At 44.3% G+C, this 115,343-nt stretch carries 96 protein-coding genes (1 of these 96 only partly in view); 52 read left to right on the forward strand and 44 right to left on the reverse strand.

All coding sequences use genetic code 11. The annotated features are described in order from the left end of the window. Positions 1–183: the 3' portion of a formate-dependent phosphoribosylglycinamide formyltransferase gene (gene purT, locus R7P69_RS08565; RefSeq protein ID WP_017633939.1), read on the forward strand. The gene continues 993 nt to the left of window position 1, outside the view; the window shows 183 of its 1,176 coding nt (coding positions 994–1,176); its start codon lies off the left edge, out of view; its stop codon occupies positions 181–183. Between the two features lie 72 nt (positions 184–255). Here the strand turns inward: purT and R7P69_RS08570 are convergent, their stop codons facing one another. After that, positions 256–906, reverse strand: coding sequence for a thiopurine S-methyltransferase (locus tag R7P69_RS08570; protein WP_021707633.1), 651 nt, complete (start codon positions 904–906; stop codon positions 256–258). 315 nt (positions 907–1,221) lie between these two features. Here R7P69_RS08570 and R7P69_RS08575 point away from each other — a divergent pair, with 315 nt between their 5' ends. Continuing rightward, positions 1,222–2,001, forward strand: coding sequence for a phosphoribosylglycinamide formyltransferase (locus R7P69_RS08575; RefSeq protein WP_025766820.1), 780 nt, complete (start codon positions 1,222–1,224; stop codon positions 1,999–2,001). 121 nt (positions 2,002–2,122) lie between these two features. On the opposite strand, the gene ihfA is transcribed toward R7P69_RS08575, so the two are convergent. Then, positions 2,123–2,419 carry an integration host factor subunit alpha gene (gene ihfA, locus R7P69_RS08580; RefSeq protein ID WP_005377899.1) on the reverse strand — a complete coding sequence of 99 codons (297 nt, stop codon included), beginning with the start codon at positions 2,417–2,419 and terminating at the stop codon, positions 2,123–2,125. A 534-nt stretch (positions 2,420–2,953) separates the two neighbouring features. On the opposite strand from ihfA, the gene R7P69_RS08585 reads away from it, so the two are divergent. Beyond that, complete coding sequence (locus tag R7P69_RS08585; protein ID WP_005377901.1) at positions 2,954–3,835, forward strand: AEC family transporter; 882 nt, start codon at positions 2,954–2,956, stop codon at positions 3,833–3,835. 214 nt (positions 3,836–4,049) lie between these two features. On the opposite strand, the gene pheT is transcribed toward R7P69_RS08585, so the two are convergent. The 6 genes from pheT to R7P69_RS08615 all read right to left on the reverse strand — a co-directional run bounded on the left by pheT (position 4,050) and on the right by R7P69_RS08615 (position 13,061). Then, positions 4,050–6,455 carry a phenylalanine--tRNA ligase subunit beta gene (gene pheT, locus R7P69_RS08590; protein ID WP_053303165.1) on the reverse strand — a complete coding sequence of 802 codons (2,406 nt, stop codon included), beginning with the start codon at positions 6,453–6,455 and terminating at the stop codon, positions 4,050–4,052. 18 nt (positions 6,456–6,473) lie between these two features. Beyond that, on the reverse strand, positions 6,474–7,457 hold the full coding sequence (gene pheS / locus R7P69_RS08595) for a phenylalanine--tRNA ligase subunit alpha (protein ID WP_005385470.1): 984 nt from the start codon (positions 7,455–7,457) through the stop codon (positions 6,474–6,476). A gap of 191 nt (positions 7,458–7,648) precedes the next feature. After that, positions 7,649–8,824 (reverse strand): hypothetical protein, encoded by a 1,176-nt coding sequence (locus R7P69_RS08600; RefSeq protein WP_064353839.1) that lies wholly within the window; start codon positions 8,822–8,824, stop codon positions 7,649–7,651. 10 nt (positions 8,825–8,834) lie between these two features. Then, a complete protein-coding gene (locus R7P69_RS08605; RefSeq protein WP_064353838.1) occupies positions 8,835–9,626 on the reverse strand; it encodes an outer membrane lipoprotein-sorting protein in 792 nt (263 codons plus the stop codon). Positions 9,627–9,644: 18 nt separating this feature from the next. Then, a complete protein-coding gene (locus R7P69_RS08610; RefSeq protein ID WP_318121562.1) occupies positions 9,645–12,023 on the reverse strand; it encodes an efflux RND transporter permease subunit in 2,379 nt (792 codons plus the stop codon). 249 nt (positions 12,024–12,272) lie between these two features. Continuing rightward, positions 12,273–13,061: a TetR/AcrR family transcriptional regulator gene (locus R7P69_RS08615; protein WP_005377913.1), complete on the reverse strand. Its 789-nt coding sequence runs from the start codon at positions 13,059–13,061 to the stop codon at positions 12,273–12,275. A gap of 270 nt (positions 13,062–13,331) precedes the next feature. Between R7P69_RS08615 and R7P69_RS08620 the strand changes: the two genes are divergently transcribed. Then, on the forward strand, positions 13,332–13,517 hold the full coding sequence (locus tag R7P69_RS08620) for a hypothetical protein (protein ID WP_031780965.1): 186 nt from the start codon (positions 13,332–13,334) through the stop codon (positions 13,515–13,517). On the opposite strand, the gene R7P69_RS08625 is transcribed toward R7P69_RS08620, so the two are convergent. The 6 genes from R7P69_RS08625 to thrS all read right to left on the reverse strand — a co-directional run bounded on the left by R7P69_RS08625 (position 13,510) and on the right by thrS (position 18,385). Beyond that, positions 13,510–14,319: a helix-turn-helix domain-containing protein gene (locus R7P69_RS08625; RefSeq protein WP_005385480.1), complete on the reverse strand. Its 810-nt coding sequence runs from the start codon at positions 14,317–14,319 to the stop codon at positions 13,510–13,512. The two genes, R7P69_RS08620 and R7P69_RS08625, sit on opposite strands and share 8 nt — an antisense overlap. A 366-nt stretch (positions 14,320–14,685) precedes the next feature. Next, positions 14,686–15,003 carry a heavy metal-binding domain-containing protein gene (locus tag R7P69_RS08630; RefSeq protein WP_005377919.1) on the reverse strand — a complete coding sequence of 106 codons (318 nt, stop codon included), beginning with the start codon at positions 15,001–15,003 and terminating at the stop codon, positions 14,686–14,688. Positions 15,004–15,192: 189 nt separating this feature from the next. Further along, complete coding sequence (rplT, locus tag R7P69_RS08635; RefSeq protein ID WP_004727974.1) at positions 15,193–15,546, reverse strand: 50S ribosomal protein L20; 354 nt, start codon at positions 15,544–15,546, stop codon at positions 15,193–15,195. Positions 15,547–15,586: 40 nt separating this feature from the next. Next, positions 15,587–15,781, reverse strand: coding sequence for a 50S ribosomal protein L35 (rpmI, locus tag R7P69_RS08640; RefSeq protein ID WP_005377932.1), 195 nt, complete (start codon positions 15,779–15,781; stop codon positions 15,587–15,589). A 120-nt stretch (positions 15,782–15,901) separates the two neighbouring features. After that, positions 15,902–16,453, reverse strand: coding sequence for a translation initiation factor IF-3 (infC, locus tag R7P69_RS08645; protein ID WP_080276913.1), 552 nt, complete (start codon positions 16,451–16,453; stop codon positions 15,902–15,904). 3 nt (positions 16,454–16,456) lie between these two features. After that, on the reverse strand, positions 16,457–18,385 hold the full coding sequence (gene thrS / locus R7P69_RS08650) for a threonine--tRNA ligase (protein WP_005395892.1): 1,929 nt from the start codon (positions 18,383–18,385) through the stop codon (positions 16,457–16,459). Positions 18,386–18,788: 403 nt separating this feature from the next. Here thrS and R7P69_RS08655 point away from each other — a divergent pair, with 403 nt between their 5' ends. Then, positions 18,789–19,766 carry a DUF3187 family protein gene (locus tag R7P69_RS08655; protein ID WP_064353836.1) on the forward strand — a complete coding sequence of 326 codons (978 nt, stop codon included), beginning with the start codon at positions 18,789–18,791 and terminating at the stop codon, positions 19,764–19,766. 6 nt (positions 19,767–19,772) lie between these two features. On the opposite strand, the gene R7P69_RS08660 is transcribed toward R7P69_RS08655, so the two are convergent. After that, positions 19,773–20,516 (reverse strand): sporulation protein, encoded by a 744-nt coding sequence (locus tag R7P69_RS08660; RefSeq protein ID WP_064353835.1) that lies wholly within the window; start codon positions 20,514–20,516, stop codon positions 19,773–19,775. A 248-nt stretch (positions 20,517–20,764) separates the two neighbouring features. On the opposite strand from R7P69_RS08660, the gene hutC reads away from it, so the two are divergent. The 6 genes from hutC (at position 20,765) to R7P69_RS08690 (ending at position 28,243) form a co-directional block, all read left to right on the forward strand. After that, positions 20,765–21,472, forward strand: coding sequence for a histidine utilization repressor (hutC, locus tag R7P69_RS08665; RefSeq protein ID WP_005377944.1), 708 nt, complete (start codon positions 20,765–20,767; stop codon positions 21,470–21,472). Between the two features lie 129 nt (positions 21,473–21,601). Beyond that, positions 21,602–22,852 carry an imidazolonepropionase gene (gene hutI, locus R7P69_RS08670; protein WP_064353834.1) on the forward strand — a complete coding sequence of 417 codons (1,251 nt, stop codon included), beginning with the start codon at positions 21,602–21,604 and terminating at the stop codon, positions 22,850–22,852. Between the two features lies 1 nt (position 22,853). Further along, a complete protein-coding gene (gene hutG, locus R7P69_RS08675) occupies positions 22,854–23,864 on the forward strand; it encodes a formimidoylglutamase (protein ID WP_285384563.1) in 1,011 nt (336 codons plus the stop codon). 73 nt (positions 23,865–23,937) lie between these two features. After that, positions 23,938–25,635, forward strand: a complete 1,698-nt coding sequence (hutU, locus tag R7P69_RS08680; protein ID WP_025766830.1) for a urocanate hydratase — start codon at positions 23,938–23,940, stop codon at positions 25,633–25,635. An 11-nt stretch (positions 25,636–25,646) separates the two neighbouring features. After that, entirely contained in the window at positions 25,647–27,182 is a 1,536-nt protein-coding gene (gene hutH / locus R7P69_RS08685; protein ID WP_017821814.1) for a histidine ammonia-lyase, read from the forward strand. A gap of 335 nt (positions 27,183–27,517) precedes the next feature. Further along, complete coding sequence (locus R7P69_RS08690; RefSeq protein WP_238952280.1) at positions 27,518–28,243, forward strand: DUF3581 domain-containing protein; 726 nt, start codon at positions 27,518–27,520, stop codon at positions 28,241–28,243. Positions 28,244–28,353: 110 nt separating this feature from the next. Here R7P69_RS08690 and R7P69_RS08695 read toward each other — a convergent pair whose 3' ends face one another. Next, positions 28,354–28,815, reverse strand: coding sequence for a methyltransferase family protein (locus tag R7P69_RS08695; protein WP_005377951.1), 462 nt, complete (start codon positions 28,813–28,815; stop codon positions 28,354–28,356). Positions 28,816–28,888: 73 nt separating this feature from the next. Continuing rightward, the gene (locus R7P69_RS08700) at positions 28,889–31,924 is read right to left on the reverse strand and encodes an FAD-binding and (Fe-S)-binding domain-containing protein (protein WP_238952279.1); all 3,036 of its coding nucleotides are present in this window, start codon (positions 31,922–31,924) and stop codon (positions 28,889–28,891) included. Positions 31,925–32,187: 263 nt separating this feature from the next. Between R7P69_RS08700 and R7P69_RS08705 the strand changes: the two genes are divergently transcribed. The 7 genes from R7P69_RS08705 (at position 32,188) to R7P69_RS08735 (ending at position 38,170) form a co-directional block, all read left to right on the forward strand. Then, positions 32,188–32,868 (forward strand): DUF3334 family protein, encoded by a 681-nt coding sequence (locus R7P69_RS08705; RefSeq protein WP_005388843.1) that lies wholly within the window; start codon positions 32,188–32,190, stop codon positions 32,866–32,868. A gap of 208 nt (positions 32,869–33,076) precedes the next feature. Further along, complete coding sequence (locus R7P69_RS08710; protein ID WP_005377954.1) at positions 33,077–33,772, forward strand: DUF2786 domain-containing protein; 696 nt, start codon at positions 33,077–33,079, stop codon at positions 33,770–33,772. 217 nt (positions 33,773–33,989) lie between these two features. Further along, a complete protein-coding gene (locus tag R7P69_RS08715; protein WP_005377956.1) occupies positions 33,990–34,649 on the forward strand; it encodes an OmpA family protein in 660 nt (219 codons plus the stop codon). A 76-nt stretch (positions 34,650–34,725) separates the two neighbouring features. Beyond that, on the forward strand, positions 34,726–35,700 hold the full coding sequence (locus R7P69_RS08720; RefSeq protein ID WP_238952278.1) for a J domain-containing protein: 975 nt from the start codon (positions 34,726–34,728) through the stop codon (positions 35,698–35,700). 177 nt (positions 35,701–35,877) lie between these two features. Continuing rightward, the gene (locus tag R7P69_RS08725; RefSeq protein WP_005377960.1) at positions 35,878–36,060 is read left to right on the forward strand and encodes a hypothetical protein; all 183 of its coding nucleotides are present in this window, start codon (positions 35,878–35,880) and stop codon (positions 36,058–36,060) included. 410 nt (positions 36,061–36,470) lie between these two features. After that, the gene (locus tag R7P69_RS08730; protein WP_005377962.1) at positions 36,471–36,863 is read left to right on the forward strand and encodes a SulA-like leucine-rich domain-containing protein; all 393 of its coding nucleotides are present in this window, start codon (positions 36,471–36,473) and stop codon (positions 36,861–36,863) included. A gap of 203 nt (positions 36,864–37,066) precedes the next feature. Then, positions 37,067–38,170: a phosphoribosylaminoimidazolesuccinocarboxamide synthase gene (locus tag R7P69_RS08735; protein WP_238952277.1), complete on the forward strand. Its 1,104-nt coding sequence runs from the start codon at positions 37,067–37,069 to the stop codon at positions 38,168–38,170. 78 nt (positions 38,171–38,248) lie between these two features. Here R7P69_RS08735 and R7P69_RS08740 read toward each other — a convergent pair whose 3' ends face one another. From R7P69_RS08740 to R7P69_RS08750, 3 genes are all read right to left on the reverse strand, one after another. Further along, on the reverse strand, positions 38,249–39,922 hold the full coding sequence (locus tag R7P69_RS08740; RefSeq protein ID WP_238952276.1) for an alkaline phosphatase D family protein: 1,674 nt from the start codon (positions 39,920–39,922) through the stop codon (positions 38,249–38,251). A gap of 330 nt (positions 39,923–40,252) precedes the next feature. Next, entirely contained in the window at positions 40,253–40,630 is a 378-nt protein-coding gene (locus R7P69_RS08745; RefSeq protein ID WP_005377965.1) for a hypothetical protein, read from the reverse strand. A 288-nt stretch (positions 40,631–40,918) separates the two neighbouring features. Beyond that, positions 40,919–43,273 carry a helicase-related protein gene (locus tag R7P69_RS08750; RefSeq protein ID WP_238952346.1) on the reverse strand — a complete coding sequence of 785 codons (2,355 nt, stop codon included), beginning with the start codon at positions 43,271–43,273 and terminating at the stop codon, positions 40,919–40,921. Positions 43,274–43,486: 213 nt separating this feature from the next. Here R7P69_RS08750 and R7P69_RS08755 point away from each other — a divergent pair, with 213 nt between their 5' ends. From R7P69_RS08755 to R7P69_RS08765, 3 genes are all read left to right on the forward strand, one after another. Continuing rightward, entirely contained in the window at positions 43,487–45,175 is a 1,689-nt protein-coding gene (locus R7P69_RS08755) for an NAD-dependent malic enzyme (protein WP_005377977.1), read from the forward strand. A 154-nt stretch (positions 45,176–45,329) separates the two neighbouring features. Further along, positions 45,330–46,064 carry a vancomycin high temperature exclusion protein gene (locus R7P69_RS08760; RefSeq protein WP_064376420.1) on the forward strand — a complete coding sequence of 245 codons (735 nt, stop codon included), beginning with the start codon at positions 45,330–45,332 and terminating at the stop codon, positions 46,062–46,064. Positions 46,065–46,282: 218 nt separating this feature from the next. Beyond that, positions 46,283–47,653 (forward strand): SLC13 family permease, encoded by a 1,371-nt coding sequence (locus R7P69_RS08765; RefSeq protein WP_017634863.1) that lies wholly within the window; start codon positions 46,283–46,285, stop codon positions 47,651–47,653. Between the two features lie 142 nt (positions 47,654–47,795). Here the strand turns inward: R7P69_RS08765 and R7P69_RS08770 are convergent, their stop codons facing one another. Continuing rightward, on the reverse strand, positions 47,796–49,133 hold the full coding sequence (locus R7P69_RS08770; RefSeq protein WP_064376421.1) for a GGDEF domain-containing protein: 1,338 nt from the start codon (positions 49,131–49,133) through the stop codon (positions 47,796–47,798). A gap of 336 nt (positions 49,134–49,469) precedes the next feature. Between R7P69_RS08770 and R7P69_RS08775 the strand changes: the two genes are divergently transcribed. Continuing rightward, positions 49,470–50,294, forward strand: a complete 825-nt coding sequence (locus R7P69_RS08775; RefSeq protein WP_238952275.1) for a DUF2797 domain-containing protein — start codon at positions 49,470–49,472, stop codon at positions 50,292–50,294. 89 nt (positions 50,295–50,383) lie between these two features. Here the strand turns inward: R7P69_RS08775 and R7P69_RS08780 are convergent, their stop codons facing one another. Together R7P69_RS08780 and R7P69_RS08785 are read right to left on the reverse strand one after the other, a co-directional pair. Then, a complete protein-coding gene (locus tag R7P69_RS08780; RefSeq protein ID WP_064376422.1) occupies positions 50,384–51,619 on the reverse strand; it encodes a cysteine desulfurase-like protein in 1,236 nt (411 codons plus the stop codon). Next, entirely contained in the window at positions 51,603–52,259 is a 657-nt protein-coding gene (locus R7P69_RS08785; protein WP_005377989.1) for a 2OG-Fe dioxygenase family protein, read from the reverse strand. Before R7P69_RS08785 ends, R7P69_RS08780 begins: the two co-directional genes overlap by 17 nt. A 359-nt stretch (positions 52,260–52,618) precedes the next feature. Between R7P69_RS08785 and trxB the strand changes: the two genes are divergently transcribed. The 3 genes from trxB to cydC all read left to right on the forward strand — a co-directional run bounded on the left by trxB (position 52,619) and on the right by cydC (position 57,183). Then, a complete protein-coding gene (trxB, locus tag R7P69_RS08790; RefSeq protein WP_005377991.1) occupies positions 52,619–53,578 on the forward strand; it encodes a thioredoxin-disulfide reductase in 960 nt (319 codons plus the stop codon). A 103-nt stretch (positions 53,579–53,681) separates the two neighbouring features. After that, complete coding sequence (cydD, locus tag R7P69_RS08795) at positions 53,682–55,469, forward strand: heme ABC transporter permease/ATP-binding protein CydD (RefSeq protein ID WP_158156197.1); 1,788 nt, start codon at positions 53,682–53,684, stop codon at positions 55,467–55,469. Next, a complete protein-coding gene (cydC, locus tag R7P69_RS08800) occupies positions 55,462–57,183 on the forward strand; it encodes a heme ABC transporter ATP-binding protein/permease CydC (RefSeq protein ID WP_053303181.1) in 1,722 nt (573 codons plus the stop codon). The genes cydD and cydC overlap by 8 nt, the downstream gene beginning before the upstream one ends. Before the next feature lie 97 nt (positions 57,184–57,280). On the opposite strand, the gene R7P69_RS08805 is transcribed toward cydC, so the two are convergent. The 3 genes from R7P69_RS08805 to R7P69_RS08815 form a co-directional block, all read right to left on the reverse strand. Continuing rightward, positions 57,281–58,612 (reverse strand): D-serine ammonia-lyase, encoded by a 1,332-nt coding sequence (locus R7P69_RS08805; protein ID WP_053349523.1) that lies wholly within the window; start codon positions 58,610–58,612, stop codon positions 57,281–57,283. Positions 58,613–58,695: 83 nt separating this feature from the next. Continuing rightward, entirely contained in the window at positions 58,696–59,790 is a 1,095-nt protein-coding gene (gene serC, locus R7P69_RS08810; RefSeq protein WP_005378000.1) for a 3-phosphoserine/phosphohydroxythreonine transaminase, read from the reverse strand. 137 nt (positions 59,791–59,927) lie between these two features. Then, complete coding sequence (locus R7P69_RS08815; protein ID WP_193837439.1) at positions 59,928–61,196, reverse strand: DUF945 family protein; 1,269 nt, start codon at positions 61,194–61,196, stop codon at positions 59,928–59,930. A gap of 186 nt (positions 61,197–61,382) precedes the next feature. Here R7P69_RS08815 and R7P69_RS08820 point away from each other — a divergent pair, with 186 nt between their 5' ends. The 3 genes from R7P69_RS08820 to R7P69_RS08830 all read left to right on the forward strand — a co-directional run bounded on the left by R7P69_RS08820 (position 61,383) and on the right by R7P69_RS08830 (position 64,657). Continuing rightward, a complete protein-coding gene (locus R7P69_RS08820; protein WP_205460909.1) occupies positions 61,383–63,323 on the forward strand; it encodes an ATP-binding protein in 1,941 nt (646 codons plus the stop codon). Next, positions 63,320–63,817: a response regulator gene (locus R7P69_RS08825; RefSeq protein WP_017820839.1), complete on the forward strand. Its 498-nt coding sequence runs from the start codon at positions 63,320–63,322 to the stop codon at positions 63,815–63,817. Before R7P69_RS08820 ends, R7P69_RS08825 begins: the two co-directional genes overlap by 4 nt. 291 nt (positions 63,818–64,108) lie before the next feature. Continuing rightward, the gene (locus R7P69_RS08830; protein WP_005378006.1) at positions 64,109–64,657 is read left to right on the forward strand and encodes a hypothetical protein; all 549 of its coding nucleotides are present in this window, start codon (positions 64,109–64,111) and stop codon (positions 64,655–64,657) included. 193 nt (positions 64,658–64,850) lie between these two features. Here the strand turns inward: R7P69_RS08830 and R7P69_RS08835 are convergent, their stop codons facing one another. After that, positions 64,851–65,438 carry a TfoX/Sxy family DNA transformation protein gene (locus R7P69_RS08835; protein ID WP_053303184.1) on the reverse strand — a complete coding sequence of 196 codons (588 nt, stop codon included), beginning with the start codon at positions 65,436–65,438 and terminating at the stop codon, positions 64,851–64,853. 369 nt (positions 65,439–65,807) lie between these two features. On the opposite strand from R7P69_RS08835, the gene R7P69_RS08840 reads away from it, so the two are divergent. The 5 genes from R7P69_RS08840 to R7P69_RS08860 all read left to right on the forward strand — a co-directional run bounded on the left by R7P69_RS08840 (position 65,808) and on the right by R7P69_RS08860 (position 71,525). After that, positions 65,808–66,728: an HDOD domain-containing protein gene (locus tag R7P69_RS08840; protein WP_005378009.1), complete on the forward strand. Its 921-nt coding sequence runs from the start codon at positions 65,808–65,810 to the stop codon at positions 66,726–66,728. Between the two features lie 146 nt (positions 66,729–66,874). Continuing rightward, the gene (locus R7P69_RS08845; RefSeq protein ID WP_053303185.1) at positions 66,875–67,780 is read left to right on the forward strand and encodes a lysine exporter LysO family protein; all 906 of its coding nucleotides are present in this window, start codon (positions 66,875–66,877) and stop codon (positions 67,778–67,780) included. Positions 67,781–67,988: 208 nt separating this feature from the next. Then, positions 67,989–68,501: a hypothetical protein gene (locus tag R7P69_RS08850; protein WP_017634875.1), complete on the forward strand. Its 513-nt coding sequence runs from the start codon at positions 67,989–67,991 to the stop codon at positions 68,499–68,501. A gap of 211 nt (positions 68,502–68,712) precedes the next feature. After that, positions 68,713–70,359: a pyridoxal-dependent aspartate 1-decarboxylase PanP gene (panP, locus tag R7P69_RS08855; protein ID WP_005378019.1), complete on the forward strand. Its 1,647-nt coding sequence runs from the start codon at positions 68,713–68,715 to the stop codon at positions 70,357–70,359. A 311-nt stretch (positions 70,360–70,670) separates the two neighbouring features. Continuing rightward, the gene (locus tag R7P69_RS08860; protein ID WP_005378021.1) at positions 70,671–71,525 is read left to right on the forward strand and encodes a MurR/RpiR family transcriptional regulator; all 855 of its coding nucleotides are present in this window, start codon (positions 70,671–70,673) and stop codon (positions 71,523–71,525) included. Positions 71,526–71,601: 76 nt separating this feature from the next. On the opposite strand, the gene R7P69_RS08865 is transcribed toward R7P69_RS08860, so the two are convergent. After that, positions 71,602–72,846 carry an iron-containing alcohol dehydrogenase gene (locus tag R7P69_RS08865; protein WP_054576427.1) on the reverse strand — a complete coding sequence of 415 codons (1,245 nt, stop codon included), beginning with the start codon at positions 72,844–72,846 and terminating at the stop codon, positions 71,602–71,604. Positions 72,847–73,223: 377 nt separating this feature from the next. Between R7P69_RS08865 and R7P69_RS08870 the strand changes: the two genes are divergently transcribed. Both R7P69_RS08870 and R7P69_RS08875 read left to right on the forward strand, forming a co-directional pair. Then, positions 73,224–73,490, forward strand: coding sequence for a GrxA family glutaredoxin (locus R7P69_RS08870; RefSeq protein ID WP_005378026.1), 267 nt, complete (start codon positions 73,224–73,226; stop codon positions 73,488–73,490). 175 nt (positions 73,491–73,665) lie between these two features. Then, positions 73,666–75,348, forward strand: a complete 1,683-nt coding sequence (locus tag R7P69_RS08875) for an aspartate:alanine antiporter (RefSeq protein WP_104975244.1) — start codon at positions 73,666–73,668, stop codon at positions 75,346–75,348. A gap of 78 nt (positions 75,349–75,426) precedes the next feature. Here the strand turns inward: R7P69_RS08875 and fabV are convergent, their stop codons facing one another. The 8 genes from fabV to R7P69_RS08915 form a co-directional block, all read right to left on the reverse strand. Beyond that, positions 75,427–76,629 carry an enoyl-ACP reductase FabV gene (gene fabV / locus R7P69_RS08880; RefSeq protein ID WP_005388648.1) on the reverse strand — a complete coding sequence of 401 codons (1,203 nt, stop codon included), beginning with the start codon at positions 76,627–76,629 and terminating at the stop codon, positions 75,427–75,429. A 174-nt stretch (positions 76,630–76,803) separates the two neighbouring features. Beyond that, complete coding sequence (locus R7P69_RS08885) at positions 76,804–79,086, reverse strand: acyl-CoA dehydrogenase (RefSeq protein ID WP_017634878.1); 2,283 nt, start codon at positions 79,084–79,086, stop codon at positions 76,804–76,806. A gap of 71 nt (positions 79,087–79,157) precedes the next feature. Beyond that, positions 79,158–79,793 (reverse strand): TetR/AcrR family transcriptional regulator, encoded by a 636-nt coding sequence (locus R7P69_RS08890; protein ID WP_005378033.1) that lies wholly within the window; start codon positions 79,791–79,793, stop codon positions 79,158–79,160. Positions 79,794–80,510: 717 nt separating this feature from the next. Continuing rightward, positions 80,511–81,662 (reverse strand): Na+/H+ antiporter NhaA, encoded by a 1,152-nt coding sequence (nhaA, locus tag R7P69_RS08895; protein ID WP_005378034.1) that lies wholly within the window; start codon positions 81,660–81,662, stop codon positions 80,511–80,513. Between the two features lie 330 nt (positions 81,663–81,992). Next, positions 81,993–83,117 carry a lipocalin-like domain-containing protein gene (locus R7P69_RS08900; protein ID WP_042521997.1) on the reverse strand — a complete coding sequence of 375 codons (1,125 nt, stop codon included), beginning with the start codon at positions 83,115–83,117 and terminating at the stop codon, positions 81,993–81,995. Then, on the reverse strand, positions 83,117–85,570 hold the full coding sequence (locus tag R7P69_RS08905; protein ID WP_005378038.1) for an ABC transporter permease: 2,454 nt from the start codon (positions 85,568–85,570) through the stop codon (positions 83,117–83,119). Before R7P69_RS08905 ends, R7P69_RS08900 begins: the two co-directional genes overlap by 1 nt. Continuing rightward, complete coding sequence (locus R7P69_RS08910; protein ID WP_005378040.1) at positions 85,551–86,222, reverse strand: ABC transporter ATP-binding protein; 672 nt, start codon at positions 86,220–86,222, stop codon at positions 85,551–85,553. Before R7P69_RS08910 ends, R7P69_RS08905 begins: the two co-directional genes overlap by 20 nt. Before the next feature lie 187 nt (positions 86,223–86,409). Beyond that, positions 86,410–87,786, reverse strand: coding sequence for an MATE family efflux transporter (locus tag R7P69_RS08915; RefSeq protein ID WP_017820846.1), 1,377 nt, complete (start codon positions 87,784–87,786; stop codon positions 86,410–86,412). A 94-nt stretch (positions 87,787–87,880) separates the two neighbouring features. Between R7P69_RS08915 and R7P69_RS08920 the strand changes: the two genes are divergently transcribed. Next, positions 87,881–89,332 (forward strand): DUF2867 domain-containing protein, encoded by a 1,452-nt coding sequence (locus R7P69_RS08920; protein ID WP_213967377.1) that lies wholly within the window; start codon positions 87,881–87,883, stop codon positions 89,330–89,332. Positions 89,333–89,362: 30 nt separating this feature from the next. Here the strand turns inward: R7P69_RS08920 and R7P69_RS08925 are convergent, their stop codons facing one another. The 3 genes from R7P69_RS08925 to rsuA form a co-directional block, all read right to left on the reverse strand. Then, positions 89,363–90,025, reverse strand: coding sequence for a DUF2913 family protein (locus R7P69_RS08925; protein ID WP_318121567.1), 663 nt, complete (start codon positions 90,023–90,025; stop codon positions 89,363–89,365). Then, positions 90,025–91,227 carry a Bcr/CflA family multidrug efflux MFS transporter gene (locus tag R7P69_RS08930; RefSeq protein WP_017820848.1) on the reverse strand — a complete coding sequence of 401 codons (1,203 nt, stop codon included), beginning with the start codon at positions 91,225–91,227 and terminating at the stop codon, positions 90,025–90,027. The genes R7P69_RS08925 and R7P69_RS08930 overlap by 1 nt, the downstream gene beginning before the upstream one ends. Before the next feature lie 436 nt (positions 91,228–91,663). Then, positions 91,664–92,365, reverse strand: a complete 702-nt coding sequence (gene rsuA, locus R7P69_RS08935; protein ID WP_053303189.1) for a 16S rRNA pseudouridine(516) synthase RsuA — start codon at positions 92,363–92,365, stop codon at positions 91,664–91,666. 121 nt (positions 92,366–92,486) lie between these two features. Between rsuA and R7P69_RS08940 the strand changes: the two genes are divergently transcribed. From R7P69_RS08940 to rplY, 5 genes are all read left to right on the forward strand, one after another. Continuing rightward, on the forward strand, positions 92,487–94,238 hold the full coding sequence (locus tag R7P69_RS08940) for a DEAD/DEAH box helicase (protein WP_054729964.1): 1,752 nt from the start codon (positions 92,487–92,489) through the stop codon (positions 94,236–94,238). Positions 94,239–94,393: 155 nt separating this feature from the next. Further along, positions 94,394–94,759: a PepSY domain-containing protein gene (locus R7P69_RS08945; protein ID WP_372008595.1), complete on the forward strand. Its 366-nt coding sequence runs from the start codon at positions 94,394–94,396 to the stop codon at positions 94,757–94,759. 76 nt (positions 94,760–94,835) lie between these two features. Continuing rightward, positions 94,836–95,495, forward strand: coding sequence for a response regulator transcription factor (locus R7P69_RS08950; RefSeq protein ID WP_238952273.1), 660 nt, complete (start codon positions 94,836–94,838; stop codon positions 95,493–95,495). Then, positions 95,485–96,834 carry an ATP-binding protein gene (locus R7P69_RS08955; protein ID WP_005378071.1) on the forward strand — a complete coding sequence of 450 codons (1,350 nt, stop codon included), beginning with the start codon at positions 95,485–95,487 and terminating at the stop codon, positions 96,832–96,834. Before R7P69_RS08950 ends, R7P69_RS08955 begins: the two co-directional genes overlap by 11 nt. A gap of 284 nt (positions 96,835–97,118) precedes the next feature. Then, positions 97,119–97,397: a 50S ribosomal protein L25 gene (gene rplY, locus R7P69_RS08960; RefSeq protein WP_005378066.1), complete on the forward strand. Its 279-nt coding sequence runs from the start codon at positions 97,119–97,121 to the stop codon at positions 97,395–97,397. Positions 97,398–97,543: 146 nt separating this feature from the next. On the opposite strand, the gene R7P69_RS08965 is transcribed toward rplY, so the two are convergent. After that, positions 97,544–98,059 carry a GNAT family N-acetyltransferase gene (locus tag R7P69_RS08965; RefSeq protein ID WP_158173802.1) on the reverse strand — a complete coding sequence of 172 codons (516 nt, stop codon included), beginning with the start codon at positions 98,057–98,059 and terminating at the stop codon, positions 97,544–97,546. Positions 98,060–98,811: 752 nt separating this feature from the next. Between R7P69_RS08965 and ushA the strand changes: the two genes are divergently transcribed. Then, on the forward strand, positions 98,812–100,500 hold the full coding sequence (gene ushA / locus R7P69_RS08970; protein ID WP_238952272.1) for a bifunctional UDP-sugar hydrolase/5'-nucleotidase UshA: 1,689 nt from the start codon (positions 98,812–98,814) through the stop codon (positions 100,498–100,500). A gap of 415 nt (positions 100,501–100,915) precedes the next feature. Then, positions 100,916–101,137, forward strand: coding sequence for a hypothetical protein (locus R7P69_RS08975; RefSeq protein ID WP_005386686.1), 222 nt, complete (start codon positions 100,916–100,918; stop codon positions 101,135–101,137). Positions 101,138–101,272: 135 nt separating this feature from the next. Here R7P69_RS08975 and R7P69_RS08980 read toward each other — a convergent pair whose 3' ends face one another. Next, positions 101,273–101,521: a DUF1289 domain-containing protein gene (locus R7P69_RS08980; protein ID WP_005378062.1), complete on the reverse strand. Its 249-nt coding sequence runs from the start codon at positions 101,519–101,521 to the stop codon at positions 101,273–101,275. A 184-nt stretch (positions 101,522–101,705) separates the two neighbouring features. Between R7P69_RS08980 and R7P69_RS08985 the strand changes: the two genes are divergently transcribed. The 9 genes from R7P69_RS08985 (at position 101,706) to R7P69_RS09025 (ending at position 111,992) form a co-directional block, all read left to right on the forward strand. Next, on the forward strand, positions 101,706–102,152 hold the full coding sequence (locus tag R7P69_RS08985; protein WP_005378077.1) for an META domain-containing protein: 447 nt from the start codon (positions 101,706–101,708) through the stop codon (positions 102,150–102,152). Between the two features lie 435 nt (positions 102,153–102,587). Beyond that, complete coding sequence (locus tag R7P69_RS08990; protein WP_158173801.1) at positions 102,588–103,748, forward strand: ABC transporter substrate-binding protein; 1,161 nt, start codon at positions 102,588–102,590, stop codon at positions 103,746–103,748. 9 nt (positions 103,749–103,757) lie between these two features. After that, positions 103,758–105,467, forward strand: coding sequence for an ABC transporter permease (locus R7P69_RS08995; RefSeq protein ID WP_238952271.1), 1,710 nt, complete (start codon positions 103,758–103,760; stop codon positions 105,465–105,467). After that, positions 105,433–106,080: an ATP-binding cassette domain-containing protein gene (locus R7P69_RS09000; RefSeq protein WP_065274385.1), complete on the forward strand. Its 648-nt coding sequence runs from the start codon at positions 105,433–105,435 to the stop codon at positions 106,078–106,080. The genes R7P69_RS08995 and R7P69_RS09000 overlap by 35 nt, the downstream gene beginning before the upstream one ends. Continuing rightward, positions 106,073–106,684 (forward strand): CDP-alcohol phosphatidyltransferase family protein, encoded by a 612-nt coding sequence (locus R7P69_RS09005; RefSeq protein WP_054577935.1) that lies wholly within the window; start codon positions 106,073–106,075, stop codon positions 106,682–106,684. Before R7P69_RS09000 ends, R7P69_RS09005 begins: the two co-directional genes overlap by 8 nt. Before the next feature lie 123 nt (positions 106,685–106,807). Then, positions 106,808–107,287 carry a glycine zipper 2TM domain-containing protein gene (locus R7P69_RS09010; RefSeq protein ID WP_005386695.1) on the forward strand — a complete coding sequence of 160 codons (480 nt, stop codon included), beginning with the start codon at positions 106,808–106,810 and terminating at the stop codon, positions 107,285–107,287. Positions 107,288–107,489: 202 nt separating this feature from the next. After that, the gene (norR, locus tag R7P69_RS09015) at positions 107,490–109,019 is read left to right on the forward strand and encodes a nitric oxide reductase transcriptional regulator NorR (RefSeq protein WP_213870488.1); all 1,530 of its coding nucleotides are present in this window, start codon (positions 107,490–107,492) and stop codon (positions 109,017–109,019) included. A 174-nt stretch (positions 109,020–109,193) separates the two neighbouring features. Further along, on the forward strand, positions 109,194–110,855 hold the full coding sequence (gene hcp / locus R7P69_RS09020) for a hydroxylamine reductase (RefSeq protein ID WP_182016155.1): 1,662 nt from the start codon (positions 109,194–109,196) through the stop codon (positions 110,853–110,855). An 81-nt stretch (positions 110,856–110,936) separates the two neighbouring features. Then, entirely contained in the window at positions 110,937–111,992 is a 1,056-nt protein-coding gene (locus R7P69_RS09025) for a hybrid-cluster NAD(P)-dependent oxidoreductase (RefSeq protein ID WP_213986662.1), read from the forward strand. 213 nt (positions 111,993–112,205) lie between these two features. Here R7P69_RS09025 and R7P69_RS09030 read toward each other — a convergent pair whose 3' ends face one another. The 3 genes from R7P69_RS09030 to R7P69_RS09040 form a co-directional block, all read right to left on the reverse strand. After that, entirely contained in the window at positions 112,206–113,147 is a 942-nt protein-coding gene (locus tag R7P69_RS09030; RefSeq protein ID WP_064368054.1) for a class I SAM-dependent methyltransferase, read from the reverse strand. A 31-nt stretch (positions 113,148–113,178) separates the two neighbouring features. Then, positions 113,179–113,871 carry a TIGR01621 family pseudouridine synthase gene (locus R7P69_RS09035; protein ID WP_025766861.1) on the reverse strand — a complete coding sequence of 231 codons (693 nt, stop codon included), beginning with the start codon at positions 113,869–113,871 and terminating at the stop codon, positions 113,179–113,181. Positions 113,872–113,953: 82 nt separating this feature from the next. Beyond that, positions 113,954–115,324 carry a sodium-dependent transporter gene (locus R7P69_RS09040; RefSeq protein WP_042522154.1) on the reverse strand — a complete coding sequence of 457 codons (1,371 nt, stop codon included), beginning with the start codon at positions 115,322–115,324 and terminating at the stop codon, positions 113,954–113,956. Between the last annotated feature and the right edge of the window lie 19 nt (positions 115,325–115,343).

The following is a 115,343-nucleotide window of genomic DNA, read 5'->3' on the forward strand; positions in this document are numbered from 1 at the left end:
AACATTCGCTTTGAAAACCTAAGCAAAGCTTTAGCTCAACCTCAAACACAAGTTCGTCTATTCGGTAAGCCAGAAATCGATGGTCGCCGCCGTTTAGGTGTTGTCCTTACGCGACGAAAAACCACCGAAGAAGCCGTTCAAGATGCTGTTGAAAGTGCTTCAAAAGTGAATATCATTTATTAAATACGAACCACTCATACAAAAATAGCGCAGCTCAAATTGCTGCGCTATTTCGTGTTCCAAACCGAAGAGAGCCTATTCACTCTCGATTAAGTACACTTCTTCAGAGAAGCGACTTAAGCCTTTTTTCGCAATTTTAGGATGATTCTCGTCAGCTTCATCTACGTTCAAACAAGTAACTTTGTAACCTGAAAATAACTGCTCAATCTCTTCGACCGGCACGCTAAATGGAGGCCCCGCCATCTCTTCTTGAGGATAGTTGAGTGTAACAAGCAAAATACGACCGCCTGGGTTCAAAAGTTGCTTGAGACGCTCTACATACTCCTCTCGCATATCTTGCGGTAAAGCAACCAACGCGGCGCGATCATAAATGATATCGGCTTGAGATACTGGTGCAGTGAAAAAGTCCCCAGTATAAATAGAGAGCTCATCAAATTGATAAAGCTCGTGCATGCCATTAAGAGGCGTTACCGTTGGCGTGTAAAAATGTTCAGCAAAAAAGGCACGCACAGCAATATGGCTTAGCTCAACACCTTCAACCGAATCATGCTTCATCGCTAGCCAAATCAAGTCTTCTGACTTTCCACATAAAGGAACTAACACTTTATCTTCACGCTTTGGATTAGTGTGTTTCCAATATACTGGTAATAGCGGGTTTACATCTTCCAAGTGAAATCCGATCTGATTGCTGGCCCATTTGTTATGCCAAAATTCTTGGTCTCTCATTTTACTTTCTACTTGTCGGCTGTTTTCATTTTGAGAGGTAAGACTAACGTTTTTTTTCAATTTGTCTATGCCGTTCATCTTTGGTTAATACTGCGGTGATAGGATGTAATCGGTCTCATAGGAGACGCGCCTTTATCTGATAATCAGAATAAAGAAAAGAGAAATGGTGATCTAACGCACGATTCTACTTCAAGATAAAACTGAAACCTTGGAATCTTTCGTAATGGCCCCATTTATAAGTTAGTACCTGATTTGCCGAACTTAGCGACCTTTATGTTCCCTATTTTCTAAGTACAAGCAAGTTAAGGAGAGTGAATGAGCTTATTTCTTCGTACTACAGCATTGATGCTTTTGGTACTTAGCCGTGCACCGGCATTTGCCGCACTTCCAATTACCCCTGCGCCTAGTGGCGAACAAAATCGTTCAACCAGCCAAAACGAAGTTTGTTCGAAACTTTTTAAACACAGCCTTAGCGGTTTATATGGCATTCAGTCAATCGACACCACACCAACTCAGCCATATTCTGACTTTGACATCCTTTACAGCAAAGCTCACCAAGCACAATTTGAACTTGAAACTATCTGTAAGAGTACCGCACTTCTTAATGACGCTCAGCCATACTTCGCAGGCGTGAAATCCAAACAACGAGCAGAAGAAAAGATAGCTTTAGAGTTAGATGGGAAAGTTGAACGTATTACTGACCTAGCACGTGCAACGATTGTAGCTGAAGACGTCGCGAGCTTAGTCTCCATTTATGAAACGTTAGAGCGTGAAACAACTATTGTGAAAGTAAAAAATCGATTCAAAAAACCTGGCCCTTCAGGATATAGAGACTTGAACTTGCTCGTTCGTTTACCAAAAACAAACCTAGTAGCCGAAGTTCAACTGCACTTGAAAGCAATCGCAGATGTAAAAAGCGGTCCCGAACACGACCTATACGAAAAAATCCAGAAACTAGAACGTCAAGCGATGTTGGAAAAACGTGAGCTAAGCGAAATAGAGCTTGCCTCTATTCGCAACATGCGTACACAGTCTAAGAACTTGTACCAACAAGCATGGCAACCATACTTAACAACGCATCTAGAAGCGGCGTAACCGATATCATTAAGCGTCTCTCATAAACAGAAAAACCACCGCATTGCGGTGGTTTTCATTTGTATGCACACGAATTTTACGCAAAAAAAGACCACGCCTTAGCGTGATCCATTTATTCGGCTTACTGTACTTTCTTCAGGTTTTCTACACGAGCTTTTAACTTCTGACCCGGGCGAAAAGTCACTACACGTCGAGCAGTAATTGGAATATCTTCACCAGTTTTCGGGTTACGACCAGGTCGTTCATTCTTGTCACGAAGATCAAAGTTACCAAAACCTGACAGTTTTACCTGTTCGCCACTTTCCAGTGCCTTACGAATCTCTTCAAAGAACACTTCCACCGTTTCCTTGGCGTCCCGCTTACTAAATCCTAATTTATCAAACAGGTTTTCTGCCAGTTCGGCTTTTGTGAGCGCCATAAAACTTTCCTCAAAGCTATGTTAAACAATGCTACGTTAGTGTAGCGCCAGAGCAGTTTTACCCTACCAATTCAACAACATATCGGGGTTACATCAGGAAGTGTATGACAAGCTTATGATTTTCGCCAACTTTTTTCTTGGCGAACAAAAGGAATAGCACTACGTAAATTATTGTTAAACGCCAGAAATTTGATATTTTTGTTTTTGTTTCATCTTTATCAGGAAAAACATCCAGATTATAAAACTAAAAGTAGTTTAAATATCAACATTAAACACTATTTAATAAAAATATCAGATATTGGTTATTTAACAGACACTTGACATAGAACTTGTCGTAAATTCAGTGATTTGTATGTAACTCGATACGTAACAATTAGATTAAAAGGTATGACCACCTGTACTTTGCAACTGTGCTTTGAAAGCTTGATTAAACCCACGCTTCTCGCTGTTTAACGATGACGCCATATATAAAGATTGATAATGTGGAAGTTCGTGTATTTCCTCATTAGCTTCTTACACTGCTTCTAGGCGACCATGATTAATCAAATCATAAATATTCTTTTCCCTGTTTTTGCTCTTGTCGGAGTTGGCTATTTGGTCGGTCGTTACATCAAGCCTGACTTTCGCCCAATAAACCGCATTAATATTGAGGTTTTTACGCCAGCACTGGTATTTTCGTCACTCGTTAGCATGCCGCTCGATTCAAATCAGGGGCCGCTTCTTTTGGCGGCAATTGTTGCGGTTTTAATTCCCGCACTACTCATGATCCCGGTATGTCGATGGACGTCACTCTCGTTTAAAACCTGGGCGCCACCACATATGTTTCGGAATAGCGGAAATCTAGCTATTCCTTTGTTTACCTATACGTTTGGAGAAATTGCGCTGTCGTCAGCAGTGCTTTTATTTGTCGTGTCAGCATGCTTGCATATCAGCTTAGGCGTAATGCTGCTTAGTCATGGCAACCCTTTTAAGCAAATAGTCAAGATGCCAATCTTTTTAGCAGCGTCGTTGGCTCTGTTTCTCAACGTGTCAAATGTGGGTGCATGGGCGCCTTTATACGAAGCCACTGCTCTACTTGGGCAAGCGGCCGTACCCGTGATGCTTTTATCTCTGGGGGCACAAATGTGTCATTTACGGTTGGACGGTTTAAAGATTGGTGTGTTGTGTACCGTGCAGTCACTGGCAACTGGTGCTGTCGCTTTTGCACTTATTTATTGGTTAATTCCCCTTCCAACGATGCAATTGCAAATGATGGTGCTCTTCACAATGCTGCCGCCAGCCGTCATGAATTACCTATTTGCGGAAAGACTGAATATAGAACCCATGAAGGTGGCGTCAATGGTACTATTTGGCAACTTTTTCAGCATTCTTACGCTGCCTCTTCTGCTTAGCTATACCCTCTCACTCGCTGCCTAACCGCCAATAAGCTATCGTTAGCGTGTATTAGCTGAAAAACAATACGTTCCTAATCTCGGGTAAGGGCCATCCCTAGTTTGGTCTAGTATTTTAAAATAATGAGGGGTGGTGCGAGCAGTAAGGAACTTGAACAACGATAAGGTAATCCTAAAAATAAAAAAACCCTGCCAAACTGGCAGGGTTTTCATTTCTTAAGAAGATACGTTACGCGAGATTAGTCACGTAGAGACGCACCAAACTTCTCAGAAACGTGAGCAACGATAGCGTCAACCGCACCAGCGATATCTGCATCTTCAAGCGTACGCTCAAGTGACTGTAGAGTCAGAGCGATTGCTAGGCTCTTCTTACCTTCTTCAACGCCTTTACCTACGTAAACGTCGAACAGTTTTGCATCTTTAAGGAACTCGCCACCTTGCTCTAGACAAGCGTTAACAATGTCACCAGATGCAACAGCTTCATCCACTACTACCGCGATATCACGACGGTTTGAAGGGAATTTAGAAAGTGCTACCGCTTCTGGGATCACTTTGCTGTTAATTGCAGACCATTCGATTTCGAATACGATAGTACGACCATTTAGACCGAACTTACGCTCAAGCTCAGGGTGAACGGTACCGATCACGCCCACTTCTTTGCCATCTACGATGATTGCCGCAGATTGACCTGGGTGAAGTGCTGGGTTAGCTTTTTTGCTTTCAGGTGACAGTGCAGCGAAAGAGTACGCTTTTTCGTTCGCAGATAGCTCTAGAATCGCTTCTAGATCGCCTTTAAGGTCGAAGAAATCAACCGTGTTAGTTTCGATATCCCAATGTTCTTCACCGCGAGTACCAGCGATAACACCCGCTAGCATAGGCTCTTGGCGCATGCCGTTTTCTGCAGATTCACATGGGATGAAACGTAGGCCGTATTCGAATAGACGAACGCGTGGCTGTTGACGCTTCTGGTTGTGAACAACCGTGTTCAGCAGACCTTGGATAAGACCAAGACGCATTGCTGACATGTCTGCAGAAATTGGGTTTGGAAGTACTAGAGGCTCAACACCAGGTACAACTAGCTTTTGCTGCTCAGGCTCAACGAAGCTGTATGTGATTGCTTCGTGGTAACCACGGTCAACAAGAAGATCACGAACGCGTTTCAGTGGAAGATCCGCTTCAACGTGGTTGTGCATCTTAAGTGCTGCTGCTGGGTTTTGGTTAGGAATGTTGTCGTAACCGTAGATACGGCCAACTTCTTCAATCAGATCTTGCTCGATAGCGATATCGAAACGCCATGTTGGCGCTACTGCCACCCAACCTTCTTCTGAAGCTTCAACAGTCAAACCTAGGCGCTCTAGGATTTCTACTACATCAGCATCAGCGATGTGGTGACCTAGTAGGTTGTCTAGTTTCGTGCGACGTAGTGCAACTTTGTTTGGCTTAGGTAGGTCTGCTTCAGATTCTACAGCTACAACAGGTGCTACTTCACCACCACAAATTTCAACAAGAAGCTGTGTTGCACGCTCCATTGCGCTCACTTGTAGTGCGTAATCCACACCACGCTCGAAACGCATTGAAGAATCAGTGTGAAGACCGTAGCTACGTGCGCGGCCACGGATGTGGTCAGGTGCAAAGAATGCACACTCTAGTAGAACGTCTTTAGTCTCAGTTGTTACACCAGACTCTTCACCACCAAAGATACCTGCGATTGCAAGTGCTTTGTTGTGGTCAGCAACTACTAGTGTATCTGCGTTTAGTTCTGCTTCGTTGCCGTCAAGAAGCGTTAGCTTCTCACCTTGCTCAGCCATACGAACTACGATGCCACCTTCGATCTTCGCTAGATCGAATGCGTGCATTGGTTGGCCTTGCTCTAGAAGAACGTAGTTAGTGATGTCTACTACAGGGTCGATAGAGCGAATACCACAACGACGCAGTTTCTCTTGCATCCATAGTGGTGTTTCAGCTTGAACGTTTACGTTCTTAATAACACGACCTAGGTAACGAGGACACGCAGCAGGAGCTTTCACTTCGATAGACACTTTATCGTCGATTGAAGGGGCAACTGCTTCTACTAATGGCTCTGTCACGTCAGCACGGTTTAGTACGCCAACTTCACGAGCTAGACCACGAATGCTGAAACAGTCAGCGCGGTTTGCCGTTAGGTCTACGTCTACTGTTACGTCGTCTAGACCTAGGAATTCACGGAAATCGGTACCGACTACTGCGTCTTCTGCTAGTTCCATGATACCGTCTGACTCAACGTCGATACCTAGTTCAGTGAATGAACAAAGCATGCCGTGAGATGGCTGGCCACGTAGTTTCGCTTTTTTGATTTTGAAATCACCTGGAAGAACAGCACCAACTGTTGCTACTGCTACTTTCAGACCTTGGCGACAGTTAGGTGCGCCACAAACAATGTCTAGAAGCTCTTCTTCACCCACGTCAACTTTAGTTACGCGCAGTTTGTCTGCATCTGGGTGTTGACCACATTCAACAACGTGACCGACTTTAACGCCAGTAAAAGAACCTGCAACAGGAAGAACGTCGTCTACCTCTAGACCGGCCATTGTAATTTGGTGAGTTAGCTCGTCAGTAGTAACCGCAGGGTTTACCCACTCACGAAGCCATGATTCGCTGAATTTCATGTTGATGAACCCTCTGGATTACTTGAACTGTTTTAGGAAACGAAGATCGTTCTCGAAGAACGCACGTAGGTCGTTCACGCCGTAACGAAGCATTGTTAGACGCTCAACACCCATACCGAATGCGAAACCAGAGTATTTTTCAGGATCGATACCTACGCTACGTAGCACGTTCGGGTGAACCATACCGCAGCCTAGTACTTCTAACCATTTACCGTTCTTGCCTTTCACGTCTACTTCAGCTGAAGGCTCAGTGAATGGGAAGTAAGATGGACGGAAACGTACTTCTACTTCTTCTTCGAAGAAGTTACATAGGAAATCGTGCAGGATGCCTTTCAGCTGAGCAAAGTTTACGTTCTCATCAACCAGCATGCCTTCCACTTGGTGGAACATTGGCGTGTGCGTTTGGTCGTAGTCGTTACGGTATACACGGCCTGGTGCGATGAAACGGAATGGTGGTTTACCATTTTCCATCGTACGGATCTGTACGCCTGACGTATGAGTACGAAGCATCAAGTCTGGGTTGAAGAAGAAAGTATCGTGGTCAGTACGCGCTGGGTGATCAGCTGCGATGTTTAGCGCATCGAAGTTGTGGAATGCATCTTCGATCTCTGGGCCTGCCTCGGTGTTAAAACCGAGTTCGCCAAAGAACTTCTCAATACGCTCTACAGTACGAGTTACTGGGTGTAAACCACCGTTTTCAATACGACGACCTGGTAGTGTTACGTCGATTGTTTCTGCTGCTAGTTTCGCTTCAAGCTCAGCACGTTGTAGTGCATCTTTACGAGCTGCGATAGCTTGCTGAACTACGCCTTTCGCTTTGTTGATCTCTTGACCAGCTTCACGGCGTTCTTCTGGTGGTAGTTTGCCTAGGCTTTGAAGTTGAGCAGTTAGCTCACCTTTTTTACCCAGATACTGAACACGCACTTCATCAAGTGCGACTAGCGATTCGGCAGCTTCAATTGCAGTGCTCGCGCTAGCAATGATCTCTTCTAGATGTTGCATCGTTTCCTCATCTACCTGTAGGTAGTGTCCATAAGGGAGTGATTGGTTTTTTGATAGCTGTACATAGTAGCCAAACCGGGCACCAATGCCAAATTGAATTACGAAAAGAAGAGGTTATTGAATAAAAAGAGCACAAAAACGTCAAAAATGTCATCTTTAGTTAATCTGCCGTTTAGTTGTGCCCTTTTGTTTTAGAAATAGTATTGAATAGATAGCTCGATAAAATCGTCATCTCTAGCAAAGTAGAGCAAATCATTTGGTGTTTCATTTTTAAACAACCAAGCATCAATTTGCCACTTAACGTGATTCGATATTCGGCTCGACGCCTCTAACTTAGCATTGTAAACATCAGCGTTATCTAAATCCTTCGTGATTCCCGTCAATACTTCCGTTCCGTCCTCATCATTGAGCGCCCAACGAATACCTGCAAACACATCATTTTGACCGATAGTTTGTGCGTTGTTCCCTCGACTGTCATAGAGGTACTCACCAATAACTCCCACATCCCAAACCGTGTCAAATGCACCGACGAAGGTATACTCAAAACCCGTCACAAGACCGACATGATTATCAGCGCTATCTCGATAAACACTTTCTAGTTTCCATAACCAATCGCCAACAATTCCTTGCACATCGAGACCGACATGACTCATCAGAGCGTAGTAAGGCTTTAATTCTCCGTACTCAAAACGAAAGTAGGGATCCCGGTTTGTTCCATATAAATAGCTTAGGCCTACGTCCCAATCGCCAAGCATTTTCGAATATCGAAAAGCCACATCTACGTGCTTCTCTTCTCTGCTTGATTCATAGATAGCATCATCAGAGACAACGGGTTCGGTTCGCAAGCGGCCATCTGTACCCGCAAACGTTCGTTCCCTAAAGTAAGGTAACAACATTGCGTGGACGGTACCCCAGTCTTTGAAAGAGGTAAAATGTAACATCGGCTGACCGAGCTTATCTTCACCATCAACGGCTTCAATAGAGTCTGTTTGGTTTACTACATCAACTAAATGGGCTGATTCAGTCACTCCCCAAAAGACCTTACTAATCCCAACTCGAAGCTCATAATCATCCCAATAAGTCAGATAAAGTGCCTCTCGTATGTCACCATGACTTCGCTCATCGTCTAGACCATCCAGACGATAGAAAGGTGTGAAAGTAAAGTTTGCATCACCATTTTGCATCTCCCAGTAAAATTCTGGCTGCAAAACCAATGACGTTTGCGCTTTGCTCTGACCCTGAGAGCCCGTTTTAAAAAACTGACGATGCTCAATATTGACTTGTCCTGCGAGCTCGACGGCAGTCAGAGGCATCGAGTAAAAAAAGGCTGCTGCACTAAGCAACAACCCAACATTTAATCGCTTCATTTTTCCTCCACTACCTCACTCGCTTCAACACATTCTTATGAAAGTCATTGTCTTGTAATCCAGTGTTAAAACGCATTTCGCTAGTCGTTAGCTCAGTACTTTTTCCTGTTTGATGGTTTGTCATCGCCATAGTGTGCGCTCGCCAATATTGGTTGAGATATTGCTTGTAATCGGAAAAAGAAAGCGTTTTTAACAAAGAGCCTTTGCGGTCGTAAAACTCAACTTTAAGTGGACGATAATGCGCTTTATCTAACCACACCGTTTGCTTGGTATAACCTGAGTTCTTATCGGTCGGAATTTGCTCTACGACGAAAACATCTTGCCCGTTTATGCTGTCATCTTTTAGGTAGTTGAAACGGTATTTTTCAATCTCAAAGGAACTGAGATCCTCATACGCGAATTCACTGCCCATAAAAGGACCTGATTTGTTACGCGAGGAAATACGTTTCACACGTTTCAGTGCAGGAAGGTAAAGCCATTGGTCATCGGCACCCACCGTATGAGAATGGTTGAGAAACGCCGTGCCTTTTACATCTCTCGGTTCATCAAATATCGTGAGCCCTTTGTCACCATCGCCATCAACTTCAAGTGATTGTAAGCGCATTAAACGTGTGCTGCTTTCTCCTTGCGCGTTTCGCAGAATCATTTGCATCGTAGCAACAGAATCCCCCCACCCTCCATCACGGGCTTTGCGCTCTTGGGCAATTTCTAGTCCTTTGGCTTCATCCGCCAACACCGCATGACTCATAATAAGCGAGACAGAAAGTACTGATACTTTTAAGGCATTTTTTACTAAATTCATGTTCAATCCTTTAATTCGTTATGACTGAGTAACAGTCTTGGTTTGAGAGTCAGTTGATTTAAGCTTATTTCGGCGCTCTACCTCGTCGTAAACGCCTTTGTCAAACAACATCAGTAGAGTCGGTAGAAAGATGAAATCCACAACAAGAGCAATGAAGATAACAATGGCACTCAACTGTCCCATATCGGCATTTAAGCGGAAGCTCGACATCGCCAGAACAGAGAAACCAGCAACAAGCACGACCGTCGTAATCCAAAGCGCGCGCCCCACGGTGCGAAAGGCGTAGCGAACCGCTTGCTCCGCACTGTGGCCATCTTTACGAGCGTGTTGATATTTAGAAAGAAAGTGAACGGCGTCATCGACAACAACACCAAGCGTTAATGTCACAACGACAGACAATCCCAAGTTAATCTCGCCAGAAACCAGCGCCCAAATACCAAAACCAATAAGCGCAGGAGCAATATTCGGGACAAGACTAATTAAGCCAAGCTTGAACGAACGCAAGGCAAAGATCAGTAATGCAGAGATTAAGACAAGAGTAATGGGCAAGGTTGACAGCATGCTGGCCATATTCGTTTCACCAATATGCGCAAACATCAATGAAGGACTAGACGCAACAACATCATATTGAGGCGCGTTTTCGTTAAACCATTGGTAAATGCGATTTTCCAAATCAACAAGCTCGACGCTGCCCAAGTTCTCCACGGTGAGAACCATCTTGATCGACGACTTATCTACATTGATTTGGTTGTTCAAATCTAAACCATACGGTAGTGACATTTCATAAAGCAGCAGATATTGAGCCGCTAATTCTCTGTCTTGAGGGAGCGAGTAATAAGCCTGATCTTCTCCATGCATGTTCTTGTTTAGGCGCTTATAAACATCGCTCAAGGTCGCAACATGGTCCGTTTCTGGCTGCAACCTTAGCCAGTCAGTAAATTTACCCACGGAATTGAGAAAATTAGGATCGGCAATGCCCTGCGATTCGTTAGTTTTTATCGCGATACTGATGTTCGCCATGCCACTGATTCGCTCTTCCATAAAATCAGCCGCTCGGCGAAATTCATTGCTATGGCCAAAGTACTCGACGGATTCATCATTGACTTTGTTCAGCGGAATCAAGCTCGCACTCGCGACAATAACAAGCACCGACAACGGCAATAACGCATGTCGCTTTGACACCACGAAATCTCCTAAATGATCCATAAAGTGCTTTCTTTCATCAGAAGTATCCGACTTCACCGTAACCGGAAGGATATTAAGCAAGGCGGGAAGTAACGTGATGGAAAGGAAACAAGCAACCATGACGCCAAGGGCTGATAGGTTGCCGAAATCTCTCAGGATTGGAGAATCCGACATATTCATCATTAAAAAGCCGATCGCGGTGGTAATGGAGGTAATCAAGATAGGCATGAAATTGAGCGCAATACTTCGCTCAATAGAGTGGGCTTTACTAAAGCCGTTTTGCATAGACTGACGCATTGTCGCGATGATGTGTACACAGTCTGCGACGGCAAGCGTCATCACCAAGGTAGGCACATTAACGGTCGCCGTGCTTAAGAACATACCAGCCCATCCTGACAAGCCCATTGTCACCATAACCGAGCCGATAATAACGATGAGCGTCGCGATGACGCTAAGCAATGAGCGCAACATGATGGTCAGAAACACCAATATCACTAGTAACATAGTAGGCACTAATGTTGCGCTATCATCTTGGGCTGCGGTCATAAATGCGTAGTTCATTGCAATAATACCAGCCTTGTGGAATTCCGTGTCTGGGTACACTTGCTGATAACGTTCAATCATTCCGTTTATGTAAGCAACCACCTCTTGTACTTCAGCAGTTTTATCTATTTCAGGGAGTTGGACCGTAATGTTTACGACCGTGACATCTCCTTTTTCAGAAATCAGTGAACTTTTCAAAACCGGCTCACTCAACGCAATACTTTTGACTTTCTCTATTCGTTGAGGTGTCAATTCATATTCGCTATACAGTAAGTCTTCGACAAGAAGATCATCTTCAAACGCTTCGGTATGCTGGTAGTTGGCGAGGGAATCAACGCGGGTGGAGTATGGAACTTGCCACGCCTCGTCAGTGATCTGCTGAATAAGAGATAATGTACTAGGAGTAAAAACAGTGCCGCTCTTTGGCGCTATAACCAAAGCAAGACTGTCAGATTTTGCAAAGGTGGTTTGAATTTCATCAAACGCAAGTAACTGCTCATTTGTTCCATCAAAGAAGATGTCGTAATCTCCTCTAAAGTAAAGATTTTTTCCTCCAATAGTTGCTATGACAATCAATAAAACGGTAGCAAGCATCACCAATACACTGTAATTCGTTGGTAGCTTACCCCACCCTGAACGGGCGTATTGTTGAACGTTGTGATGTGGCATCACACTCTCCTTTTGTGACGTTTCGTCAAATTTAAAAACTAAAAAAACAGCAAATGCTGTAAATAACCAGACAAACTCGACATGCAAACTTTAGATCGAATGAATTTGGCTACATAAGTCAGTTTTTAGTAACTTCCTATGCTTCTCGTGATCATTGGCTGAACGCCAACCCTCGAGATTTAATGACGATTCGTCACAATAGTGCGATAAAAAAGCCAACCATAACGTCAGATTGGCCTTTCCAGTTTATTAGCGATTCACTGACTCTAAATAAGCAAGCTCTTCACTAAATAACTCCTGCTCCACTCGACGCCAGGTTTTACGGTAGTCCCATTCTGTAGATAAAGGCGACCAACCTAAACCATCAAGTAACATATTCGCGTTGTGCAGTACTGAGAATGGGTCTTGAATTCGCTGAATACATCGACTGTTCGATGCATTTTGCGCCAAAGCGTTTGAACCGAATGCAATAGACCAGTTGGCGAATACAATAGCATCAGAACCAATTGCGGGAGAAAACTTAAGATCACCACATTCTACCGCATTGTTCACCAGCGCATCAGCACCATCTATTACTTGTTCTTCCAAGTTATTCAGTTCATTCACACGTTTAGGCGAAGCCTTCTCTAGAACCCAAGGCGTCTTTGCAACAATCGCACAAGTTGATAGTACTGGCTCCATACGAGCGTAAATACGATAACCTACATGCATCGCAATGATTTTTTCTCTGGTATTGCCATTAAATTTGGCGGTACGTTCGAAAAATATTGCTTCGCTTTTCAGCGAATGAATACAAAGCGCAAGAATCACATCTTCTTTGCTGCAAAAATGATTGTAGATCGTCCCTTTAGAATAAGGGCTTGACGCTGTAAGCTTGTCCATCGTTAAGTTGGCAAAGCCTTGCTCTTGAACTAAAGACTTAGCCAATTGAATAAGCTCTATCTCACGATCAGCAATCGCCTGTTGCTTTTTTGTTAGCCCTGAAGACACACGACATCCGTCTTGCTTGCTATATTTTTTACAGCGAAAGTTAAACATAATCCTTTGATCCGTAAACCAACACACTCCCAATAATTGTAACACGATTCTTTAATACGGGAACGCAACTAAAGTTGACGAACCGTCACAAATGACACTTCGTCATAATAGATCAAAAAACAAACATTTCAAGTATGAATTTATAATTAGAAGATAAATAGCTACCAATTATGCATACCCAAGTAGCTACAGGATGCTTGGTTCAACGAGAATGGTTTCTTTGTAGAGGAAGCGAGATAGGCTTTGGGAGGAACAACGAAGGAAATCAGCATGTTAAAAATAACGAAAGTAGATGCTGAACAGGTATTATTCGAAATAAGCCCAACACACTTTAAGTCTGAATTAAGAGCAAACACCGCTGAATGCCCTACTTACAAAGTATTTGCTGTCTTAGGCTTTTTCTTTTGCAACGCCCTTTCAGAAACTCTCTTCAAAAAAGGCTCAAAATCTATATAGATAGGCTTGGCTTATCACCTGCAGCTGCGATGGCATAACGAATATCATCAATAAATCGCCCCTCTGTCTCAATAATGCCGTCAGAGAATGTGACTGGCTGATGTGGCCCAGCAAGTAGAACAATATTAGTAAAATCAGAGACATTAAAGTTCTCTGCTACAACATTTTTGGAATGAAAATCAATGACGGTCTTTGCAACTTGATCTTCCAGTAACAAAAGCTGTTCTTCAGTAATTTTCATACGCGCCAAAGCAACGCGAACACACTTATCGTGGGTAGTCGTCTGCTCTTTTATGATTTCGGTATATTTGTCGTTGAGCTTGGAGTTCTCTGCATAGCTATAATATAAAGGCCCGTGCAGCGTTATATTTTTATCTTCATCAACGTAAACGAGATCCAACAACTCTAATGCTTTTAAGTAATCAGACATGCTCTGCTCAGACAAGTCATACTTTTTCTTTAAAATAGAATAACCGTCTTTACCTCGAAGCATTCTCAATTCACGATAAAAGTCGTAAAGGTGAGGGAATTGAAAGAATACTTCATCCTGTGTGCGACTAAAGTAATCCTCGTCTTCACCTTGCAATTGATTTGCGAGCTTTTGTAGTTCATCTAACGTGCAATCAACCGCTCTACAATATTCCAGCAACTTATCTAAAGCGAGATTCGTGCTTGTAAGATGTCTCTTAAAGGTAGATAGTGGCATACCCATTTTCTCAGATAGCTCTCGATATGTTAGCCCTTTTGTTTTAATCGCTTGGCGTAATGCGGCTAGCAAGTATTCGGGAGTCAGATCTCTCATCTACAATTCCTTTTGGCAATGTTACAGCTGTATAGTATTTGTAACAATTTAGAACCGCTTGGCAAGGTATAAGTTCATATTTTTATAAGAAAAACATGAATTAATATACCGAAAAGAGAATTCACACAACAAATGAAAAATTCAATATGAGTTCAATTTCATTATAGATATAAAATAATATGCAAAATAAAAGTAAAGCAATTACTCTAAATCATCGTGATTAATTTTAATAGTAACGTAAAGTTGAGAATATAAACCTATTCTCTCTACAAAAATCTAGAATAATTAACCTAAAAGGAACAGAACGGTAAATGCATAATAATTCACCGCTCTCTATTAGCATTTTTGCAATGCTATTCAAGTAGACTAGTCCGCTAGTTTCACTGCAGTACCAAATGCCAAAATTTCCGAAGAACCATCTACGATTGAGCTTGTGGTAAATCGAATCCCTACTATTGCATCGGCACCTTTAGATTCAGCGTCCGCCACCATGCGCTGTATAGCAATATCACGCGCGTCGGTCATCATTTCCGTGTAACCACGAATTTCGCCGCCAACAATGCTCTTGATACCCGCCATGAGGTCACGGCCAATATGCTTTGATTGAACAACATTACCAGTTACAACCCCTCTGATTTCAGAGATCTGCTTGCCAGGAATGCTTTCGGTCGTTGTGTAGATCATTTTTAATCCCTTATAAACGTAAAAATTTATACCCAAGCTACCTTATAACTAACATAAGATGCTAACCAATAAATTGAGAACACTGATAAACAATACTCTAAATAGCCAAGCTAAAAGTCATTTGGGTATAAATTTTAGCAATAAAAAAGGAGAGCTAATGCTCTCCTTATCTTAATCCTAAACTGCTAATTAAAGAGCAGCTTTCGCTTTTTCAACTAGAACTGCAAATGCAGCTTTGTCGAATACAGCGATGTCCGCAAGGATCTTACGGTCGATCTCGATAGATGCTTTCTTCAGACCGTTGATGAAACGGCTGTAAGATAGACCATTTTGACGAGATGCCGCATTGATACGTGCAATCCATAGTTGACGGAATTGACGTTTCTTAGCGCGACGGTCACGGTAAGCGTATTGACCAGCTTTAGTAACTGCTTGGAAAGCTACGCGGTAAACACGTGAACGCGCACCGTAGTAACCTTTAGCTTGTTTTAGAACTTTCTTATGACGTGCACGAGCTTGTACACCACGTTTTACGCGAGGCATTATGCTTCTCCTAAACTAAACGATTGATAACTAAAAAGAATTAAGCGTATGGCAACATACGGATTACTGCAGCCACTTCACATTTTGGAAGGATTGCATTCGGACGTAGTTGACGCTTGTTCTTAGTAGTACGCTTAGTCAGGATGTGACGTTTTGTAGCGTGCTTGTACTTAATACCACCAGCAGTTTTCTTAAAACGCTTAGCAGCACCTTTGTTGGTTTTCATCTTAGGCATGATGAATAACTCCGCATTGAGTAGGTTTAATAAACAACGTAATTAGGGCGAACAAAACCCAGCCATATGCCTTTATATAAAGGAAAGCGGCTAGGTTTTAATTACTTGATGAGCCGTTAATTACTTCTTTTTAGGGGCTAGCACCATGATCATCTGGCGACCTTCAATCTTCTTAGGGAAAGATTCAACTACAGCAATTTCTGCAGTATCTTCCTTAAGACGATTTAGAACGTCAACACCGATGTCTTGGTGTGCCATCTCTCGGCCACGGAAGCGAATTGTTACTTTCACTTTGTTGCCTTCTTCAAGGAAACGCGTCAGGTTGCGTAGTTTTACCTGATAGTCTCCAATATCAGTTCCAGGACGGAATTTTACTTCCTTGATCTGGACCTGCTTTTGCTTCTTCTTCTGCTCTTTAGCAGTTTTGCTCTTCTCGAAGAGGAACTTACCATAGTCCATCACACGACAAACAGGTGGCTCGGCGTTAGGACTGATCTCAACGAGATCCATACCAGCTTCTTCAGCAGCTGCAATGGCTTCTTGAATCGATACAACACCAACTGATTCACCGTCAGCGCCTGTTAGTCGAACTTCACGAATACCACGAATTTCACCGTTGATACGGTGCGGGTTTTGTTTTACCGGCTGTTGGCCACGTCTTCCGCCTTTAATAGCTTATTCCTCCAGATTGAGCTTACGGCTAGAGATCTCGTCTTGGATGTATGCAATAAAATCATCCACTTTAAATTTACCAAGATCTTTACCTTTACGAGTACGCACTGCTATTTCGCCAGCTTCCATTTCTTGGTCACCAACAACAAGCATATACGGTACACGCTTCAAAGTATGTTCGCGGATTTTAAAGCCAATCTTCTCATTTCTCAAGTCCGCTTTAGCTCTAATTCCACTTTTTTGTAGTTTTTGTACTATTTCTTGAACATAACCTGACTGTTTATCAGTAATGTTCATAAGAACTGCTTGTTCTGGCGCCAACCAAGTTGGGAAGAAACCAGCATATTCTTCGATAAGGATACCGATGAAGCGCTCTAGTGAACCTAGAATCGCACGGTGAATCATTACCGGTACAAGACGTTCATTGTTTTCACCTACATAAGTTGCACCTAAGCGACCTGGTAGGTTGAAGTCTAGCTGGACAGTACCACACTGCCACGCACGGTCTAGACAATCGTATAGTGTGAATTCAATCTTAGGGCCGTAGAACGCACCCTCGCCTTCTTGAATTTCGTATGGGATATCCATCGATTCAAGAGACTGCTTCAATGCTTCTTCAGATTGATCCCAGATTTCATCTGAACCTACACGTTTCTCTGGACGAGTAGACAGTTTCACTACGATGTTGTCGAAACCAAATGTTTGGTACGTATCGTACACCATCTTGATACAGTTTGTTACTTCTTCTTGAATTTGGCTCTCAGTACAGAAAATGTGAGCGTCATCCTGAGTAAAGCCACGTACACGCATAATACCGTGTAGTGCACCAGATGGTTCGTTACGGTGACATGAGCCAAACTCAGCCATACGTAGCGGTAGGTCGCGGTACGATTTTAGACCTTGGTTGAAGATCTGTACGTGACCTGGACAGTTCATTGGCTTAATCGCGTATTCACGGTTCTCAGAAGAAGTTGTGAACATTGCATCAGCGTATTTGTCCCAGTGCCCAGAGCGTTCCCAAAGAACACGGTCCATCATAAGTGGACCTTTCACTTCTTGGTAACCGTACTCATCTAGCTTAGCGCGGATGAATACTTCTAGATCACGGAAGATAGACCAACCATTGTGATGCCAGAACACCATACCCGGTGCTTCTTGCTGCATGTGGAATAGGTCTAGTTGCTTACCAATCTTACGGTGATCACGCTTCGCCGCTTCTTCTAGGCGAGTTAGGTGCGCTTTCAGTGCTTTCTTGTCGTGGAAAGCCGTACCGTAGATACGTTGAAGCATTTTGTTGTCGCTGTTACCACGCCAGTAAGCACCTGCAACATTCAGCAAAGTGAAGTGTTGACAGAAGCTCATGTTAGGAACGTGAGGACCACGACACATGTCGATGTATTCTTCATGGTGGTAAAGGCCTGGACGATCATCACGAGATACGTTTTCGTCAAGGATTTCCACTTTGTATGGTTCGCCACGTGATTCAAACGTATCACGCGCTTCCTGCCAGCTTACTTTTTTCTTAACCACTTCGTACTTGGTTTTCGCTAGCTCTTTCATACGCTTTTCAATCTTTTCAAGATCTTCTTGCGTTAGAGATTCGTCTAGGTCGATATCGTAGTAGAAGCCATTGTCGATGGTTGGACCGATCGCCATTTTAGCTTGAGGGTAAAGCTGCTTAAGAGCGTGACCAAGAAGGTGAGCACAAGAGTGACGAACGATTTCTAGACCGTCTACTTCATCTTTAACTGTGATGATTTCAAGGCTTGCGTCTTCTTCAATTAGATCACACGCATCAACGCGGTTACCGTTTACACGACCAGCGATAGTTGCTTTGGCAAGACCAGGACCGATCGATTGCGCAACTTCCATAGTAGAAACTGGGTTGTCAAATTGACGCTGACTGCCGTCAGGAAGAGTAATAATAGGCATGCTATGTCCTTTACAGTGGTGTTGCACACCAAGCAACACATGTTATTCAAATTAGAAGCTATTTGTTGAAAATAGTTGAGAGTCAATAAAGGCCTCTCGGTAACACGAATACCGGACCGTTATCGAGAATGGGATTGTACCTAGCTCACATTTAGAATGCAAAGCGCGATTTTGTTTTGTCATAAGAACTTAACCGCAGACCCGTCACGACAATCTGATCATGCTTTTTTAAGAGACAGCATAACTTGTAAACGGAATTGCCCCTCAATGAACTTACACAACAAATTACAATATCGCCTATTACGTGTGAACCGATACAAAACCTAACACGCTGGGCGAGAGCTCAACGTGCGATTTAGGTATATAGTTGTTTTATAGAGTAGTTTGTATGTAGGTATTCATCATGGTCTATTTCAAATCGCGCTTTATGGTGCTTCTAAGCACCTCGATATGTTCTTTGCAAGCCTTCGCATCAAATGACTTATATGGCCCGCTGCGTTCTTACGCACAATCCCCAATGCAAGTGGTTAGTCACACCAACGTACTGCGTTCAGGACATAGTCTACCCTATGGTTTTGTCGAAGCTTATGGTTCGGGAACCGTGGCAAGTGTTTGGGCTCATACTGATGAATACGCACTGGATTATTACCACAATCAAATCGAATTAGGCAGCAAATGGCAAGTCAGCAACCGTTGGCAGTGGGAGCTCAACTATCGATGGGTCTTTGCCGCTGACAACCATTTAGATGGACTGACGAAAAGCTTCCATAAACTTTTCGGTATCGGACAAAATGGGCGGGATAAAGTAGACAGAGATCGTTTTTACATTTCAATGCCGCAATATGATGTGCTTGAAGATGATTTCGAAGGACAAACACTGGCCAATAACCTATCTACTTACTTGCAGTATCAAGTGTTCCAAAATGAACATCACGGCCTATCGATTGGCGGCAGTTTGTATTTTAACGATGTGGCTCACAGCACTTTTCAAGGTAGCAGTTTCGAGCAAGGCTTCCAATTAAACTACAGCTACTTAAGTGATGCTCATGCATTTTATTCGATGATTGGCATGACTTTTCGCTCGGATGACCGTGCCTTGCTCGATCTGCCCTATCGACATAATACGATTGCCATTGCGGGTGGGTACCGTTATGCCTTAGAAGATAACCATCACCTGATGTTGGAATATCATTGGTATCAAGGCTCAACAGAAGGGCCCACAGAGTTTGCTGATGCCTCTAATGAACTGGTATTAGGCTATCGATATCTAATGGAAAATTCAGCGCTTGAGTTTTTAGCCGTAGAGAACGCAAGAAACATGGATAACAGTACCGATATCGCTTTCACAATAGGATATCGGTACATATTTTCATCAAGTTGATGAGAGCTATAGATTTAGCGTTGGTGCAACTGCGGTTGCGACTTGAGCATCGGTTGCATTGATCGGCAACGTAAACGAGCGATATTGGTCACCAGCCAAACTGAGCGAACGGTCAATCTCTGCCAAACAATGCATGACCTGCCCTTCCAGAATAAAAGAGAGCTCAATTTCTTTTGATGAGATAAAGCCGTTGTTACGGAACTCTAGTTCTTGATAAATACCAGAGCGAGAGGCAAACGAGCCACCGCGCAAAAAGCCTTTTTCAACATCGGCTTTAACCATTGTGAAACCAGCTTGCTCGATCGCTTGAATAACCCGAGATGCTACTGGTAGTGGTTTCACTTCAATATAGTCACGGTCACGCGGATCAATTGCAAAATCAATATCTAACGTCGTCTCAACCCAAACATGACATTGATTCTTAAGTGCGCTAACCGCAGTAATTGGCGTTTCATCATGCAATTTTAGCTCAAACGGAACCTGCTTTTCTTCATTAGGTTGAATCACAAAAGGGTCAACTGCTTTCAATTGATCAATAGTGAACGTTTGGTAACTTACGCTATCATCCACTTCGACTTTCATTTCCGTGTTCAATTTAATCGTAATAGCATCAATTTGTTGTTCGACGTCTCCGCCTTTGATATGAACATGCCCTTTCAGCGTCGCTCCTTGAAACACGCTCATTTCGTCCAAAATGGTATCTACTTTTGCAGAGCCGATCCCCAGTGATGCTTTCAATTTTTTAAACATACTTTTCCTTTTTTAGCGATTTTTCTTCTAATAATCGTTTGTTTACACAATTGTTTTCTGCTGTGCAAGCAATAGACCACAAGAAAATGTTTGAATTCAATCATCAATCCAAATAATGCTCAGCAACAAGAGTCATTCAGCTCTGCAATAGGATTGCTCGGTCACTAAGCGGTACATTCGTCGAGAAATGTTTGCAATTTGTACCTAAATTAAGCAGTATTTGTATAGTCAAATAAAGGGAGATCATTATGTCTGCACCACTCTACATTCAAATTAAACAATTTATCCTGGATAAAATTGATGCTGGAGAGTGGGTAGTTGGTCATCGCATCGCCACCGAGATTGAGCTTACCGAGCAATTTGGTGTCAGTAGAATGACAGTGAACAAAGCAATTCGGGATTTAGTAAATGAGGGCCGATTACAACGTCGCCCACGTTTAGGCACGTTCGTGTGTGATCCTGGTGAAAAGTCAGAATCTCCTCTGCTAGACATTCGAAACATTGCCGAAGAAGTCAGCGATAGAGGGCGAAAGTATGGCAGTAAAGTGCTCAAACAAATTGCCATAAAAGCAGATGACAACATTGCGACAAAACTCGGCGTTATGCTAGGCACGACAGTGTTTTACAGTGAAATTATTCACTATGAAGACCAAACGCCGATTCAATTGGAGCTCCGCTGGGTGAATAGCCAATATGCCCCGAGTTATTTAAATCAAGACTTCACACAAATCACTCCAAATCAATACCTGTCAAATAATTGCCCACTCAGCGCGATAGAACATACTGTAGAGGCAATTGTGCCTGAAAGCCGTATTAAGCAAGACTTAAAAATGCAAGCCAATGAACCTTGCCTTCTCTTGAATCGCAGAACGTGGAGCCAAGATAAATTAGTCAGTACCGCCCTACTTTATCACCCTGGTAACAAATATAAGCTGAGCTCAAAAGTGCTCATTTAAGGACAAGATTTGTCCTCTAGATCTACGTTTTGATCACATTTTAGCAACATCAATCTTGTCAGTATTCTTATTTTGCTCTATTTATTTGTATATACATTTAATGATACAAATAAACACAGGGACACAAACATGGATTTGCTGATTGAAAACGCACGTCTAGTTACCATGCAATCGGGAGAATGCGGATACCTTCCAACGCCTCCAGCGCGCATTGGTATTAAATCTGGAAAAATCGTTGCGATCAGTACTTGTGCCATTGGTGAAGACGCACCGCAAACCGAGTCTCTGCTGTCTGCCCAACATTACGCTCAGAGTATCGACCTTCAAGGCAAGTTAGTTCTGCCAGGTTTGATCGACTGCCACACTCATCTTATTTACGCGGGCAATCGTGCCAACGAATTTGAAATGCGCTTAAACGGCGTGCCATATCAAGAAATTTCCAAACAAGGCGGCGGGATTCTCTCAACGGTACATGCGACACGCTCTGCAACCGAAGCACAACTAGTTGAGTTAGCGTTACCACGTTTAGATGGGTTACTCGCGAGTGGCGTCACTTCTGTCGAGGTGAAATCTGGCTATGGATTGACACTGAATGATGAAATAAAAATGCTCCGTGCAGCCAAAATGCTTGAACAAGAGCGCAAAGTTAAAATCACCACTACACTTCTCGCCGCTCACGCCATTCCGCCAGAGTTCCAAGGTCGTGCAGATGATTATATTGAGCACATTTGTCAGGACATAATCCCTGTTGTCGCAAAGGAAGAATTAGCTACGAGTGTCGATGTTTTTTGTGAATCGATTGGTTTCAATCTTGAACAAACAGAAAAAGTGTTTGTAGCTGCAAAACGCCACGGCTTAAAGGTTAAAGGGCATACTGAGCAACTTTCTAATCTCGGTGGTACAGCCCTCACTGCGCAATACAACGGTCTGTCAGCGGATCACATCGAGTTTTTAGATGAGCAAGGTGTTAAAGCACTTGCTCGATCAAACACCGTCGCCACTCTATTGCCTGGCGCTTTTTATTTTCTAAGAGAAACTCAGTTACCACCGATTGAGTTGTTGAGAGAGCATAACGTGCCGATGGCAATTGCTACGGACGTCAACCCAGGTACATCACCATTTTCTGATCTCACACTCATGCTGAATATGGCGTGCACACTATTTCGCCTTACACCGCAAGAAGCACTGCGTGGTGTAACGCAACATGCAGCCAAAGCTCTGGGTTATCAAAACTCACGTGGCGAAATCAAAGTAGGGTTTGATGCGGACTTCTCTATCTGGGATATCGAAAGCCCTGCGGATTTAAGCTATCAAGTCGGAGCAAAACGTCTGGTAGGTCGTATAGTAAATGGTGAATACATTTCACACGGAGGCCACTAATATGTCTCAATTCGACCTACACTCTCCCCTATTTCATTGGCAAGGCCGTCATGATGCCGAGGACGGCAAGCTTGGTCAGCGAATTCATCACGTTGTTCAACGCCAAAAAGCAGATGAGTTGAGTGCCGTTGCGCATGGCGTCTCATTACTCGGTTTTGCTACCGACGCTGGCGTTGCGAGAAACAAAGGACGCATTGGCGCGAAAAAAGCGCCAGACTTAATCCGACGAGCACTCGCTAATTTAGCATGGCACCAAGACGCCCCACTATATGACTTAGGTACTGTGGTGTGTGAAGACGACTTACTGGAGGAGAGCCAAGCTCTATGTGCAGCAACCATTTCAAGCGCACTGCCCCATACGCCAGTCATCGTGCTGGGTGGTGGGCATGAGATTGCGTGGGCCTCGTTTTCCGGCTTAGCGGAATATTTTAAAGCGCACCATCCAGAGAAGAAGCCTAAAATCGGCATTATCAATTTCGATGCGCATTTCGATTTGCGCGCATTCGAGAGTAACCTCGTCGACGTAAGACCGAGCTCTGGTACACCCTTCAACCAAATTCATCATTTTTGTCAACGTAACGATTGGGACTTTCATTACGCTTGTATTGGTGTAAGCCGCAGTAGCAACACTAAAGCGCTATTTGAAAAAGCAGATGCGTTAAATGTTTGGTATGTAGAGGACAATCAGCTCTGCTACTTAAACCACAGTTATCACTTAACTCAGCTTCAGCATTTTATTGACGACTGTGACTACCTCTATTTGACCATTGATCTGGATGTATTTCCTGCCGCAACCGCACCTGGAGTCAGCGCACCAGCAGCTCGGGGAGTGAGTTACGACACTATTGCACCCTTTTTAGATCGAATTCTTCATTACAAAAATAAGTTAATGCTGGCTGATATCGCCGAATACAACCCAAATTATGACGTCGATAGTCAAACAGCACGATTAGCTGCCCGTTTGTGTTGGGATATCGCCAACGCAATGGCGGAAAAACAGCACAAACCATAATGCATCCCAGATGCCACTGATTATTACGACCAAGCAAGTACTTGGTCATCACGAGAAACTAAAGGAGTCTGAAATGACACAGCGCCAGGGACAAGATCCACGACTTGATACAAGCAGAACAATTCGTGCACCTCACGGAGATAAACTGCGCGCAAAATCTTGGCTAACCGAAGCCCCTCTTCGTATGCTGATGAACAACCTTGATCCTGATGTTGCAGAACATCCACATTCACTGGTTGTATATGGCGGCATTGGCCGAGCAGCGCGAAACTGGGAATGTTACGACAAGATTGTTGAAGTACTTGAAAGACTCGAAGATGACCAAACGCTTTTAGTTCAATCAGGCAAGCCTGTTGGTGTTTTCCCTACTCATAAAAATGCCCCACGCGTGCTTATCGCAAACTCAAACCTTGTTCCGCATTGGGCAAACTGGGAACACTTCAACGAGCTCGATAAACAAGGCTTGATGATGTACGGCCAAATGACCGCTGGCAGCTGGATATACATTGGCTCGCAAGGTATCGTACAAGGCACATACGAAACGTTCGTATCTGTTGCAAAAAAACACTTTGACGGTGAAGCAAAGGGCCGTTGGATTCTAACAGGTGGTCTTGGTGGCATGGGTGGTGCTCAACCTCTCGCTGGTACAATGGCGGGCTTCTCCATGATTGCAGTAGAGTGTGATGAATCACGTATCGATTACCGCCTACGTACAGGCTATGTCGATAAGAAAGCGACTTCTTTAGATGAAGCGCTAGCTATCATTAAAGAGTCAGACACACCAGTATCGGTTGGTCTACTAGGTAATGCAGCAGACGTTTTCTCTGAGCTGGTAGAACGTAATATCACGCCTGATGTCGTAACAGACCAAACGTCTGCACACGACCCGCTCAATGGCTATTTACCACAAGGCTGGAGCATGTCTCACGCAGCAGAAATGCGTTTGCAAGATGAAGCAATGGTCGTAAAAGCAGCGAAAAAATCCATGGCTGTGCAAGTTCAAGCGATGTTAGAGCTGCAAAATCGCGGCGCCGCAACACTCGACTACGGTAACAACATCCGCCAGATGGCCTTGGAAGAAGGCGTAGAAAACGCATTCGATTTTCCTGGCTTCGTTCCAGCCTACATTCGTCCTCTATTCTGTGAAGGTATCGGTCCTTTCCGTTGGGCTGCTCTCTCTGGCGATCCTGAGGACATTTATAAAACCGACCAAAAAGTAAAAGAGCTAATTCCAGATAATCCGCACTTACATAACTGGCTAGATATGGCTCGCGAACGCATCCAGTTCCAAGGTTTACCTGCGCGTATTTGCTGGGTTGGTCTTAAAGATCGTGAGCGTCTTGGTCAAGCATTCAACGAAATGGTGAAAAATGGCGAACTTAAAGCGCCCGTTGTCATTGGTCGAGATCACTTAGATTCTGGCTCTGTAGCAAGCCCGAACCGTGAAACCGAAGGTATGATGGACGGTTCTGACGCCGTATCAGACTGGCCATTATTAAACGCGCTACTCAACACGGCGGGCGGCGCAACTTGGGTTTCACTACACCACGGTGGTGGCGTAGGTATGGGCTTCTCGCAACACTCAGGTATGGTTATCTGCTGTGACGGCAGTGAAGATGCCTCAGAACGTATTGCCCGCGTGCTGCATAACGACCCAGCAACAGGCGTTATGCGTCATGCTGATGCGGGATACGATATCGCTAAACAATGTGCAGCAGAGCAAGGGCTAGATTTGCCAATGCTCAACGAAGAACTGAAGAAGCTCAAGTAAGGATGAAAGAGATGTTAAATTTAACGCTAAAGCCAGGTCATATTAGCTTAAACGAACTACGCCAAGTGAGCCGTTCACCAGTCAACCTTACTTTGGATCCTGAAGCCATTCCGGCCATTGAAGAAAGCACACAGGTCGTAGACCGAGTCATCGCGGAAGATCGAACGGTTTACGGAATTAACACTGGTTTTGGGCTATTGGCTAACACACGAATAGCACCAGAAGATTTAGAAACACTGCAACGCAGTATCGTTCTTTCTCATGCGGCAGGTATCGGTGAGTTTATGTCAGATGAAACGGTTCGTCTGATGATGGTATTAAAAATCAATAGTCTGTCTCGTGGCTTTTCTGGGATTCGCCTAAAAGTCATTAATATGCTGACCGACCTAGTCAACGCACAAGTTTACCCTTGTGTACCTAAAAAGGGCTCTGTTGGCGCATCAGGTGACTTAGCTCCTCTAGCCCATATGAGCACTGTATTACTGGGAGAAGGACAAGCTCGCCACAACGGTAAAATCATTTCCGGGCAAGAAGCATTAAAAATCGCAGGTCTAGAGCCTATCACTCTGGCGCCAAAAGAAGGCTTAGCGCTACTAAATGGGACTCAGGCATCCACAGCGTTCGCATTGGAAGGCCTGTTTATCGCGGAAGACCTTTTCGCATCAGCAACCGTTTGTGGTGCAATGTCTGTTGAAGCCGCTCTCGGCAGCCGACGTCCATTCGATCCGCGCATTCACCGTGTACGTGGTCATCGCAGCCAGATGGACGCAGCACTCGCATACCGTCATTTGTTAGACACATCGAGTGAAATAGGTGATTCGCACACTAACTGTGAAAAAGTGCAAGACCCGTATTCTTTGCGCTGTCAGCCTCAAGTGATGGGCGCGTGTTTACAGCAAATCCGCAATGCGGCCGAAGTATTACAAGTAGAGGCGAATTCCGTATCAGATAATCCGTTGGTGTTTGCTGAAGATGGTGACATCATCTCTGGCGGTAACTTCCACGCGGAGCCTGTTGCAATGGCAGCCGACAACCTAGCACTTGCGATTGCCGAGATCGGCAGCTTGTCTGAACGTCGTATGGCATTACTTATCGATAGCGCGCTATCAAAACTGCCACCGTTCTTAGTCGACAATGGTGGTGTGAACTCTGGTTTCATGATTGCTCAGGTTACCTCTGCTGCGTTAGCAAGTGAAAACAAAACACTCGCTCACCCAGCGTCAGTAGACAGCTTGCCAACATCTGCAAACCAAGAAGATCACGTGTCAATGGCAACATTCGCGGCTCGCAGATTGAAAGAAATGGGCGAAAACACTCGCGGTATTCTGGCTGTCGAATACCTCTCAGCAGCACAAGGCCTAGACTTTAGAGCGCCAAACAAGTCCTCTGAGCGTATTGAGATTGCGAAACAAATGTTGCGTGAAAAAGTATCGTTCTACGATAAAGATCGCTACTTTGCTCCAGACATTGAACAGGCAAACACTCTGCTTAAGCTGGCTATCCACAACACGCTCATGCCAGAGAGCTTGTTACCCAGTGTTCAATAATTAAGCATAACTGGCATTTCACCGAATAAAAAGATGATGACTTGAAGGCTCTACGTTCTGCGTGGAGCCTTTTTACATACGATTAAACATGTTGATGGCACTATTTATGAACGCCAGTCTACTTTGATGGCTATACTTTAAAAGATAGGCGAGCGAAAAGGTCGTTGTTTATTGTTTTCACAAATAAAAGCGTTGCTAAAGTATGCGTTTTTAACGGTTTATCCGCCGAAATAGTGTCTTATTGTTAGGATACGGTGAAGTTTTCACTGGATGGACCATTGCTACGCAGATATTCGCATATAATCCCACACAGTTTTGGTTACTACGTAAAAATTATGTTTCTAACACCTTATTTTTCAAACATTAATCACCAGTTTCAGTTCACTCGCGAACAAGCAAGCCACTTTGCAAAACGTGTCGCAGGTGACTACAACCCAATTCATGATGAAGACAACAAACGCTTTTGTGTCCCTGGAGATTTACTTTTCGCTGTGCTTCTTAGTAAAGAAGGCGTTAGCCAAAAGATGCGTTTTAACTTCTCTGGCATGGTAAACGATGGTGTAGCACTTCATATTGAAAATAAGTGTGACAAAGAAAGCGCTGTTGTTGACGAGGCAGGTAAAGAATACTTACACATGTCCCGTGAAGGTGAAACTAACCACGATCCGGCATTTATTGAGCATGTAGTGACAAATTACGTGCAATTTTCTGGTATGAACTTCCCTCACATCATGGTTCCTCTTATGGAAGAGAAGCAAATGATGATCAACTGCCAGCGTCCATTAGTTATTTATGAAAGCATGGAAGTCGAATTTTCACGCTTAGACCTTACGCATCCAGAGGTGGATTTCACTGGCGCAACATTCGACGTAGAAGGAAAACGAGGTGTAGTCACCTTAAACTTTGCGTTCAAAGAAGACGGTGAAGTCGTTGGTAAAGGTATTAAGCGCATGGTTGCAAGTGGCTTGAAGCCATATGATCAAGAAGCGGTTGACGACCTTGTACGCCGCTTTAATGAACGTAAGGATGCATTCCTAGCAAAGTTCGTTAAGGCAGCCTAGTCGACTGCCCTATCAGAAGCGCACAAAAAACGTGTTTACTAAAAGAAAGCCCAACGTCGACCGTTGGGCTTTCTTTTTATGTCTCATCCAAACAAAACTAAACGCAATGTTTAGAGCCAACGACGAACATGGTTTTTATAATCCACATACTCTTCACCAAACAATCGCTCTAAAACGCGTTCCTCAGGCTTGATTTGAAACCGATTCATATAACTGACAAATATCACGCCACAAAGCACCACACTCAAGTGCTGCCACCACAAACCAGTTGCTATGATTAGAAGCAATAATGCCGTGTACATAGGGTTGCGTGAAAAGGCAAACACACCAGTTCTTACAACAGAAGATGCCGCTTCAGGTTTTACTGGGTTCACTGTGGTTTTTACTTTGCGAAATTCATACACGCCAGCAATGCCCATGTAGCCAGACAACAAAGTTAATACACCTACTACAAATTCAACAAAGGGTACTCGAATGTTCATGCTCGGCGTCAAAACTTTAAGTCCGTACATCAAAAGTATGACTAGCAAAAACACCACAACAGGTGGGACTTTGAGTTCAAGTTTTCTCAAGATTCATATCCTTTGAAAGGGTCTAAATACGGTTTCTAAAAAGCCCAGTAAAACTGGGCTTGATTTAGTCCGATTACAACAAAGTTAACAGCGCCTGAACGGGATGCTTGGGCTTCGTTCCTTCAAAGCGTTTAACTTGGCTGCGGCAAGAATAGCCTGTAATCAAACATCTCTCGTTATCCAACTTATCTAAGCTCGGCTTCCAGCTTAAATTGTAAATGTCTTTCGACATCGACAACTTATCAACCTCATGACCAAACGTACCCGCCATACCACAACAACCAACAGGTACCGTATTCAAAACTGCACCAAAGTGAGCAAAAATAGCGCCCCACTCTTTTTCCGCATTTGGCATTTTGGTTTTCTCAGTACAGTGAGCAAACAGATACCAAGGTTCCTGCGCCTTATGCTCTCCGCTTTCAAACGCTTCTAGTCTTGGGTAAAGCCATTCGTGGGCTGTTAGTACATCGAAATTACCTCGCTTACTGCCAAGCACTTCAGCGTATTCATCTCGATAACACAGCACCAAAGCAGGATCGACGCCAACTAATGGGATATCCAAATCCGCTACCATCGCCAAGAACTTCGCTGTGTCGGCTGCTGTGTCCTTAAACTGACGTAAAAACCCTTTAATGTGTTGTGCTTTACCATTCGGCTTAAACGGCAGAAGCACCGGATTCATACCCAGCTTTTTCAATAACTTAACGAAGTCTTCAACGACATCAGCGTCGTAGTAACTAGTGAATGGGTCTTGAACAATTAAAACATGCTTGCTCTTTTCAGACGAAGACAAACCACTGAGCGCTTGCAGATCATAAGGCGTTGTCAGCGACTCTACTCGTTGTTTCAAGGTGGGTACTGATAACAACGGCGCATCGACATACCCGACCGTAGATGCCGTTAAACTTTTCACCCACGACTGCTTCAAAACACCATTTACGACACCTGGCGCTTTCGCCATCATCGGCAGCATAGTCTCAATGTTGGCAACCAGATAGTCTTTTGCAGGACGTTGGTAACGAGAGTGATAGATGTTTAAAAAGCGTGAGCGAAAACTCGGAACATCGACTTTAATCGGACACTGGCTCGCACATGCTTTACACGCCAAACAACCATTCATCGCTTCATACACTTCGTGGGAGAAATCGTATTCGTGACGACGATTGATAGAATGACGTACACGGTCAATCATGGTTTTGATTGATGTTCTGTTTTCTAGCGTTTGCTTTTCTAAGTCAAGGATATCAATGCCTTGTTCAGTGAGCTGACGCAACCACTCGCGAACCAAACCCGCACGACCTTTCGGTGAATGACGACGATCGGCTGTTACTTTCATCGATGGACACATTGGCGAGCTAGTATCGTAGTTAAAACACAAACCGTTACCGTTACATTCCACCGCTTGTTTAAAGCTGTCACGTACTTGAACGTCAATCTGACGGTCATAGTAACCACGTTTGGTATCGGTAACTTTGACAAGCTCTGCATCACTATCCAGCGGTGTACAGATTTTGCCCGGGTTCATTTTGTTGTGTGGATCGAATGCCGCTTTCACACGTCTCAGTTCAGTAAACAACTCGTCGCCGAAAAACTCAGGGCCATATTCTGAACGGAAACCTTTGCCGTGTTCACCCCACATCAAACCACCGTATTTCGCCACCAGCTTGACCACTTCATCAGACACTTCGTGCATCAATGCTTCTTGGTGCGGGTCACACAAATCCAACGCAGGACGTACGTGAAGCACCCCAGCATCGACGTGACCAAACATGCCGTAATTCAGAGACTTGCTGTCTAACAGTTCTCGAAACTCTACAATAAAGTCCGCCAGGTTTTCTGGTGGCACACAGGTATCTTCAGCGAATGCGACCGGTTTAGCACGACCTTTTGCTGCGCCTAACAAACCCACCGCTTTTTTACGCATGTTGTAAATACGCCCAATGCTCGCTACATCGTTACAAACTTGGTAGCCGATAATGCCCGCTTCTTCTGTTTCCAACATGGTATCGAGCTTGGCGGTCAACGCTGCAACCTGAGCAGCAACTTCCTCTTCGTCCTGACCTGCGTATTCCACCATATTGATGCCAAGCATCTCTTTATTTGGAACATCGGTAAGTAAATCGCTCACGGTGTGCCAAACGATATCTTGCTTCGCGAGATTAAGCACTTTTGAGTCAACGGTTTCTACAGACAGCGCTTTCGCTTCTACCATAAACGGTGCATTACGCAGTGCAGAATCAAAGCTGTTGTATTTAACGTTAACCAACGTACGCGCTTTCGGAATTGGCGTCAGGTTCAGCTTTGCTTCGGTAATAAATGCCAATGAACCTTCCGCGCCGCAAAGTACTCGTGTGATATCGAAACGGTCACCGTCTTCATTCAAGGCATTTTTTAAATCGTAGCCCGTTAAAAATCGGTTAAGAGGAGGAAACTTATCTACGATCTGCTGGCGTTTTTCACGACATACGGATTCCGTTACACGTAGCGCCTTGGCAGCAAACTCGTCTTCTTTTGGGTAGCCGTTGGACAGGTCTGATTCTAAAACTGAGCCATCAGCAAACACCGCTTGTAGCGACAAAACATGATCGGATGTTTTTCCGTATTTCAGAGAACCTTGACCAGAAGCATCGGTGTTGACCATGCCGCCAATCGTTGCACGGTTACTGGTAGATAAGTCTGGAGAGAAGAAGTAGCCATAAGGGCGAACTGCGTCATTTAACTGGTCTTTCACTACACCAGTTTGTACACGAACCCAGCCTTCTTTCTCATTAATCTCAAGCACTTTGTTCATGTGGCGAGACATATCCACCACAATACCTTTGGTTAGCGACTGACCATTGGTCCCCGTGCCGCCACCACGAGGTGAAAAGGTAATTCGTTCGTACTTTTCTTTATTGCTCAGTTTCCCGAGGAGAGAAACATCTTCTGTCGTTTTGGGATGAACGACAGACTGAGGAAGTTGCTGGTAAACACTGTTGTCAGTGGCAACCGCTAGTCGACTTGAATATTGGCTTTCGATATCACCAGTGAATCCGGCGTGCTCAAGCTCTTTCAGAAAACTAAGAACAAGAGGATCGACATCAGTTTGCGAGTGTAATCTTGGTAACATTTGCTTCCTGCCCCTACGACGCTGATCCGATCAGCTGCGGGTTGTGTAATTATTTGCTCACTTCTCATACAAATTGGCGCTAAGCGAAAAAAAACACCACAAAAGAGTTAGTGAAGTAATATTCTTTGAATTTCGTCACTTTACAACATTTAAAAAGACGAGCAAATCAGAATCTCGATACAATAATTAAACTTATGCTTTATTTTTTCACGCTTGATGCCTTACATTGGGGAACGAATCGCGTTTCTAGATGAGTTTTCAGAATGAAAAAAAATAAAATTGTGACCACTGAAGATATCCTTCTCAAACTTTGCCAGTCTGTTTCTGGCGTACTTACTTCGGCGACATCTTCTCAAGTAAATTATTCAGCAATGGTGCAAAAAATCCACAAGACTAGCCTCAAACCAGATTTTGGCTGTTTTGTTCTGTTTGATGGCGGATTTACCGGGCTAGTTGTGATTAATTTTACGGCAAAAGCCGCACTGGAGATCTACACCAACTACATGCGTAATATGGGCATGCCAGAAGAAGAACTGGCAATATCTCATACTTCTGACGAGGTAGGCGATGTTCTGGGTGAACTCATGAATCAACTGGTCGGAGACTTCACTAATAAAATTCGTAAAGACCTGCAAACGAACATCACACAAAACCAACCAAAAATGCTGGCGCTGAATAAGCAAGTTATCTTACAAGTTGATACCAACCTTGACCGCCCTCAAGCGCGCAGAGTGACGTTCTCCACCGAAAACAACAATATTTTCTATCTCGAACTAGCAATGGATAAAACTGAGTTCATCCAACTGGAAGAGTTTGAAGTTGCTGAAGACGAAAACCCAGACGACATTTTAGAGGCAACACGTAAACAGTTGGCTGAGAAAGAATCTAAATCGTCGGGATCAAACGATGATGCCGATGACTTGCTCAACCAGCTCGGGTTGTAATTCTAACGAATCTTAATGAAGAATGGCTTCTTAGACACAAGTACGACTTCATACTGATTACGACGAACTAAAACGCCAGCCTCGCTTAATGCGAGGCTTCTTTTTATGTGCAGAAATTATCTTCAGTCCCACCTTGTATTTCGTTTTTATGTCAAAAAAGGTAATATGTCTGACTTCATAAATTTTCTGCTTTCGTTACTGGTTGTCGATGGATAAACAAAAAGCTCTGAAAAAAATCGCCAAGTGCTTAGAACTGGGCAATTCCGCTAATGTTAATGAGGCTGCCAATGCTATCAAAATGGCACATCGCCTCATGCTTAAATATGGTCTAGATAAAGACGATATTGAGTTCATCAGAATGGGAAAAACACAATCTTCTCATCTGCTACCAGCGAACATCAGTTCTACCATATTGCGAGTGATTCGCGGCATTAACACAAAATTCGGTGTCGAAGCAGTATTGTTGAATCACAAAGGGCTCAAACGTGTCGAATTTATCGGTGAAGCAGATCGCGCTATTTTTGCTGCATTTGCTTTCGATATTGTTTATCGCGAGATGAACGAAAGTACCGGACAATTCCGAAACAGCTTTGCTGGCACCGGCACCTCTTCTCAGGAAGTGACTCGCCGTGTGAACTCATTTGTATCTGGCTGGGTGGAAGGCGCGATTGAAAAATTGCCAATTATTTCTCCAGATGAAGAGTCGGCCAATAAAATTAATGACTATATTGATAAAGAATTCCAAAACATTGACCGCGAAACGTTCAAGAAGCAATTGAAAGAAGCAATGAAAAACCTAACTGAAGACTACGAAGTGGGCTTAAAGAAAGGTAGAAAGGTTTCAGTTAACCGTGGAGTGGGCGGCGAACAAGCACGCAAAATGTTGGGCGATTCATCGAAATAGCCAGAATAGTAAAGGATTCACATAAGCAGCAATGACTTCGATGTCGATGGGGCTTACTTTGAGAGCTTTGGCAGTATTAGTAGGAATTTTCTTACAGAAACTCTTATCAATCTTACTTTCTCATAACAAATATTAATGCTTGTTTATTCATAATTCGCATCCCATTATGAGGCATGGTTTCGCCTCAGTTTTATACGGAGATTTTCCCTTGAAAAAGATGCCTATTGCACTAGCTCTAGTGCTAGCTCTTACTGGCTGTCAAGCCACTCAACGCCAAAATGCAACAACGGGTGAATACGAAACTAACTCCACCACGCAAGGCGCGCTTATTGGTGCGATCGCTGGCGCAGCAATCGGCCTAGCAACGGGTGATGATGCTAAAGAACGTCGTCAGCATGCACTCATTGGTGCAGCCGCAGGCGGAGCGACTGGCGCTGGCGTTGGTTACTACTTTGACCAACAAGAAGCGGAATTACGTCGCGCTTTGCTAAACTCTGGCGTACAAGTTCAGCGTGTTGGTGAAAATCAGCTTTTACTGCGTATGGAAAACGGTATCGGCTTCTCTTCAAGCTCTTACCAACTTGATGCTAGTATCCATAATACTCTACGCGGTGTTGCTCGTATCCTAGTTGAGTACCCAGATACCAGTCTCGTTATTGATGGTTACACGGATAGCACAGGCAGTGAGTCATACAACCAAACGTTGTCAGAGCGCCGTGCAGAGTCCGTACGTCAATTCCTAGTATCTCAAAACGTTGCACCTGGTCGTGCAATTGCACGCGGCTACGGCGAACGTAACCCAATTTGCTCAAACCAAACTTCTGAAGGTCGTGCGTGCAACCGTCGTGTTGAAATCCAGATCTTGCCACTGAAGTAATTTGGTTGCACCATATCGGTAATAATAAAAAATTACCGGAGCAGGCCTAACCATTATCGTTAGGCCTGACATATTAATGTCTGTCAAAACGTCTGCCCTACTCTGCTTATTTAGCCTCAGCTTTTCTGGCTACTCACTTGCCTCTCAAGCTCCAAATGACCCCATCGAACAATACGAGTACGCACAACAATTATTGGCATCAAACGAAGCTGAAGCCTCACCAGAAACGCGCTACTGGCTAGAGCAATCCGCCAACCAAGGTTACCTCCCTGCGCAAAAACAGCTCGCGAACGACTTTGCTAAAGGGATAAATGGCGAAAAAAATGAAACACAAGCGTTATATTGGCTAACCTCTATCGCACTCAATGACCCAACCGATCGTGGCTTTCTTCTCGCCGATTTTATTCAGCGCAATCCAGATAAGGTCACAACTTCTCAATTGACTGAAGCCTTGTATCAAATGGCTTCTCAGCATAATCCAGCAGCAGAACAAGCTTATAATCAACTGTTAGAGCTGCGCTTCAACCAACTACGAGCTAAACAAGTCTCGCAAATAAAGTCGCTCGATAAAAAAGCAGAGCAAACACAAGAAGAGAAAAGCACAGTTGCAAACCCCAAAGTAAAACACTCGCAGTTTCTATGGCTGATTTGGCTAGCGGCGATCCTCATCATCTGCGGCTTAAGTTTCCTCGTGATCAAAAAACTCAAGCAGAATAGAAAAGCGCGTGAAGCCAAAGAGGAAAGCCAAAATCAACGAATGGCGGAAAAAATAAAAGAGCTAGAGTTTACGAACAAGCAACTGAAGCGTCAGTTAGAGAAAGTATTCAGAGAGTTTAAGAAATCCAAAACTCAGGCAGAAAACCATAAGCTAAGCGTCGCATGCGCCATGCTTGGCTACACACCACAAACCATCCCTGATTTACAGGCAATCAAGCTACGCTATAGACAGTTATCAAAGCTTTATCATCCTGACACAAGGGGCAGTGAAGAAGAAATGAAGCGACTCAATCATGCCTTTAAGCTCGTTTCACAAAATGTTACAAAACAGTAAAAATAGGTCAGGATACTTTGGCTGCCATGCTTTTATTCCCATATAATCAAACACCGCAATCGATCTCCCTCTCAAAGAAATTAACAGACATTTAACTTAAGTCTCGCTTTTATGCCATAATGCCCGGCGCAAAATAACACCTAACGACTCAAATTAATCTAGGTGGGGAGAAAATCAATGTTCACTGAAGAAGGCACCTGTGATTGGTGTAAAAAACCTAGTCTTGTAACTCGTCACGATTATTTAGATGGCAAGCACCATTACTCATGTAAAGCTTGTTACGACATGGCAAAAATCGACGTGCGCCTATTTAACCAAGGCGAATTGCAAATGCGCGAACGCTTGCAACGAGCGAGCTAAGCAAGACGGAATCAATGGAACTGATTTTCAAAGGCGCCTTTTAAGGCGCTTTTTTGATCGCCCAAGCCTATTTCCAATCTCTATCTCGTATTCCCTCCTATCCTACACAGCATGTCGCATCGGTTATCAGCCCTCTCCCACTGTATACAAACCACTGTCCGTGAAAAACACCTGTATATACAGTAGTAAACCCCTGTATGTCTCTCGTCCAACTTTCTACTCACCTCACATTTTTAAATTGATGTTAGACATATCAGAAATGAAAAATAAACAAATAAATTCAATCACTTAAAATAAAATCCTTTTATTTCCTTCTCAAAAAACCGCAAATAACTTTTGAGAAACTTGTTGATCAGGTCGCCAAAACAAACTACTGTATAGGTATACAGCATGTATAAAGGAACAGTAAGATGCAGTTACAAAGTCAATCTCATACATACTCTCGCTACAACGTATTGGCACAAGCAACTAAGCCCATGGCCGTTTCGGATCAGCTTCTATCTAAGCTGGCTGTTTTATCGCAGCAGAAACAATGGATTTTGTTTACAGCAGACTGCCCTCGTCCAGACTTTGAACAACTCACTGCTTCTAATATTTGCTGTAAAAACGTTATTCAAATGAAGCCCTCTCAACAGCTTTCAGAAGTCGAGATCGTGATAAAAGCCATCCGCTCAGGCAATGCCAGTGCTGTTGTCGCATCCAATAAAATTGCACTTATGAATCAATCGATGTTGCGCGACATGGCGCAGCGCTATCAGTGTGAAGTCTTTTTCGTCGAAGGCAGAGTTAATAAGTACCACTAATAAGTTCGACGTTATCCATCCTGCATCTCGCCTCCTTTTTAAGGGGGCTTTTTTTGTATTAAAGAAAATAGGCAAACGTTTGCTTTTTCTCTGGCGAGTTAAAATAGTTCTGGTATGATGCCCACATTCGATTTATTCAGCGCCCACATTTTGCTGAATATCTTCTCTTTCTGACGTTTGATTAAGATGATAGGAATGTCGCAATGAGCCTTGCTAATCAAGTACTTGCCGTCAATGACGACCTGCCAATTCGCACCCATAAACCCGTTCATAGTGGAAAAGTTCGTTCAGTTTACTGGTTAACTGAAGAAGACAGCGCCCGACTGATCAAAGAAAAAGGATACAATGTCGCTCCAGATGCGCCTTTGGCTATCATGGTGATTAGCGACCGAATCTCTGCATTCGATTGTATTTGGCATGCTGAAGGTGGTCTTAATGGTGTCCCGGGTAAAGGGGCTGCGCTTAATGCGATTTCTAATCACTGGTTCAAACTGTTCAAAGAAAATGGCTTAGCAGATAGCCATATTCTAGACATTCCTCACCCTTTTGTTTGGATTGTACAAAAAGCCAAACCGGTAAAAATCGAAGCCATCTGCCGCAAATACATCACGGGTTCGATGTGGCGCGCTTACGCAAATGGCGAGCGCGAGTTTTGTGGAATCCAACTTCCTGAAGGGTTAGAAAAAGACAAAGCACTGCCAGAGTTGCTAATGACCCCATCCACAAAAGGCATTCTAAAAGGCATTCCCAGTGTGCCAGAAGCGGATGACGTAAATATTACTCGTCAAAATATCGTAGACAACTACGAAGCATTTAACTTCTCAAGTGCGGACGATATCGCACTCTACGAAAAACTGCTGAAAGAAGGCTTTAACGTTATCAGCCAAGCATTAGAAGCAATTGACCAAATCTTTGTCGATACCAAATTCGAATTTGGTTATGTTCATGATGCTGCTGGCAATGAAAAGCTGATTTACATGGATGAAGTGGGTACACCAGACTCATCTCGTATATGGGATGCTAAAGAGTACCAAGCAGGTCACATCGTAGAGAACTCAAAAGAAGGTTTCCGCCAGTTCCTACTTAACCACTTCCCTGACCCAGATATCTTGCTAAATAAAGAACGTATGCCAGAGCGTGAAGCACTCGCTCGTGATAATGCTTTACCCGTCGAATCTTTGATGGCGATTTCGAGCACCTACATTGGTATTGCCGAGAAGATTACAGGCAAGCCGATTCATTTGAGTGAGAATCCGAAAGCGGAAATCATCGAAGTTCTGAGCAAAGAATACGGATTGATTGACTAGCACTGTCGCTAGATTGCTAAACGCTTTCCAATAAAAAGTCCGCACTAGCTTGCGGACTTTTTTCGTATTAGGCTCAGTTTAGCCGATATTTAACGTAGTGCCATCTGTTGTAGAGGCTGACTTGGTCGTCACCTGATATGTTTTGTCTTTAATCGTTGATACGAAATACCAGGTCGACTCTGCCTTGCCGGGCGTAAAAGTAACGCGCATAAAGCCACGCTGTTTGATGTCTGCCCACTGTAATTCTGACACTAAGTGCGGCAGCGTGTATTCCATTTGAGCGATCGCGACAGGGTCTAACGCGAGGTAGGCCTCTAACCCAGGGGAACTCACAGAGCTAGTCGCAAACTCTACCCCGATAGGATGCTTAGATACGTCTTTAAGCTCACTTGCCCATGCGTTGTGCGTATCTCCGGCCAAGCAGACAAAGTTACCACTGCTGGCTTTGACCAGTTGATAAACTTTCTCTCGCTCAACGTAGTAGCCATCCCATGCATCTAGGTTATATGGCAAAGCAATGGTATCTAAACTTGGGTCAGAGAGATAACCCGTAATCGCAGAGTTTACCGCTAATAACGCCTCTGTTTTTTGTTCTTCAGTGGCAGTAAACAATTGAAACATCGCGGTCATAACCGAACTTGGCAACTCCATACGAGACATTAACACTTGTTGCCCTAGCACATTCCAAGTTGCGTCGTGCGTACTGAACGTATCCATCAGCCAAGCGAGTTGGTCACCGCCTAACAGCTCTCGGTCTTGACTGCGCGACTGGGCAACTAAACCGCCAATAGCTTCCATCGTTGGTGAGCTGAGCGAGAAATAATCCAACGGTTTATCACGCCCCACAAGTCGCGTGTCGAGCATCATCAAATTGACTAAACTTCCAAACGAAAACTGACGGTAAATCAGCATGTTTGAGAAAGTGTTTTCACGAACGGGCAACCATTCTGTCCACGCGGCAGCCGCAGCTGCACGACGATCATTAAAGCGGCCTTCCTCTTCTTGATGGTTTTCCGCACCATTTTTCCAACTATCATTTGCAAGCTCATGGTCATCCCAGACTGCAATCATTGGTAGGCTCGCATGTAACGCTTGCAGATCAGCATCTTGGCGATATTGCGCATACCGTTTTCGGTAATCATCTAAGGTAATGCATTCAGTGCCTTTGCTTGGCTCTCGCCCTAGTGCCTCAGCATCTTCACTAGCGTAGCCACCAGCCCCATACTCATAAATGTAATCACCGAGATGAAGTACCACATCAAACGGTTCTTGCTCATGTTGATTTAAGATCTCTCGATACACATGGAAGTAACCAGCAGGATAGTTTGCGCAAGAAACAACCGCCATGGATGCCTTTTCTACACCATCCTCTGGTAATGTTTGAGTTTGCCCGACTTCGCTAGTGACATCTCCAACCATGAATCGATAGTAGTAACGAGAATTTGCGTTGAGATTTTGAACATCGACTTTTACCGTGAAATCTCGGCTCGTGTCCGTGGCAAAAGTGCCACTTTGTACGATATCAGTAAAATTTTCATTAGAAGAAACTTGCCAGCTTACATCTGCGTAGCTCGCTGAGGTTGTAACACGAGTCCAAATGATTACTTGTGTTTGAGTAGGATCTCCACTCGCCACTCCGTGCTCAAAGGTAACCGCAACAGATTCACTAGCATCGCTACCACAGCCCACCAGCCCGGTAACAATCGCCGTTGAAGAGGCAGCTTTCATAAAGTCTCGACGAGACAAAGACATATTGACTTCCTTTCTTATTGTGTTTGTTTTTATGCCCAAATGACGTGGTGACTCGATCATCCTTGTATGCCAATAAGGGACGTTAATTCGAACTTACAGTACCAACCACTTAGTCGATAATTTGTCCTAAAAACACAAAGTTAGAAGCTAGTTATGACAATTGCATTTCCAAACGTTACATTTTTGTTAATTTAAGTGCAAATACTCTATATTCATCACACTTCCTAAGACCTGTGACAAAAACCTCAAAATAAAAAAGCGACCTACTTTGAGGTCGCTTTTCATTGCACTATTGTTAAGTGGTACATCGATGAAGTGGAAATGCTCAGCCTAAAACTTGATGTTAAGGACATCTTGTTCTGACGTATCCACCTTCAACTGACTGCGAGATTCTATGTACTCGATTTGCTGAACATCGAGCGAATATGGCATAACGACTCGCAATTCATTGATCCCTTCATGTTTAGCTAACTGGGTTAAGCGGACCAAATTGGATTCATCACTTTTACGAGAAGACATCGATTTTAATGCGGCATCCCACAACCGATCTTCAGGCTTGCTCAATTCCGCAATGTTCTGTTTCCACATCAAACCGAAAATAGGCGCTATGGTGGCAAATGCCTCTAAAAAGGTCCATTTTTTACTACCTGTCGCTCCTAAAAAGCTAGTGTAGTCGAATTCAATGCACGTCTTTCCTTGTTGATCCATTCTATGCCCCCGACACTCGAAAATGAGATATACCAAATATCGTTCAACTGTTTTGATATAGCAATGGGATATAAAACATTCGTCTTTTATGCCCTAATTTACATACAAAAGGAAATATTAAAACCAGCTTTGTAACAACTGATGTACAGCTTCGCCATATATAAGCATTCAATTGATTAATATTTCAATTAAGAAACTAAAAACAACACGCAAGTAACGCTATCAATATGAAATCATTATAGATTCACCAAGAAAATATCAATTCTTGTCACAACGTCATCCGCCGACCTACTTCACATCAATCACTCGACTGGCCTTTTTATACTGTATCTTCCAACCCGCCCAACGTGGCAGCTCCCAACGCTTCGGGCCTCCCTTTCGGTTTCCCTCTCGATAAACGACCTGTACCAGCTTGCGAGACGCGTAATACTCGACATCTAGTTGGAGTTCTGGCAGCGAAAGTTCTAAAGGGTACTGCTCCGTGAAATCGTCGTATTCCCATTCTGGAACACCATTAAATGTTAAGTCTTCTGGTTCAAACAACGCCATATCATCGATGTTTTCAACGCCTAATGTTTCCAACTGATCCTTTAACCAGCTAGAAAATGTCAAGGAGGCCAAGTCGTTAACCTCTTCTCCTTCGACATTAAGGCCCAATGCGTTGTAGAGTTTCCAGTGTTGGATTTGCTGTTTTCTTTGAGAAGCAAAACCTGGTAACAGTGTCTCGTCTTCTATCATTTCGACAATAGACTGAACAGCAACATCACCTTTTAACGCTTGATGTTCAGTACAGATTGTTCGTCCGGCGTAGACAAAATGCATCGTTGCTCTTGGGGTCTCCTCTTCATAATTCGTCTCACCTTGTTGCCACTCCCCTAGCTCAAGTTCGCGTAATAACGTCAGCGGGATAGGCATCATAACCGATGCGAGGTTTAGTGTTTGCTTAACACCTCGTCCTGGCACGCTATGGCTATCTAGCACGATGGCCGCTTCTTCTTTATCAGGAAAGCGGCTGTTACGCCCAACCAGCATCTCGACTACGCCATTTCCTAGAGCATCCCTTCGACGAGCTCGTCGGACAAACACAAGCTCAGGGTGCAATGAGGCGATGGAGAAAAAGAGCGCTTCACGTTTATATCGAGAGGCAACTTCAAGTTCCGGTAATTCAAATGCTTCTCGCATTTGTTTCGCTAAACCTTGCGCCTCTTCGAGTGCGCTGGCATCAATGACAATGCCCGGAAGTCGCTCCCCCCGAACCAAACGGATAAGCAAAGAGGCATCACACCCGTATGGTTCCTCTTGAGATAGAAGCTCAGCGACTTCACCACTTTGTCGCTGATAGAGTTGAGCAGGCACAGATAATGCTGCTGCCAAGTCAATCATTGCTTCCTTCTCTGTCTTCGCTTGAATTCTGGTAACGAGATCGGCAAACAGTGCATCAATGGGTAGTGGATATACTTTTCTCCCGTGCTGCGTGACATTGCCATCCTCATCAATCGCTTCCATGGATAACAACGTCGAATGAGATGCCTCTAGCGACTTTGGGGGAATTGAGTCGAGAAAATCGAGTGTTGAGAGACGGTACCCACAACAAGCCGCTGCCAGCATGGGCTCGACGAGCTCTTCTCTGTGTAATTCTGGAGGTGTCACCAACTCTAAAGGCGCGTGCTCACCATATAGACGAATACAAGCCCCTTCGGTAACGCGACCTGCTCGCCCCATTCGCTGCGCGGCACTGGCCTTAGAAATGTTGGTTAACGTCAGTGCTGTACGTCCATTTCGTTGTACAGTTCTGCGCTCTAAGCCGCTATCGATTACCACCCGGATATTAGGAATGGTCAGAGAGGTTTCCGCGACGTTGGTTGCCAATACGACTTTCCGTTGCTTTTGTACCGTCAGCGCACGATGTCGTTCTGCATCACTGACCGAGGCATGAAGTTTAACCACCATGACATCACTGCTGCTTTGTAGCATCTGCGCGCATTGGGCGATCTCTTTACGTCCTGGGAGAAAAACAAGAATATCGCCATCTTCATCTTCCAGTGCTTCTTTTACCGCTCCGACAACCTCCTGTTCACATCCCTTTTTGTTCGGTAAATAGCGGCTGTCTGTAGAACGATGTGTCACCGTGACTGGAAAGCAACGTCCCTCCGAACTCAGGCGCTTAGCATTCAGGTAACGAGCAAGCTTTTCGCCTTCTAAGGTAGCGGAAGTGACGATCAATCGATGTTGATTTTCTTGCTTCAAAATGGCGGTTAATAGATCAATATCCCAGCGTCGCTCGTGAAATTCGTCCACTATCACGACATCAAAGTCTGCTAGCTTGTTTTCCGAAAACCAACGCAGTGCAACCCCCGGAGTGACAAATACAACTTCGGTTTTTTCATCAAAATAGGCATGAAGCTTGATCGCGTAACCGACTTTGCGACCTATTGGCTCTCCAGATTGCTCCGCAAGAAATTCAGCCAGCGAGGTACAAGCAATTCGACGTGGTTCAATAACCAGAACGCGTCCGTGTTTTGCCGCCCACATGGGCAAGCGGGTAGATTTACCCGACCCGGTTTCGGCTTCCACCACAAGATGGTTAAGGCTTACATGATGGTCAAACTCGGCTTGCAGGCTGTCGATAGGTAGTTGAAACATAGAAATTGGATTTGATTTGATGATGCAAAACATTATACCCAAGTAAAAAAATCCTGCTTTAGGTATCTCTAAACAACCAATATTGCCGATATTTTCGTCGGTATCTGAATTTTTTTGCGACATTACATTGATGTGCATCAACGCATGTTTACAACTAAATAGTGAACCCGTTAAAATTTGGTGCGCATCCTTCAACCCTACATAAGGCACCCAATGAACAACGATAAACGCCCACTATATATTCCATATGCGGGTCCGGCTCTTTTAGCAACCCCTCTTTTGAACAAAGGCAGTGCATTCTCTGCTGAAGAACGTAGTTCATTCAACTTAGAAGGTCTGCTTCCAGAGTCGACCGAAACTATCCAAGAGCAGGTGGAACGTGCCTACCAGCAATACAAAAGTTTCGAAAGCGATATGGATAAACACATTTATCTGCGTAATATCCAAGACACCAACGAAACATTGTATTACCGCCTAGTGCAAAATCACATTTCTGAGATGATGCCTATCATCTACACGCCGACTGTTGGCGCAGCATGTGAAAACTTCTCTAACATTTACCGTCGTGGTCGCGGTCTGTTCATTTCATACCCGAACCGTGACCGTATTGACGACTTGCTGAACAACGCAGCAAACCACAACGTTAAAGTGATTGTTGTGACAGATGGCGAACGTATCCTTGGCTTGGGTGACCAGGGTATCGGCGGCATGGGTATTCCTATCGGTAAACTGTCACTATATACCGCGTGTGGTGGTATCAGCCCTGCTTACACGCTACCAATCGTGCTTGATGTGGGTACCAATAACCCGCAACGCTTAGCTGATCCGATGTACATGGGTTGGCGTCATCCTCGTATTACGGGTGCAGAATACGATGCATTTGTAGAAGAGTTTATCCAAGCGGTACAGCGCCGTTGGCCTGATGCTTTGATCCAGTTCGAAGACTTTGCTCAGAAAAATGCGATGCCTCTTCTAGAGCGTTACAAAGACCGCGTGTGTTGCTTCAATGATGATATTCAGGGTACTGCAGCTGTTACTGTTGGCTCTCTACTTGCAGCTTGTAAAGCAGCAGGAACTCAGCTTTCTAAACAACGTATTACCTTCCTAGGCGCAGGGTCTGCTGGTTGTGGTATCGCAGAAGCGATCATCGCACAAATGGTATCGGAAGGAATTTCTGACGAGCAAGCTCGCTCACAAGTTTACATGGTTGACCGTTGGGGTCTGTTACAAGAAGGCATGCCTAACCTTCTTGATTTCCAACAACGCTTGGTGCAAAAGCATACCAATACGAAAGAGTGGGAAAATGAAGGAAATGGCTTCTCACTACTCGATGTTATGCGTAACGCCAAGCCAACGGTACTAATTGGTGTTTCTGGTGCTCCTGGCCTATTTAGCCAAGAAGTCATCGAAGAAATGCATAAACACTGTAAGCGTCCGATTGTCTTCCCACTGTCGAACCCAACAAGCCGCGTGGAAGCGACACCGAACGACATCATTCGTTGGACAAATGGTGAAGCACTAGTTGCGACAGGTAGCCCATTTGAGCCAGTGGTTCATGAAGGTCGCACTTACCCTATTGCACAATGTAACAACAGCTACATCTTCCCAGGCATTGGCCTTGGTGTACTTGCTGTCAATGCAAAACGTGTCACTGACGAGATGCTAATGGAATCAAGTCGCGCGCTCGCAACATGTTCTCCTCTAGCAATCAACGGTCGTGGGGCTCTACTTCCACCACTAGAAGAGATCCACTTAGTATCGAAAAAAATCGCATTTGCCGTTGGTAAAAAGGCAATTGAACAAGGTGTCGCATTAGAAATTACTGATGAAGCATTGAACGTGGCAATTGAACAGTCGTTCTGGCAACCTGTTTACCGCCGCTACAAACGCACTGCGTTCTAAGCTTGAGACAATTCGTTTAATAATTAGCCCCTACCATGTAGGGGCTTTTATTTTTTTATCATCCTAACCAGATTTTGGCATAAATGGGCTTCTCTCTTTTTGTTTCTATCAGATATGATGAGAACTACATTTTTAGTTAAGGATATAAAACGTTTTGTTGTTTTCTCGCATAAGATCAAAGTGGAAGCTGAAATTTTCCTGGAAGCGATTTGCTTTGATTTTGTCGATCTCTGCACTTAGTCTGCTTGTTTCTGTTATTGCCATCGACCGGTGGGTGGTTTTACAAGCCAAAGAGAGCATTTTCACTGAATACGAGCAAATCCCTCAACATGAGGTTGCCGTAGTTCTTGGTACCAGTAAATACATCGGAAAGACCCTCAACACTTACTACACTCATCGCATTAATGCGGCGATTGAGCTTTACAACCAAGGCAAAGTAAAACAGTTTTTATTGAGTGGTGATAACGCCCACCGTTCATACAACGAACCGTGGACAATGAAACGCGACTTACTTAAAGCAGGCGTGCCTGAAGAAGTGATTCACCTTGATTATGCTGGCTTTCGTACCTTAGATTCGATTGTACGAGCAAAAAAAATTTTTGCTTCGGAGCGATTTCTGATTGTGACTCAGCGCTTTCACTGTGAACGCGCACTGTTCATCGCTGATGCTTACAGCATTGATGCACAGTGTCTCGCGGTAGCAGGGCCGACGGCCAACAAGCAAAAAACATCGATGCGTGTTCGAGAACTGCTAGCCCGTGTGAAAGCGTTTTTAGACCTGTATATTATCAATACGCAGCCTAAGTTCCTTGGCCCTCAAGAACCTATCGTTGCAGTAAAAGAGCCAAATAAAGCAGATAACGAGCCTCTTCAAGTCCCCGTCGAATAGAGGAATAACGTGGCTCACAAGCCTAGTAACATTTCTATAAAACAAATGGGTAGTTTTCTACCCATTTCCAATTCTCAACATCACACTTTCTAATTTGCTCTACGATTCAGGCAAAACTCTTTTTCGCATTCAAAGTAACATTTCATCAATAAATAACTACAAGTCAGTTACTTTGCCATAAAAAACCGACAAAAGGCAATGCAAAAGGAGCACTACCCATGACCGCACTCGCTGTGACATTGAAGAATTGGTTCTTCACTCGCAACAGCATGATTTTGAACGCGAATATCCTATTGTTCATTATCTTGTTTAATACCTTACCCTTTGAACCACAAGTAGTAACCGGCCTGAGCATCTTAGTTTTTGTTGCTATTTTGTGGCTAACCGAAGCGATTCACGTCAGTATTACTGCGCTGCTCATACCACTACTTGCGGTATTTTTGGGTGTGTTCAACACTCAAGCCGCACTGAATAACTTTTCCAACTCCATCATTTTTCTATTTTTGGGTGGTTTTGCACTAGCTGCGGCTCTACATAAACAAAAGTTAGATCAAGCGATTGCAGATAAAGTACTATTGCTGGCAAGAGGAAAAATGTCTGTCGCTGTATTCATGCTATTTGGTGTGAGTGCTGGCCTGTCAATGTGGATTTCAAACACCGCCACCGCCGCGATGATGTTACCGCTTGTGCTGGGTGTGATGACAAAGCTAGACGCCAAGAAAAACCACAACACCTTTTTGTTTGTTCTACTCGGTATCGCTTACAGTGCTTCAATTGGTGGTATTGCAACACTGGTTGGTAGCCCACCAAACGCAATTGCAGCCGCTGAAGTTGGTCTAAGCTTCACTGAATGGATGAAGTTTGGTGTACCTATTTCCCTAGTATTAATGCCAATCGCTATCCTCGTATTGTACACGATGACTAAGCCTGACCTTAGCCACAAGTTTGACCTTGACCATCAACCAGTCGAATGGACAAACGGCAAAATGATTACGTTGGCGATTTTCTTACTGACCGTAACTTTGTGGATATTCAGTAAGCCTATTAACGCTATGCTGGGTGGCTTCGCGAAGTTCGATACTCTTGTAGCCATTGGCGCCATCCTTCTACTTGGTGCTTCTCGCGCCGTCGAGTGGAAAGATATTGAGAAAACAACCGACTGGGGTGTGTTAATCCTATTTGGTGGTGGTATCTGTCTGAGTAACGTCCTAAAAGCAACCGGAACAAGCGTATTTTTGGCTCATAGCTTGTCAGGCTTCCTTGAGCAAGCCGGTATTCTCTTAACGATTCTTGCAGTGGTTGCTTTTGTTGTCTTCTTGACTGAGTTTGCGAGTAACACCGCCAGTGCTGCGCTACTTGTCCCTGTATTTGCGACCATTGCAGAAGCCTTAGGCATGTCTCCGGTTATTCTCTCTGCACTGATTGCCGTCGCTGCATCTTGTGCATTTATGTTACCTGTTGCAACACCTCCAAACGCGATTGTGTTCGGTACGGGTCATATCAAGCAAAAAGAAATGATGCGAATTGGTTTCGTATTAAACATTGCCTGTATTGCTGCACTAACGCTTTTCGCTTGGTTGTTCTGGTAAAAATAGCAAGTTCGATTAGCACTACACTGCTGCTCACGGTAATCGTATCGATAACCCAAACTTCCCCCCTAAGTGGTGTTCAGCAGTTTCCCTCTTGGTGGCCAGTTGGCCACCTTTTTTCTTTACTTTCAGTGAACGGCTATCAGGCTTGCTTCTTTTCGCAAGCAAGTAAACCATAATGAGCTTCCACTCGGTTGCGACCATTGCGCTTCGCCTGATACAACACTTCGTCAGCTCTCGCCATGGTTTCTGAGACGCGTTCACTCTGCATTTGGGCAATGCCAATACTGCAAGTTAATGATTCACCGTGCACCCACAAATGATCCTCCACATTTTTGCGAATCATTTCTGCCTTCTCTAGCGCTTGTTCAATATTGGTATCAGGGCAAAATACGACAAACTCTTCGCCGCCCCAACGAACGAGTCGATCGTCTGAGTAAATAGAAGTCGCTACCACCATGACAAATTCGCGCAATATGTCATCCCCCATTTGGTGCCCAAATTTGTCGTTCACCTTTTTAAACTTATCCAAGTCCAAATAGAGAATACTGAAGGTGTTATGCCCCCAGCGAACCTGACGAGATTGTTGTTCCAGCCAGTGTTGCACAGCATATCGGTTCATCGCGCCCGTCAAAGCATCTCGATGCGCTAACTCTGCAAACTCATAGTTTTGAGCTCGCAAAGTATCATTCACCTTTTCCAAATGACGGTGACGCTTTTGCGCTTTTTCATAAGCCACTCTATTTTTTCGTAACTCATGCAGTGAAAAAGCCAGTCCAAGCGCCATCCAAGAGAGTAATAATGCATACAACAATGTTTCTTGCGCAAGGTAAGCGCCTTCAAACTCAATTTTATCAATCACAATTCTATGTTTACCAAGTGCCGCACCAGACCCAGTTGCAATATCAATACGTGTGATGTTTGAAAATTCAGGTGCAGAGTGCTCAATCGCGACTCCGTTATCTGCTAACCACCAGGTCATCACCTGAAGATTTTTAATCGGAATTTCGACAATATCGCTCGAACCCGACGGAGAAAACTGCATGCCATTATATTTAATGGTGTACTCGTCGTCCGGCTTGGAATACTCAGAATTATAATTGCGAAGATACAAACGTAGGTCGTGGCTAGGGTTAGCCCCTATTCCTGCCTCTTCATATCGCACCTTCAATCGAATCGTATGGTAGTTGGAAAGGTCAATACCCTGTGTTGGCGTTGCTGAATCGGTATAAACCGAGATTCCGCAATAAGGCCAAGCATACGAGCTCTGCTTTAGTTCACAGCTAAGAACTAGGCTTTGCCGATCGTATGTGATATCTGCCTCACTCGCACCTCCTTCACTGACATCTTTAGTTGCATAGATATTGAAATGCTCAGGTGTAATGGTCAGCTTTCGCGTATCGCCAAGCACACTATAAAGGGCAACCAAACTGATAGTGCAAATAGAAAGAGCAAAGATAAAGTTATGGATCCACTTCATGGGCAAGTGACCTGCTGAGATTATATACAATACGTGAGGTTCAATAATTTCAAAAAATGAAATAAAGGTGATTTATCAAGAAATAAAATCACTTTTTCATTCAATTCTTAGTTTCGACACATAGTAACGGATTTTGAACCGTTATCACGTTTTAAAATTTCTAAAAAATGCAGCCCAACTTCTATTTGCGAAGCATTTCACAGCCATAACTTTTAGAAAATAAAACACGATGCATAATAATTTAGTGCAAGACATTTACTTTAAAGCTCCTGTCAACCCTGCATCTCTTCTCCACTTCAGTATATACTGTGCAAAAACACAATAATGAGTAATGTCATGTCATTAATTGCAACTGGCACGCTAAACAAAATGCGTGCTTCTCTGGACGGTGCCGTCAACTACCGTCTTCCTGTCGGTGAGGAAGAGATCGACTTAACTCAGTTTCTGGGTAAAACGCTCACACTGACTCACACTGGCAATATTTTTTGTTGCTCATGTGGAAAGAAAACGAAAAAGAGTTATTCGCAAGGCCACTGTTTTGTATGCATGAAAAAGCTAGCAAGCTGCGACATGTGTATCATGAAGCCAGAGACCTGCCACTACGATCAAGGGACTTGTCGCGAACCACAATGGGGTGAAGAGAATTGCATGGTGGATCACTTTGTCTACCTGTCCAACACATCCAGCTTAAAAGTTGGTATCACTCGTCATACTCAAATCCCGACTCGTTGGATTGACCAAGGCGCGACTCAGGGCTTGCCAATTTTTAAAGTAAAAACTCGCCATATCTCCGGTTTAATTGAAGTTGAACTGGCGAAACATATCGCAGACAAGACCAATTGGCGCACACTGCTTAAAGGTGACGGTGAACCTATGGCATTGCAGGACCGTTTTGCTGAGCTATTGCCTTTAGTCGAAGAGAAAATTGCCGAGATAAAACAGCAATTCGGCGAAGATGCCATTGAAGTATTAAACGAAAGCATTACCGACCTTAGCTACCCGGTACAACAGCACCCAACGAAGATCACTTCGCATAACTTCGATAAAAACCCGGTTGTTACTGGCACTTTGCAAGGCATCAAAGGTCAATACCTCATCTTTGATACTGGCGTTATTAATGTAAGAAAATTCACTTCCTATGAAGTTGAAGTTAGTGCGTAATCGCTTGTAAACGCGTTGATTCAAATAAAAACGAAAAAAGCTCGAGTTTGACTCGAGCTTTTGTTTTTCTATTAGGAAGAAATCGTTAGTTATGCGTCAAGGATGCTTTCTAGCACATCGAATAACATATCGACTTCTTCTATTGTGTTGTAATGCATACAACCAATTCGCACTACACCACCCGATTCTTCTAAACCAAGTTGACGAACTAAGCCCAACGCATAAAAGTGACCATTCCATACACAAATGTTATGTTCACCCAGTGTTTTCGCGATGAACTCTGGAGAATATCGGTCAAACGTTAGCGCAAAAGTTGGCGTGCGGAGTTGGCTATCTTCCTTTGCGATACCGAATAGATTGACACCATCTAATGCATTCAAACGCTGTAAGAAACGCTCACTCAAGCGCTGCTCATGTTGTTCATACAGTTGGTAGCTTTGCTCCAACCGTTGGCGAAGAGGTAAACCGACTTCACCAAATTGAGCCAGATACTCAACCGCAGAAACGACACCAGCAAGACCTTCAAAACTTTGCGTTCCTGTTTCAAATCGACCTGGACCTATATTAGTGGCAGGCTCGACTTTGTATGGGCGAATACTGTGGAGCCACTGATCGGCTATGTAAGCAATACCAACGTGCGGTCCGAAAAACTTGTAAGCTGAGCAAGCTAAAAAGTCACAACCTAACGCTTGAACATCAACCAAATGATGAGGCGCATAATGGACGGCATCCACATAAACTTGTGCCCCAACATTGTGCGCCATGCTGACTACATGCTGTACATCCACAATAGAGCCCGTCGTGTTCGATGCATAAGTCACAGCGACAAGGCGCGTTTTATCAGAAAGAAGGCGGCTTAAATGCTCAATATCCAGCGTACAATCTTCTTCGTTGATACGAACTTGATGAACCGTAACGCCTTTATCTTCTGCCGCTTGCTGCCAGCTGGATACATTTGAATAGTGATCCAAAGCGGAAACAATGATCTCATCTCCTGCTTGCCAATCTCGACTAATCGCGCGACTAAGCTGAAAGGTTAGTGAGGTCATATTGGCACCGAAGACAATATTGCCAGATGAAGGGGCATTAAGTAGAGCCTGAGCCGACTCACGCGCATTTTGCATTACGTCAACGGTCACTTGGCTAGAAAAATAATGTCCGCCTAAGTTAGCGTTGAAACGACCTAAATACCCTACCATGCTGTCTAGTACTGATTGAGGCACTTGTGAGCCACCTGGACCATCAAAAAACGTCACAGGCTTGTCGTTGTGGTATTGAGCCAACGCCGGAAATTGCGCTCTGATCTGATTAAGATTGAAGTTCATTACGCTTATCCGTAGCAGTGAGTACAAATACATCCATATGGCCTGCTTCGTCATCAATAACAGAGCGGATTGGGCACGCGTTATGCCACAGCTTGCTATCAGCCAAGATTGCGACCTCTCCGGTTTCTAGCACTTTACGGAAAAATGGGGCTTGGTTATGGCTGCTGTAAAGCATGATGTCGCCACCGATGATGTTATGGCGTCCCACACCAACCATTGCAATGTGATCAAAACCGTCTTGGTGCACACCTTCAGGTGCTACTTGGGTTTCTTCTTCCAGTGCCCTGATACGGATTTGGTGAATTTCTATTTCTTGACCGTTTGGCAGATGATTCGCATTGACAAACAATTCACACATTTCTCGAAATCCATCGCTGGTAAGAATATCCTTCTCAATTGGCTCGAATTGTCTTACAACATCACCTTGAAATCGGTTGATATCAGAGGATTGAACAAAGCTATTTTTATTTAAGTCGATGACTTTGCCGTTATCAAAACCAACCACAGAATAACGTCGTAGTCGATACTGACCATCTGCATGTTCGGTACGAGGCAGTTCTTCAAACGATGGGGAAAGCTGCTCAATTGCTGCCATGCTGAGCTGTGTTAAATGTAGAGTATTCTCACGTGAATGTAACATCATTTGCTCCTTTAATGAGGCACATTAATTAACATTTAATTTACACACTAGGTTACGCAAATATTCTGCAATTACCAGCTTTTAACGTTGATAGCTTCAACAAAACGACGAAAACAACATAACAAACCAAACCAAACCACAAAAACAGAGCCATGTTTCAGTTTTACGCTTTGACAATATTTGAAACTAGACTTCTCTACTACGAATAGAATTTTATGCTAGAAGTCAACGTTCTCAATCAATATTTAGTGGGTTCTAATCTATAACCAATTATTCGATCACAATCGTTGTTTATGCTTTTAAAGCACTAAGAATTTCCATACAATCGAGGGAAATGTTACGCCCTTTTTGGAGCCATAATGAGCGACGTAAAACACTGTAAATTATTAATTCTTGGTTCTGGTCCTGCAGGATACACAGCTGCCGTCTACGCAGCGCGTGCAAACTTAAACCCTGTGCTTGTGACGGGAATGCAACAAGGTGGTCAGCTAACCACCACAACTGAAGTTGAAAACTGGCCAGGCGATGCTGAGGGACTGACAGGTCCAGCATTGATGGATCGCATGAAAGAACACGCCGAGCGTTTTGAAACTGAAATCGTATTTGATCACATCAATGAAGTAGAGCTATCACAACGCCCATTTCGTTTAAAAGGCGACTCAGGTGAGTACACTTGTGATGCCTTAATCATATCTACCGGCGCATCAGCAAAATACCTTGGCCTTGAGTCTGAAGAAGCATTTAAAGGTCGCGGCGTTTCTGCTTGTGCAACCTGTGACGGTTTCTTCTACCGTAATCAGAAAGTTGCAGTTGTGGGCGGTGGTAACACGGCTGTTGAAGAAGCGCTATACCTATCTAACATTGCGTCAGAAGTTCACCTGATCCACCGCCGCGATTCATTCCGCGCAGAGAAGATCCTTGTGAAACGTCTGATGGATAAAGTTGAAAGCGGTAATATCGTTCTTCATACCGATCGCACTCTCGATGAAGTACTGGGTGACGATATGGGCGTAACGGGCGTCCGCATTAAAGACGTGAACAGCGGTGCGACAGAAGATATCGATGTAATGGGTGCATTCATCGCAATTGGTCACCAGCCAAACACACAAATCTTTGAAGGCCAAGTAGACATGAAAGATGGCTACATCATCGTTCAATCAGGTCTTGAAGGCAACGCAACACAAACTAGTATCGAAGGTGTATTTGCAGCTGGCGACGTAATGGACCACAACTACCGTCAAGCGATCACCTCTGCAGGTACAGGTTGTATGGCTGCATTAGATGCTGAACGTTTCTTAGACTCACTTGGTGACAAATAACTTTTCACATTTGTGTCATATCCTTAAAGCCCAGCGGTATTCCCGCTGGGTTTTCTTTTGTATACTACCGCCTCATTAAAACAATTATCATTAAGCCTTCACGATGGATAAGAAAAAGCAAAGCAGCTTGAATAAGTGGCTGAAGCAACAAAGTAAGTTAGCCAAGCGCTGGCTTATGATTGCGATAGGCCTAGGCGTACTTTCAAGCGTGTTTTTATTGGCTCAAGCAGCCCTGCTCGCCTCCATTCTGCACCAGTTAATCATTGACCAAGTCGACAAAGCCGAGCTCATTTGGCATTTTGTTGGGCTCGGTGGCACGGTTATCGGTCGAGCTGCTTGTACCTGGGGTCGAGAGCTTGCCGGTTACCGTTGCGGGGAGCAAATTCGAGTTTATATTCGCCAACTCATTTTAGATAAAGTTCACAAGCTTGGGCCAGCTTACATCAAAGGCAAACCTGCTGGCAGTTGGGCAACGCTCATCTTAGAGCAGGTAGAAGATATGCAAGATTTCTTCTCACGCTACTTGCCTCAAATGTCATTATCGGTACTAGTGCCTTTCATCATTTTGGTTGTCGTATTCCCAGTAAACTGGGCAGCAGGCTTGATCTTCCTGGTCACTGCACCACTAGTGCCTATTTTCATGGCACTGGTTGGGATGAAAGCCGCAGAAGCAAACCGTAAAAACTTTAAAGCGATGCAGCGTTTGTCGGGTCACTTTTATGACCGCTTGCAAGCAATGACAACCATTCGCTTATTCGATAGAACAAAATCTGAAACTGAGACGCTAAAGGGTGCTTCAGAAGTCTTTCGTACTCGTACCATGGACGTTCTGAAAATCGCGTTTCTGTCTTCTGCGGTGTTAGAGTTTTTCACTTCCATTTCTATCGCAATTACCGCTGTCTACTTTGGCTTTAGTTATATCGGGGAGCTGGACTTCGGCTACTACGGCACAGGTGTTACGCTCTTTGCTGGTTTGTTCATTCTGATTCTTGCTCCAGAGTTTTATCAGCCATTACGTGATTTGGGCACGTTCTATCATGCGAAACAGCAAGCGGTTGGGGCAGCAGAAAGCATTGTCGAGTTTCTGGATTTGGAAGTCGATCAAATCAAAGATGGTACCCAAGCGTTAGATAAAAACAGCCCTATCCATATTGAAGCGGACCAGTTAACCATTTTTAGTCCGGAAGGTAAGCAGCTCGCAGGTCCCCTATCCTTCTCTCTTGAAGCCAACAAAAGTACGGCTTTAGTTGGACCAAGTGGCGCAGGTAAAACAAGCTTGGTAAACACCATCCTCGGTTTCATGCCTTATCAAGGTAGCTTGAAGATTAATGGTTGTGAATTGTCGCAACTGGATCTAGCCACATGGCGAGAGGCAGTAAGCTGGATTGGTCAAAACCCGATGCTATTACACGGTAGCATTCGAGATAACATCACACTAGGTAAACACAATATTCAGGATGCAGACGTACATTCTGTGTTGAATGACTCTCACGCTGCTGAATTTGTTGAAATGCATGGGTTGGATTATCCGATATCTGATCGTTCTGGTGGTTTATCTGTCGGCCAAGCGCAGCGTTTAGCACTGGCTCGCGCCATGCTACAAAATGGTCGTTTTTGGTTATTAGATGAACCAACCGCAAGCTTAGATGCTCGCAGTGAAAAACTCGTGATGGAAGGCATTAACAAGTATGCGCATGCCACAACGAATTTGATGATTACTCACCAACTTGCGCCTTTACAAAACGTATCGCAAATTCTTGTTATGCAGGACGGCCAGATTGTTCAACGTGGTGATTACGCCACACTGTCGACAGAATATGGCTTATTTAAAGACATGTTGGAAGCGAACCTCGCACAACGTGAAACAGACAAGGGGAACTTAGATGCGTGATTTACTCCCTTATCTAAAACTCTATAAGAAACACTGGTTTGGTCTTTCGCTAGGTATGCTACTGGCATTTCTGACCTTAGCGGCATCTATTGGCTTATTAACGCTATCAGGTTGGTTTATTTCAGCCGCAGCGGTGGCAGGCTTGACGGTTGCTCGTGAGACCTTCAACTACATGTTACCAGGTGCCGGGGTACGCGGCGCTGCAATGGCTCGAACCGCAGGTCGATGGGGAGAACGTGTCGTTAGCCACAATGCAACGTTCAAGCTGCTTACCGATCTACGTATCTTCTTCTTTAAGAAACTTGCACCACTGATTCCGGGTCGTGTTTCTACGATGCGTGATGCCGATCTGCTCAACCGCCTAGTAGCGGACGTAGATGCGATGGATCACGTTTACCTTCGACTTATCAGCCCTGTCGTGATTGGTGTTTTTGGCATATTGAGTTTAACGGCTGTCCTGGCGTTCTTTGATTGGCATCTCGCGCTGCTGCTTGGCTCGATTCTTACCGTCATGTTGTTTGTATGGCCAGTGTTGTTCTATAAACTTGGTAAAAGTAATGGCGAGAATCTCACTCATCATAAAGCGCAATTGCGAGTGGCGACACTGGACTGGCTTCAAGGCTACAGTGAACTGAGTATCTTTGGAGCAGAAGAACGTTATCGTAATCTCATTCTAGAGAAGCAGAAGCAGTTGCTGTCTAACCAATTTGTGAACGCGAATTTAACGGGCATGGCTTCAGGCCTGCTTATGCTGGTGAACGGCCTTACACTGGTTGTGATGCTTTGGTTTGCTGCAGACGGCGTAGGTGGTCGTGCTCCTGATCCTTGGATTGCGCTGTTTGCGTTTGCAACCATGGCGAGCTTTGAGATTCTGATGCCTATCGCGGGCGCATTCCAGTATCTCGGTCAAACATTGACCTCTGCTCGTCGTTTAAATGAAGTAATTTTGGCTGAACCTGACGTTGTCTTCCCTGAGCAGTCGAAACATAAAGACACAACGTTAGACATTGAATTCGACAACATAGATTTTACTTACCCTGACGGTCAGCAAAAGGTGCTGAAAGACTTGTCACTCTCACTACCGTTGGGCACTAAAACTGCAATTGTAGGTCAAACAGGTTCAGGTAAATCAACACTGATTCAGCTTCTTTGTCGCTACTGGGATGTAAACCAAGGTGAAGTTCGAATCGGTGGTACAAAACTGCAAGATTGGAGCGAGTCGGACCTGCGAGCAGCAATGACAGTGGTCAGTCAACGCGTAGATGTACTAAACGGGACACTACGTGACAACTTACTCATGGCCGCTCCGGACGCAAGTGATGAGCAACTGTCTACTATTTTACAAAAAGTCGAGCTTGGCGGACTTCTTGAAGAGCCGGGTTTAGATGCTTGGTTAGGCGACGGCGGTCGTCAGTTATCTGGTGGTGAGAAACGCCGAATCGGTATTGCTCGAGCATTGCTACGTGATGCCCCAATCCTACTCTTAGATGAGCCGACTGAAGGCCTCGATAAGCGTACGGAACAAAAAGTGATGGCGCTTTTCAATGAACACTTTGCTAATAAGACAGTAGTATTCATTACACACCGACTGATAGAGTTAGAAAGTATGGATAGCATCTGTTTGATGGAACAAGGTGAGATCATCGAACAAGGCGACCATCCAACGCTACTCGCTCAAAAAGGTCGTTACTACCAGCTATTACAATCTCTATAATTCGATTTTCAGTGACGAGAAGGGCTCATCAAACGATGAGCCCTTTTGTTATTCCTGTATTATTAGTTACCTAATTAAGCACGTATGCAGTGCTGATTTACCGACCAGATTTTTTGAGATAAGCCGCCATTTCATCTTCCGGAACCATGCCCCCACCTGTTGCCCAAACAAGATGTGTTGCGTTTTTGAGTTTTTCTTCGTCAAATTTCATTCGAGACTGATAAGCATGGTTATTCGAGACGTGCACTGCCCCAATCATACCGGCTAATGCAGAAGGCTCTAGATTAATACCTTCCAGTTCACTTAACTCACCCAAGTGGTGATACATACGAGCGTCATCAATGGTGTAAAAACCATCAAGTAGCCTTTCCATCGCTCTTCCGACAAATCCCGAGGCACGCCCGACTGCCAAACCATCAGCGGCGGTGATGTTATCGATACCCAGATCTTGCACCGAAATATCGTCATGCAAGCCTGTATGTACGCCCAACAGCATGCACGGTGAGTGCGTTGGCTCTGCGAAAATACAGTGGACATGCTCGCCAAATGCTACCTTCAAGCCAAATGCCACGCCACCAGGCCCGCCGCCAACACCACAAGGAAGATAAACAAACAATGGATGATGCTCATCAACCACGATTCCCAAGTCATCAAATTGCTGCTTAAGACGCTCACCCGCAACAGAGTAACCTAGAAACAGCGTCCGTGAGTTTTCATCATCGATAAAGAAACAGTTGGGATCTTTTTCTGCCTCTTTACGACCTTGCTCGACAGCAATACCATAATCTTCTTGGTGCTCTACGACATTAACACCATGCGACCGGAGCTTATTTTTCTTCCATTCCCGCGCATCCGCAGACATGTGGACTGAAACTGAAAAACCCAGCTTCGCACTCATGATGCCGATGGACATACCAAGATTGCCGGTTGAGCCAACCGCAATACTGTACTGCTTAAAAAACTGCCGAAACTCATTGCTGAACAATTTGCTGTAATCATCGCTTTCACAGAGCAAGCCGGCATCAAACGCCAACTTTTCTGCATGAGTGAGCACTTCATAAATACCACCTCTCGCTTTGATCGAACCAGAAATTGGCAAATGACTGTCTTTTTTGAGCATTAAATGGCCCAATATTGGCGTGTCGTATTGCTGCTCCAAACGCACTTTCATATTGGGAATATCCACCACTGCGGACTCAATAACGCCACGCGACGTTTCCGTTTCGGGAAACGCTTTCATCAAATAAGGCGCAAATCGTGTTAGCCGTTCACTCGCCGCTTGAATATCTTTTTCATCTAACCCGACATGAGGTAAGCCTTCCTCCAAGGAAGTGATATGGGGGTTGAACCAACAAACCTCTTCAAGATCAATAAGTGCTGCCAAGAGTGGGAACTGCTTAGTCAGCGCTTCAATATTTGCCTTGGTCATTTTACCTTCCTGGAATGATGTGAGTTGAGATAAACAAAAGCGCCGCAATAGCGACGCTTTGGAGAACAACTATCAGTTTGAGCTTACGCGTAGTTTTTCTCAAACTCTTGCATGAAGTCTACTAACGCTTGAACGCCTTCTAGCGGCATTGCGTTATAAATGGATGCTCGCATACCACCAACTGCTCGATGACCTTTTAGCGCTTTCAGCCCTTTAGAGTCTGCTAGCTCAAGGAAGGTTGCATCCAGTTCAGGCTTAGCAAGTTGAAATGGCACGTTCATCAAAGAACGGTTTGCTGAGTGCACGCCATTACGGTAGAAATCAGACTGATCGATGTAATCATACAGTAGCGCGGCTTTAGCGCGGTTCACTTGCTCAATTGCTTTTACTCCACCCTGTGCCTTCAGCCATTTGAAAACAAGACCAGACAGGTACCATGCAAAGGTTGGTGGTGTGTTGAACATTGATTCTTTTTCTGCCAAAACAGTGTAATCCAAAATACTTGGTAGTACCTGCTTCGCCATACCTAATAAATCATCGCGCACGATAGCAATAGCAATGCCGGAAGGACCAATATTTTTCTGAGCGCCCGCGTAAATCACACCGTATTTAGACACATCGATTTCACGAGAAAGAATTGTCGAAGACATGTCAGCAACAATCGGTTTGTCGGTGATAGGAAGATCGTTAATCTCAATACCATCAATGGTCTCATTTGGACAGAAGTGAACGTAAGCCGCTTCTGGAGCAATTTTCCATTCACTTGCAGGTAGAACCGCGACTTTCCCGTTGATTTCTGTTTTTGCATCAAACACGTCTGGTTCGCAGTATTTTTTCGCTTCAGCTACCGCGCTTTCAGCCCAATAACCACCATCGATGTAAGTTGCCGTATCGGCATCACCAAGTAAGTTTAGAGGAACAGCAGCAAACTGAGCACGAGCACCACCTTGGCAGAACAGCACTTTATAGTTGTCCGGAATATTCAGAAGATCACGTAAATCCTGCTCGGCTTCTTCTGCAACTTTGATGAACTCTTTGCTTCGGTGGCTGATTTCCATGACCGAAGTGCCAAGACCTTGCCAATCGATTAGTTCCTGTTGTGCTTGCTGCATAACTGCTTTAGGCAGACCTGCTGGCCCTGCACTGAAGTTAAATACGTTGTCCGTATTTTGTTCCATGATGCTCATTGCTCCTGCTATGTAAATATTACGAAATTAATATCACGTTTTCGCAGTGATAAAAACAAGAAAAGAGGTCTTACGACCTCTTTTTAAAGACTAAGCGTTGAATTGGAACAAATTCGCAACAACACGAATTACTGTTGTTGCATCAAAGCAGGCATAAGTAGAGCCACCAATGGGAACTCATGCCCATTTTCGAACTTCAATTTGCCTTCACCAATTTCTGCTTTTAATTGATAACCGCCCTCTACTTTTTCGATCAACTCCATAATAAGGAGCTCATCAATCCCTTCTTGAATAAATGGGTAATGCGTTACTAATTCATCAGAGAAGTAAGTGCTAAGTTCACCAGTAGTGGCCGTCACCAACTTCATTGGATCTTGAGAAATATGCTCAGTACCTTCAGGGATGGATAGTTGCCACTCATTGTGGAACTTGCCGTCACCGAACGCGAGTGAAAGCTCGTTCACGGATAAATCAAAACCTTTGCTAAACAGCGTATCGACATGCGGCAATAAGCTCGCAATTTCCTGCTCATCTAACATAGGAGAGCTTTGATAGATAGACATAATTTGATCAAAAGACTGGCTATCCACATCTGCAATTGAGAAATCCAACTTAAAGTTATCGACATCCGTCCCATCAGTTAAACGTAATTTCTTAGCATCTAGGTTTAATTGACTGTTCAGCTTATCACCAGACTCACTCATCGTAGTGTTACCACGGTAGCTCGCATTTTCAATCAAAAAGATAGGCGTTAAGTTCGCATCAACCACATCTAGCTTCTCTAGAGAGAAAGACTGCTCGCCTAACCAGTAGCCTTTTGCTTGCTTTCCTTTACCTTGCCCTGTCAATGCATTCAGATGAAGCTCTTCACCGTTTTCAAAATCCACTTGAACAGAAGGAACAGAAACTTGGTAATTGAGATCACCCAATACCGTCACATCACCTGTTACTTTTGCAGGGCTTGTAGAAACAGAAACACCTTGCGCTTCGTTACGATAATGCCAACTATCTAGGTCGAGGATAAATACTGTATTGCCATTTAGTTGAGTCTGGCTATGCATCGTGAGAGGCAAAAAGTCATTGTCCACCAATTTTGAATCTGCTGTTAGGCTTGTTAGACCGTGGCTAACATCACTGGTTACGTCAAACGTCGTTGGCATACCATCACGCTCTAACTGCGTTTTAAGCTCAGGATCAACAACTGAATAACGAGTCAGCACGACTGAAGACAAATAGCCACGCTGATACTCGACCACTTCGCCTTTAATCATTTCATCATTCATATTGGTAATACCATCTTCAATGATGGACTGACCAATTTGTCCGACAGCCAATGGCCAACACAGCGCTAATGAGATAGCACCACCAATGGCGCCGATTTTTTTAAGATTTTGCATAACGTCACTTATTAGATATTTTCGGTCAGTCTACCCCAAACCACCTGCGGAGAAAACATTGAGACAAATCAGACTATTGATTCTTATTCTAGTCCATTAATCAGGAATCATACTTGGCTCCCACTCATCATGTCCTTTTATTGTTAAAGTTTGCGTGGCGAAGTTTTAACCGGAGCTAAAACATCTGTGAATCGTTATGCTGTGTTGTGTCTCGACAACAACCCAATCAGTGCTGAACAGTTTCGATTGGAGCTGTCTGCCTTCTCAAGTAAGTTTGATATTTTTTCTGTCGAATCGATAGAAGAGGCTCAAAGCGCTTTAGAGTATCTAGAAGAAAGAGAACAGACTGTTGCTTTAGTTATAGCGAGCCATCACGCTCATTTTAACGGCGTGGATTTTCTTATTGGTTTAGACCGGATGCCACATACCGAGCAAGCAAGAAAAATTCTTATTAGCTGCTCGTCTGATATAGAGGCAATTCTCACTGCCGTTAATGAGGGCAGGCTCGACCACTGCCTCACTAAACCTTTGCCAGATTACGTCTTATTTAACACAGTGCAAAAAGAGCTGACCCAATTTATATTGCGAAACGGTAAAGAAGACCTGCTAAGTTACAGTCAGATATTGGATCATCACAGCTTGTTGCGAGCGCACATCAATAACCAGATGAGCCATTATCAAGCCGGATTCTTACACGACTACCACTCGATGTCTGATGCCGAGTTAGCCGAGCAAGTGATCTCCGCTCTCCAACAATTTTTCAAAGATAATGACGAAACAAGAGCGTGCCGTACATACTCACCTGAACACTTATTAACCGTGGAAGGCGAGCCAAATTGCTTTTTGTGGTTTATCACCGAAGGTGAAGTGGCTCTGTACAAGCGCGATGAGCAAGGCATGCAGCGAGAGGTTGTACGCCATAACAAAGGGAATATTGTCGGAGGCATGTCGTTTGTTACTGGGGAATGTTCTTTCTCGACAGCTCTAACACTAACCAAAACAGAAGTTATCAAACTCGATCGCAACGTATTCAATAAAGTGATGCAAAGCGACTCAAACTTACTGCCTCTTTTTACAAACTTGCTTTTACGCCACTTCAACCGCCGATTGCAAAGAAGCATCAACACCAAACTGCAACTTCAAAAAACGCTCGAATCTTTAGAATCAGCCCACCAGCAGCTCATTGAAAGAGAAAAAATGGCGATGCTTGGTCAATTGGTTGCGGGAGTAGCCCACGAACTAAACAATCCAGTAGCCGCGATATTGAGGGGCGTAGAGAATTTAACGCATACGCTAGAACGATTACTTAACGATGCGCCAAGTTCCGATATACAAACCAAAGGCATTGAATTACTGAGCAAAGCGCAAACCTCAAAACCCGCTTCAACCGCCGAGCTCAGATCACGCGTAAAAGCGCTTAGCCATACTCTTCCAGACCGAGCATTGGCAAAAAAAGTGGTGAACCTTGGATTAGAGTCCGATCAAGAGCTACTTACCCAACTAACGAGAAAGCAGCAAGCGTCTTATCATGCCCTCAATACACTTGAGCAATACCACAAAGCAGGTTCTACACTTCGCTCAATTAATGTCTGTGCAGCACGAATTGCTGATATGGTAAAAAGCCTGAAAGGATATGCTCGGTCAGATGATGAAACCTTGCACTATGCCGATATTCATGAGGGTATTGAAGACACCTTGGTGATCTTCGAAAACAAACTAAAAATGCATCAGGTTTCCACTGATTATGCGGATTTACCTCCTATCCTTTGTCAACCAATCGCACTCCAACAGGTATGGACGAATTTGGTCTCTAACGCCATTGATGCATTTCCGGAAAAAGGCGTTTTAAAAATACAAACACGTCTTGCAGAAAAAGATCATACACATTACGCCGTTATCTCGTTTGAAGATAATGGGTGTGGCATTCCTGAATCGCAAAGAGATGCCATTTTCGAGCTGAACTTCACCACAAAAAAAGAAGGCAACTTTGGTTTAGGCATTGGGCTGTCCATCTGCCAGCAAATCGTGACAGCACATAAGGGATGGATTGACGTCGAATCAGAGCTCGACAAGTTCACAAGAATGACAGTCTGGTTACCAGTCATCGAAAAAGGAGATGAAACATGACCAAGTATTTAATTTTATGTGTCGATGACGAACGAGAAGTCTTGGATAGCGTGCTCCAAGATCTTGCTCCCTTCGAGGAGAACTTTGTCGTCGAAGGAGCGGAATCGGTGACTGAAGCTCGGCAAGTGATTGAGGAGATGGCGGAAGAAGAAGTTCAGCTTGCGCTCATTTTATGTGACCACATTATGCCGGAACAAACTGGGATCAGCTTCTTAATCGAACTCAGTCAAAATGGTGACACAAAAGCAGCGCGCAAAGTTTTACTCACAGGACAAGCTGGTTTGGAAGACACCGTAGAAGCCGTAAATAACGCGAGTCTCGATTATTACATTGCCAAACCTTGGAAAGGTGAAGCATTGAGAAAAGCAATCGTGTCTCAGCTTACCGCGTTTGTGATTGAGAATGATGATAACCTGCTATCCTGGACTCAAATCCTTGATTCTGAGGCAATCCTCAACGCCATGGCAGATAGAAGAGCAAGCTTTGGCGAGTAATAAAGTGTTTAGTTCTAACTTGAACTCAACGATGCTCATTGCACCACCTAACCTCGCATAGTCGAATGAGGTTAGAAAAACATCGTTACTTGTCCGAGTAAAATTCTCGGACACTACGTATATGGCGTAGTTTTTGCTTAAACCAAGGAACTATTAAGTTAATTGACAAAACATCGACACATTTTTGTTGGTCGTCGACCTTCCTTTTTATTATGATGTCGGACAAATCAGATTACGGTTCAAGTGGTTGCTTGAATCCATGGAAATAATGAACAAGGTTTATCGTTAGTTATGCGTAAAACACTATTAGCCGCTGCCTTACTAGTGGCATCAAGCCATGCCCTAGCTGCAAACGATCGCAATGCGCCAGCAACTATGAGCAACTTTAGCTACGACTATTTCGAAGCACGTATTGGCGCAAGTCCTGTGACATTTGGTGCTGGATTCAGCAAATCAATTCACCCGAACGCGCATGTTATTGCTCGTATTGACTCTGAGTTTGAAAGTGATTTTGACTCAGCTGCAGGCTTTGGCTTCCATTCTCCGCTAAACAACTGGGCAGATCTTACTGGTGAAATGCTAATGCGCGTTGTACAACCTTCGAATGAGAGCAGCACAGATGTTGGTATGGAGCTTAACTTAGGTGTTCGCCAATGGTTAGGCCCTCAATTAGAAGTAGGCGGCAAAGTCGGCTACGTTTCTATCGATAACGATGACGATTGGACTGGATCTGCCTACGCTCGATTCCACTCAACAGAGCTTTTCTCTTTGGGTGCTGAAGCACGTATCAACGATTTTTACGGTGATCAGGTAATGTTCACTACGCGTTTTAAGTTTTAAGATTTGTGCTGTAAGAAAAGAGCAAATTAAAAAAACAAAAACCGAGGTCTCTGCCTCGGTTTTTTTGTCTAATTTAATGACTAACTCAATGAAGTGGTAAAAAACTTCAACGTCCTTTTTCCGCTTTTCACACTTGCCTTTACGACCCGCTAACTCCATCGAAACGAGTCAATCATTGTGCGATCAGCTTCGCTTAGTCACACAGTGCCAATAACTGTTTTTTACGCGGCTCTTGGATCAGTTTCCAATGTATGCCATCAGTTGCACCAGCAAATTTCCACAGTAGCTTTACATCAACATCATTACCGTAAGCCGTTTTAACTTTGTTGAAGACTTTTACAGGTCCAAGTTCTAAAAAGGTTTCTACGTCATCAACACCGGCTTTCTTGACCATACGTTCAAGGGTTAGTTGCATGTTGGGTAAGTCTCTTAAGCGTCTACTGGCAGAGGACTTTTGATATTTCCGTTCCTTAATTGAGTATTCAATTGATTTCTGTACCAGTTCATCAAGCCCTACATATCCGGATTCGAATAAATCGGTTACATCATAATAATTTACGGTTGCCGTCGTCTGTTTTTTGACGTGCTTATACTTCTCACAGCTCAGTTGAGTAAACACTTCATCTAGTCCATTACCACCACGTAAGTAGCAGCAATCATTGCTGACAAGCGCAAACATAGCATCATCGGTGAATAAACCAATACCACCGAACATAGAACGTTTTTGGTACTCACTGAAGGTGCGTACATATTTAAAAAAAGCTTGGTCTGTCATGTCCATTGACCTCTTTAATCTGAATAAATTACCCCGATTAGCGATGTCACCAGATAAACAGCAGCTTATAGCGAATTATAAATGTCGATTTGTTGGCGATATTTTTGTGAGTTGTGCTCACCAACTTGCTTAATCATACTTAACGTTGAAAAATAAGTTAGGACATAGGTCACATATAAAAAAGTATAAATTCTGCATACGTGATTAGTTTCACACTTATTGTTCGTGTGGTGATATTTTTTTGACGCATAGCATGCCTAAAACGCGCCATCATTATGATCTCGCTGGCAATTACGGGCACATAATACGCATTTAATTGATAAAGAATACGCTGTAAGGGTACACTGTACGAAAGATCTCAAGTACAGCGTCACAATGGAACATTTATCATTTTTTTGGCTGCCAAATAATAAAGATAAGCTTATAAACGCACTGGAATCCGAGTTTGCTCAGCTGGTAGAACAGTCCATCGCCACGGGTAAGATTTCGTTACCTCCTATTCCTGATGTCGTGCTTAAAATTCAGCAGTTATGTGTCGAAGAACACACCACGATTGCCGATGTTGCTAACTGTTTATTGGAAGATCCCGGATTAGCAGCAGTCGTTTTACGAGTCGCTAACTCTGTGATTTTTAATCGCAGAAATATCACCTGCAACGACTTAACTACAGCGGTATCTCGTCTCGGAATACTTCGTGTACGTGATATTGTTACCGCACAAGCGATTGAGCAACTTAAACACTCAGTTAATCTCACTAAAGAATGCAATGCCATCTTGGTGAAGAGTGCGGCGATATCGCGTGAGCTCGGTGCCGTCATGGTGATGTTGGTTCAATCGTTTCGTAGCCACGAGCCAGGCACTTATGGCCATCTAGAGCAAGAAAAGGCGTTATTGGTCGGTCTATTAGCCGATATTGGGTTATTTTGCCTAATTAATGAGTACCACTTGTACTTAGATAGGGGTAATTACTTAGACCCAGATATTGCATTGCAAATCTTCCAAACACGTTGTTCTGCCACAAGTAAACTAGTGCTTGAGCGTTGGGGATTTGACAACGACTTCAGAGAAGTATCCTCAAACGAAAAATACGAATTAACGCGACCAGAAGTGAGTTATCTCGACATCGCTAGAATTGCGCATCATTTATTGATGTTCCGCAATCACGATGAACGCATTGACGAACATGAAGTTGAATTCAACTTAACTGGTGCAGAAGTCTTGTATGAACTTAGTAACATGAGTGATACTGACTTCAATGATCAAATCCGAGCTGTACTCAATGCTAGCGGTTTGTAATTTATCGCTTTCTGATAATACCTTATCCGTGATAAAACGATTCGCTCAAGGCTGAGCTGTGTGTGGTGAAATGTCTTTAATTTCAACCGATAGATAATTTGATTTATGCGTGTTGATGTTATCTCAAAAAGGAATCATTGAGCTTTATGTTTTCAGGGATGCTATTTATTTTCGCTCCGCTTGTGGTGGGGTATCTAATTCCTATATCTCGATCTTCGTTATTGGAGAAGATCAATCAGTCAACGTCCTACCTTATTTACGTCATTTTGTCGTTGATGGGTCTTAGTTTGGCGGCGCTCGATAATTTAAGCAGCAACTTACAAAGTATTCTCCTCTATGCGAGTACGTTTTTTTTGTGTCTAAGTGCCTGCAACCTGTTGGCTCTGCCTATTATTGATAAAATTATTCCACTCCAGACCAATCAGAATCAAAAGAAGCTACCGTTATCTTCGATGGCTTTAGAGTCAGTTAAGCTTATCGTGGTCGTTGGCGGAGGGTTAGTGGTTGGCCTGCTGTTACCCATTGATTTGAGTTGGGTAGATACAGCAAGCGAATGGATACTCTTTCTACTTCTATTTTTTATTGGTATTCAGCTGCGCAATAGTGGACTTACTCTGCGTCAAATCCTATTAAATAAACAAGGAATGGCCATTGCGGCTGTTGTCATCGCAACATGTATGCTTGGTGGCCTTCTTGCAGCGGTGCTTTTGGATCTTCCTCTTTATCAAGCACTCGCAATGGCTTCAGGTTTTGGCTGGTATTCACTCGCAGGTATTTTAATGGGTGACGCTTTTGGTCCGGTATTTGGTGGCGCGTCGTTCTTGATTGAATTGATGAGAGAGCTAGTCGCACTGGTTGCCATTCCTCTCTTTATTCGTAGCTATCCGTGCACCGCAATTGGTTACGCCGGTGCAACAGCAATGGACTTCACCCTACCCGTTATTCAAACCACCGGTGGTGTGCGTTGTGTTCCTGTTGCTATCGTAAGCGGCTTTATTTTGAGTTTATTGGTACCAGTTATGATGCTTTTCTTTGTATCACTTGCTAGCTAGATCTCAGGTTTTCGCTTTAACATCCATTACAATACGGCAAAAATTTAAATACCCAGTTAACGTCAAAGTGGTCAATATTTTTTGGCAAGCCCCCTCTTTCTTTTCGTCATTCAGCCCAACGATTTGTCACGACCAAATAGAAAGAAGGGAGAAACATCAACTGATGTGCATTGCGTTAATAAAGGGATAACAACCAGAAGGAAGAAGAATGAAACGCTTTGTCGTTGCAGCGCTCCTCGCTACAAGCTCAACTTTTACGCTTGCCGCAGATCAACAATGTCTTGCTAGCAAATACGATGGCTACGTCGATGCCTCACTACAGTGGTATCAAGATCTTGTTGATTTGACGGTTACCCAATATCCAGATCTGAAAGAAGTTAGTCAATGGTTCTTGGATGGACGTAAACATCACTTTGAATTAAACCGCGAAGCGGTTCACTACTTTCTAGAGAACGACCCTAGCCGCGTTGCGACGGAACAGCCAATCGAAGCATGGTTAAAACTAGAGCAACATGACGTTAAGCAGTTAGCGACCCGAAGCGATAAGTTAGGTGAAGTTGCAAAACAGACATTTAGCGACCGTCAATCAACTAACCACCCAAAAAACTACGAGCTTCGTTCAGCATTCGCTGATCTGCTTAGTCATCCCCAACAAATTGATACCGCACTTAATAAGTACAATCAGTCAATAGAAAAGATTGAAAAGCAGAAATGTGACTAAGATTGCTCGCATTAGTCGTTGATTAGCATTCGATAACATCAGAGTGTTTTAACGTACTCAATCTAGAATTTTTTAATGTGAATATCGTAACCTTCACCTAAAATTTTCATTTCTACAACTTGGGTTTCAACAATTAAAACGGGACTTTGCGCCCGTTTTAGTTTAGATTGTGCCGCTCGCATTACCAAAATAACTACAAAGATTCTTTGCTATGGTTAAGGAACAAAAAACCGCTGATGTTAGCTTTGAGAGCTTGCTAAAGATCTTCACTGTCCCAGAAGGTCCGGACTCAACGTTAACTAAAATTGACGAGAGCCTCTCGCGAAATCTAAATCAATTTCTTCGTGAACACATCGTGGCAGAAGAAAAGCCTTTACGCGAAATCGAAAAAGACTTTTCTTCTGCTCAGATTCCTGAGCAGCCAGAGTTCGTGTCAGATCATACAGAGCACTTACTCGACACTTTGGTGTCGCACTCAGTTCACACATCTTCACCAAGCTTCATTGGTCATATGACATCGGCACTGCCTTATTTCTTGATGCCACTGTCAAAGATCATGATCGCCTTAAACCAAAACCTGGTAAAAATAGAGACTTCCAAAGCCTTTACGCCACTTGAGCGTCAAGTTTTGGGTATGCTGCATCGCTTGATATATGGTCAGAATGATACGTTTTACAATCAGTGGATGCACAGTGCAAACCACTCATTAGGCGCATTTTGTTCCGGCGGCACCATTGCCAATATCACTGCGCTTTGGGTAGCACGTAACAAAGCGTTAAGAGCCAATGGCTCATTTAAAGGCGTTGAGAAGGAAGGCCTTTTTAAAGCCATGAAGCACTATGGCTATGATGGCTTAGCGGTGCTAGTGTCTGAGCGTGGTCACTACTCCCTTAAGAAAGCAGCCGATGTATTAGGGCTAGGCCAAGAGGGCTTGGTTGCGGTTAAAACCGATGCCAACAACCGTATTATTGTCAACGACCTGAAAGCGAAAATTGTTGAGCTCGAAAAACAAAATATCAAGCCTATTGCTGTTATTGGTGTGGCAGGCACAACAGAGACAGGTAATGTTGATCCATTGCCTGAAATCGCTGAAGTCTGCCAAGCTCACGGCTGTCACTTCCATGTAGATGCCGCATGGGGTGGCGCAACACTTATGTCTAACCATCACCGTCACCTTCTTAAAGGTGTGGAAATGGCAGACTCAGTAACTATTGATGCGCACAAGCAGCTCTACATCCCGATGGGCGCTGGTATGGTTCTGTTCAAAGACCCTGACGCAATGAAATCCATAGAACATCACGCTCAATATATATTGCGCAAAGGTTCAAAAGACCTAGGCAGCCATACATTAGAAGGTTCACGTTCGGGTATGGCGATGTTGGTCTACGCCGCAATGCACATCATAAGTCGCCCAGGTTATGAGCTTCTTATTGACCAAAGCATTGAAAAAGCTCGCTACTTTGCGGATTTAATCAAACAGCAAGATGATTTCGAATTAGTTTCTGAACCAGAGCTTTGTCTGCTCACATACCGTTATTTGCCGCCATTCATCCGTGAAGCATTAGCACAAGCAGAAGGCTCACAAAAAGAACAACTGAATGAGCTGATCAATGAGTTAACACAGTTTATTCAAAAGCGTCAGCGCGAAACGGGCAAATCGTTCGTTTCACGTACAAGACTGAACCCAGACCAATGGCAACGCATGAATACGATAGTGTTTAGAGTGGTTTTGGCAAATCCACTGACCACAAAAGAAATTTTGAGCTCAGTGCTTGATGAACAACGCGAAATCGCCAAGCAAGCACCAAATTTGATGAAAAGAATTCAGCAGCTGGTTGTTGATATTCAATCGTCTTAACGGCCAGATCAAGTTACATCAATTTGAAATTTTTTTTCGTTTTGATGTAACTCAAACATCATTATCGTGCGACTAGCGCAACAAAACTTCGTTTACACATCCAATTCTGTAGTTTTTACAACATTTTGTTTGAGGCCTGTCAAATTCTCACTAAATAGTACCCGTTATTGGTTTAGACTGATTGAAGATCAGGTTTATACTGATTCTATGGCGCTGGTTGTTTTCGTTAACGCCCCACTCTACTCCGGAATCTTCGTGTTTCCTTTCGTTAGCAGAGCCAGCGAGTTGTTCTCTATACCCTCGTGAACACTATGAATACATTAGAAAAAATTCAAAAAAACCTGGAGAATTTCAGTAAGTCAGAGCGCAAAGTTGCGGAAGTAATTATGGCGTCTCCACAAACTGCAATTCATTCAAGCATTGCAACGCTGGCTAAAATGGCTGACGTTAGTGAGCCCACTGTAAACCGCTTCTGTCGTCGTCTGGACACCAAGGGCTTTCCAGATTTTAAGCTTCACTTGGCACAGAGCCTAGCAAACGGCACCCCTTACGTTAACCGTAATGTGGAAGAAGACGATGGCCCAGACGCGTACACCCATAAGATTTTCGAATCGACGATGGCCTGTTTAGATGTCGCGAAAAATAGCCTAGATCCAATGCAAGTGAACCGTGCGGTCGATTTGCTAACGCAAGCGAAGCGCATTTCATTCTTTGGCCTTGGTGCATCATCTTCTGTTGCCCGAGACGCACAAAACAAGTTTATTCGCTTTAATATTCCAATTACTTGTTTTGAAGATATTGTTATGCAGCGCATGAGTTGTATCAACTGCAGTGATAATGATGTTGTGGTTCTTATTTCTCATACCGGTCGAACAAAGAGTCAGGTAGAAATAGCGAACCTTGCTCGTGAAAATGGCGCAACGGTTATTGCGATTACAGCGAAGGATTCTCCTCTAGAAAAGGCAAGCTCGCTGGCCATCACGCTCGATATTCCAGAAGATACCGACGTTTACATGCCAATGGCAAGCCGGGTTGTACAAATGACAGTGATTGATGTGCTAGCAACTGGCTTCACTCTTCGCCGTGGTACAGGTTTCCGTGAGAACCTAAAACGCGTAAAAGATGCGTTGAAAGACAGTCGCTATGACAAACTAAGCCAGTACTAAGCACTAAAGCTTAGTCAATACTTTATCTAGGGGAGCTCAAGGCTCCCCTTTTGTTTTAATGCTGCTAAGGGAGCAATCACCCTAAGTCGTTGACACTCGATAAGTCCGTTCTTGATTCCAGTACTTCAACAGAACTGACATGTTGTGCACTCTCTGCTACACACTCTCCACTACAATCACAGACTTGCTGCAATATGTGTATCAAACGTTCCTGATTAAGAGGTAAAGGATTCCCTTTGATTGCCATTGATTTAAGCGCATCATTCGCCACTTGCTCAAAAGAGGTTTGGCATACTCCAAATTGAGCCAGTAGCGGTAACGCTAACTTATCTAGCACCATATTTACCCAAAGAATTCCATCGTGTTCGTTAGCATTTACTCGCTCAGTGACTAATTGGGCCAGCTTACGATAACGACTTATCACATCATTCCTACCCGCGAGTTTAGCAGCGTTAATGTTCTCCTGCATCACGTGCGGAGCTAGGCGAGCCGTAATAACGCTATGGGGGGCGTCTAACTTGCCTCCTAACGCCGATGCTAACCCATGAGCAGCACCTAATTTGGCATTAGTAATCGCCATACCACCAAGCAATGCAGCGAACGATAAATCAGAGCGCGCCTTATGATTATCTTGCTTACAAGCGGCAATCACTGAACGGCTTAAACGGCGTAGCCCCTCTTCGCAGACCATATCAGTAAGAGGGTTTGGCTCACCACACACATACGCTTCCATTAAATGAGTGAACGCATCCATTGCGCCACGTCCAGATGTGTATTGGTCGGTCCCGTAAGTAAGTGTCGGGTCTACAATGGCAACGTCTGCGAGCATATCAGGGCTTCGAAGACTCACTTTCACTTTATCTTGTCCAGATTTCAGCACAGCATTTCTGGTCACTTCTGAACCAGTGCTTGCTGTCGTAGGAATTGCAATAAAATGAAGAGGCTTTGCTTTTAAAGGGACGCTTCTTCCTACCACTTCTACGTAATCGTAAACATTGCCTTGATTGGGAATAATGGCAGCTAAGGCTTTGCCCATATCGATGACGCTGCCACCACCTATCGCAACCACCATATCAGGTTGGAATTTTCTACCGAGCACTGCGGTCTCTTCTACCATCGTGATGTATGGTTCACCAACGATAGCTACGTGCTGGTAACGCATATTTTGAGCTTTAAGATATTGGATAATGGGGGCGGCTCGTTGGGTATCCTGCCCAGTAACCAGCAAAACACTGTAGCCAAATTGGTTAATAACGGACAATGAAGATTGAAGTGCACCTTCACCAAATATAATCCTTGTTGCAGTCATAAACTGAAACATACACACCCTCCCAAAAGAATATACCCAAATAACCTCTCGCCCTCTGATTTAACACTTATGTAAGAGTTGAAGTTATTTGCGTATAGCCAAAATAGATTGCTATTTTTTTAAACAAAAAAAATTGACCAATTCCACCTTGCCATCATTAACCCTTTAGAATGTATGTTTTTTATGCGTCACTTCACATACTTCAGAGCCGTAAAATAAGCACGCGCGTTTAGTTTTTATTCGATAGATTTCACCTATAGAACCAAGAGGTAATTGCCGCTTTATTTCCGTATCTGGATCGGGCATAGTTACTCCAACAAAAGAAAGCGCACTCAGCCGCTATGTTTTGTACGCTTTCAAAAAAGAATAGATTTAGGAGAAATAAGATTATGTTCGTTGTTATCTTTGGTCGCCCTGCATGTCCTTTCTGTGTTCGTGCAAAAGAGCACGCAGAAACGCTAAAAGCAAAACGTGATGACTTCAACTACCGTTACGTTGATATTCACGCTGAGGGTATTTCTAAAGCAGATCTTGAGAAAACAGTTGGTAAACCAGTTGAAACCGTTCCCCAGATCTTTATCGACCAAGAGCACATCGGTGGCTGCGACGAATTCGAAGCATACGCGAAAGAGCACCTAGGTCTATTTGACGAGTAATAAAGACTGTTTTCAAAAAAGCCGCTTCATGCGGCTTTTTTATTATTTTTCAGCTGGTTATTACGTTAAGTCAACTAATGGTAAAACCTAAAAAAATTCACTTATCTTTTTGCTATATTTAGTTACAATTCACAGTTCTTAATCTTTTTTGGCACACACTCTACCGAGCCACACAGTGAACATAGACGTCGTATACCTTCTTGAGCAAAACCCTATCCTTCTAATCTTCGTCGTATTAGCCATTGGCCTTGCCATCGGAAAAATTCGATTTGGCAAATTACAATTAGGCAACTCTATTGGCGTTCTTATTACCTCTTTGGTAATGGGCCACCTTGGTTTCTCATTTAATGCAGAAGCTTTAACCATTGGCTTTATGCTGTTTATCTACTGCGTTGGCATTGAAGCTGGACCAAACTTTTTTGGTATATTCTTCAGAGATGGTAAGCATTATTTTATTTTAAGCATGACTGTTCTCGTGTCTGCGGTCAGCTTAACGTATGGTTTGAGTCACTATTTCGGCCTCGATTTTGGCTTATCCGCCGGTATGATGGCAGGCGCATTGACCGCAACGCCAGTACTGGTTGGTGCACAAGATGCTCTTAACTCTGGCCTTGCGACTATACCGCGGAATATGGAATTTTCTCTGGTATTAGAAAATCTATCCGTAGGCTACGCGATGGCTTATCTGGTCGGCTTAATTAGCATGATCATGTTTGCTAAATTGTTGCCAAAACTGCAAAAACAAAACCTTTCTGACTCCGCGCAGCAAATCGCACAAGAGCGTGGCCTTGGAAATTCAAGCCAGAGAAAAGTGTATTTACCCATTATTCGAGCTTACCGAGTGGGCTCAGAGCTAATTGACTGGACTGATGGTAAAAACTTGCGAGAACTGGGTATTTATCGTCAAACTGGCTGTTACATTGAACGAATCCGTCGCAATGGTATTCTCGCCCACCCAGATGGTGATGCTATCTTGCAAGAGGGAGATGAAATTGCACTGGTTGGCTTCCCTGACAGCCATGCTCGATTAGACCCTAGCTTCCGTAATGGTAAAGAAGTATTCGACCGTAACTTGCTTGATTTACGCATCGTTGAAGAAGAAATCGTCGTAAAAAGTGACGCTATCGCTGGTAAACGTTTATCGGATTTGAATTTGTCTGAGTTTGGCTGTTTCTTAAACCGCGTAGTTCGCGCTCAGATTGAAATGCCTATGGACTTAGACATTGTGCTCGCTAAAGGGGACGTCCTTCAAGTGAGCGGCGAGAAAAGCCGAGTACATGGACTGGCGGAAAAAATCGGTTTCATCTCGATCCACAGTCAAATGGCCGATTTGCTCGCTTTTTGTAGCTTCTTTATTTTGGGTATTCTGTTTGGCCTCATCACAATGACGTTCGGTCAGGTGTCTTTCAGTTTGGGTAATGCGGTGGGTCTTCTGTTGTCCGGTATTACGCTTGGTTTCTTACGAGCAAATCACCCTACTTTCGGTTATGTCCCACAAGGGGCGCTGAATATGGTCAAAGATCTAGGGTTAATGTTCTTTATGGTGGGAATTGGTCTAAGTGCAGGTGGAAAGATGTTCGAGCACCTAACGCAAGTAGGACCAAAAGTCATTGGTTTGGCATTTATTGTCAGTGTTGTGCCTGTAGTTCTGGCTTACTTAGTTGGCGCACACGTACTCAAGATGAACCGTGCTCTGCTCTTCGGTGCCATTATTGGCGCCCGTACTTGCGCTCCAGCTATGGATGTCGTTAACGACTACGCTAAGTCCACCATCCCTGCCCTTGGTTATGCGGGTACCTATGCGATTGCGAATATTTTAATGACGCTAGCTGGTACGATTCTGATAATACTAAGTTAATACTCACTTTGACTATGAAATACAAAAAGGCGCTCAATGAGCGCCTTTTGTTTATTGGTTATCTAGTCTGTGATTCGATTAGATTTGAATGAAGTCTGCTTCAACTGCTGGATTCACATCCGCTTCGTAATCTACGCCTTCAACGCCGAAACCAAATAGTTTCAAGAACTCTTCTTTGTACTCAACGTAGTCAGTCAGCTCTTTTAGGTTCTCAGTCGTAATTTGAGGCCATAGCTCACGACAGTGCTGCTGAATGTCGTCACGAAGTTCCCAGTCATCCAGACGTAGGCGGTTCATCTCATCAACTTCTGCCGCGCTACCGTCTTCTTTGTATAGACGTTGGCTGAACATACGGTAGATTTGTTCCATACAGCCTTCGTGTACACCTTCTTCGCGCATTTTCTTGAATACCATTGCGATGTACAGTGGCATAACAGGAATTGCAGAACTCGCCTGAGTTACAACAGATTTAAGTACCGCAACATTGGCACTACCACCTGTTGCTGCTAACTTGTCGTTTAGCGCTTTCGCTGCACGGTCTAGGTCCATTTTTGCTTTACCTAGTGCACCATCCCAATAAATTGGCCAAGTTAGCTCAGTACCAATGTAGCTGTACGCGACGGTCTTACAACCTTCAGCAAGAACACCAGCATCAGACAACGCATTGATCCAAAGTTCCCAATCTTCACCGCCCATTACAGTGACAGTGTCTTTGATTTCTTCTTCTGTTGCAGGCTCAACGCTAGCTTCGATGATCACATCTTTGTTGGTATCAACAGCCGTTGATGTGTAAGTTTCACCGATAGGTTTAAGAGATGAACGAACTAATTCACCAGTTTCTGGCATTTTACGTACTGGAGATGCCAGTGAGTAAACCACCATATCGATTTGACCTAAGTCTTCTTTGATCAGCTCGATAGTTTTCTGTTTCGCTTCATTTGAGAAAGCGTCGCCGTTTAAGCTTTTTGCGTACAGACCTTCTTCACGCGCTAGCTTTTCAAAAGCAGCGGCATTGTAAAAACCTGCTGTACCTGGCTTCTTCTCAGTACCTTCTTTTTCGAAGAAAACACCGATAGTTGATGCACCGCCACCAAATGCCGCAGCGATACGAGAAGATAGACCGTAGCCACTTGATGCACCAACAACAAGAACACGCTTAGGTGCGTTTTTGATTGGACCTTGCGCTTTGGTGTACGCAATTTGTTCTTTTACGTTAGCTTCACAACCAACAGGGTGCGTTGTAGTACAGATAAATCCACGAATTCTAGGTTTGATGATCATATTCAACTTCCTTTAAAAAACCTTGTTAGGATAAAAGTTTCGTTGGGATTTCGCATCTAATTTCTGTAAAAATGCTCTTAAAAGGCAAGTGGTTGGAGCACTATCCCACCATCCACTCCCCAAGAATACAAAAAAGCACCTCATTGAGGTGCTTTTCTTAACATTAGTTGTCTATTATGCCGCCGGATTCAACTGCGACTTTTTTGGGCTATGAGTTCGCACTTCAGAAAAGTCATGACTAAAGTGGTCAACTTGAATCGCCTTGTAGCGCAATTTATCTGCAGCCATGATTTGATCAATTTCTTGTTCAGTTAACACGCCTGCTTCAAATGCTTGCTGCAAACGATCATGTAGCAGACCTTTACGAGCCACTTTACCATCCTTCGCAGCCTTCATAAGTTTACGCTCCAAAGGTTTAATGTCGTACATTGCAAGGAATGCATTCTCCATTAAGCCTACGCTGTCATCCTCTGATTTTCCGATGTAGCACAGATGCGTGAGGCGATCACGTTGCGCGCCTGGCGTCATCATCGCTTCAGCCAAATTCACACACAGCTCATCACTTGGCTTATTGAAATGATTACCAAGCGGGAACAATAGCCCCTTAAGCACACCGCCAACGTATTTCACAGGGAAGTTGGTGTAAGCCTCATTTAATGACTTAGAAGCGTTATACAAACAGTGTTGAACAGCGTAATGAACGAAGTCTAGATCGCCTTGTTGACGGCCTTCATCTTCATACTTTTTCAAGGCAGCAGATGCCATGTATAGATAGCTTAATCCATCACCCAAACGTGCGGAGATCATTTCTTTACGCTTCAAGTCTCCACCTAAGGTTAACATCGCAAAGTCTGCACTTACTGCAAGTGCACGACTGAGACGAGTAATGTCTTTGTAGTATTGCTGCGTTGGGCCACTCATGTGCGCGTTAACAAATCGAGAACCAGTTAGTGCTGCACCAAATGCACCGAATGTATTACCGAGCGCGTGCTTGATGTGTTTAAAGAGTAAGTTGTCAAATTCTTTCGCACCTTGTTCAGAATCTGGATTCGCCGCTGCTTCCATTTCTTTTAGAACATATGGGTGACATCGAGTCGCACCTTGACCAAAAATCATCAGGTTACGAGTCAGAATATTCGCGCCTTCAACGGTGATAGCAACCGGGATACCAAGGTAATGTTTAGCAAGATAGTTCATTGGGCCATCTTGAATCGCACGACCCGCATGGATATCAAACGAATCATTTAGAATGGTACGCGCGATTTCCGTCATGTGGTACTTGGCAATCGCGGTTACAATCCCAGGTTTTTCTTTCATATCGAGAGAAGTCGTCGTTAGCGTACGCGTCGCTTCTAGTAGGTAAGTAAGACCACCAATGCGCCCCATTGCTTCTGCAACACCTTCAAACTTACCGATCGACATTCCAAACTGTTTACGCACGTAAGCATAAGCACCTGTTGTACGTGTAGTAAGGTGACCAATCGCTGTGCCAAGCGCTGGAAGAGAGATACCACGACCAGCAGAAAGACACTCAACCAGCATACGCCAACCTTTACCTGCGTAATCAGCGCCACCGATCAACCAGTCCATAGGGATGAAGACATCTTCACCACGAGTTGGGCCATTCATGAACGCAGACCCCAGAGGATCATGGCGCTCGCCTATCTCGACACCTTCATGGTCAGCGGGAATCAACGCACATGTAATGCCAACCTCTTTCTTGTCTCCAAGTAGCCCTTCAGGATCCTGCAGTTTAAATGCTAACCCGAGCACTGTCGCAACTGGCGCAAGCGTGATGTAGCGTTTATTCCAACTAACTCGCACGCCAAGCACTTCTTTGCCTTCATGGGTGCCGTAACAAACCACGCCTTGATCAGGTATGCCACCTGCATCAGAACCCGCTTCAGGGCCAGTTAGGGCGAAACAAGGGATGTCTGTACCATCAGCTAAACGAGGCAACCAGTAATCTTTTTGCTCTTGCGTACCATAGTGCGATAGCAGCTCACCAGGGCCAAGAGAGTTCGGTACCATTACCGATACCGCGGTACTGATACTTCGAGTCGCAATACGAGAAACAATGGTTGAGTTCGCCAAAGCGGAAAATTCACGACCACCATATGCTTTCGAGATGATCAAAGAGAAAAATCGCTCTTTACGTAGGTACTCCCATACTTCAGGCGGTAAATCCCTGTCTTCTTTGACAATCTTCTGGTCATCAAGCATTTCTAGCAGGGTTTCAAGCTCATTATCCATAAATGACTGCTCTTCTGCCGTCAGTGTAGGCGTTGGATAATGATGCAATGTTGTGAAGTTTGGCTTGCCTGAGAATAGTTCGGCATCCCACCATACACTACCCGCTTCCATCGCCTCTTTCTCGGTGCTAGACAGAGGTGGCAATACTTTTTTGAACACTTTAAAAGCCGGGTCACTAATCCATTTTCTTCGTAGAGAGCTCATAGTTCAGATCCTTTTGTTCACGTAACCGCTCGGGGTATAATCTTATTATTGGTTTAACTTTCTTATTTGTCTTATGCCAACTGCTTTGCTGACATTCCTGCTGACAAATATGGAATCAGTAAATCGACGACAGATTTCACATCGACTTCCTTTTCAAACTTACTTTCTGCCAGCTCCGAAAGAGCTTGGCTTGAAGCCATCGTAAATACACAGGTTCCTAACGTGAAGTGCAGTCGCCAAAACAACTGTTCTTCACATAGTTCCGGGTTCGCCTTCATTATCGAGAAAGTGAAAAGGTTCAGTACCTCTTCGTATCTGGTGGTAATGAACCAGCGTAGATGACCTTGAACGTCTGTATAACCGCGGCCAATTAACAACATAAATAGCGCAGTACCATTTGGGCGTACATCATTTAATGTACGTAAAGGTAATCGCAATGACTCAAAGACATCGTCCATGTTGTAGCTATCGCGCGTGTTTAGCTCAATTAATGAAGTCTTAATGCTCGGCATTAGTGCTTCTAAATACCTATCTAAAACCGCTCTAACCAGCGTTTTTTTATCGCCAAAGTGATAGTTTACCGATGCTAAGTTAACGTTAGCTTTACCTGTTATCGTTCTTAGCGAAGTATCATTAAAGCCATGTTCAGCAAAGAGTCCTTCTGCGACATCGAGTATTTTTTCTTTTGTTGATGTTCTCGGGGCCATTTTAATCACTCGTATTAAACAACTGTTTGAAAATATACTCCCGAAACCTAAGATTAACAAATGATTAACATCACACTTTAACCAATTGGTCTGACCAGACAGCAAAAGGTGTGATCTAATCTTTTGAAATTCAATCGAATACTCCAATGAAGCTTGTCAGAAGAAAACGATCAAGTTTCTCAGACCAGCGCAATTGAAACGCTAACAATAGCGTTGGCGGCTCGGAGTGAGCGAAGAGAGTATGAAATACATCTTCGGTTCTAGGGGAGATAAAATGAGAAACACAGAAGTTAGTAACTTCGCCAAGTTGGTAATCCATCTCGATTTTTCTATTACTTTCGGATGTGTAAGAAGCTAGAAAGCATTAAGTAGAAATTTTTTGAAAAAAAATGGAACTGTTTGGAAAAGGCTCGGTCTGAATATACGTAACAGTTAGGGCATTTGAAGTTTCACTGGCCGTCAAACTTGTTTCCATCTAATTGTTACGTTGCTGCTTTTTTCTTATTAACTCCTATGTTTGTATCCGCCCAGTCAAATTTTCGGCTGGGCTTTTTTTCGCCTATAGATTTACCAAACGCCCCTTTCGATGATTTGCCCCGACTCCATAAGCTAGACCTTAGTTGGTCACAAAAGTAACCACCCTGAAGTGGTTGATGTGCCAATCTGCAGACATAAAAAAGCCTCCCGAATGGGAGGCTTTACTAAACAGTGTGTATCTTACGCTTGCGCTTTCTTAGGCAAAGAAAAGTGCAGTAACGCGTAGCCAAGTAACGCGGCTGTCGTCGAGCCCATTAAGATACCTAGTCGAGCATAGGTATCAAACTCAGGGCTTACATTTCCAAACGCTAAAGAGGAAATGAATATAGACATTGTAAAACCGATACCACACAACACAGAGACCGCAAAGATATGCTTGAAGTTAATGCCTTCCGGTAACTTAGCTACACCCATTTTCACAGCTGCCCAACTAAAGGTGAAGATACCTAGAGGCTTACCAACCAGTAGCCCCAAAGCAATACCTAATGGCAGCATTGAAGTTAGGCCTGACATCGATACGCCTTCTAGCGAAATCCCCGCATTTGCAAATGCGAATAGAGGTAAGATACCAAATGCCACGTATGGATGAAGTGCGTGCTCCATGTGCTTAAGTGGGGAATGTTCGCCCTGTTTACCCTTAAGAGGAATAGCAAAGCCGATCACTACGCCTGCAAGTGTTGCGTGAACACCAGATTTAAGTACCGCAAACCATAAGATCGCGCCGACTATCATGTATGGCGTCAGTTTCGTTACTTCCTTAGCATTCAACATGAACAGGACACCAGTCATGATGAAGCCAACAAGCAGCGCCATGCTAGAAAGATCACCTGTGTAAAACAGTGCAATAATAACAACCACACCTAAATCGTCGATGATAGCGAGAGCTAACAAAAACACTTTAAGGCTTACTGGTACGCGCTTACCTAGTAGCGCCATGATACCTAGAGCAAATGCAATATCCGTCGCAGCTGGAATTGCCCAGCCAGAAACCGCCTCTGGGTCGTTAGCATTAAACGCAACGTAAATAAGAGCAGGGGCTAACATACCACCAACCGCTGCAATCGCAGGGAAAATTGCGGTTTCTTTTGATTTTAGCGCTCCTTCAAGTAGCTCTCGCTTCACTTCAAGGCCAATAAGTAAGAAGAAAACAGCCATTAGGCCGTCATTAATCCAGTGAGAAACTGACATACCGAATACATAAGTATGCAGTACAGATTGATAAGTTTCGCCCAGCGGTGAGTTAGCAATGGTCATCGCAATTGCCGCTGCAATTACGAGAAGAATACCACCTGCTGATTCCATTTTGAAAAAGTCACGAATGACATCGTTCATGGTTTCGTCCTTATATTTATTATCTTAATAAACGATTAACAAAGAGTGATAAGAGTGTATAGCTGTCGAAAACTTTAGAATAATCGCTTCTTCAGAGTATAAACTTCGGTTTTTTCGATGTTAAGTTTACTATACATCGTATTTTCCAACATGACACTCAGTTTTGATCGGAGATCGTATTTGTTTTTGTCGCACCAAATATTTATCAAGATGATGAGAAAATCAGCATAACACGGCTTGTACCATCATGATAACCCCGTACTTTTGAGAAAAAGCTAGGAAGCTTCGCGCACTAAAAAACCACCCGTAGGGGGTGGTTTTCTTCACAACTCAATAGCCTGTCAGCTGCATAAAGCCCCAAGCCTCATTGGAGCCGGAAGCTAAAGTAGGCCCTTCCCAGTAAGGTATTACAAAGGGTAGCCACATATCTGACTTGATAATACGGGTAGTCAAGTTAATTTGATGCTTCGGAATATTGATAATCCACTGCAAAGGTAACCTTCTTCCATTGGATAAACTGGTCACTTGCATTGGTTTAATACTGATATCATCGTCTGAGAGGTTGATGACTTTACCTGAGCGTGTCGACAACGTGCCAAACACGTGCGGTGTTTGCCCATGGTGACGATAACGGCTAACAGTTAATGCTCGACCATCATCTAAATTGAAAACAAACCAATCCCAGCCTTGTTGCCCCTCACCAATTAAGCCGCTGCCCCACTCTTTTTGCGCCCAAGCAGAACCCGTCACTGAGAATCGCTTACCATTTAAGCTTAAGCTGCCTTTTACTTTTAAAAATGGAGCACTGAAGCTGAAAGAAGCAACAGATTGCAACGCATGTTTAACTTGGAAGCCTTTGTCTCCATTCACCACAAAGGGGCCGCTTGTCATGGTATTGAGCTCAAGTCCAAACGTATCAGTATTCACATTCAAGTTGCCCGGGAAAGGCGTCGCACCGAGTGATCGCCAAGTCCAATTATCAATCCATAACCTGAAAGGACGATTGATCATACCAGCTTGGCCTATCCCACCTCTAGCTACCCGTTGCTCTTTCCATACATGCGAGCCATGACTGACGACAACATGTGAAATGTACAATTGAGGGTTCTGCCAACCGCTGGTTTCTCGCTCGTCCGTCGCAACCCTGAAATAGCTCCATTGAACATTGTAGATCTTGCCTTGCTCATCTTTTAGTTTCGCAAAGTAGTGCCACCATTCATGCTGATACTCGGGATGAAAGCGAAAGTCTGAGGGTAAAGAGACATGCTCATTAGGTAGTACAGGCTCGAAAATCGTTTGATTTTCACGCGTTAAGATAGAATCAAGTTCGCTTTCTCGTGTTGCTGTCGCCTCTAACCAAAAAGTTGAGTAAAAAGCAGCCCCAGTCAGAAAAGCGAACGTAACAACAATGAGCGTTGAAACCAACAAGCGTTTTTTAGAGCCCATTTTTTTCATTACAACGCGTCCCTTAATGACTTCATCGGTGTACTTTTGATCATTCTAATAACTGGCAATGCGCCAGCAACCATGATGGCAAGCATCGCCCAAGCAATGGTTTGAGCATACTCCCATGGAATCGTTTGAAGCTCTAGAGACCAGCCAAATGATTGCTTAATGATAATATCAACGATCAAATGTGCGAGCGCCAAGCCGAGCGGCACTGCAATAATCGCAGAAATGGCTCCGAAGACGAATAGCTGCAAACCACCTAATACGACAAGTTCTTTTCCGGACACACCCATGCACCTTAATAAGGAAAAATGCCGCTGCCGTGAAAGTTCTCCTGCCAACGTCGCAAAGAATAAACCAAACACGGCAATAATCAGCGTGATATTGCCCAAGGTTCCTGCTATCGCAAAGGTATGATCAAACACTCTCATTGCTTGGCTATAAATATTACCGTTATCAAACACACGATCTTGCGGGAGACGGAATACATTCTCTAAGCGATTTTTCAGCCCTTCTCCATTGACGTTATCTTTTAATACTACGCCAAGACCAACATTACCCGTACCTGCAAATGCATACAGCCAATTCCGGTGCGACATCATCACCTGGTTATATGGGTTTCCATAATCGTAGTAAACGCCTACGACTTGCCAATCACCACCAAGCGGTTCTTGCAAGTTAATGAAATCGCCAGGGCGGATATCCAGCTTCAAGGCCATCGACTCACTGACCATTAAGCTCTTGGTAGCGTGCAGTTGATACCAGTAATTTGGGACACCTAACTTGACGGTAAGTGAGTCTAACTCACCTTCAGAAGAGCCCGTACTCACAACTTGCAGAGCACCATGCTCGGTCGGCATATCTTTTTCCCAGCGCCACCAAACCGAGTTCACCTCTGGCTGATTCTGGAGCCATGCGCTCATCCTAGCGGCTGAATTGTTGGTCGGATAGATGTACACATCAGCGGCTAATCGCTGATTTAGCCACTTATCGGTTGTATCTCGAAAGCTTCCGACCATTGTTTCTACACCAATGTTTGCCGCCAGCGCTAACATAAACGCCATCGTAGCCACACCGCGATAGCTCATGCTGGCTGCTGCATCAGCAAAAAACCAACGGACACGAACCCATCGCATGGTATAAGAAAAACTTTGGAACATATGCCACATAATAAATGGCATAAACAACGCCACACTAACCAACATCAGCGCAATAATAGCAAAGCCGGTTTCTTGTGTTTTCGGCGCCTGATATACCGCTATTGCAGCGACACAAAACGCACATGCCGCAAGCGCCTGCCAAGAGAACTCTCTTCCAGCAAATCGCATTAGCGACAGTCGAGAAGAAAGGCGGATTGGTTGTGACTTCAGCAAACGGATTAATGGCCACAGACACGATATCAACGCACCCATCGCTGCCATGATTAGACTGTATAAGCTAGATTGCCATGACCATCCTATGGTTAAGCCTACGTTGGCATCATACAAATCACTCAGGCTCGAAGACACTGCTGGGATAAGTTCATTTGCTAAGATCAAGCCAAAAAAGTTACCACACGCCCACGCAATAAAGACGAGCAAAGACAACTCTAGTAATAAAGCTTGCGCTAACTGTGTTCCGTTAACACCAGTCTGTCTCAAAATACCGACCAAACGTTGTCGCTGGATGAAAGACAGAGACATCGCTTGATAAAAAATAAACAACCCGACCAAAAACGACAACATTCCCATCGCGGTGAGATTCATATGGAATGCGTTAGTTAGCGACTCAAGCTCAGTACGCGTATTCCTAACGAGCGTCATTCCGTTTGGCAACATGTTTTTCAGTGCTATCAGCTTTTCCTCTGGCATTTCGCCACAAGAAATCGCAGACAAACCTGAGCTCCGCTTGAGCATACGCAACAACGATATATCAGTAACCAACCGAGTACCCGAAAGCATCTTGTCCTTATCTACTTGAATAGGCCCGAGACGGCTTCCGTCATTCATCTCAATGAAGTCCCCATCCTGCCAACTCATGTAAGCGGCTAAATCTTGACTAACGAGAATAGGATAAGGAGGCTTCATTAGTGATAAAACCGGCATCTCACCCAGCGATTTTCCTTGTTGTAGTGGGATCATCGCGACAGGATCTATCCCCACCAACATCAGGCTCATATCGGTCTTGGCATCTAGATGAAGCACATCAAACGGTGCACATTGGTTAAACCCAGCTCGACGTAACTGAATATAGAAACCTTGAGGAATTTTATTGGCAGAGTGCTTCGTTCGGATTCGGTATGGCAAAGGATTGGAGAAAAGCTTTTCCCCAGTAGCATAACTTTGTTTTGCATGCTGGTTGATAGAAGTAACACCAACAAGGAGGGACACGCCTAAAGTTAATCCCAGCCAGACAAGAATAATTTGTAGAGGGTAACGACGGTAATGACCGAGTAGTGCCTTAACTACGGGCCATAACATGTAGCTGCCCTCCTTGAAGTCGAATCTTTCCTTCCATATGGGCGGCCACTTTTTCACTGTGCGTCACTAACAGCAAAGTACACTCCAGTTGGCGAGCGAGACTCGTTAATAAGCGCATTACTGCTTCTGCGTTTCGCTCATCTAGACTACCAGTTGGCTCATCAGCAAGCAGGATTTTGGGTTCCATATAGAGTGCACGAGCAATCGCCGCACGTTGTTGCTGACCACCAGACGCCTCTTCCGGATAACGTCCTAGCAATGGCATTAAGTCCAAAGCAGAAAGAATTTGACGCCACAACTCTTTATCTTCCGGCAGACCTTTTAACTGACGACAAAAACGAATATTGTCGGCAATATTAAGTGTAGGAAGCAGGTTGAATTGTTGGAAGATATTCCCAATATTGTTGCGGCGATAAAGGGTTCTTAAATGCTCCGGTGCTTCATGCATAGCAAAATTTGGAAACTGCACTTCACCAGAGTCAGCAGTATCTAATCCGGCGATTAAATTCAGCAGAGTACTTTTGCCCGAACCACTTTCTCCCATCAGAGCAACTTGGTCGCCTTGCTGCAATGTTAATTCTGCCCCTTGTAATACAGGGTGAAACTCTCCCCCGTCTACATAGCCTTTACATAGGTCTGACAGTTTTAACATTGATTATGCCGCTCGGATGGTGTTTAAAAATTGGGATCAGAATCTACACTAAAATCCTGTTAGTAGAAAGTATTTTGAATGCTTGATCACACTATGGAAGTACAAATGCAACTCGATTCACTTTCTGTTGCTAATTTTGTTGACGTTTTGAGCAGATTTTTGCAGCCAAAATAAACTCTGTTCCTCCTTACTGGCCAATCAGGTTTTTCATCCATTTTCGGCTAACCATTCTTGGCAAGCAAATCGCCCACTTCACAACTTCTTCCGTCAAAAAGAGTAAGTAAACCCATTGTGGGTCCCAATTGAGATAAATCGCTGCAAATGCTGCGAGTGGAATCCCGATCACCCACTGCGCCAAGATGTCTTGATACAAACAAAACTTAACATCACCGCCCGCACGTAATACACCAACAATAGCCATCATCGGCACCGAGCGTAGCACGACACCCAACGCAAGAATCACCATAAACTGTTCAGCTAGCTCGCGAGTGTCCGTTGTCAGTGCACTAAACGCATTAAGGATCCATTGATTTGACACTATCAACAAGACGGCGACCACAAATGCGATAAGCACATTCAAAATGACCGTAGCCCATGCTTGATAATAAACGGGTTCAAAATTACGAGCGCCGAGCTGGTTCCCGACTAGAACTGCAGCCGCATTCGATAAACCAATCATCATCGCCAATGCGATCGACTCAACAGGTGTCATTACGGAAAGCGCCGCCAAACCTTGCACGCCTGCTTGCCCCATGATCGCGTGATAAGCAAACAACCCACCAGCCCACGCCAAGAAGTTAAATGTGGTTGGCAAAGAGAGGCTCAAGAAACGCGTAATTTTATCTAAGACCAATCCTGCGCGTATATCATCCCAGCCAAATGCGATTATGTGTTTTTTCAACCATAGATAACCAAACAAGCAACCTACTTCGATCGCGCCACTGATTACCGTTGCGATCGCTGCTCCCGTAATACCCAAAGCAGGAAAGCCTAATTGACCAAAAATTAAAACCCAGTTAAGAAAAACATTAGATAAAATGCCTATACCACTAAAAAAAGTGCTTAAGCCTGGTTGGTGCATCGCCCTTAGGCCCACCGACATACTGGCCACACATGCAACAGCAAACATGCTAACCGACGAAATAATGAGATAGCTGGCCCCTAGCTCAATCACTTCTTGTGAATCGGTAGTCAAACTCATGATGAGTTGTGGAAAAACAACAAACAAAGCAACAGCAATCGCAGCAAACATCATTGCGATCATCCATGTTAAAGCGGTACTGCGACGCACCCCAACTTTATCGCCAGCCCCCCAATATTGAGCGGTTAACAACGCACCGCCCGTTGTCACCCCAACTAACATGATGGTGGTGACGAAAGTCGCGCGTGCAGCAACTCCAACAGCGGCAATTTCAGCTTCACCAAGTTGACCAAGCATAAGAACATCGACGAGGCTTCGGCTTGAAAACATCATGCTTTGCAGTGTAATTGGTAACGCGATTGCAAATAAACGACGTAAGAATGCTTTATCTGCGTGTATTGAGAGTTGAGAAAGAAAAGTCACAAGCGCTCCAACGACAACTTATTGATAGAATGGGGAAAGTGTCTCATGATTATACTCTGTGGTGTTTATTCCACCAACGATAAAAGGACAGATAATGAAAAAGGTGTTGGTGCTAGGCGCCTCGGGTTACATTGGCTCTCAACTTCTTCCGTTACTTTTAGATAAAGGTTACGCCGTCACAGCAGCGGCGCGACATATTGATTATTTAGAGTCAAGAACTCAGCCTCACCCTAATTTAACGTTAAGGTATCTCGACTTGGCTGACGCAGAGACCACGAAGGCTGTAGTGAACGATTTTGATTTAGTATTTTTTCTCGTGCACGGGATGGCTCAAGGTGATGACTTTGTTGAGTACGAACTAAACCTTGCTTTGAACTTCAAATTTGCGTTGGAACAAAGCTCCGTCGAGCATGTTATCTATTTGAGCGCCATTCAACCTCAAACCGGAAACTCTCGCCATTTAGCCGCTCGTAAAGCCACGGGAAAAATAATTCGACAGTCTGGTATTCCAGTAACTGAATTGCGTGCTGGCGTTATCATCGGCCCCGGCTCTGCCGCTTTCGAAATCATGCGTGACTTTGTCTACAACTTACCTATTTTGACCGCGCCTAAATGGGTCGACTCAAAAGCGAACCCTATTGCCTTGCCCAATCTCAACCACTATTTGTTGAAGTTAGCAGAAGCCCCCTCTCCAGAAGAAAGTCAAATTTATGAAGTTGGTGGGCCAGATACACTTAGCTACCGCGAACAGTTCAAAGTCATTTGCCGAATCACGAACAAGCCGTATCGGCTGTGGTCGACCCCGCTACTTACTCCGAAAATGGCATCGTACTGGCTAGGTTTAGTTACCTCAGTGCCAACTAGTATCGGTAAAGCATTACTTGCGGGCTTAGAGCACGACTACATTGCAGACTCCAAAGCGATTGAAGAACGATTTCCTCAAACGCTGATCAGCTACGAGCAAGCGGTAACTGATACCATTCAAGATGAAGGCACATTTGTACGCAGTAATGTCTGGGGGTTTGAACCCGCAGCGCTTCGTCGATGGCAACCAGGATATGGCTATTACCCAAAACAAGCTGGAGCGAGCATTAAAACTCATGCCTCCGCTGCGGCATTATGGAAAGTGGCGCAAAAGATCGGGAGTCGCGAAAAAGGTTATTACTTTGCCAACATCTTGTGGCGTACACGTGAATGGCTCGATATCTTTTTTGGTGGCGGAAAACCGATTCGCGTTTCTCCTCCTGGACCAGAGCTTAAAGTCGGTGATTTTATTGACTCTTGGAAAGTGATTCGCTGCGATAATAATCAGTTTCTTTCACTGTTTTTTGGTATGAAAGGCCCAGGCCTTGGGCGTTTAGAAATTACCATCAAAGATCTCGGTGACGAACGAGAGCTGGATATTACCGCCTGGTGGCACCCGCAAGGGTTTCTTGGGCTGCTTTATTGGTTTGCAATGATGCCAGCCCATCTTTTCATATTTAAAGGCATGGTCAAAGCCATCGCGAAAGAAGCAAACCGTTTAGAAAACAAAAAGCCCCAATAACAGGGGCTTCTAAACACTCAAAATGTCACTTTAGTCAGCTTTGAACGAGAGTGGAATTTCGGCTAACTGGTTGCCTTCGTTTGCTGGAAAAATAAGGTACTCGCCATGGTATTTCACCATCGATTTGTAGTCTGTTACCTTATGTACCATAAAGCCCGCTTGCGCTGCTTTCTCAACAAACTCAGCATGATTGCCACGTACAAACCAACTCATTGACTTTACGAGCAACTCGCCATCAAAACAGCTTTCGCATTGGTCTGCACATAACGCTAAAGAGTTTTGACCTTCAGTGAAGATTTGTACTTTGCCGCACCCAATCAGTTGCTCAGACGTCGAGACTTCCCAGCCTGCTTGCTCCATCAAATCAAGAAAAGACTCAATATCTGAATCTTTGAACACTTTGAAGTCTTCACCTTCAGGGAAGAATTGCGCATAAAAAGCAGAAATACGCTTGAAGATAAACAACAAACTAGCATCGTTCCCCTTTGAGCGACCTGCTTTTTGCCAACGCGTTAAGTCATCGCCTACCGTACGTCCGAAACGTTGTGATTTTAGCGCCTTTGTTACCCAACGCACTAAATAATGGTTATTCGCAACAGGGGCATTGGCTAACTTACCCGAGCGATGCTCTTGATCTAACTCTTCAAGTGCTGAGTTAACCAAGTTTTGAATTTCTTTGGTGTAATTCGACATTACGCCTTTCTTCCTAAAGTCCAATAAAACAGTGCTGAAAGCACAGAACAAGCAAACATTACGATGATCATCGGCCAAGCAACATTCCCGGGCAGTGATGCCACCAGCGCACCAACCAATGAACCGATACCGAATCTTAATGTCCCCGCTAGAGACGACGCCGTACCCGCCATTGATGGGTAACCACTTAAAAGCAGCGCCATCGCGTTACTACCTATCGTCGACAATGTACCGATAAACAGCACAACAAAAGGTACAATGCCCCATAATCCGAAGTCCATTAACCAACTTACGAATAAACCAATCCCCGCCAAAAGTTGCACGAACAACCCAAAACGAAGCATGGCATGGGAACCAACTTTCTTCACCAAGCGACCATTAATACTGGTCATGATGATCATCGCCACAATGTTCAAACCAAATAGGTAACCAAAGTGGTCTGGTCGAACACCATATAAATCAATATAAACAAACGAACCCGCCGTCAAAAATGCAAACATTCCGGAAAATGAAAACGCACCTGAGAGCATCAAACCGATCGCTTCAGGATTGGAGCATAATCTGGCGTAGTTTCTCAGCGTCGTGCGGAAACGAAGAGGCTGACGATTTTCAGGCTGTAACGTTTCAGGGATTTTCCAAAGTACGAGAAAAATCACAACTACAGCGAAAATAGCTAGTACCCAAAAAATGGAACGCCAACCAAACCAAATCGCGAGATGGCCACCGATCATCGGTGCCACCAACGGCGCAATAGTAATGACCAGAGTAACGAAGGACATTGCGCGTGCAAAGTCTTCACGGTCAAACATGTCACGCACGACAGCTTGGATAATGACCGCCGCTGCCGCGCCAGCAAAACCTTGTGCCGTACGTACATAGGTCAGCGCATCAATGCCATTTGTTGTCGCACTCACAACAGCAGCCAAGCCGAAGAAAAGTACGCCTAAAATCAACACAGGTCTTCGACCAAAGCTATCGGCAAGCGGCCCGTGAATTAACTGGCCGATCGCAAAACCCGCGGTATAAGCCGTCAACGTAATCTGAACCGCGCCAGGCGCGACCCCCAAATCTTTCGCAATTGTCGGCATCGCAGGCAAATACATATCGATCGCCAAAGGCGTCAAAGCACCAATCGCTCCTAGTACCAGAAACAATAGAAAACTGATTTGGGATTGCGGAGCACTTTGAGCTTTTTCTGTCATTCTTTTACCTCTTGTTGGAGCCCTACCGTCAATACTTGCAGAACAAAGTGAAAATAACGGAAGTTCTCATATCGCTGAATGTAGAAGCCAAAAACCTGTTCTATCCAACGTTCGAGAATCATAAGGGCAAATATGTACCAAGGTGTGACCTTGACGAACTCGACATAGAAAAGCATGTGAAAGCGAAATGTGTTTATGGGAAACAAACACAATGCAGTAAAAATGATGGCGTTGACACCATCATTCCATTCACCGTAGCCGAAGGCTTTGCAATAAGAGTATGCATGCATCAGCTAAATGCAAAGGCATATCACTGAGATGAGTAAGCACACCGGAATTGTCTAGGCACTAATTTTGGTAGGAAAATTTATTTTGAGCCAATTTCTACCAAAAGACTAGTTCCTATTAGGAACTAAAGAATTTCCCATGCCGACAATTAATTCCAAATAGAATCAATTTCTTCTTGCGTGAGGTAGCGATAATCACCTGGTTCTAGTGCCTCATCAAGTTCGATAGAACCAATACGCTCACGATGTAAGTACTCAACTTTATTTCCTAACGCCGCGAACATACGTTTCACTTGGTGATACTTACCTTCCACGATAGTCAACAATACTTCATTCTCGGCCTCGTTCACGATTTCCAAACGAGCTGGCAATGTTGCGTCTGATTCATTGCGCAAAATGATGCCTTGTTCGAGCTTTTCCGCGTAATCTGGCTGAATAGCATCGACGAGCCAAACACGGTACGTTTTCTCACACTTATGCTTAGGTGAGGTAATACGGTGAGACCACTTACCATCATCCGTAATCAACACTAAACCAGTTGTGTCGACATCTAATCGGCCCGCAAAGTGAAGGTTTTCAATTTTAGGCTCATCAAGCAATGCGAATGCAGTTTGGTTGTAGCCATCTTCATGTGAACAAACAAAGTCAGCAGGCTTATACAACATAATGTAACGAGGACCAGGAGCACCAATAACACGGTCTTCCCACATCACTTCCGCACCTTTAGGTACTTTAAATGCACCACTTTTTTGAACCTCACCGTCAACGGTGATGTCTCCACTTTTGATGATCTTTGTTGCCTGTTTGCGTGTTGCACCCAGAGCGTCACACAAATATTTATCTAAACGCATGAATACCTCATTGAATTATACCCAAGTGATCTCTAAATCTTGGTTTAAAGGTCACTTGGGTATAAAAGTCAGGTATTATAGCGTTCCTCGTTCGAATAGTTGAGCAATTTCACATATTTTCATGTACACACTTCGTCCTTATCAAGCCGACTCGGTTAAAGCCGTTATTCATTACTTTCGTAAACACTCGACACCAGCAGTGATCGTGCTGCCAACCGGTGCAGGAAAAAGCTTGGTGATCGCAGAACTTGCTCGCCTTGCGAAAGGACGAGTGTTAGTCCTCGCCCACGTAAAAGAACTGGTCGAGCAAAACCACGCAAAGTATGAAGGTTATGGTTTAAAAGGTTCCATCTTCTCAGCAGGATTGGGACGAAAAGAAACTGACCAGCAAGTCGTGTTTGCTTCGGTTCAATCGGTCGTACGTAACTTAGATTCGTTCAAAAACCAGTTTTCTCTGCTCGTTATTGATGAGTGCCATCGTGTGCCAGATGACAAAAACAGCAGCTACCAAAAAGTTATTACTCACTTACGAGAACTGAACCCTGGCATTAAGGTGCTAGGACTAACTGCAACGCCCTATCGTTTAGGAATGGGCTGGATTTATCAGTATCACACCCGAGGTCAAGTGCGAACCGAAGAGCCTCGATTCTTCCGCGATTGTATTTTCGAACTGCCGATCCGTTACTTGCTCGACGAAAACTTCCTCACTCCAGCCCGCATGATGGATGCGCCCGTTTTGTCTTACGACTTCTCTCAGCTGAAGCCCGCTAACACCGGACGCTACAAAGAAGCAGAAATGGACATGGTGATCGATAAAGCCAAACGTGCGACTCCACAAATTGTTGAGCAAATCATGCAATATGCGAAAGAGCGTCAAGGTGTCATGATCTTCGCTGCAACTGTTCGACACGCACAGGAGATACACAGTTTATTGCCAGAAGGCGAAACTGAAATCGTCATTGGTGATACACCTACGCCGGAGCGCGATGCGATCATCCAAGCGTTCAAGAATCGTCAAATAAAATACTTAGTCAATGTTTCGGTACTGACAACCGGGTTTGATGCGCCGCATGTCGATTTAATCGCGATTTTGCGACCAACAGAGTCAGTCAGTCTGTACCAACAGATAGTAGGACGAGGATTACGCTTATCAGACGGAAAATCAGAATGTTTAGTGCTTGATTACGCAGGCAACAGCTACGATTTATACCAACCTGAAGTCGGTGATCCCAAACCAGACTCTGACAGTGAAATTATCACGATTCCTTGCCCGGCTTGCGGATTCAATAACAACTTCTGGGGTAAGTTGGATAGTAACGGTTTCTTGGTTGAACATTTTGGCAGACGTTGCCAAGGTTACTTTGAAGATGAAGACACAGGCGAACGTGAACACTGTGGCTACCGTTTTCGTGCCAAATACTGCGGTGAATGTGGTGCGGACAACGATATCGCTGCACGAATTTGTCATGAGTGTGATGCAACGCTCGTAGACCCAGATAAAAAGCTAAAAGAAGCCCTTAATCTCAAAGATGCATTAATCTTTGAATGCACAGAAATGGACCTATCTGTATTTAAGTCCAGTGATGGTAAATCTCAGCTAAAGGTGACGTATTCTGGTGAACCATACCAAGGCGAAGGCAATGCGTTAGTTCATGAGTTTTGGACATTGAGTACCAAAAAACAAAAACAAACGTTTAAAGATCAGTTCGTACGCCCCCACTTAGCAGACAAGCATCGCCCTTTTGAAGAGGCTTCACCGACACGCGTTGTCGCTAATCAGCATCGTTTCCGTTTGCCTCAGTTTGTTATTGCTAGAAAATCTGGTCGCTTTTGGAAGCTGCGAGATAAAATTTTTGAAGATGAGTTGAAATAACATCGACAACACATGGCAAAACTTAATTAGCTGATTCACTCTCTGTTCATCTATCTCCGATATACTGCGGCTAACGCTCCAGAAAAGGTTTGACTATGTATAAAGCAACGACTTCTCTACATTCTGCGTTACTTTTCGGCCTTATCACGACATTCATGTGTGCACCAAGTTTTGCCAAGCATGGCAACGAGTACACATCACAAAATGGCCACGCCATCGTGCAAGATGTCGAAAAGCCAGGAACACGTATCGAATTCGATGAAGATCAAGATGAGGTCTATCGCGCGGTTCAACAAGGATATATACGACCATTTTCGGAACTTTACGCCGCAGTAGAAAACGACCTATACGGCCGCATCATCAAGGTCGAGCTTGAAGAAGATGATGATGCTTGGGTGTATGAATTGAAAATTCTGTACAACAACAGCGTCCTGAAAGTTGAGTACGACGCCGCCACGCTAGAAATGCTTGAGATCAAAGGTCGCAGCTTTAACAAAGCGTTAAAGCCGCAAAACAACTAAACTTGTCTAATGCGTCATCCAGACACGATGCGTAGCTTACTTCGATAAAAATCCAAACATAATAAGAATCATCAATATGAAAATACTTGTTGTTGAAGATGATCCTCGTTTAGGCGAGCAAATCATCGAAACATTAGAAAGTACCGGCTGGGTACCAGAATTGTCCCAAGATGGCATAGACGCTCTGTATCGCGCGACTTCGGAAGAATGGGACGCCATTGTTCTTGACCTCGGCTTGCCAAAACTGGATGGTCTTACCGTCCTAAAAGGCATCAGAGATGAAAACATTAATACTCCTGTCGTGATTCTAAGCGCTCGCGACACCCTAACGCAGCGAGTTGAAGGCTTAAACGCAGGTGCAGACGATTACCTAACTAAACCATTTGAAATGGTTGAGCTTATCGCTCGTATTCGTGCACAGCTTCGAAGAGCCTCTGGTAATGCCTCTCCTGTGATGCAAATTGGCGACTTGAGCTTGGATACACGCACTTCTAAAGTCATGTGGCAAGGTCAAGCGATAAGCTTGACGGCGCTAGAGTATAAAGTGGTCGCTTACTTTATGCATAACCCGGAAAAAGTGATTTCTCGAACCGAACTCGTCGAGCACATTTACAAACAAGACTTTGATCGTGACTCCAACACAATCGAAGTTTTTATCGGCCGAATTCGCAAAAAAATCGCACCAAAGATCATCAAAACTGTCCGAGGGTTGGGATACCAATTAAATGCCGAATAGAAACAGGCTACCGTTGAACGCAATAAAACGACTGAGTATCAAAAGTCGCCTCGTTTTAGCGGCGATCGTTTGGTTAACGGCAATGATCCTCGCCGCTGGTGTGACGATACCGACGCAGGTCTACAACTATATGGTTGATGACACTCGCTCACAGCTCAGCATTTTTATGGATGAAGTCGCCGCACAGTTAGAAGTCGATAACACCGGGCATCTTTCACTCGCAGCTCAGCTATCAGACCCTCGATTTAACCGACCTTACAGTGGTTTGTATTGGAGTGCCTCTACAGAGGCAAGCCTCGAACGTTCTCGTTCGTTGTGGGACAAAAAAATCGAATACAAAGGTTTGGATAAAGATGCGTATGGAGCAAGAGGCGAAAAACTAATTACGCTAGAAAAAGCACTGTATCTTCCTGATTACGATGGTCCTATTCACATTATTATTGGTATTGACGAAGAGCCCATTAAAAATACCCTTCAGACGTTAATCGGCCAACTTTGGCTTATTTTGGGTTTATTATTCGCGGGCGTGCTTACCGTCATTTTACTGCAAATTGCTTGGTCATTGAGTCCGCTTACAAAGCTACAAAAAGAATTAGCCGAGCTGAAGTCTGGTAATAAAAAGAGTCTAGAAGAAACCTACCCAAAAGAGATTTCTCCTCTAATCTTCGACCTCAACGCTCTGCTGTTCCATTACCAAGAATTACTAGAGAGAGCTCGCAATCATGCAGGTAACCTATCTCATGCACTTAAAACGCCACTTTCTGTTCTAAAAAATGAAGTTCAGACGTTAGAACCTGAGGCACAATCCCGTCTCCGAGCTCCAATCAATCAAATACAAGACCATATCGATTACCATTTGGGTCGTGCCCGTATGGCCGGATCGATGAACATATTATCAGTGAAGTCGAACCCAGCAGATCGTGTGGATGCTATCTCAATGGCGTTTGATAAAGTGTATGCGAGCCGAAGCATTACCTTAATTAATGAACTTGATTCAGAGCTGAATGTAGCAGTAGAGCAGACCGATCTCGATGAAATGCTAGGTAACTTGCTAGAAAATGGCTATAAGTGGGCCAACAGCATGATTCGTGTGCACTCCTCTCAGGATAAGGAAAATATACACATCATTATTGAAGATGATGGGCCAGGCATCCCTAAAGAGAAACTGAGTCAAGTAATCAAGAGAGGAGTTAGATTGGATGAAACAACCCCTGGCTCAGGTCTTGGTCTAAACATAGTCAGTGAAATGGCACACAGTTACCGAGGTCAATTAACATTGGATACAAGCGCTTTAGGTGGATTAAAAGCATCTTTAGTCTTACATCTCAGCCGAACATAAAGCATATAACACATAAACTTTGTTCTTCGGACCATGATTAGTAAACCGATGAAAATGAAGTCGATGTGAACAAAATCCAAGCAAAGCGTTAAAAGGGATAACCTTCCACCCCGCTAAATCATACCTTTTTGTTGATTTGGATACGATTTGGGTTGCCCATTTATAAGTGGAATGATAGTATCCGCGCTCGCTTGAACAGTTCCTGTTTCAAGCTTTACCACGAACAACAAGGTCGCATTGTTGATTGTGAACATTTGATTTTTACTAATTTGAGAGTAAATACTATGAAATTCGAAGCAGTAGTACGTACTGAACTAGGTAAAGGTGCGAGCCGCCGCCTACGTCACGCTGGCAAATTCCCTGCAGTTGTATACGGCGGTGAAGAAGCAGCAGTAGCTATCGTTCTTAACCACGACGACATCGTAAACCAAATGGACAAGCCTGAATTCTACGAAGGCATCGTTCTAGTTATCGATGGCAAAGAAGTTAAAGTTAAGCCACAAGACGTTCAACGTCACGCGTTCAAGCCAAAAGTTGAACACATGGACTTCATCCGCATCTAATTCCCTACCAAGGAATTAATCGGATTAAATCCAAACCTTTTGCATAAAAGATAATCGGACTTACCAACCGAGACATCTAAAAATTTCAAAACCCCGGAGTCTTACCACCTCCGGGGTTTTACTATATTTGGCATATAACATTTGATTTATGAACGGGCAATATACTGCACTAAAGTGAGATCGGTCAGCGTCATACTCTCAATCACTTCCGACTCTTCCTCTCCAGTACGCACAAAACCACACTTCTTGTAAAAGTTAAGCCCCTGTTGATTAGTATCCAGTGCTTTCAAACTGATCTGCATAACTGACGTAGAGAGCAAACGTGTCTCTAACTCATCTAACAGTGCACTTCCTGCTCCTTGCCCATAATGTATCGGCGTAACGTAGCAACATGTCACTAATGCCGTTCTATCTTCGCTGGTGTGGTTAGGTAACTCGTAACTTAAAAAGCCAACAATTTCTCCTTGCCTCTCAACTACGATCAATTGGGCCAGTTGCTCCGTCATCACTCGCGCCCACATCCTTTCTCGACGCTCAATCGTAAACTGCTCTATGTAGCTCTTTGGCATTAATCCTTTATACGCCACCTGCCAAGAATCAACGTGTATCTTGGCGATTTGGGCTGCTTCCTTTTTGAGTGCGTCCCTTACTGTGTATCTCATAAGCATCCTTTATTAGCGTTCACCACTTACAAATTCTTTTAACCCTACCCTTTAAACCAAAGCTCAAAGATAACAGCTATAGTCGCAACGCTTTACATTAATCCATTTCATTTGCATTAATTAAATGATAGTTCACATCATAATATTCGAAGAAGAACGAACCATTATTTACTTTTCATTTTGACTCATTAGGTTGAATCTATTTGTTTAAATATTCGAGTGTCAAATGCGGAATAAGCACGATAAGGTATCAGATGAGGATAAATAAACGATGCTTAAAGCATAAGGTTTCTAAACGATCGCAATTATAGTAAAGAGATAAATACAATTTTTGATAGAGTTTGGCAGAATAAAGCCATGATCAAATGAGTTTAAGCTCTGTGCTGTTCATTATGCATACAAACCGCCCCCCCTCATCATCAGAGCGAAAATTTATAACGATTTGTGTCATACCTATTAGGAAAAACATAAACTTGGCAAAATAATCACCAAAATCAGCGTAATACTTCGCAAAAATGCGCATTGATTCACACAAACAACACACATTCAATTAACTACCTCACAAAAAATAGAGCTAGCGATATAAAATAAATACTAAATACCAATTCTGTTTATTTATAGACGTAGTTTGCAGGCTTATTAATTCATTTCTCCGATAGAAGTATAAATAAGAGATAGATCACTAAAGTTTCACATTAATTCCGTATATTTCACGCCGTAACAATAACAAAATCACAAAGAAAGGATCCCTTATGAAGTTTTCCAAATCTCTTTTGGTAGTGGCAGTGGGCGCTGCGCTAGCAGGATGCGGCTCAGACAGCGACAATTCTCCAGTAACCTGCGAGACTGCAGATTCTTGTACTAAGTTCACCGTTCTCCACACTAACGATAACCATGGTCGCTTTTGGCATAACAGCGACGGCGAATACGGCATGGCTGCGCGTCACACTTTAATCGAATCTATCCGCGCAGAAGTCGAAGCAAAAGGCGGTGAAACCATTCTGCTATCTGGCGGTGATATTAATACCGGTGTACCAGAATCAGACATGCAAGATGCGGTTCCAGACTTCGTAGGGATGAACCTACTTGGTTACGATGCAATGGCTGTCGGTAACCACGAATTTGATAACTCACTAGATATTCTCGATATGCAAGCCGAGCTAGCTGACTTCCCTATGCTGGCTGCGAATATCTATAAAAAAGATACAAACGAGCGTTACTTCGACCCTTACAAAGTATTTACTATCAACGGCCTTAAGATCGCTGTTATTGGTCTAACAACGCAAGACACTGCGAAGCTAGTCAATCCAGACAACGTATCAAACATCCACTTTGAAGACCCTCAAGTAGAAATCAAAAAGGTACTGAAGGAAATCGAAGAGAACGAAAAGGTAGACCTAGTATTTGCAACGACGCACATGGGTCACTACGAAGATGGTAAAAACGGTAGTGAAGCACCAGGTGACGTGAAACTCGCTCGCTCTCTTGAAGAAGGACAGCTAAACGCTATCATCGGTGGTCACTCGCAAAACCCTGTATGTATGGAACCAGGTACCAATGAGTATGCTGATTTCAAACCTGGGGATGATTGTGCCCCAGACCAACAAAAAGGCACTTGGATTATGCAAGCGCATGAGTGGGGTAAATATGTGGGTCGTGCTGACTTCGAATACTACGACGGCAAGCTTCACTTAGCGAACTACGCACTGATTCCTGTAAACCTTCTAGACGAAAACGATGAAGTTATCGGTGAACGAATTCAACAAGATGCAACAGTAAAAGCGTTACTACTGCCATACCAACAACAAGGTCAAGAGTTATTAGATGAGAAGATTTCTAATACGACGGGTAAGTTAGAAGGTGATCGTAACGTAGTTCGCTCTCAACAAACTAACCTAGGTCACCTACTCGGCGAGGCATACCGTACTTACAAAACGGTAAATGCTGACTTTGGTGTGATGAACTCTGGCGGCGTGCGTGATTCAATCCAAGATGGTGATATCACTTACCGTGACGTACTAACGGTTCAGCCATTTGGTAACTTCGTGACTAAAGCAACTATGACAGGTAAAGAAGTTAAAGAATACCTAGACGTGGTTGCGACGAAATCTGCAGGGTCTGGTGCTTACGCTCAACTAGATAACATCACTTTAGATGTAAATTGTGATGCTGGCTCAGTAACCATTACCGATATTAACAATAAAGGCTTCGATCTAAACGAAACGTACACATTCTCTGTAATCAGCTTCAGTGCTGCTGGTGGCGATAACTATCCAATCATCGATGTTCAATCTACACAGCTAACTGATGCATACGTTTTGCGCGAGTTCTTCGTAAACAACCCACAAATCTCTGCGGATAACTACGACAAGAACTTAGAGAACATCAAATACTTCAGTAATGGCCAACCAGTAAAAGGCTGTCCTGCATCTGGTAGCTAATACTAAACACCTTCCCCCTGGCACTAAGAGCTTTTACAAGCAATTTCGTCAGGGCTTTCCTCAAAACCGAAGCTTTGTGCTTCGGTTTTTTATTTTCGATAAATTACTGAAAACTCTCCACCTTCACAATATGTTCAAAAATTGTTCATTTGTGTTATTGACGCCCCTGTGTTGGGCTTCTATGTTTGATAAGGTCTTTTAAATATGCAGGTTCATCGGCTAAATTTCGCGAAACATTTTTAATAGCATAGTCAATGATTCTGAGAAAGATGTGAATGGCGTTACAAACACTGCTCTCAAACAATTTGTCTTTGGACTTCAAACGATGGTGATGTGCCTCCACGCGCACACTAATGAGCAGCGATCTGGACGTCAATGTGTTCAAACTGCTGCCATCGAGTTCTGGAGGTCAAAAATGAAACGAGCCAGCAATAGCTACAGACTCCAAATGATCAAAGAAGTAGTTACCCGTAGAGAGCGTGAAGCTTGTACGGATCCTATGGCGAGATATATTCATCAACTGATGGATGAACGCCCAACAAGTAAATTAGATGTTGAATTCAATCATCGATTTTCAGGAAATCACTTCGACGAACAAGCGGGAGGCTGGGTTAGCGACCGTTGGTCGATGAAATAACGCCAATTACCGCTCTATAGGGAAAATGGATAGGAGATTCCCGGTTCTTAAAGGACACCTTGCCGGACCGGGAATATGTAAAAGCCTAATCAGAACCGAAAGCGAAGGCGTAACCCCACAGACTGAACAAGAATTCTAGAATAAGTCTTGTTGAGGCGATGACTCATCTTGAAGCTGTTCTGGCTTCGTCTTCCCGGCCAACATCTTTCTTCTGTACCTTTGACGACACAACTTAATAACGTGCAACTGCTGAGCGGGGGTTAAGTTAAGCCAATTAAACCTTTCCTCTCTCTTTCTCATACACCCCTTGCAATACCCTTTTTCATCGGAGGTACATACTCCAACACAAGGGCTTGGGACAGTAAAAAACTCCAGTTGCTCCATACTAAAACCGCTCTTTCCATATTAGGGCGTATTGGCCTAGTTTAAATAATGAGAAGATTAGTCAGCAACAAAACTTGCTATATACTTCGTTATGTCAAAAACATACGAAACCATAACCTTATGCTGACAAAAACAGTGTTTTATTACTTATACTTACCGCGTTTATAAAAACGGAGTCTATAAAATGAAGCTTAGCCTAAAAACGTTAGTTACAGCAATCTCTCTCCCTGTTCTTATGACTGCTTGTGCTAGCAACGGTGATGATGTGAAAGAAATAACGGCTCAAGATTTGCAGCACCACAACTGGGAACTTGTTCAAGTTGATGGCAAAAATATCGTTCTAGACGAACACCAAAAAGCGGCTCGCCTAGAAATCGGTGAAAATCTAACCGCAAACGGCAACGCAGGTTGTAACAACTTCTTCGGTCAAGCCGAGTTGAAAAACAACCAACTACGCATCGAAAAAATGGGCATGACCATGAAGATGTGTATGGAAGATCAAATGAAGATCGAAAACGCAATGACACAAACACTATCTAACTGGAGCGATATCACGCTAACTAAAGATGGTCTTGTTCTGAAAAGTGCCGATCACGAATTGACGTTTACACTACGTGACTGGGTAAACTAATCCCAACTAAGTAAACCAGATAGTAGCTTAAAGCAGCCAAACGGCTGCTTTTTTTATATCGATGAATCGTTAGTCATGCATGCTAAAGTCATTTAAATGGCCAACTTTCTTTCTCTTTTCGCCCTCAATTCCATGCTTTAGACATCAATTTTGCTCTGTAAAACAACCTATTCATATCTCTGGGGACAATAATTTTCAATTACTTGAAAGAATATCCTCAAACAAACGGTCCGCTCCTAAAATGACACCAAATTTGTCCTTTATTCGTTTTGCTTCACATTGAGAGTAATTCTTTGAATCAATGAGTGATTCCGTTTGGGATTGGCATTGATAATAGAGAGAGATGAATTACTATCCTTGTAACAGAGCGGAACGACTTGCGAAAACGTCAATAGAAACGAAAGCAAGCACCAAAAGACATAACACGGAATAGATATGAAAAAGCTACTCAGCAGCATTGGCATTTTAGCCACGACTTTTGCGACACCTTCTTTTGCCGATTCATCAGTGAATAGCGAATGGCAAAAAATCGAACAACAAGCCGACGGGCAATCCGTCTACTTTCATGCTTGGGGCGGAAGCCAAGAAATTAATCGCTACATACAGTGGGCGAGTAGAGAGCTAAAATCACGTTATAACGTGACGCTAAACCACGTTAAAGTAACTGATATTTCTGAGACCACTACTCGACTTATCGCAGAAAAAGCGGCAGGCAAAAACAGCGGTGGCAGTGTTGATATGGTTTGGATCAATGGCGAAAACTTCAAATCAATGAAGGATAACCAATTGCTATTTGGTCCTTTTGTCGAAGGTTTGCCAAGCTGGCAATATGTGGATAAATCTCTACCAATTGATGTGGACTTCTCCGAGCCAACAGAAGGTCTAGAAGCACCTTGGGGAGTAGGACAATTAGTGTTTATCCATGACGAGCAAACCCTCCATAACCCTCCAAAATCATTCGCAGAAATGCTGAGCTATGCAAAAGCGTTCCCGAATCGCCTGACTTACCCTCGACCACCAGAGTTTCATGGCACAAGCTTTATCAAAGCATTACTCATTGAACTGTCTAACAACGCCCCTGAGCTGCAACAACCAGTTACCGATAACACGTTTGAGCAAGTCACTCAACCGCTGTGGTCTTATCTAGATGAGTTCCATAAAGTCGCTTGGCGCGGTGGTAAGCAGTTTCCAGGCGGTACAGCAGAAACCCTTCAGCTACTAGATGATGGTCAGACTGACCTGGCGATTACCTTTAACCCGAACGCGGTTTTCTCTGCGCAGTCGAGCGGTAATCTTGCAGAGAGCACCAAAGCGTACGCAATGGACGCAGGAGCACTCTCAAATATCCACTTTTTAGCGATTCCTTGGAACGCAAATGCCAGTGCTGGTGCACAAGTTGCGATAAACTTTTTATTGAGCCCTGAAGCACAGTCTCGCAAAGGTAACCTAAACATCTGGGGCGACCCTTCGGTACTAAGCAACCAATACTTAACTGGTTCGGCCAAAAACACTCAACAATTCAAATCTATCGCTGAGCCACATCCAAGTTGGCAAGCGGCGTTGGAAAAAGAATGGTTGAAACGCTACGGGAATTAGTAAGAATCCATGTTAAGAGCGCTGTATTTAGTCATTATCGCAGTTTGTATTTTGCCTACCATTCCGGGACTACTTGGAGTGGTGGTCTCTGCGCTCGGTTATGTACCTCCTATCGGTCTACACCACTTTTCTTTTGATGGCTTCAATGCCGTCTTTGATTGGGAAGGTGTTTGGACATCCATCGGGCTTACTTTCTACTCCGCCATTTTCAGTAGCTACTTGGCTTGCTTCATCGCATTTGCAATTCTACAAGCCTCTTGGGGCAGTAAGTTTTGGCGAAAAATTGAAGTTAGCCTTTCCCCACTTCTCGCGATGCCGCACGTCGCGTTTGCAATTGGCTTTGCGTTCTTGTTTGCCCCAACTGGTATGGGCGTTCGTGTTCTCAACCAACTGTTTGGTTACGACCCGAATGCACAAACGGTGAATGACTTAGCATTGCTGATTAAGGACCCACATGCACTCGGTTTGATCATCATACTTGCGATTAAAGAAGTGCCGTTTTTATTGTTGATGAGTATTCCGATCCTTCAGCAATTGAAAGTCGATAAGGTTGAAAAAGTCAGTCACTCGATGGGCTACTGTTCCGCGCAAGCGTGGTGGAAATGCGTATTTCCGCAATGGTTAGCAAAACTTCGTTTCCCAATGCTGGCGGTATTGGCTTACAGTTTGTCCGTTGTCGATGTCGCCCTGATTATTGGCCCTACCAACCCACCCACGTTTGCGGTTTTGGTATGGCAATGGTTTAACGATCCAGATTTATCGCTCCTACCAAGAGCTGCCGCTGGCGCAGTAATACTGTTTGCGATCGCTAGCGTTTTGATTGGATTTGCACGCTTAATGGAATGGTGTATTACCAAAGGCTTCAAACGCTGGCAGTACTCTGGTCGAAACGGGTTTCGTTTACCCGGTAAAACCCTATTTTCACTGGTCGCGCTACTTGCACTTCTAATGATTCCACTCATGGTGCTGTGGAGCTTTGCCCAACGTTGGCGCTTTCCAGATTTGCTCCCAAGCCGTTACAGCCTGCGTTTTTGGGAATACGAATGGCACAGTATTCTAGGGACTCTAGAACAAAGTATGTCAATCGCCCTAATCAGCGCGACTGTCGCGCTAGTTCTTGCTTTAATAGCACATGAGTATCGTCTCCGTTATCGCTGGCAGGTGCCCGGTTACATCATCGCCATCCCAATGCTGATTCCTCAGCTATCCGTGCTATTCGGTATGCAAGTAGTGACGCTGTACTTAAACAGTAATGCGTATTTCTTTTGGGTATGTTGGGCGCATGTATTCTTTGCGTTCCCATTTATTTACCTCTCGCTAGACGGTCCGTGGCGCAGCTTCGATAACGGCTTAACTCGCGTCGCACTCAGCTTGGGTAAATCACCGATGCAAGCTTGGTTAAAAGTGAAACTGCCAATCCTCCTGCCTGCAATTGCATTCGCGTGGGCTGTCGGTATTAGTGTCAGCCTGGCGCAATACCTACCAACATTGGTGCTAGGGGCTGGGCGCATTAGCACCATCACAACCGAAGCCGTTGCACTATCCAGTGGTTTTGACCGACGTGTCACCGCTATTTACGCCATTTGGCAAGCTCTGCTGCCATTCTTGTTCTTTTCTTTTGCGATACTGCTTAGCCACTTGCACAGGAAGTATCGCCGCTTGTCTATAAAAGGTTTACTACTGAATGAGTCTTTGTCTCGAAAACCTCGCCATCCGTAAAACCAATGGCGACGCGCTTTTTTCAGCGTTCAACATGACCGTAGAAAAAGGTGAAATCGTTACCCTGATGGGGCCTAGCGGTTGTGGTAAATCCACTTTGTTGGATGCCATTGCCGGGCACCTATCCGCCGAGTTCAACTACTCTGGATCCATTACGCTTGATAACGAAAAGTTGGATGCCCTCCCTGCCCATAAGCGTCAGGTCGGTATTCTATTCCAAGAAGATTTGCTCTTCCCTCATTTAACGGTGTGGGAGAACCTTGCCTTCGCGCTACCAAACTCAATCAAAGGTGAAGAGCGTAAAGCTCACGCTATGCAAGCACTGAAGAACATTTCATTGACCAAACTAGCAGAGTCCTTTCCTGACCAAATTTCGGGAGGGCAACGTGCCCGTATCTCATTGACTCGTATGCTGCTAGCAAAGCCAAAAGTTGCGCTACTTGATGAGCCCTATAGCAAGCTGGATAAAGACCTGCGCGTGCAATTTCGCAATTGGGTGGTCGAACAATTGCAGCAAGCGAACATCCCTACTTTGATGGTAACGCACGATGAAGACGATATTCCTGATGGCAGCAGCTGCCTAAACTGGCCGTGGGAGACAAATCATGCTTGATAGCCTGAGTATAAAGCTCATCCGCAAACCGCTGGCACTCAGTGCGAAATATCTCGATAAATGTGGTATCACTGCAAATCAGACGACAGTGTTTGGTTTTGTACTTGGCTGTTTTGCCCTGCCGGCTTTGATCGCCGAACAGTACTTGTTGGCGTTGCTGTTTATTTTGCTGAACAGAATCTGTGATGGGTTAGACGGTGCACTGGCGAGGATTCAAGGCATTACCGATGCGGGTGGTTTTCTTGATATCAGCTTAGATTTTTTGTTCTATTCGTTGATTCCTTTTGGCTTTGTGCTTGCCAACCCAGAGCACAATGCCGTTGCAGGCGCATTTTTGATTTTTTCCTTCATCGGCACTGGTAGTAGCTTTTTGGCTTTTGCCATCATGGCAGGAAAACAAGGCATCGATAATCCGGTATATAAAAACAAATCGCTTTACTACATGAGCGGCTTAACCGAAGGTACAGAAACCATTGGCTGCTTGGTTTTATTTTGTTTGCTACCGCAACACTTTGCCGTCATCGCGTATATCTTTGGCGCGGCATGCTGGTTTACTACTTTTACACGTATTTATTCAGGGTTTCATACGCTTAACGATCATTAATACTGCTTAGACAATCGCGTTTCCTTAAGGGACAAGCCGCTAAGCCACTGTTTTATAAAGCACCAAAACGCAGGTTAAATTGGGGTATATACTCTTTGAATGAAGAAACCATTCGGAGGCTATATGAAAAAACAGATTAATTTAGGCATGTTGCTCACCATTACTTGTGCGCTCGTGCTTGGCGGCTGTAGCTCACCTAACCCGTACGGAGATGCATACGGCTCATCCGACACTCGCAAAGTTCAGCAGGTTTACTACGGCACAGTAGAAAAAGTAGAACCCGTAACCATTGATGCCTCTACCCAATCCAATGCCATTGGCACCATCGCTGGTGCTGCCGTGGGCGGGATCTTAGGCTCAAAAGTTGGGGGCGGTTCTGGCTCGGATATCGCTGCCATTGGTGGTGGTCTATTGGGTGGCTATGCAGGCAGCAAAGCGGCTGAAGCAACCGCGAAAAGAAATGGCGTGAATCTGACCATTCGTTTAGAGGACGGAAAGATTATCTCTATTGTTCAAGAAGCAAATCCAAACATGATTTTCCAACCAGGCCAAGCGGTCCAAATCAATGTTTCTGGTAATGACGCCAGAGTCGTTCCTCGTTAATTCGGACGAACCAAACCTTTGGCCTGCTTTAATTCAAACACCTAACCCGCGCAAGCTTACATCACTGGCTTGTTAACTTGCGCGTTTCTTTTCGTATCAAACTTGATCGTCGTCAATGGAACATCAATCTCCCACACCTTTCGATGTTCAAATGACATCAAGTTGCTAGCATGAGCCCATTCCAGATAACTTTGGGCTTGTTATGACTCCGACTGTTGACCACGTACTCCTTAATATCGCGCTAAACCTCAGCTCAAATCGCTCTCACGAGCAGCAATATCAAAACCTCATTGATGGGGTCGCGCAAGTATTCCCATGTGATGCGAGCTGCCTGTTTATCTTCGATGAGGATGGTTTTCTAACTCCTGTCGCGGTAAAAGGCTTATCCAGCTCGGTCTTAGGTCGTCGCTATTTCCCCAAGGCGCACCCTCGCTTAGATGCCATTATTCATAGCCGTGAACCGGTGCGTTTCGATGCCGATTGTTCACTGCCGGATCCTTTCGACGGCACACTATTAACTGAAGACCAATGCATTGATGTTCACGATTGCATGGGCTTTAGCTTGTATGTCGAAGGCCAACTTGTTGGCGCACTAACTATGGATGCACTAACGGTGGGCGCGTTTGATAGCATCGATCCTGTCGCTATCGAAACCTTTGCGGCTTTGACCGCTGCGACATTGCGTAACATTGCTCAGTTAAAAGCGCTCAAAGCGCAAAACCAGAAGCAAAAAAGCGTCACTCAAACCCTTATCCAGCAAGCCCGTTCTCAACATGGAGAAATGGTGGGTTTGAGTCCACAGATCAACCAGTTACGAAACAACATTGCGACTGTTGCTCAATCAGATTACGCAGTACTTATCACAGGAGAGACCGGTACTGGTAAAGAACTGGTCGCGCACTCGGTACACGCGCAATCTCATCGTAGCGATAAGCCGATGATTTACGTCAACTGTGCGGCCCTGCCTGAAGGTCTGGCTGAGAGTGAACTGTTTGGCCATGTCAAAGGCGCATTTACAGGTGCTAATAGCCACCGTGCCGGTAAGTTTGAACTGGCAGACGGTGGAACGATTTTCCTTGATGAAGTGGGCGAACTGCCTATGATTTTGCAAGCAAAATTGCTGCGCGTAATTCAGCAAGGCGAGCTGCAACGTGTGGGTAGCGATCAGCATTTGATGGTCAATGTGCGCATCATCGCCGCGACCAATCGACAATTAGAAAAAGAGGTCGAAGCTGGCACGTTTCGAGCAGACCTTTTCCACCGTTTAAACGTGTTCCCAATCCAAGTCCCCCCACTGCGTGCCCGTGACGGGGATATTCCCGTTTTAGCAGGATACCTGTTAGAAAAAGTACGCCAACAATTTAATGCGCCCAACCTGCACGTTCACCCTAAGGTGTTGGCTCAACTGGAGTCTTCACCTTGGTACGGAAACGTACGCGAGCTCGAACACACTTTAACTCGCGCGGCTTTACACGCCATTCAACAAGGCGCAAGCACGATCATGCTTAACCATTTCGACACCTCATTGGCTCTCGATGATGTAAAAAACACATCGCATTATCTGCCTAAAGAAAGCCAGCCAATGCGAGAGCTAATAGAAAGTTATCAACGTGATTTAATTGAACATGCTTTGAGCCAAACTGGTGGGGTTTGGGCAAAAGCAGCGGAGTTTTTACAAATGGATCGTGGGAACTTATATCGGATGGGTAAAAAGCTCGGGATCAATAAATAACCGACTACAAGAAGCCGATGTGATTAAGACATCAACTGCGTTGTCTTAATTACATCAACCACTCTCCTAAATCTGATAAAATCCAATGCAAATCAACAAGATAACAATTGGCACACATTCTGCTCTCTAGTGGTCAACATCACGACTATTAAAACAATCACTGGAGAACCCAATATGTTCTGTATTCAATGTGAACAGACAATTCAAACCCCTGCTGTTAAAGGTTGTTCTTTTGCACAAGGTATGTGTGGTAAAACTTCTGAAGTATCTGACCTTCAAGACGTGTTGGTTTACACACTGCAAGGGGTTTCTTTTTGGGCATCAAAAGCACTTGAATTCAACATCATTAACGATGAAATCAACCAATGGGCACCAAAGGCATTTTTCTCTACATTGACGAACGTAAACTTTGACCCTGAACGTGTCCTAGAGCTAACTTCTCAAGCGGCAACGTACAAAGCATTGCTAAAAGAGCAAGTAATGTCTGCTGCAACACTCGCCGATACCGAAGTTGCTGACATCCCTGTTGTTGCTCACTTTGAGCTACCAAAAAGCGCAGAAGCAATCTTAGCTTTTGCTCCTCAAGTCGCGGTTAACCGTGGTAAGGACCAAGTACATGAAGATGTGATTGGCCTACGCCTACTTTGCCTATACGGCCTTAAGGGTGCCGCAGCATACATGGAGCACGCACGTGTTCTTGAGCAAACCAACAACGATATCTATGCCGAATACCATGAAATCATGGCGTGGTTGGGCACAGACCCTGAAGATCTTGGCGAACTACTTGATTGCTCAATGCGCATTGGCCTGATGAACTACAAAGTGATGGAAATGCTCGACCAAGGTGAAACAACGACCTTCGGCCATCCAGAACCAACCACGGTGAACGTCAAGCCAGTAAAAGGTAAATGTATTCTTGTTTCTGGCCATGATTTGCATGACCTAGAAAAAATCCTGCAACAGACCGAAGGCAAAGGCATTAACGTTTACACCAATGGTGAAATGCTGCCTGCACACGGCTACCCTGAGCTGAAGAAATACTCTCATCTTGTCGGTAACTACGGCAGCGCATGGCAAAACCAGCAGAAAGAATTCGCCAACTTCCCTGGTGCAATCGTAATGACGTCAAACTGCTTGTTGAATCCAAATGTGGGTCAATACGCAGACCGTTTATTCACTCGTAGTATTGTTGGCTGGCCTGGTGTGGCTCACATCGAAGGCGATGATTTTAGCCAAGTGATTGAATGTGCTCTAGCGCAAGATGGTTTCCAACACGATGAAATCGAACACCACATCACGGTTGGTTTTGGTCGAAATGCACTGATGAACGCCGCCCCTGCGGTTATCGACCAAGTGAAGCAAGGCAACATCAAGCACTTCTTCCTAGTCGGCGGTTGTGACGGCGATAAAGCGGAACGTAGCTACTACACCGATTTTACGGCTGAAGCACCAGAAGACACGCTAATCCTGACCTTGGCGTGTGGTAAGTTCCGCTTCAACAAGAATACGTTTGGCGATATCAACGGCATTCCTCGCCTATTGGATGTGGGCCAATGTAACGATGCTTACTCTGCAATCCAGCTTGCACTTGCACTGGCGAAAGAGTTTGACTGTGACATCAATGAACTGCCACTCACGCTTGTGCTTTCTTGGTTCGAGCAAAAAGCGATCGTTATCTTGCTAACGCTATTTGCATTGGGCGTGAAAGGCATTTACACAGGCCCTACTGCACCGGCATTCCTAACGCCAAACCTAATCGCCATCATCCAAGAGAAGTTCGATATGCGCAGTATTGGCAATGTTCAGGATGATCTAAAAGCCATCCTAGCAGCTTAATAAACTTGCTTGTTACGCGCCTCCTTACGCGGAGGCGCTATCTATTTCGAACCAAAAATAGCCACAACCAAAGAGATTGTTATGTTTTTTGAATGGCAAGGTAACCAGCCCGTCACACTCCGTTGCATCGACAAATACTTCGAAACACACGACACCGTCAGCATAAAATTGGCCGAACTAACCGAATCACTTCTGTTTCAGTTTAAGCCTGGCCAGTTTATTAACTTGGGCGTCGAAATTGATGGAAAAATGGAGTTTCGTGCCTATTCAATCAGCTCGATCAATGAAGACGATCACCTTCAACTCACCATCAAACGAGTATCTGGCGGTAAAGTATCGAACTACATCGTTGACTCGCTGCTGCTCGGTGATACTGTTCAAGCATTACCACCAGCAGGCGAATTTAACTGCATCGACCATCCACCCGTGTTACGTGATGGCGAAACAAAAGCCTTGCTTATCAGTGCAGGTTGCGGCGTCACGCCCGTATTTTCGATGGCAAAACACTGGCTGAGTAATCAAGATGAAAACGACAACGATGTGGACATCGCATTTCTTCATATTGCACGCAGCCCAGAAGAGACGATTTACTACGATCAGCTAGAAACGTTAGACGCTGTGTATCCCAACTTCAATTTAAAGTTGTTGCTGAAAAACCGCGAAGGAACATCGCATCCACAAGGTCGTTTGAATGCCGACTGGCTTAAAGAGCTTGTTCCTGATTTCAAACAGCGCACCGTTTACCTGTGTGGTCCAAGCCAGTTTATGCAAGATGTTCACGGCTATTTGAATGACCTTGGTTTTGACATGACGAACTTCTACCAAGAGAGTTTTACGCCAGCGACTGGCGCAGAATCATCGGTCTCCGATGAGACGGTTAACGTTTCTGTTCCTGATTTTGCTCAAAGCATCGATGCTCAAAAAGGTCAGGTACTGGCCGATGTGCTCGAAAGCGCAGGTTTACCATTAATCGTCGCTTGTCGAAGCGGGATTTGTGGCTCGTGCAAATGCAAGGTTCGTAAAGGCAACGTCTCTTCCACCAGCCTAGAAACATTGACGCAAGAAGAAATTGAACAAGGCTATGTGCTCGCCTGCTCATCAACCATCGAAGCGGATCTTGAAGTGCAGATCGGTTAATGCTGCTGGTATCGATCTTTTATTGTTTCCCGTCATTCCGACGAGCCTAGGCGAGGTCAGGAATCTAATATCAGCGTGTTAGGAATAACTCACTCTGATAATAGACTCTGAATCACACTCGCGTCTCGCTATTCAGATTGACGGGGTATCGCGGAGATGCCAGCCTTACTCAAACGGCTGGTATTATAGATAGGTACAACTTTCGTTTCGTCGTCATTGCTTCTCGCTAAACAGCAACACTTTCAATGCTGCTTCGCTGTCTACGTCCATAAACTCTGGTGGGTTATCCAGACGCTCACGGAATGTCAACTCTGGCGCTTCTTCTTTCATGCTTTCAATCAAGAAGTCGCTTGTCACAGATGGCGAGTTCACACATGCCATCACTTGACCACCGTCTGCCAACAAATCCGGCAACCGACGTAAAATCTTTTTGTAATCTTTAGTCAGCGCAAAGCTGCCTTTCTGGAATGAAGGCGGATCGATGATAATCAAGTCATACTGACCAGATTTCTTAATCTTACCCCACGATTTAAAGATATCGTGCCCCATAAAGCTTACCTGGTTGATGTTATGACCATTTAGCTTGTGGTTCTCACGACCTTTAGACAGCGACGCTTTTGCCATGTCGACGTTAACCACTTTATCTGCGCCACCCGCAATGGCAGCGACAGAAAAGCCACACGTGTAAGCAAACAAGTTAAGCACGTTTTTATGCTTCGCATTTTCCCGTACCCAATCACGACCGTAGCGCATGTCCAAAAACAGACCGAAGTTTTGATTGCGGCCAATATCCAATTGGTATTTCAAACCGCTTTCTTCAACGACAGGGCGAGCGTCTAATTCACCGACAAGCACTTCTGAAGGCGCACCATCGGCATAACGGTGCTGAAGAACCATAGTGCGACCTTGCTTGTCTGCCCACAGTGGTGATTGTGCCAACGCATTGAGGCCGTTTTTCAGCTCAGCGAGAAACGCGTCGTCGACTTCTTTAAACAAGTTGATAATCACCTGACCTTGTAACCAATCACAGGTGATTTGCTCTAGGCCCTCAAAACGACGGCCACGACCATGAAACAGTCGACGAATTTCGTTAGGAGCTTGCGCGAGCTCGGTTTCTAGATGCTGAAAGAACAGCGGAAGTTGTGATGCTTGCATCGAGTTCTCTTATTAGTTTTCTTTGTGACGGTTATTTGATCGTAGGCCAGTTCAGTTCCCAAGGGGAAAGCCAAGTATCCAAACCCTGAGAGACTATTTCACTGAGCCATTTGTTACCCAGCACTTGGTATTCTCGTGGGTCGCAAACAAAGCGATATTGCTCATCTCGGTATTGGAAGCAAAGTGAAAATGCATGCAGATAACCGCGATCAGCCTCATTGCCTGCATTGTAAATCGGGTCGCCAACAATACCTGAGCCAACCGATTTTAATGCCACGCGGATTTGATGCGTTTTACCAGTGTGTGGCTTACATAAAAATAGGCGCTCTCCGGGCTCTGCCGCAAGAGAGAAAAACTGGGTGACGGCTGGGTTATTTTTGCTGTTGACCAGCTTCCATGATGAACGGCGCGAACGCTCCATATCACCAACGACCAAACCTTGTTTCTTTTTCGGCTTTTTAGAGCCAATCGCCAGATAGAACTTTTCCACTTGGCGGTCAGCAAAAGCTTGCGATAACGCACTAGCCGCTTTGGCGTTGCGTCCGAGGAGCAGAATACCCGATGTCATTTTATCCAAGCGATGGATAAGATAAAGCTGCTCATCACCACTCTGCTTAGCCACTTCTTGCAGCAGCATTGTGTCGCCATCGTCTTTATGAACAGAGACGTTGGGATGCTTATTGATGATCAGAAAATCGGGATGGGTATGTAGAATATCGAACATAAAAAAACTGGCTCCACGTTTGGAGCCAGCAGTATACATAAGTTATCGGACAAAGCTATCGAGGCTTGCCCTAAGGTCTTTTCTAAAGCTTCTTCGAGAAAATGCCAGCAAGACCAATGATTGCGATACCCAGCAGCATGATTTCACCTTTGCCACTATCAAAGCCAGACTTAATCCCCATGAAGGCAACAATAGCAATCGCAACAGGAATCAGGTATTTAACTAGGTTGTACCACAATCCAAATAGCGGGAAGGATACTTCGCCGTCATTAGTGATCTCTTTTTCTAGCTCAGCACGGCTTAGGCGCCATCCAGCAAAGATACAAACCAACATACCACCAACCGCTAAGAAGATTTTGTCCGTTAGCAAGTCGAAGATATCAAAGGCACCGGTACCGAACAGCGTTGGTCCCATTCCACCTAACGATAGTGACGCAAAAATACATAATGCCGCCATAACTGCGCTTGCAGACAGAACTGCGTTAGAGCGCTTCATGCCTTTCTCGTCGATTAGGTAAGACACGACAACTTCCAATAGTGATACTGAAGAAGTTAATGCCGCCACCGTCAAACCGATGAAAAATAGCAACGCGAATAGCAACCCAATCACACCGCCCATTTCAGCAAATAGCTGAGGAACGACAACGAATACAAGACCAGGGCCTGCTGCAGGCTCCATGCCAAAGGCAAACATTGCTGGGAACATAGCAACACCAGCAAGAATCGCGACACCAGTATCCATCGCTGTAACCATACCGGTTGTTTGAACTAGATTCTCTTTCTTCTTCAGGTAAGAACCGTACGTCATCATACAACCCATACCTAAGCTAAGTGAGAAGAACGCCTGTCCTAGTGCAGCAAGAACCACGTTGCTGTCGACTTTAGAAAAGTCCGGCATGAATAAGAACTCAAGGCCAGCCATTGCACCTGGCAGCATTAAGCCCTTAACAGAAACAACGATTAGGATTAAGAACAGAAGCGGCATCAGAACCTTACCGGCTTTCTCAATACCACCCGAAATCCCTTTCATCACGATCATGACGTTAAGGAACAGGTAAACACCCATCCACATTAAAGGTTGAATCGGATCTGAGATGAAACCGCCAAAACTGTCGCCAATTGCTTCTGGCGCGCTGAGTAGACCACCACCCACTTTAAAGATGTAGGCCAATGCCCAACCACCAACCACAGGGTAGAAGCCCATGATCAAAAGACCACTGAAGACTCCCATAACGCCAGTGAACGTCCAGCGTCGGTCAGTTGTTTTGAATGCACCTACGGCAGAAAGACCTGTCTTACGACCAATAGCGAACTCTGTCAGCATCACGCTAAAGCCGATAAAAATTACAAAGATAAGATAGATAGCAACGAATGCACCGCCGCCACTCTCACCTGCTGTGTAAGGGAATTTCCATATATTGCCTAAACCGACAGCGGAACCCGCTGCTGCCATTACGAAGCCTAGTTTAGAC

The organism is Vibrio sp. 661 (assembly GCF_033339315.1).
Lineage (GTDB): Bacteria > Pseudomonadota > Gammaproteobacteria > Enterobacterales > Vibrionaceae > Vibrio > Vibrio alginolyticus.

Coding starts and splice junctions, on each gene's coding strand:
- R7P69_RS08865 (WP_054576427.1), bottom strand. CDS start 72,846: ATGTTTCAGTTTATGACTGCAACAAGGATTATATTTGGTGAAGGTGCA.
- norR (WP_213870488.1), top strand. CDS start 107,490: ATGACTCCGACTGTTGACCACGTACTCCTTAATATCGCGCTAAACCTC.
- R7P69_RS08620 (WP_031780965.1), top strand. CDS start 13,332: ATGTTAAAAATAACGAAAGTAGATGCTGAACAGGTATTATTCGAAATA.
- R7P69_RS08690 (WP_238952280.1), top strand. CDS start 27,518: ATGTTTCTAACACCTTATTTTTCAAACATTAATCACCAGTTTCAGTTC.
- R7P69_RS09000 (WP_065274385.1), top strand. CDS start 105,433: ATGAGTCTTTGTCTCGAAAACCTCGCCATCCGTAAAACCAATGGCGAC.
- R7P69_RS08945 (WP_372008595.1), top strand. CDS start 94,394: ATGTGTGCACCAAGTTTTGCCAAGCATGGCAACGAGTACACATCACAA.
- R7P69_RS08705 (WP_005388843.1), top strand. CDS start 32,188: ATGAAAAAAAATAAAATTGTGACCACTGAAGATATCCTTCTCAAACTT.
- R7P69_RS08815 (WP_193837439.1), bottom strand. CDS start 61,196: ATGCAAAATCTTAAAAAAATCGGCGCCATTGGTGGTGCTATCTCATTA.
- trxB (WP_005377991.1), top strand. CDS start 52,619: ATGAGCGACGTAAAACACTGTAAATTATTAATTCTTGGTTCTGGTCCT.
- R7P69_RS08955 (WP_005378071.1), top strand. CDS start 95,485: ATGCCGAATAGAAACAGGCTACCGTTGAACGCAATAAAACGACTGAGT.
- hcp (WP_182016155.1), top strand. CDS start 109,194: ATGTTCTGTATTCAATGTGAACAGACAATTCAAACCCCTGCTGTTAAA.
- R7P69_RS08750 (WP_238952346.1), bottom strand. CDS start 43,273: ATGTTTCAACTACCTATCGACAGCCTGCAAGCCGAGTTTGACCATCAT.
- R7P69_RS08625 (WP_005385480.1), bottom strand. CDS start 14,319: ATGAGAGATCTGACTCCCGAATACTTGCTAGCCGCATTACGCCAAGCG.
- R7P69_RS08900 (WP_042521997.1), bottom strand. CDS start 83,117: ATGAAAAAAATGGGCTCTAAAAAACGCTTGTTGGTTTCAACGCTCATT.
- R7P69_RS08730 (WP_005377962.1), top strand. CDS start 36,471: ATGCAGTTACAAAGTCAATCTCATACATACTCTCGCTACAACGTATTG.
- R7P69_RS08825 (WP_017820839.1), top strand. CDS start 63,320: ATGACCAAGTATTTAATTTTATGTGTCGATGACGAACGAGAAGTCTTG.
- ushA (WP_238952272.1), top strand. CDS start 98,812: ATGAAGTTTTCCAAATCTCTTTTGGTAGTGGCAGTGGGCGCTGCGCTA.
- R7P69_RS08700 (WP_238952279.1), bottom strand. CDS start 31,924: ATGTTACCAAGATTACACTCGCAAACTGATGTCGATCCTCTTGTTCTT.
- cydC (WP_053303181.1), top strand. CDS start 55,462: ATGCGTGATTTACTCCCTTATCTAAAACTCTATAAGAAACACTGGTTT.
- hutU (WP_025766830.1), top strand. CDS start 23,938: ATGACACAGCGCCAGGGACAAGATCCACGACTTGATACAAGCAGAACA.
- R7P69_RS09005 (WP_054577935.1), top strand. CDS start 106,073: ATGCTTGATAGCCTGAGTATAAAGCTCATCCGCAAACCGCTGGCACTC.
- R7P69_RS08980 (WP_005378062.1), bottom strand. CDS start 101,521: ATGGAGCAACTGGAGTTTTTTACTGTCCCAAGCCCTTGTGTTGGAGTA.
- R7P69_RS08715 (WP_005377956.1), top strand. CDS start 33,990: ATGCCTATTGCACTAGCTCTAGTGCTAGCTCTTACTGGCTGTCAAGCC.
- R7P69_RS08725 (WP_005377960.1), top strand. CDS start 35,878: ATGTTCACTGAAGAAGGCACCTGTGATTGGTGTAAAAAACCTAGTCTT.
- R7P69_RS08840 (WP_005378009.1), top strand. CDS start 65,808: ATGGAACATTTATCATTTTTTTGGCTGCCAAATAATAAAGATAAGCTT.
- R7P69_RS08585 (WP_005377901.1), top strand. CDS start 2,954: ATGATTAATCAAATCATAAATATTCTTTTCCCTGTTTTTGCTCTTGTC.
- R7P69_RS08710 (WP_005377954.1), top strand. CDS start 33,077: ATGGATAAACAAAAAGCTCTGAAAAAAATCGCCAAGTGCTTAGAACTG.
- R7P69_RS08775 (WP_238952275.1), top strand. CDS start 49,470: ATGTCATTAATTGCAACTGGCACGCTAAACAAAATGCGTGCTTCTCTG.
- R7P69_RS08655 (WP_064353836.1), top strand. CDS start 18,789: ATGGTCTATTTCAAATCGCGCTTTATGGTGCTTCTAAGCACCTCGATA.
- R7P69_RS08985 (WP_005378077.1), top strand. CDS start 101,706: ATGAAGCTTAGCCTAAAAACGTTAGTTACAGCAATCTCTCTCCCTGTT.
- R7P69_RS08755 (WP_005377977.1), top strand. CDS start 43,487: ATGAACAACGATAAACGCCCACTATATATTCCATATGCGGGTCCGGCT.
- R7P69_RS08735 (WP_238952277.1), top strand. CDS start 37,067: ATGAGCCTTGCTAATCAAGTACTTGCCGTCAATGACGACCTGCCAATT.
- R7P69_RS08870 (WP_005378026.1), top strand. CDS start 73,224: ATGTTCGTTGTTATCTTTGGTCGCCCTGCATGTCCTTTCTGTGTTCGT.
- R7P69_RS08845 (WP_053303185.1), top strand. CDS start 66,875: ATGTTTTCAGGGATGCTATTTATTTTCGCTCCGCTTGTGGTGGGGTAT.
- rpmI (WP_005377932.1), bottom strand. CDS start 15,781: ATGCCTAAGATGAAAACCAACAAAGGTGCTGCTAAGCGTTTTAAGAAA.
- R7P69_RS08835 (WP_053303184.1), bottom strand. CDS start 65,438: ATGGACATGACAGACCAAGCTTTTTTTAAATATGTACGCACCTTCAGT.
- R7P69_RS08995 (WP_238952271.1), top strand. CDS start 103,758: ATGTTAAGAGCGCTGTATTTAGTCATTATCGCAGTTTGTATTTTGCCT.
- R7P69_RS08905 (WP_005378038.1), bottom strand. CDS start 85,570: ATGTTATGGCCCGTAGTTAAGGCACTACTCGGTCATTACCGTCGTTAC.
- R7P69_RS08765 (WP_017634863.1), top strand. CDS start 46,283: ATGACCGCACTCGCTGTGACATTGAAGAATTGGTTCTTCACTCGCAAC.
- R7P69_RS08940 (WP_054729964.1), top strand. CDS start 92,487: ATGTACACACTTCGTCCTTATCAAGCCGACTCGGTTAAAGCCGTTATT.
- R7P69_RS08570 (WP_021707633.1), bottom strand. CDS start 906: ATGAGAGACCAAGAATTTTGGCATAACAAATGGGCCAGCAATCAGATC.
- R7P69_RS08720 (WP_238952278.1), top strand. CDS start 34,726: ATGTCTGTCAAAACGTCTGCCCTACTCTGCTTATTTAGCCTCAGCTTT.
- R7P69_RS08830 (WP_005378006.1), top strand. CDS start 64,109: ATGCGTAAAACACTATTAGCCGCTGCCTTACTAGTGGCATCAAGCCAT.
- R7P69_RS08615 (WP_005377913.1), bottom strand. CDS start 13,061: ATGTTTAACTTTCGCTGTAAAAAATATAGCAAGCAAGACGGATGTCGT.
- R7P69_RS09030 (WP_064368054.1), bottom strand. CDS start 113,147: ATGCAAGCATCACAACTTCCGCTGTTCTTTCAGCATCTAGAAACCGAG.
- R7P69_RS08990 (WP_158173801.1), top strand. CDS start 102,588: ATGAAAAAGCTACTCAGCAGCATTGGCATTTTAGCCACGACTTTTGCG.
- R7P69_RS08950 (WP_238952273.1), top strand. CDS start 94,836: ATGAAAATACTTGTTGTTGAAGATGATCCTCGTTTAGGCGAGCAAATC.
- fabV (WP_005388648.1), bottom strand. CDS start 76,629: ATGATCATCAAACCTAGAATTCGTGGATTTATCTGTACTACAACGCAC.
- R7P69_RS08575 (WP_025766820.1), top strand. CDS start 1,222: ATGAGCTTATTTCTTCGTACTACAGCATTGATGCTTTTGGTACTTAGC.
- R7P69_RS08745 (WP_005377965.1), bottom strand. CDS start 40,630: ATGGATCAACAAGGAAAGACGTGCATTGAATTCGACTACACTAGCTTT.
- R7P69_RS08780 (WP_064376422.1), bottom strand. CDS start 51,619: ATGAACTTCAATCTTAATCAGATCAGAGCGCAATTTCCGGCGTTGGCT.
- R7P69_RS09035 (WP_025766861.1), bottom strand. CDS start 113,871: ATGTTCGATATTCTACATACCCATCCCGATTTTCTGATCATCAATAAG.
- rplT (WP_004727974.1), bottom strand. CDS start 15,546: ATGCCTCGCGTAAAACGTGGTGTACAAGCTCGTGCACGTCATAAGAAA.
- R7P69_RS08920 (WP_213967377.1), top strand. CDS start 87,881: ATGAAAAAGGTGTTGGTGCTAGGCGCCTCGGGTTACATTGGCTCTCAA.
- cydD (WP_158156197.1), top strand. CDS start 53,682: ATGGATAAGAAAAAGCAAAGCAGCTTGAATAAGTGGCTGAAGCAACAA.
- R7P69_RS09025 (WP_213986662.1), top strand. CDS start 110,937: ATGTTTTTTGAATGGCAAGGTAACCAGCCCGTCACACTCCGTTGCATC.
- R7P69_RS08660 (WP_064353835.1), bottom strand. CDS start 20,516: ATGTTTAAAAAATTGAAAGCATCACTGGGGATCGGCTCTGCAAAAGTA.
- R7P69_RS08925 (WP_318121567.1), bottom strand. CDS start 90,025: ATGTCGAATTACACCAAAGAAATTCAAAACTTGGTTAACTCAGCACTT.
- R7P69_RS08610 (WP_318121562.1), bottom strand. CDS start 12,023: ATGCCACATCACAACGTTCAACAATACGCCCGTTCAGGGTGGGGTAAG.
- hutC (WP_005377944.1), top strand. CDS start 20,765: ATGTCTGCACCACTCTACATTCAAATTAAACAATTTATCCTGGATAAA.
- ihfA (WP_005377899.1), bottom strand. CDS start 2,419: ATGGCGCTCACAAAAGCCGAACTGGCAGAAAACCTGTTTGATAAATTA.
- rplY (WP_005378066.1), top strand. CDS start 97,119: ATGAAATTCGAAGCAGTAGTACGTACTGAACTAGGTAAAGGTGCGAGC.
- R7P69_RS08850 (WP_017634875.1), top strand. CDS start 67,989: ATGAAACGCTTTGTCGTTGCAGCGCTCCTCGCTACAAGCTCAACTTTT.
- serC (WP_005378000.1), bottom strand. CDS start 59,790: ATGGAACAAAATACGGACAACGTATTTAACTTCAGTGCAGGGCCAGCA.
- pheT (WP_053303165.1), bottom strand. CDS start 6,455: ATGAAATTCAGCGAATCATGGCTTCGTGAGTGGGTAAACCCTGCGGTT.
- R7P69_RS08630 (WP_005377919.1), bottom strand. CDS start 15,003: ATGATCTACACAACGACCGAAAGCATTCCTGGCAAGCAGATCTCTGAA.
- thrS (WP_005395892.1), bottom strand. CDS start 18,385: ATGCCTATTATTACTCTTCCTGACGGCAGTCAGCGTCAATTTGACAAC.
- R7P69_RS08965 (WP_158173802.1), bottom strand. CDS start 98,059: ATGAGATACACAGTAAGGGACGCACTCAAAAAGGAAGCAGCCCAAATC.
- R7P69_RS08740 (WP_238952276.1), bottom strand. CDS start 39,922: ATGTCTTTGTCTCGTCGAGACTTTATGAAAGCTGCCTCTTCAACGGCG.
- R7P69_RS09010 (WP_005386695.1), top strand. CDS start 106,808: ATGAAAAAACAGATTAATTTAGGCATGTTGCTCACCATTACTTGTGCG.
- panP (WP_005378019.1), top strand. CDS start 68,713: ATGGTTAAGGAACAAAAAACCGCTGATGTTAGCTTTGAGAGCTTGCTA.
- R7P69_RS08975 (WP_005386686.1), top strand. CDS start 100,916: ATGAAACGAGCCAGCAATAGCTACAGACTCCAAATGATCAAAGAAGTA.
- R7P69_RS08890 (WP_005378033.1), bottom strand. CDS start 79,793: ATGGCCCCGAGAACATCAACAAAAGAAAAAATACTCGATGTCGCAGAA.
- rsuA (WP_053303189.1), bottom strand. CDS start 92,365: ATGCGTTTAGATAAATATTTGTGTGACGCTCTGGGTGCAACACGCAAA.
- hutH (WP_017821814.1), top strand. CDS start 25,647: ATGTTAAATTTAACGCTAAAGCCAGGTCATATTAGCTTAAACGAACTA.
- R7P69_RS08910 (WP_005378040.1), bottom strand. CDS start 86,222: ATGTTAAAACTGTCAGACCTATGTAAAGGCTATGTAGACGGGGGAGAG.
- R7P69_RS08770 (WP_064376421.1), bottom strand. CDS start 49,133: ATGAAGTGGATCCATAACTTTATCTTTGCTCTTTCTATTTGCACTATC.
- R7P69_RS08930 (WP_017820848.1), bottom strand. CDS start 91,227: ATGACAGAAAAAGCTCAAAGTGCTCCGCAATCCCAAATCAGTTTTCTA.
- R7P69_RS08860 (WP_005378021.1), top strand. CDS start 70,671: ATGAATACATTAGAAAAAATTCAAAAAAACCTGGAGAATTTCAGTAAG.
- R7P69_RS08785 (WP_005377989.1), bottom strand. CDS start 52,259: ATGTTACATTCACGTGAGAATACTCTACATTTAACACAGCTCAGCATG.
- hutI (WP_064353834.1), top strand. CDS start 21,602: ATGGATTTGCTGATTGAAAACGCACGTCTAGTTACCATGCAATCGGGA.
- R7P69_RS09040 (WP_042522154.1), bottom strand. CDS start 115,324: ATGGCAGCAGCGGGTTCCGCTGTCGGTTTAGGCAATATATGGAAATTC.
- R7P69_RS08605 (WP_064353838.1), bottom strand. CDS start 9,626: ATGAATTTAGTAAAAAATGCCTTAAAAGTATCAGTACTTTCTGTCTCG.
- nhaA (WP_005378034.1), bottom strand. CDS start 81,662: ATGAACGATGTCATTCGTGACTTTTTCAAAATGGAATCAGCAGGTGGT.
- R7P69_RS08600 (WP_064353839.1), bottom strand. CDS start 8,824: ATGAAGCGATTAAATGTTGGGTTGTTGCTTAGTGCAGCAGCCTTTTTT.
- hutG (WP_285384563.1), top strand. CDS start 22,854: ATGTCTCAATTCGACCTACACTCTCCCCTATTTCATTGGCAAGGCCGT.
- R7P69_RS08885 (WP_017634878.1), bottom strand. CDS start 79,086: ATGAGCTCTCTACGAAGAAAATGGATTAGTGACCCGGCTTTTAAAGTG.
- pheS (WP_005385470.1), bottom strand. CDS start 7,457: ATGCAACATCTAGAAGAGATCATTGCTAGCGCGAGCACTGCAATTGAA.
- R7P69_RS08805 (WP_053349523.1), bottom strand. CDS start 58,612: ATGACCAAGGCAAATATTGAAGCGCTGACTAAGCAGTTCCCACTCTTG.